A 115343-nucleotide genomic window follows, 5' to 3' on the forward strand; every position below is an offset into this window, starting at 1 on the left:
CTGGCTTGGCGGCTGGTTTTGCAGCGGGAGGTTTCGCAGCTGGCTTGGCGGCTGGTTTTGCAGCGGGAGGTTTCGCAGCTGGCTTGGCGGCTGGTTTTGCAGCAGCAGGTTTGGCAGCTGGCTTGGCGGCTGGTTTTGCTGCAGCCGTTTTAGCAGCTGGCTTGGCGGCTGGTTTTGCAGCGGCCGTTTTAGCAGCTGGCTTGGCGGCTGGTTTTGCAGCAGCTGTTTTAGCAGCTGGCTTGGCGGCTGGTTTTGCTGCAGCCGTTTTAGCAGCTGGCTTGGCAGCTGGTTTTGCTGCAGCCGTTTTAGCAGCTGGCTTGGCGGCTGGTTTTGCTGCGGCAGTTTTAGCAGCTGGCTTGGCGGCTGGTTTTGCTGCGGCCGTTTTAGCAGCTGGTTTTGCAGCGGCCGTTTTAGCAGCTGGCTTGGCAGCAGGTTTTGCTGCGGCAGTTTTAGCAGCTGGCTTGGCGGCTGGTTTTGCTGCAGCCGTTTTAGCAGCTGGCTTGGCAGCAGGTTTTGCTGCGGCTTTCGCAGGTGCCTTGGCAGCAACAGCCTTGCTCGCCGGCTTTTTCGCCGCGCTTGCTGCAACAGCTTTTGCAGGGGTACGAGTGCCCAGCACTTTCGCCACAGCTTCCTTCACACGACCAACGCCCTGGGCCAGTTTCAGGCTTTCCTGAGCGTCTTTTTTGAGTTGGGAAATGTAGGCGCGGGTTTCAGCTTGGCGATCCTTGAGAGCATCCAGCAGGTCCTCAAGTTCTTTGACAGCGTCTTTGGCTTTGGCTTGAGCCTTGGCCTTGCCGGCAGTCGCGGCGTCTTGCAGTTTGGTGCGGGATTTGTGCAGCTTTTCTTGCGCTTTACCGCGTTGTTTTTCCAGCTTGGCGAGCAGTTTTTCTGCATCGGCCAACGCTTGGGAACAGGCGCTTTCCAGATGCTCGAGCAAGCTGCCCGAAAGTTGTTGGAGTAAATGCAACGGGGTATTAACAGGCTTCTGTTTGGCCGACATGGTTTACCTCCTGGCTGACGTGGGTGCGGCTCATACTAGCCCTCTGCTCTTACCGCCGCTAGGGCATGTTGACAGTATCCTTTGCCTCGCGTTGCACCGTGCGAAAATTCTTATCGTTATAACGAAAATACGCGGCACTTTTTACCCCCTCACACTGGCATAATTCGTCGCACTTTCGGCGGGAGAATGCCCATGACGCGTTACCTTTTTCTTGTGCTTGGCCTGGCGATTTCGGCGGCCAATGCGAGCGAGCAATCGCCGTCCAAAACCACCGAACAGAACCAGCACGATCTCGCCTACAGCCTGGGCGCCAGCCTTGGTGAACGCCTGCGCCAGGAGGTTCCCGACCTGCAGATCCAGGCGTTGATCGACGGCCTCAAGCAAGCGTATCAAGGTAAGCCGCTGGCGCTGGACAACGCACGCATCGAGCAGCTACTTGCCGAGCACGAAGCACAGAACGAAGCCGATACGCAGGCACCTCAAAGCGAAAAATCACTCGCCGCCGAACAACAATTCCTGAGCAAGGAAAAAGCCGTAAAAGGTGTGCGCGAGTTGGCGGATGGAATTCTGCTCACCGAACTTACGCCCGGTACTGGCGACAAGCCGACGGCCAGCGATCAAGTTCAAGTGAAGTACGTGGGACGGCTACCCGATGGCACCGTGTTTGACCAGAGCGCGCAACCCCAGTGGTTTCGGCTGGACAGCGTGATCAGCGGTTGGAGCAGTGCGTTGCAACAGATGCCCGTAGGGGCGAAATGGCGCCTGGTGATTCCATCGGCCCAGGCCTATGGCGCGGACGGTGCCGGTGAACTGATCCCGCCCTATACGCCTCTGGTGTTCGAGATCGAGCTGCTCGCGACACGACGCTGAGCCAATAAAAAACGGTGCGTCATGCGCACCGTTTTTTTATACCGCTGTCGAGGTTCAAGCCTGGGTAGCAGACTCTTCCTTGTGGGCGTTGTGCAGCACTTCGATCAGGCAATCTTCCAACTCGAATCGCTCATGCAGCAACGCACCCAATTCCTTGAATTTTTCTGCAACACAGTTTCCGGCATCACACAGGTCCGTGAACGCCAGCAGCTTCTCGGTGATGACGTCGATGCGCGGATAGAGGGTCTCAGCCAAGTCCAGGCCACGCTGATCGTCGAAGGCTTCCGCCTCCTTGGTCAGTTGCTCGTAGACGCCGAAATGGCCGGCTGACACATAGTCCACTAACACACCGCAAAAATCCTGCAACGGTTCACGATTCTCAGCCAGTGCCTCGGGCTTGGCGCCGAGAGCATCAAAGGCCCGAACCAGTTCGTGACGTGCCTTCAACCAGCTGTCGATCAGCTTGTGCACCCCACCCCAGCGTTCCTGAGCATTCTGACAACTTTCCAGCATGATGATCTCTCTTCCCTAGTAGGGGCGCTGCCGCCTGGTGCCCGCGCAACACTTCAAGGATAAAGCAGCAGCCGGACAAGGCCGCGTCTGACAAACGGTTTCGATAACACGTGCGGGCCAGATTATGCCCGCATGACTATGGCTTCAAGGTACGCAGGAGAGAAAGTTCATACAAGTGTTTAATCCCGTCCTACAAACTGAGACTGGCCTTCAGTTCCTCGCCAGGCGCAAACGCGGGCTCAAGAACAACCGTGAAAACTGCAGGATGTTCAGGATCAGCATCCCGACGAAGAACAACAGGCTCCACTCTGGAAGGCTTAGGTCAAACAGCGTCCAAGTGATCTCCACGCAGTCGACGGTACCTTTGACGGTCAATTGCAGGGCCTGCCAAAACGACAGGTTTTCGATCATGTAGTGAAGGCTGGGCCAGCAGTCGGCTGCCTGGTCCGGTGCGGCGTTTTGTAGCAATACCTGGCGCACGGCAGTCATGGCGCCGAGCAGCGCGAAGCCCATGCTTGCCAGCCCGTAAACGTAGATGACGGAACGCCTGGGGTTATGGAGGGCGGCGACGAGGTTGATCAAGGTGACAGCGGCCAGGAACGCCCGCTGCATCTGGCACAGGAAGCAAGGGCGCAGTGAGACGCCGAACTCAAGGTAAAAAGACGCGCCCAATGTCAGCGCACCTGCCAGGAACGCAAGGAAAAACAATGAGCGTGAAGGGGCCAAAGACATGCTTTATCCGCATCGCGAAAGATAGGTCGCTACGGTAGAGGAAAGGCCTGACCGCTTTCAATACATGCCAGAGCAGACGATTCCGCGAGAGGGTAAGGACTTCCCACCAGAAGATGGAAGACTTAGGGCAATCGAGCGTCGGACTTTGCCCACAAGCGCTCTAGCGCCACTCTTTTCGAGTTTTTGAAGGGTTGGCTACCAGACATATCCGAGCCAACCCTCCTGCACTTTCCTACATCAGGCGCGTGCCGGGACAGGCAGGGGTGATGCCAGCAAACGGTTATCCAGCAACCCAAGCCCCTCCTGGAACAGCTGGTTACTGCGCTCAGTGTCACCCAGTTGGGCCAGCAAACGCGCCAGCTCGGCGCAGGCTTCAGGATTGCGTTGCACCTGCAGACTGCTTTCCAGGTAATCCCGCGCCTTGCCCCACAGGCTGTTTTGCAAGCACAGGCGTCCCAGCGTCAACAGCAGGCTGGCATCGCCCGGGTGGTCCTTGAGCCAGCCCTCGGCAAACTTCAATTGCCGGGCTGGATCGCTACCACGCAACAGGCCATATAGCCGGATCAGGTGGCTGTCGTAGCTGCGCTTGATCGCGACACGCAACACTTCTTCCGCCTTGGCGTCGGCGCCCAGCTGGCGCAGTTGCTCTGCATAGGCCAGAACCAGTTGTGGCTCCTGGCGCTGGGCGGAAGTCAGTTGCTGCCAGGCCCGCTCAAGGGATTGCAAGCCGGCTTCGCCCTGTTCTTCACGTTGGGCTGCAAGGCTCAGGTTCTCACCCCAGGCACGGCGCTCAAGCTCGGCCAACTCGCTGGCAGGCAGCACTTTGTCTTTGCGCAGTTCCGGCAGCAGGCGGATCACCGATGACCAATCGCCTCGCTGCTGATGCAGGCGCTGCAATTGACGCAGGACCTGCGCGTTATGAGGATGACGCTCATGCATCGCCTGCAAGGTGATCAGTGCGCCCTCGCTGTCGCCGCGGTCCAGCTGCAGTTGCGCATGGCTCAAGGCAACCGCCAGCTCGGCCTGGGGCTGGCGCTCCAGGGCGCGTTCCAGCAAGCCGTCGGACTCTTCGTAACGTCCCTGCTCATTCGCTGCACGGGCCGCGCCGAGGTAGTACAGCAATGGATGGCGCTCGGCTTCGGCAGCACGGTGCAGGTGGCGCTCAGCGCTGGCCCAGCGGCCTTCGGCGAGGTCCATCTGGCCTTGCTCGATGGCGATCTGCACGCGGCGGCTGCGGTTACGCCGCGACCACGGGTTGACCACGCCACCGGAAGTGGTGACCAGGCTCAACAGCACCCGGATCAGGTAGATCGCCAAACCGAGGACAAACACCGCCACCACAGTCGCCCACAGGCTCGACTCGTAATGCAGTACATGCGGGTAGGTAATCAGCACGTAGCCGGTGTGTTTCGAAATGCCCACAGCCAGTGCCAGCGCGATTGCAATTGCCAGCACCAGGATCACATAGAAACGCTTCATCGGCTCTACTCCTGCTTCGCCGGCGTCGCCGCCGCCTTGGCTTCGTCGGCAGACAGATGACGACGCTCAAGGTACGCCTGCACCGCAGCCAGGCTCGCCGCCAGGTCCGGCGTCTTCACCGAAACCGCCTTGGGCTCAAGCTCGGCGATACGCGCCAGCATCGCCTTGCTCTGCGGATTGTCCTGGTTGAAGTTGTCCTGCAACACGCTGCGGGCCTCGCCCAGGGAGCGGCTGTAGACGGCCGACTCGCCGTTGAGCGCCGCCCATTGTGCTTGCTCCAGGGCCAGGCTAAGGGCCAGGCGTACCTGGTTCAGACCCTGGCCGGCGAGCAGCGGACGGATGTTGTCATCGGGGTTGAAGTCGATGCGAAAGTAACGGGAAATCTGCTCCCACCACTGTTTCCAGCGGCTGTCCGTATCAGTGTTCGGGCGCCCCTCGGAAGCAGGTTCCGTCAGCTGATACTCAGGGGCAATGGCCGCCAACTGCACGACCTGGTCACGCAAGGCCGCCAATTGCAGATACAGCCCGGTGCGGTCCGGCTGCTCGGTGCTGCGCAGCGCGGCAAGGCTCTTGGCCAATTGCTCGCGGGCGGCATAGGCACCTGGATCGCTTTGCTCACGAAGAATTTCGTCGGCCCCCTGGACCAGCGCCTGGGCGCTGTTGATATCCTGCAGGGCAGACAAGCGCAGGCTCGCCAAGCGAATCAAATGTTCGGCCTCGGCCAGGCGCCAATCCTTGCGGCTGGCCCCCAGTACGGTTTCCAGGCGCTGGCTCAGCTGTTGCTGGTCACCTTGCAACTGGGCCACCAAGCGACGGCGCTCCTCCAGCTCATCCGCACCCGGCAATTGCGCCAGGCGCGCGGCCAGCTGTTGCTGGCTTTGCTTGAGGCACTGGGACTGGTCATCGAGGGTCTGCACCTGGCCCAACTGCTGTTGGCTGCTGGCTTGCAGGGCGCGGACCTGCCAGATCCCCCAGCCGCCGGCGGCAACACCCGCGGCGCCGAGCAGCAGGGCGACGATTGCCAGGCCATTGCCACGGCGCGGCGCGATGACCGGTGACTCAACCGGCGCCTCAAGTGCGGGTTGGGTTTCATCTTTAGGCAAGGCTGTTTCGCTCACGTATCCGTCCTTTGCGTTTCAGAGAGTGGGAACGGTATAGCTCCGTATCGCCACTAACAAAGCCGCGGCACTCGCACCGCGACAATCCACAACTTTTTCTGCGCCAGCGGCCCGCGCCATTTCCTGGACTCGCGGGCTCGGCACGAACAACGGCAGCTGAGCCACCTGTGGCCAATCGGCTCCGGCCAGGGCCTGCAGGTGTAAAAAACCCTGCCCACTGCTGACCACCAGGCCGTTCAAGCGTTCCAACTGGATGCGTTGCATCAATATCCCGGCGTCGTAGTCCGGCAGGAAACGGCGATACAACTCCAGATAGTCGACACTAGCACCTTGCTCACGCAAGCGCTCCGCCAGCAGTTCGCGACCGCCCTCGCCGCGCAGGATCAATACCTGGGCATTGGGGCGAGCGATAGCCTCGCGCAACGCAGGCAATTGAAGCAAGGCCTCGCTGTCATCGCCAGTCGAGGGGTAGTGAACGTCGAGGCCGTGATCAGCCAGTACCTGTGCGGTGGCTGCGCCGACACTGAACCACGGCAGTGGCTTCACTGCTCGCTCCAGCTGCCGCACGGCCAGGCGTGCGGCTGGCTTACTGACGACGATCACCGCGCAGTAGCGGCCCAGGTCATGGAAGACAGCCTGCTGTTCGGGTGTAACGGGGAGCGGCTCGATGTCGAGCAACGGCAAGCTGCTGCTGAAAATACCCGCGTCGGACAACGTGGCCGCCAGGGCCATCGACTCCTCGGCAGGCCGCGTCAGCAGCAGGCGCCATTCGGTCACTGCGGACCGGCCTCGCCGTAGACCTTTTGCAGAATGGCACCGGCGCCCTTCTCCAGCAGCGCTTCAGCCACCTGGATACCCAGGGCGGTAGCGTTGCCCTGGGGACCACGCACCTCAGCGGTCAACAGGGTGCCGCCTTCCGGGTCTCCAACCAAGCCGCGCAACCACAGGTTGTCACCTTCGAGCACCGCGTAGCAGGCAATCGGCACCTGGCAGCCACCGTTGAGGTGTTTGTTCAGCGCACGCTCGGCGGTGACGCGCACTTCGGTGTCCTGATGGTCCAGGGGTTTGAGCAGGGCATGGATTTCACTGTCGGCGGTACGGCATTCGATACCAACGGCACCCTGCCCACCTGCGGGCAGGCTGTCCTCGACGCTGATTGCCGAGGTGATACGGTGTTCGAAGCCCAAGCGGATCAGGCCGGCCGCCGCAAGGATGATCGCGTCATATTCACCCGCATCCAGCTTCGCCAAACGGGTGTTGACGTTGCCGCGCAGGAAACGGATCTGCAAGTCCGGACGCCGGGTCAGCAGCTGTGCCTGGCGGCGCAGGCTGGACGTACCGACGATGCTGCCCAGGGGCAGCTCATCCAACGATGCATACGTATTGGAAACGAAGGCATCACGCGGGTCTTCGCGCTCACAGATACAAAAAAGGCCCAGGCCTTCCGGGAAGTCCATGGGCACATCTTTCATCGAATGCACGGCGATGTCGGCTTCGTTTTCCAGCAGCGCGGTTTCCAGTTCCTTGACGAACAAACCCTTGCCGCCGATCTTCGACAGTGGCGAGTCGAGCAGTTTGTCGCCGCGACTGACCATGGGCACCAGGGACACCTTGAGCCCCGGGTGAGCCTGCTCCAGGCGTGCTTTGACGTATTCGGCCTGCCACAAGGCCAGGGCGCTTTTACGGGTGGCGATGCGGATTTCGCGAGAGGACATGGATCAATCCGTACTGAATAGATACGGCAGATAATAACAGCTCAGGCAAATACGCTTTGATTTGAATCAGCAAGTGCGGGGCCTCCCTGGCCACGTCGCACCGGGATAAGGAACACAGGCCTCGCCAAAGCCCTTGGGCTAAAGCTGCTGCATCATCTTGCGCACACCGGCGACATGCCGTCGGCTGACGATCAACGCGTCACCGTTAAGGCCTTTCAGGAAGAGCTGAAAGTGCCCAAGGGGCGTGCGTTGCAGGCGTTCGATTCGCTCGCGGGCCACCAGCGCGTTGCGGTGGATGCGCACGAAGCGGTCGCCGAACTCATCCTCAAGCGCCTTCAGCGGCTCATCGAGCAGCACTTCGCCGCCCTGGTGACGCAAGGTCACATACTTGTGATCGGCAATGAAATAGACCACTTCGCCCAGCGGGATAAGCTCGATGCCTTTGCGTGTACGGGCGCTGATATGGCTGCGTGGCCCGTTACCACTTTGAGCCGCAGGCTGAGTCAGCGCGGCAAGCTGGACGCGGGTTGGGCGCTCGGCCTTTTTCAGGGCCTTGAGCACTGCATCGCCAGCCACCGGCTTGGTGAGGAAGCTGACACCGCTGGCCTCCAGCGTCTCCGCGGAAAACTCTTCACCGGCTGCGCAAAACACCACGGCGGGTGGTGACTCGCGCTCGCTCAGTCGGGCAGCAACTTGCAGGCCATCGAGGCCCGGCATACGGATATCGAGCAACACCACATCCGGCTTGAGGCTGTCGATCAGCGTCAACGCCTCTTCGCCCGTGGTGGCGCTCGGCTCTAGTACTGCATAACCCTCGAGTTCACTGACCAAACGGCTCAGTCGCTCGCGGGCTTGGGGTTCGTCATCAACGATCAGGACATTCATATTGCGCTGGATTCCTGCGTGAGTCTCGCACAAGGATAGCGTAGACAGGTGCGGTGACTTGCGTCACAGCGATCCACGCTAAGACTAGCGCGAGCGGCAAAAAGTGCCCTGAGAGTGGCACCCATATTTACCCGGACCTGTTCAATAGCGCCCAAGACCTGCTGCCTTCGGGCATCGTCGTAGGGTTTGCTGATACACAATCCGAATACCCCCCTTTTTTAATGGATAGTCTGGGCTCTGACCGCATCACCCGACTTTGGTGCATTCACACACTATCAGTCCAACTGTAGACGCTCACTGAGACGGCATTGCTCAATCGTCAAATATCGTTTCAATAAGCCCTGCACCAGTCTCGTACCGGACGCGGCCGGCGGCAAGGCACTTAGCCATCCTTTGCACAAATAAAAATGCCGACGACCCGCAGCACCGCCTCCACGGGCAACCCTGTTATCATCGCCGGCACACTTCCATGCCTTTTTATCAAGCAGATCACGAGCGAATCCATGAGCACCGACAAGACCAACCAGTCCTGGGGCGGCCGCTTCAGTGAACCCGTCGACGCCTTCGTCGCCCGCTTCACCGCCTCCGTCACCTTCGACCAGCGCCTGTACCGCCACGACATCATGGGCTCCATCGCCCACGCGACGATGCTGGCCAAGGTCGGCGTGCTGACCGATGCCGAGCGCGACAGCATCATCGACGGCCTGACCACCATCCGTGGCGAGATCGAAGCCGGCACGTTCGACTGGCGTGTCGACCTGGAAGACGTGCACATGAACATCGAAGCCCGCCTCACCGACCGCATCGGTGTGACCGGCAAGAAGCTGCACACCGGCCGCAGCCGCAACGACCAGGTGGCCACCGATATCCGCTTGTGGCTGCGTGACGAGATCGACCTGATCCTGTCGGAAATCACCCGCCTGCAGAAAGGCCTGCTGGAACAGGCCGAGCGTGAGTCGGACACCATCATGCCGGGCTTCACTCACCTGCAGACCGCGCAACCGGTGACCTTCGGCCACCACCTGCTGGCCTGGTTCGAAATGCTCAGCCGCGACTACGAGCGGCTGGTGGATTGCCGCAAGCGCGCCAACCGCATGCCATTGGGCAGCGCCGCGCTCGCCGGTACCACTTACCCGATCGACCGCGAGTACACCGCGCAACTACTGGGCTTCGATGCCGTCGGCGGCAACTCGCTGGATGGTGTGTCGGACCGTGACTTCGCCATCGAATTCTGCGCCGCTGCCAGCATCGCGATGATGCACCTGTCGCGTTTCTCCGAAGAGCTGGTGCTGTGGACCAGCGCGCAGTTCCAGTTCATCGACCTGCCGGATCGCTTCTGCACCGGTAGCTCGATCATGCCGCAAAAGAAAAACCCCGACGTGCCCGAGTTGGTACGTGGCAAGAGCGGCCGCGTGTTCGGCGCCCTGATGAGCCTGCTGACCCTGATGAAAGGCCAACCCCTGGCCTACAACAAGGACAACCAGGAAGATAAGGAGCCGTTGTTCGACGCCGCCGACACCCTGCGCGACTCGCTGCGCGCGTTTGCCGACATGATCCCGGCGATCAAGCCCAAGCACGCGATCATGCGTGAAGCGGCGCTGCGCGGGTTCTCCACCGCGACGGACCTGGCCGACTACCTGGTACGCCGTGGCCTGCCGTTTCGCGACTGCCACGAAATCGTCGGCCACGCGGTGAAGTATGGCGTGGACACCGGCAAGGACCTGGCGGAAATGAGCCTGGAAGAACTGCGTCAGTTCAGCGATCAGATCGATCAGGATGTGTTTGCCGTACTGACCCTGGAAGGCTCGGTGAATGCGCGTAACCACGTGGGCGGTACTGCGCCGGCGCAGGTGAAGGCTGCCGTGGCACGCGGCCAGGCACTGCTCGCCAGCCGCTAGACCCAGCGCTCAGCTGCAGCGCGGTCAAACCTGGGGGAGCGGGCTTGCTCGCGAACGCCGTATTTCAGTCACCAATGCGTTGACTGATCCACCGCTTTCGCGAGCAAGCTCGCTCCCCTATTACGAGCAGCGGCCGTCGTGACTATTTCTTCGCCGCAATCATGGCCATGAACGCCGGCATCGCCGCCTCCCTGTCTGCCGCCACTTTCTGAGCGTTGGGCATGGCGTGCAACTTTTCCAGCAATGCCTTGGCCACCGGCATCTCAGCCAGCAGATCCAGGCCAAACAGCTTCTCGCCCACCGCACAGGCGAGGTTCACGCTGTACATGAAATACAGATCGGCAATCGTGAAGCTCTCCCCCGCCACGAACGGCGCGAACTTCCCGTGCCTGCCCAACGAACTGAACCCCAACAGCAACTCGGCCTTGGATTTCTCCTTGATCGCTTCCGGTACCGGCATGCCAAAGAACGCCTCGGCAAAACATGCGCGGGCAGGCAATTCGATGTACAGCTCGATCTCCCGGCACAGCGCCAGCACCTGCGCGCGCTGGAACGGCTCGGCCGGCAGCAGCGCCGGCCCCTCCTGGGTATGCTCGATGTATTCGAGGATCACGCTGGTTTCGTTGATGAAACCCTGCTTTACGCCCAGCACCGGCACCTTGCCTCGCGGGCTCACGGCCAGGGCTTCAGGGGTTTGCCCGGCATAAAAGGGCACCTCTTCGAACGGCAGCCCTTTCTCCAGCAGCGCCAGCTTGACCATGTTGTAGTAGTTACTGACTGAGAATCCGTAGAGCTTGAGCATGACTGTGCCTCCAGGCCGGGAATGGGGTTGGCTGCAAGTGTTATAGATCCCGGCGCTAGCCTTGACCAGCAGCATCACCCGCTTGAATGGGGGTAGACTGGCGCCCTTTCCTTAAGGAGCCTGCCATGAGCGAGCCGACCGATATCGACAACGACGAAGAAGAATTCACCGAAACCACCCTGATCGAAGCAATCGAGAATCAGATCGAAAGCGAAAACCCGCCAGCGGCCAAAGCGACCTTCAACAAGCTGACACTGGTCGGTTACGAGCGTGAAGACATCTTGCAAATGATGGCCCACGTGCTCGCCGTCGAAATCGACGCATTGCTGGAAGAGGACCGCGCCTTCAATACCGAATGGTATGAAACTGCACTGCGCGCCCTGCCGGAACTGCCTGCGCAAAAGCAATAATCCCAGGGTGCAGTAACACGCTGGACAGTTCGGCAAAGTGCGTTCACCTTATGGCCTGCTAGCCTCTAATAAATTCTTAGAAAGTCTGGAGTCCTTATGTCGTATACCCCTGAGTTGGTTGCCGAACTGGAAATCCTTGCACTCTTCAACCTGGGCAGCTCCCAGGAAGGTCTGAAAGTCCACCAGACCGCCGCGCCCACTGCCATCGCCGCTGCCAAGCGCCTCCATGCGAAAGGGCTTATCGACCAGCCGGACGGGGGCTACCTGACCAGCCTTGGCCGGGACGCTGCCGAGCAAGCCCAAACCCTACTGACCATCCTGACCACTGCCAGTACCAAAGAAGCCGCCTGACACCTGATACCGCCCATGGAGTCCGCCCCTTGCGGATTCCGAGGGCGTTGCTGTGGATGTGCGAAAATTCTGACGTCAAAATCCATTTCCCTCTAAACCTCCTACGCTACTGGCTGTAAACTCCTACACGGCCGCCCACGTCGGGCCCTGCGAGCCACCGACCTCGACATGACCCGCACCCATGAAATCCGCCCCGACCTGGACGAAGGCATCGACCGCAAGGTGCTGGCCCAATTGCGCGCGCGTTTCATGGCCCTCAACGAAGGCCGTATGGCCCGGGCCGTCGAGGGGCTGACGCCGCGCCAGCAAAGCGTGCTGAACCTGTTACCGCTGTTCTTCCACGTCAACCACCCGCTGCTGCCCGGCTATGTATCGGGCAGTACACCAGCAGGCCTGTCGAATTTCGAGCCCGACCCGCAGGCCCTGGCAGAAGCCCAGCGCCTGACCCGCTCGTTCTCCTACAAGCCGCGCCACGGCAACCCGCCGCGGCCTATCCACGGCCTGTACCTGATGGGCAGCCTCGGCACCCTGGCCCAAGCCGATCAGAGCGATATGGACGTGTGGGTCTGCCACGCCGCGGACCTGACTGAAAGTGAGCTGGCCGAACTGCGCAAGAAATGCCAGCTGTTGGAAGCCTGGGCCCTGACCATGGGCGCCGAGGCGCACTTCTTCCTGATCGAACCGACACGCTTTGTGCTCGGTGAGCGCGACACGCAACTGAGTTCCGATGATTGCGGCACCACCCAGCATTACCTGCTGCTGGATGAGTTCTACCGCACCGCCATCTGGCTGGCCGGGCGTACGCCGATCTGGTGGCTGGTGCCGGTGTATGAAGAGACCCGCTATGCCGAATTCACCCACACGCTGATTTCCAAGCGCTTTATCCGCGCCGATGAAACCCTGGACCTTGGCCACTTGGCGCGCATCCCCCCGGGCGAATTCATCGGCGCCGGGCTGTGGCAACTGTTCAAGGGCATCGAGTCGCCCTACAAATCGGTGCTCAAGCTGCTGCTGACCGAGGTCTACGCCAGCGAACACCCGAACGTGCAGTGCCTGAGCCTGCGCTTCAAGCGTGCGGTATTCGCCAACCAGATGGACCTGGACGAGCTGGACCCTTACATCGTGGTGTACCGCCGCATCGAGGAATACCTCAAGGCCCGCAACGAGCCCGAGCGCCTGGAACTGGTGCGGCGCGCGCTGTACCTGAAGGTCAATCGCAAGCTCAGTGCCGGCCAGCGCACCACCAGCTGGCAAAGGCTGCTACTGGAGCGCCTGGCCCACGAATGGGGCTGGGACCAGCGCCAATTGGCGCTGCTGGACAGCCGTAGCCAATGGAAGGTGCGCCAGGTGGCCTCCGAGCGCCGGGCACTGGTCAGCGAGCTCAATTACAGTTATCGCTTCCTGACCCAGTTCGCACGGACCGAACAGACCGTCAGCCTGATCAACAAGCGCGACCTCAATGTGCTGGGTCGACGCCTGTACGCCGCGTTCGAACGCAAGGCCGGCAAAGTCGAGTTCATCAACCCGGGCATTGCCCCGGACCTGGCCGAAGACACCCTGACCCTGGTGCAATCGCCTAACCGCAAGGAGCCGGGCCAGCACCACTGGGGGCTGTACAACGGCAACCTCACGGCCCTGGAATGGGAGCACTTCGCGCCGATCAAGCGCAGCCGCGATCTGCTGGAAATGCTCACCTGGTGCCATCGCAACGGCGTGATCGACAGCAGCACGCGCCTGGCCTTGCACCCCGGCACCAGCGACATGACTGAGTTCGAGCTGTTCAACCTGCTGGGCAGCCTGCAACAAACCATCGCCCTGCCCCTGGCCAGCGTTGATGAAATCCGCCTGCTGCGCTCGGCGGTGCCCGAGGAGGTGTTGCTGCTGATCAACGTCGGCGTCGACCCCCTCAAGCACCACCGCGACCTGAATATCCTGATGACCACCGAGCGCACCGACTCCCTGAGTTACGCCGGTGTGCGCGACAACCTGGTGCTGACCCTGGACCAGGTCACGCTCAATAGCTGGAACGAGGTGATGGTCAGCCGCTACGACGGCCCCCACGCCCTGCTCGACTGCTTGCGCGACTACCTCAACCAGTTGCCGCCAGACCACCTGCCACGCCTGCGCGTGCGCTGCTTCTGTCACAACCGTGCGCAATTCATTGCCCAGCGTGTGGAAGAAATCTTCGACACCGCGCAGAGCCTGCTGCTGGGTCAGGGCAACCACCGTTATTTGCTCCAGGTGCAGCAGCACTATCACGTCATGGAACTGATGCCAGGCCAGGCCACCCATGTGTCACTGGCGACCCAGGATGCGCTGATCGCCTACCTCAGCGAAGAACTGGCCAGCTACAGCCCGTTGCACCTGGACGCCATGGCCCTGGAGGACCATGACTTGGCACTGCTGCTGCCGATGGGCCTGGCCGACTGCGTGCAGGTGTTCTACCGGGTCAACGAAGGGTTCGCCGAGCTGTATGTGCTGGATGAATTCAACGCGCTCTGGCAGCAGCGCTTGCCGTTCCATGATGAACAGAGCCTGCTGGCGCCCTTGCAGCGCTTCTTGCAGTCGATCATTTATCGCCGGGACGCGCTGTCGCCGCTGGACCCGCAAGAGCCGCTGGGCGCAGTGCAGATCCTGTATTACCAGCTATTGCCGTCGGGCAGTGGTCGCGCGCGCGGCATCGAGCCGCGGCCTGCGCCGTTGAACCCGGCGAACAAACCGTTTTATGACGTGCAGGCAATTATCGGCAAGGCAGCGCCGGGCCAGGTGGGGATCACCCTGTATTGCAATCAGCGGGAGTTTTCCGAGCTTGAGTTTGGCGACCAGCTGTTTGCAGTGGTCGCCCAGGAAATCGTCGGGCAACGCCGGGAAGTCGAACGTTACCGCTGCTACATCACCGACCTCGACCTCTCCGGCCTGCTCGGCGATGTGCAAAGCCCAAGCAACCTGTACCTGCGTTACAAGGCCGAACTTGAGCTGTCGCTTAACGAGGCACTGAGCCAGATTTAAAGAGGGAAGGCACCGCCGTCCTTGGGCTGGCCTTCCACGCTGAGCAACTCCAGCTTGAGGGTCTTGCCGCCGGGTGCCGGCCAGTCGATATGCTGGCCCACTTGCAGGCCCAGCAGGGCGCTGCCTACCGGCGCCAGGATCGAGATCTTGCCTTCGTCGGCGTTCGCGTCTTTCGGATAGACCAGGGTCAGGTGGTAGTCCTTGCCGCTGCCTTGCTCACGGCAATGCACGCTGGAGTTCATGGTCACGACACCCGCAGGCACTTCATCGTGACCAACCACGTCTTCGGCGCGGTCGAGTTCGGCTTGCAACGCTTCGACGCCGGGAGATTCGTCGCCCAGGCGGTCGATCAGTTGCTCCAGACGCTGCACGTCAAGACGGGTGAGGATGATGGACGGTGCGGTGGTCATGATTCAGGCAGACTCCTTTTTTCTGCACAAAAAAGCAAAACCCCGCCAGGAAAAGGCGGGGTTCTCACGGGCCTCGATGAGTTGAGGCGTACCCGGACACTACCACAGCGTCACAAATAAACAAGACGGCCTCAGGCGTTGGCCCGACGCTGCTCGGCCTCGGCACAGATCACTCGGCGCCGGGCATCGTCGGCGGAGCGCCATTCACGGATATCTTCCACGTGGCGAAAGCACCCGAGGCAGACCTTCTGCTCGTCCAGGCGACACAAACTGATACAAGGTGACGGCACCGCCGGGCTGACATTACTGAACAGCGGTTTCGGCGGACGTACGGCGACAGGCTGGGTCACGGTCAAATCTCGTCGAAGTCCAGCTCGACGCCGGCTTGTTCCAGGACCAGGCGCGCCAGTATTTCACCCAGCAGCTCTTCGCTTTTGTCGCATTGCCACTTGCCGCTTTCTTCGTCGTAGTCGAAGTGGATACCGCCCGAACGTGCAGCCAGCCACAACTGACGCAACGGCTCCTGGCGACTGAAGATCAGTTGGGTGCCGTTCTCGAACTTGACGGTCAGCACGCCGGCCGAGTTTTCCAGGTCCACGTCCAGGCCGCTGTCGTCGAAAATATCTTCCAGCGCCTGCTGGGTCGAATCCACCAGGTCGTGAAAACGGGCTTCGGTCAAACTCATTGTGGCAACCTCAAAAGTGTCTGGTTTTGCTCAAGCGCCGCACGATACGGGCGAGCCCCGCCGATTGCAAAGGATACCGATTTCAACACGATTGACGGCGTGAAATATCCTCAACCAGCGTAGTCCGCTTCCCAACTGTCTCGGCAAACCCCCGCCGGACGGGTATTCCAGCGCATAGGCAAGCTGGCGGGTGGTCGGTATACTCGGGCGCAATTAATGCATATTCAAGGATTTCGCCATGAAGCGCCTGATCTCTTCCCTTGCTGCGCTCGTCGCGGTCGCTTGCCTCGTTAGTGCCTGTGGTCAAAAAGGCCCGCTGTACCTGCCCGATGACAGCAAAGACCCGAATGAACAGGCTCAATCGTCGCAAAAACCAGCCAAAGCGCATAAGCACGACACCTACGAATAAGGGAACTCCATGGACGCTTTTAACTACCGGGACGGCGAGCTGTTCGCGGAAGGCGTGGCGTTGTCCGCGATTGCCGAGCGCTTTGGCACCCCGACCTATGTGTATTCCCGTGCGCATATCGAAGCCCAGTATCGCTCGTTCACCGACGCGCTCGATGGCGTGCCGCACCTGGTGTGTTACGCGGTCAAGGCCAACTCCAACCTGGGTGTACTGAATGTCCTGGCGCGCCTGGGCGCTGGTTTTGACATCGTCTCCCGTGGCGAGCTGGAACGTGTACTGGCTGCCGGCGGCAAGGCTGACAAGATCGTCTTCTCCGGCGTGGGCAAGACCCGCGAAGACATGCGCCGCGCCCTGGAAGTCGGCGTGCATTGCTTCAACATCGAATCCACCGACGAACTCGAGCGCCTGCAAGTCGTGGCCGCCGAGATGGGCGTTCGCGCGCCGATCTCCCTGCGCGTCAACCCGGACGTCGACGCCGGTACCCACCCGTACATTTCCACCGGTCTCAAAGAGAACAAGTTCGGCATCGCCATCGCCGACGCCGAAGATGTGTACATCCGCGCAGCACAACTGCCGAACCTGGAAGTGCTGGGCGTCGACTGCCATATCGGCTCGCAACTGACCAGCCTGCCACCGTTCCTGGATGCGCTCGATCGCCTGTTGGCGCTGATCGATCGCCTCGGCGAATGCGGCATCTACCTGCACCACATCGATCTGGGCGGCGGCGTGGGCGTACGTTACCGCGATGAAGAGCCGCCGCTGATTGCGGACTACATCCAAGCCGTGCGCGAGCGCATCGAAGGCCGCGACCTGACGCTGATGTTCGAGCCGGGCCGTTATATCGTCGCCAACGCGGGCGTGCTGCTGACCCAGGTCGAGTACCTCAAGCACACCGAGCACAAGGATTTCGCCATCGTCGACGCGGCGATGAACGACCTGATCCGCCCGGCGCTGTACCAGGCCTGGATGAATGTCACCGCCGTGACACCTCGCGACAGCGAAGCCCGCGCCTATGACATCGTTGGCCCGATCTGCGAGACCGGCGACTTCCTGGCCAAGGATCGTCAGTTGGCACTGGAAGAAGGCGATCTGCTGGCCGTGCATTCGGCCGGTGCCTACGGGTTTGTCATGAGTTCCAACTACAACACCCGCGGGCGTACCGCCGAGGTGCTGGTGGACGGTGATCAAGCGTTTGAAGTGCGTCGCCGCGAGACGGTAGCCGAGTTGTATGCCGGCGAAAGCCTGCTGCCGGAGTAAGCCATGCTGCTGCGTTTTACCAAGATGCACGGGCTGGGCAACGATTTCATGGTCCTCGACCTGGTCAGCCAGCACGCGCATATCCTGCCCAAACACGCTAAACAGTGGGGCGACCGTCACACCGGCATTGGTTTCGACCAATTGCTGATCGTCGAGGCGCCGAGCAACCCAGAGGTGGATTTCCGTTACCGGATCTTCAACTCCGACGGGTCCGAAGTGGAACAGTGCGGCAACGGCGCGCGCTGCTTCGCACGCTTTGTGCTGGACAAGCGCCTGACCGCCAAGCGGCAGATTCGCGTCGAGACCAAAAGCGGCGTCATCGAGCTCGATATCCGCAGCGACGGCCAGATCAGGGTCAACATGGGCGAGCCACGCCTGGTGCCTGCGGACATTCCGTTCCAGGCCTCCGAGCAGGCCGCCAGCTATGCGCTGGAGGTTGACGGCAAGACCGTCGACATCGCAGCCGTGTCCATGGGCAACCCCCATGCGGTGCTGCGGGTCAACGACATCAACAACGCGCCCGTGCATGAATTGGGGCCAAAGATCGAACACCACCCGCGCTTTCCGGCACGGGTCAACGTGGGCTTCCTGCAGGTGATCGACCGTTCCCGCGCGCAATTGCGTGTGTGGGAACGCGGCGCCGGCGAAACCCAGGCCTGCGGCACCGGTGCTTGCGCCGCGGCCGTGGCCGCGATCAGCCAGGGGTGGATGGATTCGCCACTGCTGATCGACCTGCCCGGCGGACGCTTGTCCATCGAGTGGGCAGGCCCTGGCCACCCGGTGATGATGACCGGGCCGGCCTCGCGCGTATACGAAGGACAGGTCCGTCTATGAGTGAGTCAAGCCAATGACCGATAAGCCTCAAGTACCCGCACAAGCAACCCCGAGCGACAGCCTGGAGGCCGCTACCGTCGCGGCGTACCTTGAGGCTAACCCGGACTTCTTCGTCGAGCACGAAGAGTTGCTGCCAGCCCTGCGTATTCCCCACCAGCGGGGTGATACCGTATCGCTGGTGGAGCGGCAGATGAAAATCCTGCGCGAGCGCAATATCGAAATGCGCCACAAGCTTTCGCACCTGATGGACGTCGCCCGCGACAATGATCGCCTGTTCGACAAGACCCGCCGCCTGATCCTGACCCTGATGGACGCGACCAGCCTGGAAGAAACGGTGATCGCCGTGGAAGACAGCCTGCGCCAGGACTTCCAGGTGCCGTTCGTGAGCCTGATCCTGTTCAGTGACAACCCGATGCCGGTGGGCCGCTGGGTCAGTGGTAGCGACGCCCAAACCGCCATCGGCGGGCTGCTGTCCGAAGGCAAGACCATCAGCGGCACGTTGCGTGAGCATGAGCTGGACTTCCTGTTTGGTGCCGAGCAGCGCAAACAGATCGGCTCCACCGCCGTGGTCGCCCTCAGCCATCAAGGCCTGCACGGCGTGTTGGCGATCGCCAGCCGCGATCCTCAGCACTACAAGAGTTCAGTCGGCACCCTGTTCTTGACCTACATCGCCGAAGTGCTGGGCCGCGTCCTGCCGCGCTTCACCACCGCCCTGCGCGCGGTGCGCTAGCCATGGAACGGCAACTGGACGCTTACTGCGCTCACCTGCGCAACGAGCGCCAGGTGTCGCCCCACACGCTGGAAGCCTACCGGCGGGACCTGAACAAGGTCCTGGCGTATTGCGAGAAACAACGGATCAGCAGCTGGAAGGCCCTGGATATCCAGAGCCTGCGCAGCCTGATCGCACGGCTGCACCAGGCAGGGCAATCCTCGCGCAGCCTGTCGCGCCTGCTCTCGGCGGTTCGCGGGCTCTATCACTACCTGAACCGTGAAGGCCTGTGCGATCACGACCCGGCCAACGGCCTGTCGCCGCCCAAGGGTGAGCGACGCCTGCCCAAGACCCTGGACACCGACCGTGCCTTGCAATTGCTGGATGGCGCCGTCGAGGACGACTTCCTGGCCCATCGCGACCAGGCGATCCTGGAGCTGTTCTACTCATCAGGGTTGCGTTTGTCGGAGCTGACCGGCCTGAACCTCGATCAACTGGACCTGGCGGACGGCCTGGTGCAGGTACTCGGCAAGGGCAGCAAGACCCGCGTCCTGCCGGTGGGCCGCAAAGCGCGCGAAGCCCTGCAGTTATGGCTACCGCTGCGCCTGCTGACCAACCCGGCCGATGACGCGGTGTTTGTCAGCCAGCAAGGCCGACGCCTGGGGCCCCGGGCGATTCAGGTGCGGGTGAAAGCCGCCGGCGAGCGCGAGCTGGGGCAGAACCTGCATCCCCACATGCTGCGGCACTCTTTTGCCAGCCATATGCTGGAGTCGTCCCAGGACCTGCGCGCGGTTCAAGAGCTGCTCGGCCACTCCGACATCAAGACCACACAGATCTACACCCACCTGGACTTCCAACACCTGGCAACGGTGTACGACAGCGCCCATCCACGGGCCAAACGCATCAAGGGCGGCGACTCATGAGTATCAAGCTGATCACCTTCGACCTGGACGACACGCTCTGGGACAACGTACCCGTCATCATCAACGCCGAAGCGTCGATGCGCGAATGGCTGGCCACCCATGCAACCAAGGTAGGCGATCTGCCCTTGGAGCATTTCGCCAGCCTGCGTCAGCAAGTGCTGCAACGGCATCCCGAGCTCAAACACCGCATCAGCATCCTGCGCCACCGGGTGTTGATGCAGGCGTTTGAAGAAGCCGGTTACCCACAGCCGCAAGCCACGCAAATGGCGGATGTGTGTTTCGAGGCGTTCATCCATGCACGTCACCAGCTCACGATATTCCCGGAAGCCGAGCCGATGCTGCGAGCCCTGCGCCAGCACTTTTTGCTGGGGGTGATCACCAACGGCAATGCCGATGTGCAGCGCGTAGGCCTGGCGGATTACTTTCACTTTGCCTTGCGCGCTGAAGATATCGGCATCGCCAAGCCGGATGCGCGGTTGTTTCAGGAGGCGTTGCAGCGTGGTGGCGTGGATGCCAGTGCGGCGGTGCATATTGGCGATCATCCCGGGGATGACATCGCCGGGGCGCAGCAGGCGGGGCTGCGGGCAGTGTGGTTCAACCCGACGGGCAAGGTGTGGGAAGGGCACAAACGCCCGGATGCAGAGATCCGTAGCCTGAACGAGTTGCCGCCCTTGCTGCAGAGCTGGCAGTGACGCCGAAGATCAAAATAAGTGGGATCAAGCCCGCTCCCACGTTGATATGGGGTGAAGCTTGAGAATTTGTTTCAGGCATGAAAAAGCCCGCAGCGACGGCGGGCTTTTCCTACAAGCAGGTGACTGACCTCAGATAGGTCGGCTGCCGTACTTGTTGTCCGGCTTCTTCGGTGGGTCTGCGACCACATTAGCCTCGACTTCCTGCACTTTGCCGCCTTTAGCGAGGAACTCTTCCATCGCACGGGCCAGGGCATCACGCTCTTTGTTCTTGGCCTCAACGCTCGGCAATTCATCTACCGACACAGCCGCCTTGGCTTTGCCCTTGGCAGCCGGAACCGGTGCATCATCGCCACCGTCGTCGTCAGCAACGTCTTCCGCCGCCGCTTCAAGACCTTCTTCGGTGTCGTCTTCGTCACCTACTTCCAGTTCGTCGTTTTCCAGATCATCGTCGCTCATGTTCTACCTCATGACTTGCGAAAAGCAGATTAGTTATAGCCCAGCTTCACCCTCTGTCGACGGTTGCCGGAAAAAAATCAACATCCACTGGATAACCAGTGGCTTATGCCCCATCACCGTGCAAGGTGGCGAGGACTTTACGAGCACCGCCATGATCACGGTGCTCGCCCAGATAAACACCTTGCCAGGTCCCCATCGCCAAGCGGCCGGCCTTCACCGGCAAACTCAGCTGGCAGCCCAGGAGACTGGCCTTGAAGTGCGCCGGCAGGTCATCCGGACCTTCGTCGTTATGTTCGAACCCTGCGCGGCCTTGCGGCACCAGCGAGTTGAAATAACGCTCGAAGTCACGGCGAACCGCCGGGTCGGCATTCTCGTTGACGGTCAACGAGGCCGAGGTGTGCTGCAGCCACAAATGCAACAGGCCCACGCGACAGGCCTTCAATTCAGGCAAGCCGGCCAGCAACTCCTCGGTCACCAGGTGAAAGCCCCGGGGCTTGGCCCGCAGGGTAATCAGGGTCTGTTGCCACATAGAGTTCTCCGCCCATCGGCGCGCATTCTAGCGCGCTCTGGGAAAAAACAAAGTGCCGAATACGCCTACATGCCTGTAAGACATTGGCAGGCGGAAAAGTGCCAGGTGCGTCCCATTACAAACTGAGCGCAAAAACCGACACAGCTTGTTATGACTGACAAACGCCAGGCAAAAAAATGCCCGGCAAGCCGGGCATCTTTTTTTCGCGTACTTACAAGTTGTAGCCGCGCTCGTTGTGTTGCGCCAGGTCGAGGCCGACGGCCTCTTCTTCTTCGGTCACCCGCAGGCCCATGACCGCATCCAGCACCTTGAGGATGATGAAGGTCACGATAGCCGTGTAGATCACAGTAAAGCCGACGCCCTTGGCCTGGATCCAGACTTGTGCCGCCACGTCAGTCACGGTGCCGAAGCCGCCCAGTGCAGGGGCTGCGAACACACCGGTGAGGATCGCACCGACAATACCGCCGATACCGTGCACGCCGAACGCGTCCAGGGAGTCGTCGTAGCCCAGCTTGCGCTTGAGGCTGGTGGCGCAGAAGAAGCAGATCACACCGGCAACCAGGCCGATCACCAGGGCGCCCATTGGGCCCACGGTGCCAGCGGCTGGGGTGATGGCTACCAGGCCGGCTACCACACCCGAGGCGATGCCCAGTGCGCTTGGCTTACCATGGGTGATCCACTCGGCGAACATCCAGCCCAGCGCCGCCGCAGCGGTAGCGATCTGAGTGACCAGCATCGCCATGCCGGCAGTGCCGTTGGCCGCAGCAGCGGAACCGGCGTTGAAGCCGAACCAACCCACCCACAGCATGGCGGCGCCGATCAGGGTGTAACCCAGGTTGTGCGGTGCCATCGGGGTAGTCGGGAAGCCTTTGCGCTTGCCGAGCACGATGCACGCCACCAGGCCAGCCACACCGGCGTTGATGTGCACCACGGTGCCGCCAGCGAAGTCCAGCACGCCCCAGTCCCACAGCAGGCCACCGTTGCCGCTCCAGACCATGTGCGCGATCGGCGCATAGACCAAGGTGAACCAGATGGCCATGAAGATCAGCATCGCAGAGAACTTCATACGCTCAGCGAAGGCACCGACGATCAGCGCCGGGGTGATGATGGCGAAGGTCATCTGGAAGGTGATGAACACCGCTTCCGGGAACAACGCTGCCGGCCCGGTGATGCTGGCCGGGGTAACGCCCGCCAGGAACGCCTTGCCCATGCCGCCGAAGAAGGAGTTGAAGTTGACGACACCCTGCTCCATCCCGGTCGTATCGAACGCGATGCTGTAGCCATAGATGACCCACAACACGCTGATCAGGCCAGTAATGGCGAAGCACTGCATCATCACGGAAAGAATGTTTTTGGAGCGCACCATGCCGCCGTAGAACAGCGCCAGGCCTGGAATGGTCATGAACAGCACCAACGCAGTGGATGTGAGCATCCATGCGGTGTCGCCGGAATTGAGGACTGGAGCAGCCACTTCGTCTGCCGCCATGGCCAGGCTTGGCATTACGATGGACAACAGGGCTCCGAGCCCTGCGAATTTACGCAGAGTCATATTGTTTTCTCCTGGGGCGTTGGGGTTTGGCGGCTTAGATTGCGTCGGTATCGGTTTCGCCGGTACGGATGCGAATAGCCTGTTCCAGATTGACCACGAAGATCTTGCCGTCACCGATCTTGCCGGTGTTGGCGGCCTTGGTTATCGCCTCGATAACCCGGTCAAGATCCTTGTCGTCAATGGCGACATCAATCTTCACCTTCGGCAGGAAATCGACCACGTATTCCGCGCCACGATACAGCTCGGTGTGACCCTTCTGCCGACCGAAGCCTTTGACCTCAGTAACGGTAATGCCCTGCACGCCGATCTCGGACAACGACTCGCGTACATCGTCCAACTTGAACGGCTTGATGATGGCAGTGACTAGCTTCATGAAAACTCTCTCCCGAATTGGTGGACTTGCCCCAGGAAAACAAACCCGTCTCAAGTCTAAGCGCAGTGCCTGGCTTTGTAACGCGTCGTCGCCTCGGCATTTGCCTTTGCGACGCCAGCGAACCACTGGTGACGAAACCTGTACCCCTGATCCGTCGGCGCACTGCATTCGTCACAGCGACTGCATCAGTGCATGGGTCATGATCGTCTAAGCAGAAACCTTGCCAGCTCCGTAAAAATCACTGAAATCAGTCCTTTGCCCACTTATCCCCACCTACGGGGCTTTCAGGTGGCATCAATGCGCACAAAAACAGTGCGCGCCCGCCCGACCCGCTGCGCGAAAACCGTGCGCACAAGGACATGAAAAGGACTATAGACGCTGCGTGATACACTGCCGGCCAACAGTTTTCCGGAATATTCCCCATGCTTGCGCCCAAAGACCTCCTCGACGCCCTGAGCGGCCATGCCTCACGCCTGTTCAGCGGTGACGCGCCCCTGCCCCGCAATGAAATCGAAAGCCAATTCAAGGCATTGCTGCAAAGTGGTTTCAGCAAGCTCGACCTGGTAAGCCGGGAAGAATTCGACAGCCAGATGGTCGTGCTGGCCCGCACACGTGCACGGCTGGAAAGCCTCGAAGCAAAAGTCGCTGAGCTCGAAGCGCGGTTGAACCCGCCGACCGAATAACCGACATCAAGCGGTCCGTGGGGTACTTGCCGGACCTTGACCGGCGCCTGCTGAAAATACAGTTCAGCTTTTTGCTGGTGGTGCTCGGTGGCCGCTGCAACCAGCTGGCCGTAGCCTGGTGGACCTTGCAGCAAACCGGTTCTGCGCTCGCCTTCGCCAACATGATCGCCTGCGCCATCGCGGCGCAGGTGCTGGCCCGCCCCCTGCTAGGCTGGCTGGGTGACAAGTACAACAAGGTTCTGATCCTCAGGGTGGCCTCCCTCACCAGTCTGGTGACCACGCTGTTGATGGTTGTCCTGTCCGCTACGCAACTGTTCAACCCATGGAGCGTTGGCGCCCTGATGCTGCTCAGCAGTGCCGTCGCGGGCGTACGCGACCCGCTGCAATCCTCGATTATTCCGTTGTTTGCACGCGACGATCAGGTCTCACTGGCCGTTCGCACCAAAAGCATGCTCTCGTCCATATCCAATTTGCTCGGACCGATCCTGGCCAGCGCCTTGATTTTCAGCTTCGGCACCACGCTGGCGTTGACCATCGACTTCTTCGCGATGCTTGGCGCAGCAATGTTGATTGCATCGATTCCACTTCACCTCGGTGCCAGCGCCCCAGGTGAACATGCTCCGTCAGCCACCGGCTTGCGCATGATGTACTCGGGATTCAAGGCCGTTTACGGCGTCAAGGTCGAGTTCTACCTTGCCCTCGTGGCGATGCTCGTCAACTTTGCCCTGTTTCCGTTCTTTACCATCCTGCTGCCCCTCTACGTCAAAACGATCATCCACTACCCGGTCACCTACCTCGGCCTGCTGGACGCCTGTTTCGGCCTGGGCATCCTGGCAGGCAGCTACAAAATCACCGGCTGGCTGACCGAACGCGTGCCCCGCGACTTCTGTGTCGCGGCGGGCTTTGCACTGTTGGGGGGCAATATGTGGCTGGCCGGCACGCTCTCATCAATGGTTGCCGTACCGCTGGCGTTTTTCTGCGGTGGGGTAGGCCTGATGCTGATCAACATTCCGACCTCTGCCGTCAGGTTGCTTGCCACCCCCAAGCAGCATCGCAATCGAATCTTCGCCACCGTGTCATTCCTGTCGGCCGCCGCCAGCCCGCTCGGCAGTTTCGCCATGAGTGGGCTGATTACACAGCTCGGCGTCGCACTCACCATGACGTCCCTGGGTGCAATGGTGCTGGGGTTGTCGTTGCTGGTGTTCCTGATCCCGGACTTCCGCGCATTCATGCGTGCACCCGACACGCAACTCAACGGTGCCTACCTGGATAAGTACCCCGACGCCTTTGCACGTTGATACGTCCTGTAAAAGTCTGAACCGTTGCGCCTGCAATCCCTCGACTACCTTTAAAAAACCGCAGGAAGCGGCGTCCATTTTTCAAGGAACGAGCATGTCCCTCGCCATCGTCCACAGCCGCGCCCAGATCGGCGTCGAAGCCCCCGCTGTCACTGTTGAAGTGCACATGGCCAATGGTCTGCCGTCCCTGACGCTGGTGGGGTTGCCAGAAACAGCGGTCAAGGAAAGCAAGGACCGCGTGCGCAGCGCCATTCTGAACTGCGCCCTGCAATACCCCGCCCGCCGCATCACCCTCAACCTTGCGCCCGCCGACCTGCCCAAGGACGGCGGGCGTTTTGACCTGGCGATTGCCCTGGGAATCCTGGCCGCCAGTGCGCAGGTACCGGCGCTGATGCTCGATGACGTGGAGTGCCTTGGGGAGCTGGCATTGTCCGGCGAAGTCCGTGCGGTCAAGGGCGTGCTGCCGGCGGCACTGGCGGCGCGCAAGGCCGGGCGCACCGTCATCGTGCCGCGGGCGAATGCCGAGGAGGCGTGCCTGGCGTCGGGGCTGAAGGTGATCGCGGTGGATCACTTGCTGCAGGTGGTGGCGCACCTCAATGGTCAGGTGCCAATTGAGCCTTACAAATCCGACGGCTTGCTGTACTTGAACAAACCGTACCCGGACCTGAGTGAAGTCCAGGGCCAACTGACGGCCAAGCGTGCGCTACTGATCGCGGCGGCCGGTGCGCATAACCTGCTGCTCAGTGGCCCGCCCGGCACCGGCAAGACGTTACTCGCCAGTCGCCTGCCCGGCTTGTTGCCGCCGCTAAGCGAGCAGGAAGCCCTTGAAGTCGCGGCGATTCAATCCGTGGTGAGCCTGGCGCCCTTGAGCCACTGGCCCCATCGACCGTTTCGCCAGCCGCACCATTCGGCATCGGGGCCGGCGCTGGTAGGCGGAGGGTCGAAGCCGCAACCGGGCGAAATCACCCTGGCGCACCATGGGGTGCTGTTCCTGGATGAATTACCGGAGTTTGACCGCAAGGTCTTGGAGGTACTGCGAGAACCCTTGGAGTCTGGGCAAATCGTGATTTCCCGCGCCCGTGACCGGGTGAGTTTCCCGGCACGCTTTCAACTGGTGGCCGCGATGAACCCCTGCCCCTGTGGCTATATGGGTGAACCGAGTGGGCGTTGTCGCTGTACGCCGGAGCAAATTCAACGCTATCGCAACAAGCTGTCCGGGCCGCTGATGGACCGGATCGACCTGCACCTGACCGTCGCTCGGGAAACCACTGCGCTGAATCCGGCCCAACAGGCTGGCGACAACACTGCAAAGGCTTCGGCTGACGTTGCCGAGGCGCGGGAGCGCCAGCTGCGGCGTCAGGGCTGTGCAAATGCCTTTCTCGATCTGCCTGGGCTACGCAAGCATTGCAAGCTGGCGAAGGTCGATGAAGGCTGGCTGGAGACTGCCTGCGAGCGCCTGACGCTGTCTTTGCGCGCGGCCCATCGCCTGCTCAAAGTGGCACGCACCTTGGCGGACTTGGAGCTTATGGACGACATCACGCGCGATCATCTGAAGGAGGCCCTGCAATATAGGCCGGCAGCGATCACTTAAGCCAGGCGCATAACCAAATGTGGGAGCTGGCTTGCTCGCGAATTCGACGGGGCAGCCAAGCCGGTGCTGACTGACACTCCGTATTCGCGAGCAAGCCCGCTCCCACTCTAGCCTGTGGTGACGACCAGATCAGGCTTCAACGAAAGCGGTCAACTTCATGGCGCAAGCTCGCTGCCAGCGTTTCCAGTTCCTTGGCAGTGATCGCCAGGTTCGACACCACCTCACGCTGCTCGCTGTTGGCCAGCGCGATGCTTTGCAGGTTGCTGCTGAGCAAGGTTGCGGTGCTGCTCTGCTCCTGGGTGGCCGTGGTGATCGCAGCAAATTGCTGGCCGGCCGAGCGGCTTTGCTCATCGATACGTGCCAGGGCAGAGGCCACATCGGCGTTGCGCGACAGACCTTCCTGCATCAACACGTTACCGTGCTCCATGGTGCTGATGGCGTTGCCGGTTTCCTGTTGGATACTCTGGATCATCCCGGAGATTTCGTCGGTGGCCTGGCGAGTGCGCGATGCCAGGTTGCGCACTTCGTCGGCAACCACGGCGAAACCACGGCCCTGCTCACCGGCCCGTGCCGCTTCAATGGCGGCATTGAGCGCCAGCAGGTTGGTCTGTTCGGCGATCGACGTGATCACGCCGACGATCCCGCCGATTTCCTGGGAGCGTTGGCCAAGGGTGTTGATCACCGTGGCGGTGCTGTTCAGCGCCGTGGCAATGTGTTCCAGGGAGGACGACGCTTCTTGCATGGAGGTACGCCCGATGCGGGTTTGCTGGGCGTTTTCCTGGGCCAGGCGTTCGGTGTTGCCCATGTTGTCGGCGATGTTCAGCGAGGTGGCGCTGAACTCTTCGACCGCGCCAGCCATGCTGGTAATCTCGCCGGACTGCTGCTCCATGCCTTCATAGGCCCCACCGGACAAACCAGACAACGCCTGGGCGCGGCTGTTGACCTCTTCGGCGGCGCTACGGATATGCGAGACCATGGTCGACAGCGCTTCACCCATCTGGTTGAAGCTGCGCGCCAACTGGCCGATTTCGTCATGGCTGGACACATTCAGGCGTGCGCTCAAGTCGCCGGCGCCCAGGGCTTCGGCCTGACGCACCAGGTCACTCAGGGGCTGCAACTTGCTGCGCAGTAGCCACACCGCCGCGCCCACCGCGAACAGCATCGCCAGCACACTGCCAATTACCAGGCGAATACCCACGGCCCAGGTGACTTCGCGGATTTCCGCCTTCGGCAGGCTGGCCACGACGGACCACGGTCCGCCTTCAAAAGGCACCGAGACGCTGTAGAAGTCTTCGTTCTTGTCACTCCAGAAGCGGCCCTTACCCGGGGTTTTCGTCAGGTCGAGCATCACCGCAATCGCCTGATCCAGCGCTTGTACACCGGCCGGCGGCACCAGCCAGCGTTTCTGCTCATCCAGCAAGGCCAGGGAACCGGTCTTGCCGATACGGAAGCGCTTGAGGTTTTCGAACTGGGCGTTCTGGGCATCGGTGTAGTCGAAGCCGACAAACAGCACCGCAATCACTTTGCCGGCCGCATCACGCACCGGGGTGTACTGGGTCATGTAGGACCGTTCGAACAGCACCGCACGGCCGACGTAACTCTGTCCGGCGAGCAGGCGTTGATACGCCGGATGCTGGTGATCCAGGGCGGTACCGATGGCGCGGTTGCCGTCCTGCTTGGTCAGCGATGTACTGATGCGGATGAAGTCTTCACCGCTGCGCACGAACACCGTGGCCACGCCGCCGGAGGTGTCCTTGAACTCATCGACCTCACTGAAATCGTTGTTCAACACGTCGCTGCCCAGGAACAGGCTGGGTGTCTGCACACCGGCCACGGTCACAGGCTGGTCAGCACGCATGCTCAAGCCGGCGCCGAAGCGCTTTTCAAACAACCCGCTCAAACGCTGGGTACTTTCGCGCAAGGTGCCGTGGAAGGTGTTGAGCTGGTCGGCGAGCAAACGCGCCTCGCTGGCCAGGTGTTCCTCTCGGGTGTCGAGGTTGGCGGAGTCGAGCGAACGCAAGGCAAACACGGTACTGCCGCTGATGACGACAGCCAGAATCACCGCTAGTGCGAGGCCTAGTTGTGAGGCTATCCGGGCGCGAGGTTGAGACATGAAGGCTCCTGGCCGAGGCCAGGATCATCCTGATCTCATAGCGCTGCTCGGCAAATTATCTAGTGGGAAACGTTGGTGCACGATGGTTCCAACACTCCTACTTCGGCTGGACGAGGCAATACTTGAGCGAATCACAGGGGTATCACGCAAACGATTGCATGACCCGTTTGCCGTCGCTCAATCAAGGCGTTCGACACGGGGCAATTCCATGGCCTTGACTTCCGCCTGCAGAAACTCCGCCAAACGCCGCAAACGCTCGCCGCCAGGACGGGTTTTTGGCCACACCAAGTAGTAATTTTCGCCACTGGCTACGGCGGTTGGCCAAGGCAGGCTCAGCCGTCCCTGGGCGACGTCTTCGGCCACCATCAGCAAGTCGCCCATGGACACGCCATAGCCCCGCGCGGCGGCGATCATGCCCAATTCGAGGGTGTCGAATACCTGCCCGCCCTTGAGCGACACCTGGGTAGACAGCCCCATGCGATCCAGCCAATTGCGCCAATCGCGGCGGTCGGGCGTGGGGTGCAGCAATTCGGCGGTGGCCAGGCGTGTGGCATCCCAGGGCCCATCCGCCAACAGGTTGGGGGCGCCAACCGGAATCAGAAATTCCGGGAATAGATAACTGGCCTCCCAGTCCGCCGGAAAGTGCCCAAAACTCAGCAGCACCGCACAGTCGAACGGCTCCTGGTTGAAGTCCACCTCGTCCACGTTCATCCAGGCGCTGGTCAGTTGCACTTCATTGCCCGGCTGTAACGCCCGAAAACGACTGAGCCGCGCCAGCAGCCAACGCATGGTCAGTGTCGACGGCGCCTTCATGCGCAGGATGTCATCTTCGGCATTCAGGGTATGGCAGGCCCGCTCCAGGGCGGCGAAACCTTCGCGCACACCGGGCAACAGCAGGCGTGCAGCTTCGGTGAGCTGCAGGGTGCGGCCGCTGCGCTGGAACAGGCGACAGGCGAAATGCTCCTCCAATGTGCGGATATGTCGGCTCACCGCACTTTGAGTAATGGACAACTCCTCCGCCGCGCGGGTGAAGGAGTTGTGCCGGGATGCCGCCTCAAACGCACGGAGGGCATACAGCGGAGGAAGACGACGCGACATCTGGGAAGACTCCTACAGGCAATGCGGTAACGTACCAGATTCATTCAGCATGAGTTTTACTCATGCGAGCAATCGCTTTTATCCCTTTGTGCATTGGGCTGGGAGCGCTGAGAATCAACCCTTGCGCAACCTTCTGACTTTTCGAGTGTGATGATCATGCAGCATCCGGCACGTACCGAACTCTGGGCCATTCTGCGGCTGTCGGGGCCGTTGATTGCCTCACAGTTGGCGCACATGCTGATGGTGCTGACCGACACCCTGATGATGGCCCGCCTTAGCCCCGAAGCCTTGGCCGGTGGTGGCTTGGGCGCGGCGAGCTATTCGTTCGTGTCGATTTTCTGCATTGGCGTAATTGCTGCCGTGGGCACCCTTGTGGCCATCCGTCACGGCGCGGGCGATATCGAAGGCGCCACCCGCCTGACCCAGGCCGGGCTGTGGCTGGCTTGGCTGATGGCCTTGGCGGCAGGCTTGCTGCTGTGGAACCTCAAGCCGCTGCTGCTGATGTTCGGCCAGACCGAAACCAATGTGCACTCGGCCGGGCAATTCCTGACGATCCTGCCGTTCGCACTGCCTGGCTTCCTGAGCTTCATGGCCCTTCGCGGCTTCACCAGCGCGATTGGCCAGGCCAAGCCGGTGATGGTGATCAGCCTCGGCGGTGCAGTGGCTAATTACCTGCTCAACCATGCATTGATCGAAGGCATGTTCGGCCTGCCGAAACTGGGCCTGATGGGCATCGGCCTGGTCACGGCCGTCGTCGCCAACGGCATGGCGTTGGCGCTGATGTGGTATATCCACCGCAACCGTACCTATGCTGCCTACCCGCTGAGCACCGGCCTGCTGCGGCTCAATACCCAGTATCTGCGCGAGTTGTGGCGCCTGGGCCTGCCGATTGGTGGCACCTATGCGGTGGAAGTCGGGTTGTTTGCCTTTGCGGCGCTGTGCATGGGCACCATGGGCAGCACACAGTTGGCGGCGCATCAGGTCGCACTGCAGATCGTCTCGGTGGCGTTCATGGTGCCCGCGGGGATGTCCTATGCGGTGACCATGCGCATCGGCCAGCATTACGGCGCCGGGCGACTGCTGCAGGCACGCCTGGCCGGGCGCGTCGGCATAGGATTCGGCGCGGCGGTGATGTTGGGATTTGCCGCGATGCTGTGGCTGTTTTCCGATCCGCTGATCGGACTGCTCATCGACCACAACGACCCGGCGTTCCACGATGTGATCGTCCTGGCCGTCAGCCTGCTGGCCGTCGCCGCGTGGTTCGAGCTGTTCGACGGCGTGCAAACCATCGCCATGGGCTGCATTCGTGGGCTCAAAGACGCCAAGACCACCTTTCTGATCGGCGCGGGCTGCTACTGGTTGATCGGCGCACCGTCGGCCTGGCTGATGGCCTTCACCCTGGGCTGGGGACCGACTGGCGTGTGGTGGGGGCTGGCGCTGGGCCTGGCGTGCGCGGCGGTCAGCCTGACCTGGGCGTTTGAGGCGAAGATGAAGCGGATGATTCGGCGAGAGCCTGAAACCTACAGCACGTTGCACGCGGCCCAGCCGGACTGAAGGATGTCAGCGGTCGGTGTGGGAGCAGGCAAGCCAGCGCCCACCGCTGATTGGGTTCGCAACTCAACCCAGCAAGGCCTGCTGGCCTTTACCGAAAGTCAGGTACTCCACAAGCTCCGGTAACGGCAACGGCTTGCTGATCAGATAGCCCTGGGCCTGGTCGCAGCCAAACAAGCGCAACAGCGCCAGTTGCTCCGGTGTTTCCACACCTTCGGCGACCACCTCCAGGTTGAGGTTGTGCGCCAGGTTGATCATGGCATGCACCAGCTTGCGGTTCTCTTCGCGCTCTTCCATGCCGCCGACAAAGCTCTTGTCGATCTTCAACAAGGCAATCGGCAGGCTGTTGAGGTGCACGAACGAAGAGAAGCCTGTACCGAAGTCATCCAGGGAGAACCGCACACCCAGGCGACCGAGGGCGTCCATGGTTTGCTTGACCAGGTCACTGCGACGCATCACGGCCGTTTCGGTGAGTTCGAACTCCAACCATTGCGCTTCCACCCCACGCTCGGCAATCAGCCGGCTGAGGGTCGAGAGCAACTGGCTGTCCTGGAACTGACGGAACGACAGGTTGACGGCCATGTGCAGCGGCGGCAGGCCGCGTTCACGCAGGTCCTGCATGTCACGCAGGGCCCGGGAGATCACCCAGTAGCCCAACGGCACGATCAGGCCACTCTGCTCGGCCAGGGGCACGAATTCACTCGGCGGCAACAGGCCACGCTCGCCATGACGCCAGCGCACCAGGGCCTCCAGGCCGACGATATGCCCGTCGTCCAGGTCCAGGCGCGGCTGGTAGTGCAACTCCAGCTCATCACGCCGCAAGGCGCGGCGCAGCTCGCTTTCCAGGTCGGCCAGGCTGCGCGCGTTGCGATTGATACGTTCGTTGAAGATATGAAAGGTGCAGCCCTGGGTGCTCTTGGCCTGCTGCATGGCGATATGGGCGTGCCACATCAGCGGGTCGGCCCCGGCGCGGGCGCGGGCATGCGCCACTCCCAGGCTGCAACCGATCAGCAGGCTTTCGCCATCCACCCAGTAGGGTTCGGCCATGACTTCGGTGATGCGCTCGGCCATCCACTCGGCGCGCTGGGGCGCCCGGCGGGTGTCGATCAGCAGGGCGAATTCGTCGCTGCCCAGGCGCGCCAGTTGGTCGCCGACCTCGAGCTGGCTCTTGAGCCGCGACACCACTTGCAGGATCAACCGATCGCCAGCCTGATGGCCGAGGGCATCGTTGGCGTGACGGAAGTTATCGAGGTCCAGGTGACCGAGGGCCAGGCCACGGCCTTCATTCTCGGCCAGGCGTGCGGTCAGCAGGGTCTGGAAGCCCTGGCGGTTGGCGATACCGGTGAGCGGGTCCTGTTCGGCCAAGCGTTGCAGGGTGTTTTCCAGCACGCCACGCTCGCGGACATGCCGCAGGCAGCGGCGTAATGTATCGGCGTCCAATACATCACGCACCAGCCAGTCGCTGACGCCAAGGGGCGAAACCAGGGGTTCCTGCTCCAGCAGCAACACACAGGGCAGGCTGCAACGGCCAGGCCCGGGCTGCAGGCTGGGCGTGGTCAACAGCACCGCGCTGTGGTCGTCATCGAACAGACGGCTCACGGAATCCCAGTTTGGCGCACTGATCAGCACAGCCCCATCGCCCATCGGCGCCAGGCACTCGCGCAATAACGCTGCCCACGCGGGCTCATCGGCCAGCAGCAGCAAACGCAAGGGTTCGACAGGCGTAGACAAGCTAGCTCCCTAGACTCTGCAAAAATTCGTGGCGGCGGGCATTATGACGTGCGCCCTGATAATCACCAATGATAGGGGTTATCAAACACGCGAACTGTAAACATTAGTCTCAAACAACCCCGACATCCTGCGGCAAAGTATCAAAACCGGCAAATTTAGATCGAGTGGTACGTCACACTGTCGTTCTGACAGGGCAGAATCCTGCCAGCCTGTTAAAATGCCCGCCCTTTTGAATAACGACTCCCTGAATTCCGTATGTCCCGACTCAATCCCCGGCAGCAAGAAGCCGTGAACTACGTCGGCGGCCCTCTATTGGTGCTCGCCGGTGCAGGCTCCGGCAAGACCAGTGTGATCACCCGCAAGATCGCACACCTGATCCAGCATTGCGGCATTCGCGCCCAGTACATTGTCGCCATGACGTTTACCAACAAGGCGGCGCGGGAAATGAAAGAGCGCGTCGGTACCCTGCTCAAGGGTGGCGAAGGCCGTGGCCTCACGGTGTGCACCTTCCACAACCTGGGGCTGAACATCATCCGCAAGGAACATGTGCGGCTGGGCTACAAGCCGGGCTTCTCGATCTTCGACGAGGCCGACGTGAAGTCGCTGATGACCGACATCATGCAAAAGGAATACGCAGGCGACGACGGCGTGGATGAGATCAAGAACATGATCGGCGCCTGGAAAAACGACCTGATCCTGCCCGCCCAAGCCCTGGAAAACGCACGCAACCCCAAGGAACAGACCGCCGCCATCGTCTACACCCACTATCAGCGCACGCTCAAGGCGTTCAACGCGGTGGACTTCGACGACCTGATCCTGCTGCCGGTGAAGCTGTTCGAGGAACACGCCGACATCCTCGAAAAATGGCAGAACAAGGTGCGCTACCTGCTGGTGGACGAATACCAGGACACCAACGCCAGCCAATACCTGCTGGTGAAAATGCTGATCGGCAAGCGTAACCAGTTCACCGTGGTAGGCGACGACGACCAGTCGATCTATGCCTGGCGTGGCGCCCGTCCGGAAAACCTGATGCTGCTCAAGGACGACTACCCGTCCCTGAAAGTGGTGATGCTGGAGCAGAACTACCGCTCCACCAGCCGCATCCTGCGGTGCGCCAACGTACTGATCTCGAACAACCCCCACGAGTTTGAAAAACAACTGTGGAGCGAGATGGGCCATGGCGATGAGATCCGCGTGATCCGCTGCCGCAACGAAGACGCCGAAGCCGAACGCGTGGCCGTGGAAATCCTCAGCCTGCACTTGCGCACCGACCGGCCCTACAGCGACTTTGCGATCCTGTACCGTGGCAACTACCAGGCCAAGCTGATCGAGCTGAAATTGCAACATCACCAGGTGCCGTATCGCCTGTCGGGCGGCAACAGCTTTTTCGGGCGCCAGGAAGTCAAGGACCTGATGGCGTATTTCCGGCTGATCGTGAACCCGGACGACGACAACGCCTTCCTGCGCGTGATCAACGTACCGCGCCGCGAAATCGGCTCCACCACGTTGGAAAAGCTCGGCAACTACGCCACGGAACGCAAGATCTCGATGTACGCCGCCACCGATGAAATCGGCCTGGGCGAACACCTGGACTCGCGCTTCACCGATCGCCTGTCGCGCTTCAAGCGCTTCATGGACAAGGTGCGCGAGCAGTGCGCCGGCGAAGACCCCATCAGCGCGCTGCGCAGCATGGTCATGGACATCGACTACGAAAACTGGCTGCGTACCAACAGCTCCAGCGACAAGGCTGCGGACTACCGCATGAGCAACGTCTGGTTCCTGATCGAAGCGCTGAAGAACACCCTGGAAAAAGACGAAGACGGCGAGATGACCGTCGAAGATGCCATCGGCAAGCTGGTGCTGCGCGACATGCTCGAGCGCCAGCAGGAAGAAGAAGACGGCGCCGAGGGTGTGCAGATGATGACCTTGCATGCCTCCAAGGGCCTGGAATTCCCCTACGTGTTCATCATGGGTATGGAAGAGGAAATCCTCCCGCACCGCTCCAGCATTGAAGCCGACACCATCGAAGAGGAACGCCGCCTGGCCTACGTGGGCATTACCCGCGCGCGCCAGACCCTGGCCTTCACCTTCGCCGCCAAGCGCAAGCAATACGGCGAAATCATCGATTGTGCCCCCAGCCGGTTCCTGGATGAACTGCCGCCGGACGACCTGGCCTGGGAAGGCAATGACGACACCCCGACCGAGGTGAAGGCCGTTCGCGGCAACACCGCCTTGGCGGATATACGCGCGATGTTAAAGCGCTAGAATCGACTACTTTTTAATCTACTTTCGGCGCGCACCGCGCCATTAGAGGAAGCTTTCCGTGGAAGCACTGCATAAGAAAATTCGCGAAGAAGGCATCGTGCTTTCCGACCAGGTACTCAAGGTCGACGCCTTTCTGAACCACCAGATCGACCCGGCACTGATGAAGCTGATCGGCGACGAATTCGCCGCATTGTTCAAGGACTCGGGCATCACCAAGATCGTCACCATCGAGGCCTCGGGCATCGCCCCTGCGATCATGACCGGCTTGAACCTGGGCGTACCGGTGATCTTCGCACGCAAGCAGCAATCCCTGACCTTGACGGAAAACCTGCTGTCGGCAACGGTGTATTCCTTCACCAAGAAGGTCGAAAGCACTGTCGCGATCTCCCCACGTCACCTGACCAGCAGCGACCGCGTGCTGGTGATCGATGACTTCCTGGCCAATGGCAAGGCGTCCCAGGCGCTGATCTCGATCATCAAGCAGGCCGGCGCAACCGTGGCAGGCTTGGGGATCGTCATCGAGAAGTCGTTCCAGGGCGGGCGTGCCGAGCTGGACGCACAGGGATACCGCGTGGAATCCCTGGCGCGGGTCAAATCCCTCGCCGGTGGTGTGGTCACGTTCATCGAGTAATCGATAACACCCTGATTGTTTGGGGCGGGCACTATCCAACAGGTGGGAGCGAGCTTGCCTGCGACAGCGGAGTGTCAGGCGACAGAGATGTCGCCGGTCAGGCCCTCATCGCAGGCAAGCCCGCTCCCACATTGGTTTTGGGGTGTTTTTAGGGCGCGGTGGCCTGGAGGCCGGCGAGCAGCAGGCGCTGATAGAGGTCTTCTTTCAAACCCTGCGGGTTATCCAACCGCATCCGCTCAAGATGCTGGGTATACGCCTGCGGCTCCGGCGCATCCAGCGCCGCCTTGCCCAACTCCAGAATCTCCGTGAGCTTGAATTTACTCTTGAGCCAGTTCAGCGCCCGCAGCAAGTCCCGCTCCTCATCCGTGAAGTCGCTGCCCAGCGGATATTCCGGGAACAGCCGGCGATGGCGCGCTTGAATAGCCTGCAGCCGCTCCGGCGTGTTGTCGGCAAAGCGCGGATCGAGCCTGAAATCCTTGGGCAACTTGCCCGCCTTTTGCGCCTGCTCGATCAAGTCATCCTGGAAGCGTGAGTCGGTGACATTGAGCAACGCTTCGATCACCTTGGCATCGGTCTGCCCACGCAAGTCGGCAATGCCGTACTCGGTGATGACAATATCCCGCAGGTGCCGAGGAATCGTGCAGTGGCCGTATTCCCACACGATGTTGGAACTGACCTCGCCCGCCGATTCGCGCCAGCTGCGCAAGATCAGGATCGAGCGCGCACCTTCCAGGGCATGGCCTTGGGCAACGAAATTGTATTGCCCGCCCACGCCGCTGAGCACCCCCCCGCCTTCAAGCTGGTCCGCCACGCCCGCCCCCAGCAAGGTCACCATGATCGCGCTGTTGATGAACCGCGCATCCAGGCGCTGCAGGCGCTTGAGTGCTTCCTGGCCGTACAGCTCGTTGATGTAGCTGATGCGGGTCATATTGAATTCGAGGCGCTTGGCGTGGGTCATTTCCTGCAGGCGCTGGTAAAAACTTCTCGGGCCCAGGAAGAACCCGCCGTGGATCGAGATGCCGTCGGGCTGCGCAGCATCGTCGAGCGTGCCGGCGTTAGCCCGCTCCTGCGTCGCCACATCCGGGTAGACCTTGCGGCGGATAATCCCCGCGTCCGCCAGCACCAGCAGGCCGTTGACGAACATTTCGCTGCAACCGTAGAGGCCACGGGCGAAAGGATCGACACCGCCTTCTCGGCTGATCAAGGGCGCCCATTGATACACATCGAGGTCTGTCAGCAACAGTCGGTACGCTTCGTTATCCGCCTGGCGCGCCAGCAGTGCGGCCGTCAGTGCATCGCCCATCGAGCCGATGCCGATCTGCAAGGTGCCGCCATCGCGTACCAGGGTACTGGCATGCAGGCCGATAAAGTGGTCCTGGAAACCCACCGGCATATTCGGCGTTGAGAACAGCGTGGTGCTGTCTTTTTCATCGATCAGGTAATCGAAGGCATCCATGCCCAGTTCGGCGTCGCCGGGCATGTAGGGCAAATCGCTGTGAACCTGGCCCACGACCAGTACGGTTTCACCGGCCTCACGGCGCTTGGCGATCATAGGCAGCAGGTCGAGGGTAATGTCCGGGTTGCAACTCAAGCTCAGCCGATCAGGATGTTCGGAGCTGCTGGCGACCAATTGCGCCACCAGGTTCAGGCCTGCGGCGTTGATGTCGCGGGCGGCGTGGCTGTAGTTGCTGCTGACGTAGTCCTGCTGGGCCGACTCGCTGTGGAGCAGGCTGCCGGGCTGCATGAAGAACTGCTGCACGTGGATGTTTTTCGGCAGGCTGTCCTTGTGCAGGTCGGCGAGGAAGTCCAGCTCGGGGTAATCGCCAAACACTCGCTCGATAAACGGTTCGAGAAAGCGCTTCTGCAAGCCATCGCCCATCTTCGGGCGGCCCAGGCTCAACGCGGTATAGATCGTCAGCGCCCGCTCGGGCATCTTGGCGATCCGCCGATACAGCGCGTTAGCGAACAGGTTCGGCTTGCCCAGGCCAAGTGGCATGCCCATGTGGATATGCGCCGGCAACCGCTCCAGTACATCGTCAACTGCTTGCTCGATTGAACACAACTGCACCATCCGACCCTCCTGAACATTCCATGATTAGGGGTTGGACCGAGCTTGCCGGGTCTTTGCTGCAAAGAATAGCCTTGAGGCGTAAATAGCGGGCACAAAAAAGCCGCTCGTAAGCGGCATTTTTGGCGAAGATCGGCTGATTAGAGGCCGGACATCTTCTTGATGGCCCCTTTCAGGTCATCGTCCGAGCAGTCAGAGCAAGTGCCTTTTGGCGGCATGGCATTGATACCCGTAATCGCCTTGGCCAGGATGCCATCGAGGCCGCCCTGGTGGTCAGCACGCTCTTTCCAGGCGGCGGTGTCGCCGATTTTCGGCGCGCCCAGCAGGCCGGTGCCATGGCAAGCGTTGCAGTGCTTGGCGATGATCTCATCCGGCGTCTTCGCAGCGCCGCCGCCTGCGGCTACCGCCACTTCCATGCCTTTGCATTCCTGGCCCTGGACGCAAACCTGTCCGACAGGCTCCAGGCGCTTGGCAATCTCATCATTGGTCGCAGCTTGAGCGCTGACAGCCCATAGGGCCAGTACGGTTGCTGGTGCAGCCAGCATTTTCATAATTAGGTTCACGCGTTCACCCTCAATGGTGGCTATTCACGCCTGCGGCCACGGTTTCGCAGGCGGCGAAAGTATAACGGTTAGCCCGCCCGGCCGAAACAACCCTATTAAATAAAGGGAGATTCGGCCTCACGGATACTGCTGCGGGTGTCTCTGCAACGCTGGCAGGACGCCTCTTCTGTTAAAAGTTCGCGGGTGTGGCTGCGCTGATTAGTCGCGCCGGCACGTCGAACGGGTTGCGAAAACGGTGGGGCTTGGTGCTTTCAAAGTAGTAGCTATCGCCAGCTTCGAGCACAAAAGTTTCAAGACCGACCACCAACTCCAGGCGACCCTCCACCAGAATCCCGGTTTCCTCGCCTTCGTGGGTGAGCATTTCTTCGCCCGTGTCGGCGCCCGGTGGGTAGATTTCGTTGAGGAACGCAATCGCCCGGCTGGGGTGTGCGCGGCCTACCAGTTTCATGGTGACGGCGCCGTCAGAGATGTCGATGAGCTCATTGGCTTTATAGACGATCTGCGTCGGTATTTCCTGGAGGATTTCCTCGGAAAAGAACTCGACCATCGACATGGGGATGCCGCCCAGCACCTTGCGCAAGGAGCTGATCGAGGGGCTGACACTGTTTTTTTCGATCATCGAAATGGTGCTGTTGGTGACACCCGCGCGCTTGGCGAGCTCGCGCTGGGAAAGACCCTTCAGTTTACGGATGGATTGCAGTCGTTCGCCGACGTCCAATGCAGGAGCCTCCTAGGATTCAGGCTTTGTTGTAATTGAGCGTTATCATGGCGACAGCGTTCAGTATTTACAACACTTGGGCCTAAATCCCGGGCGCTTGCGTTCGTACCTGCCGGTCAAGCCCCGGAATAGAGCCTTGGCACGCGGCGCAGGTTGCAGAACAACTGATAGGGAATGGTCTCGGCAGCCACCGCGACGTCACTCGCGAGGATGTTCTTGCCCCACAGCTCCACCGTGGAACCGAGACCGGCCTGAGGCACGTCCGTCAGGTCGATGCACAGCATGTCCATGGACACGCGACCCAGCAATTGGCTGCGTTGCCCGGCGACCAGCACCGGTGTGCCCGTCGGTGCGTGGCGCGGGTAACCATCGGCATAACCCATGGCGACTACGCCGATCCGCATGGGTTTTGGCGTGATGAACTTGGCCCCATAGCCCACCGGCTCACCGGCTGGCAGTTCACGTACGCAGATAACCTTGGACTCCAGGGTCATCACCGGCTGCAAACGCGAGGCCACGGCCTGGTCTTCGCCAAAGGGCGTAGCGCCGTAGAGCATGATGCCGGGGCGCACCCAATCGCTGGACACCTCCGGCCAGCCCATCACCGACGGTGAGTTGCGCAGGCTGACCTCGGCCGACAAGCCCTGGCGCGCGGCGTCGAACACCGCCACCTGTTCATTACTGCGCACGCAGTCAAGTTCATCGGCGCGCGCAAAGTGGCTCATCAGCACGATCTTGGCCACTTTGCCGCTGGCCAGCAGGCGCTGATAGGCCTCCTGATAATCCTTGGGATGCAGGCCAACACGGTGCATGCCCGAGTCAAGCTTGAGCCAGATGGTCAGCGGCGTGTTCAAGGCGGCCTGCTCGATAGCCTCCAGTTGCCACAGCGAATGCACCACGCACCAGAAATCATGCTCGATGATCAGCGGCAGCTCGTCGGCCTCGAAAAAGCCTTCCAGCAGCAGCACCGGCGCGCGAATCCCGGCGGCACGCAGTTCCAGGGCTTCTTCGATGCAGGCCACGGCAAACCCGTCCGCCTCGGCTTCCAGCGCCTGGGCCACACGCACGGCGCCATGGCCATAGGCATCGGCCTTGACCACGGCGAGGGCCTTGGCCCCCGTGACTTCACGGGCCAATTGATAGTTATGGCGCAGGGCTTGGAGGTCGATCAGGGCACGGGCAGGACGCATGGCGGCAGGCTTCTAGGCGGCAAGTGAAGAAAAAACCGGTACCGACCGACAGCTTCGGTACCGGGAGAGGGATCGTTGTTTAAGGCAGTGCCGCCACGACGGACAGCTCTACCAGGATCTGCGGTTCGCACAGCTTGGCTTCAACCGTGGCACGGGCCGGAGCAACGCCCTTGGGCAGCCACTTGTCCCACACCGCGTTCATGCCGGCGAAATCCGCGTCGATGTCTTTCAGGTAGATCGTCACCGACAGCAGTTTGGTCTTGTCGGTGCCGGCCAGGTCCAGCAAGCGCTCGATATTGGCCAGGGTTTCACGGGTTTGCTGCTCAATCCCGGCGTTCATGTCGTCGCCGACTTGCCCGGCCAGGTACACGGTACCGCTGTGGACAACAATCTGGCTCATGCGCTCATTGGTGAGCTGGCGCTGGATTGACATGTTTTGCGGACTCCTGGTGGTTGCCATAACGGGAAATATCGAGGCCCTCAGCACTGATCTGCGGGGTTTTCTTCGCCATCAGGTCGGCGAGCAAACGCCCGGAGCCACAGGCCATGGTCCAACCAAGGGTGCCGTGGCCCGTATTCAGGAACAGGTTCTTGAACGGGGTGGCACCGACAATCGGCGTGCCGTCGGGTGTGGTCGGACGCAGGCCGGTCCAGAAACTGGCTTCGGTCAGATCGCCGCCCTGAGGATAAAGGTCGTTGACGATCATCTCCAGGGTTTCGCGTCGGCGCGGGTTCAGCGACAGGTCAAAACCGGCTATTTCAGCCATACCGCCAACGCGGATGCGGTTGTCGAAACGCGTGATCGCGACCTTGTAGGTTTCGTCGAGAATGGTCGAAGTCGGCGCCATCGCCGGGTTGGTGATCGGCACGGTCAGCGAGTAACCCTTGAGCGGGTACACCGGTGCCTTGATCCCCAGCGGCTTGAGCAACTTCGGCGAGTAGCTGCCCAGGGCCAGCACGTAGCGGTCGGCGGTTTCCAGCTTGCCATCGATCCACACGCCGTTGATGCGGTCACCGGCGTAGTCGAGGCGCTGGATGTCTTGTTCGAAGCGGAACTCCACGCCCAACTGCTTGCACATGTCGGCCAGGCGAGTGGTGAACATCTGGCAGTCACCGGTCTGGTCGTTAGGCAGGCGCAGGGCACCGGCAAGGATATCGGTGACGCTGGCCAGGGCCGGCTCAACCCGGGCAATACCGGCGCGGTCGAGCAGCTCGAACGGCACGCCAGACTCCTTCAACACGGCGATGTCCTTGGCAGCGCCATCAAGCTGTGCCTGGGTGCGGAACAGTTGCGTCGTACCGAGGCTGCGGCCTTCGTAGGCAATGCCGGTCTCGGCGCGCAGTTCGTCGAGGCAGTCGCGGCTGTACTCGGACAGGCGCACCATGCGCTCCTTGTTCACTGCATAGCGGCTGGCGGTGCAGTTGCGCAGCATCTGCGCCATCCACAGGTACTGATCGATATCGGCGGTGGCCTTGATCGCCAGCGGCGCATGACGTTGCAGCAGCCACTTGATGGCCTTGAGCGGCACGCCCGGCGCCGCCCAGGGCGAGGCATAGCCCGGGGACACCTGGCCGGCGTTGGCGAAACTGGTCTCCATGGCGGCAGCAGGCTGACGGTCGACCACGACGACTTCAAAGCCGGCCCGAGCCAAATAGTAGGCACTGGTCACACCAATGACGCCGCTACCCAAGACCAGAACGCGCATTTTTATATCCTCATCGCGGGCATGGCCGCTGACGTGTGTTGTTCGAGCAATGATGAGCGCAGTGTAAAAAACAATTGCCAGTGCATTTCACTATATAACTGCCTATATTTGGCGACAATTCTCGGCAAAAAACCTTTTCACAGAGGCGTATCCCCTATGCGTACCAACACCCAGACCAAGCGGGAGCTGGACAAGATCGACCGCAACATCCTGCGAATCCTGCAAACCGATGGGCGCATTTCGTTCACGGAGTTGGGAGAGAAGGTTGGGCTGTCGACAACGCCGTGCACCGAGCGGGTCCGCCGGCTGGAGCGCGAAGGGATCATCATGGGCTATAACGCACGCCTCAATCCCCAGCATTTGAAGGGCAGTTTGCTGGTATTTGTCGAGATCAGCCTCGATTACAAATCCGGCGACACGTTCGAGGAATTCCGCCGCGCGGTGCTGAAACTGCCCCATGTGCTGGAGTGCCACTTGGTGTCGGGTGATTTCGACTACTTGGTGAAGGCGCGGATTTCCGAGATGGCGTCGTACCGCAAATTGCTTGGCGATATCCTGCTCAAGCTGCCCCATGTGCGCGAGTCGAAGAGTTATATCGTGATGGAAGAGGTGAAGGAGAGCCTGAACCTGCCGATCCCGGATTGACTAACGCAACACGGTCAACTGTGGGAGCTGGCTTGCCTGCGATGGTGTTACATCAGCCAGCCTCTGTTTCGACTGGCACGCCACAATTGCAGGCAGGCCAGCCCCACATTGTTGACCGCGTACGCTCGCTAGACCAGCACCTGCCGGGTGCTTGCCATGTATTCGTGGATCTGTTTTTCCACCCGTGGGTGAATCAGCTCGACAGGCCTGCGCCCATTGGGGCACGGCAGGGTCTTGGTGGTGCCGAACAGCCTGCAGATCAGCGGACGTTCGTCATACACCGTGCAACCCTTCGGCCCCAGGTGCACGCAGTTCAGCTCATCCATGGCCGCATCTTGCTCGGCAGCGGTCTTGCGCGGCAGGCGCGACATTTCTTCGGGCGAGGTGGTCACCGGACCACAGCAATCGTGGCATCCAGGGACGCACTCGAACGATGGAATCTGCCTGCGCAGTGCGCTGATCTTCTGACTGTTGCAACTCATCGAAACACATACCGAACGGCGAATAGGCGTGGATTCTGCCGCAAAACGCCCTGCGCAGACAGCTTCGTCCGACCGCTGTATCCTGCGTCAAATTTTCCAAACAGGGATGCTCCCCATGACCGCCAGCGCCCGGCACACCACGTCCTACTACGCCGCCAGCAGCGTACCCCAACCCGATTACCCGATGTTGACGGGCGAAATGACGGCGGATGTGTGCGTGGTGGGAGGCGGTTTTTCCGGGCTGAACACGGCATTGGAGCTGGCCGAACGCGGATTCAGCGTGGTGCTGCTGGAAGCGCGCAAGATCGCCTGGGGCGCCAGCGGGCGTAACGGCGGCCAGTTGATTCGCGGCGTCGGCCATGGCCTGGACCAGTTTGCCAATGTGATCGGCACCGAGGGTGTACGCCAGATGAAACTGATGGGCCTGGAAGCCGTGGAGATTGTGCGTGAGCGCGTCGAACGCTTCCAGATCCCCTGCGACCTGACCTGGGGTTATTGCGACCTCGCCAACAAACCGCGCGACCTGCAAGGCCTGGCCGAAGACGCCGAAGAACTGCGCAGCCTCGGTTACCGCCATGAAGTGCGTCTGCTGCAGGCCAGCGAAATGGGCAGCGTGATCGGCTCCTCGCGCTACGTGGGCGGCATGATCGACATGGGCTCCGGCCACCTGCACCCGCTCAACCTGGCCCTCGGCGAAGCCACCGCCGCGCAGCAATTGGGCGTGAAACTGTTCGAGCACTCTGAAGTCACGCGCATCGACTACGGCCCCGAAGTCAACGTGCACACCGCCAAGGGCAACGTACGCGCCAAGACCCTGGTACTGGCCTGCAATGCCTACCTCAATGGCCTCAACCCGCACCTGGGCGGCAAAGTGCTGCCCGCCGGCAGCTACATCATCGCCACCGAGCCCTTGAGCGAAGCCCAGGCCGCCAACCTGCTGCCGCAAAACATGGCAGTATGCGACCAGCGTGTCACAGTGGACTACTTCCGGCTTTCCGCCGACCGGCGCCTGCTGTTCGGCGGTGCCTGCCATTATTCGGGTCGCGACCCCAAGGACATCGGCGCCTATATGCGTCCGAAAATGTTGCAGGTATTCCCGCAACTGGCGGATGTGAACATCGACTACCAATGGGGCGGCATGATCGGCATCGGTGCCAATCGCTTGCCGCAGATCGGTCGCCTGGCCGACCAACCCAACGTGTATTACGCCCAGGCCTACGCCGGCCATGGTCTCAATGCCACGCACCTGGCGGGCAAGCTGCTGGCCGAAGCCATCAGTGGCCAGCAACAGGGGCGTTTCGACCTGTTCGCCCGGGTGCCGCATATCACGTTCCCAGGCGGCAAGCATCTGCGCTCACCGCTGTTGGCATTGGGGATGCTCTGGCACCGACTCAAAGAGCTGGTCTGATCAATCGCGCCAGAACGGCTTCAGACCTTCCTGGCGCGCCTGTTCAGCGGTCAGCCCAACATCACGCAGTTGCTCGCGGGTCAGCTGCAATAACGCCTTGCGCGTGTGAAGCCGCCGCCAGAACAGGCTCCAGCGGCTGATGTCGCGTGGCGCCGTCGCCCGCACTTGCTCAGCCTCCAATTCCTGACTGTGTAACGTCAGCCGCACATCGCTCATACCGTTCATTTTGCTGCCCCTCATTGGCATGGTTGCCTTGAGTGCCAAGCATGGGCGTGCGGCCAAAACCATTACAGATTCAACCGACCTTTATTAAATCCATACAGATACTGCCACTGAAGGGCTGAATCCTGTATTTTCTCCTTATCTGTACTGGTCCCCTGGGAGCGACCGCCATGACCCTTTATGTGAATCTCGCCGAGTTGCTGGGCACGCGTATCGAACAGGGCTTCTATCGCCCCGGCGATCGTTTGCCCTCTGTACGGGCGTTGAGCGTGGAACATGGGGTCAGCCTGAGCACTGTGCAGCAGGCCTATCGCTTGCTGGAAGACAACGGCCTGGCGATGCCCAAGCCGAAATCCGGCTACTTCGTCCCGGTCGGCCGTGAGCTGCCGGCCCTGCCCGAAGTCGGCCGCCCGGCCCAACGACCGGTGGAAATTTCCCAGTGGGACCAGGTGCTGGAGTTGATACGCGCAGTGCCGCGCAAAGATGTCATACAGATGGGCCGCGGTATGCCGGATGTATTGTCGCCCACGATAAAGCCGTTGCTGCGTAGCCTCGCCCGCGTGAGCCGCCGTCAAGACCTGCCCGGCCTGTATTACGACAATATTCTCGGCTGTATGGAATTGCGCGAGCAGATCGCGCGCCTGTCATTGGATTCCGGCTGCCAGCTGACAGCCGAGGACATCGTGATCACTACCGGCTGTCATGAGGCGCTGTCCGCCAGCATCCATGCCATTTGTGAGCCGGGAGATATCGTCGCGGTGGATTCGCCAAGCTTTCACGGCGCCATGCAGACCCTCAAGGGCTTGGGCATGAAAGCCCTGGAAATCCCTACCGACCCGATCACCGGCATCAGTCTCGAAGCCCTGGAACTGGCCTTGGAACAGTGGCCGATCAAGGTCATCCAGCTGACACCCAACTGCAACAACCCCCTGGGCTACATCATGCCGGAGGCCCGCAAACGAGCGCTGCTGACCCTGGCCCAGCGCTTTGACGTGGCAATCATCGAAGACGACGTGTATGGCGAACTGGCCTACAGCTACCCGCGCCCGCGCACCATCAAGTCCTTCGACGAAGATGGCCGAGTATTGCTGTGCAGCTCGTTCTCGAAAACCCTGGCCCCCGGATTGCGCATCGGCTGGGTTGCGCCTGGTCGCTATCTGGAACGGGTGCTGCATATGAAATACATCAGCACCGGCTCTACCGCCACGCAGCCGCAGATCGCGATTGCCGAGTTCCTCAAAGGCGGTCACTTCGAACCCCACTTGCGACGGATGCGCACGCAATACCAGCGCAATCGCGACTTGATGCTGGACTGGGTCAGCCGCTACTTCCCGGCAGGCACCCGCGCCAGCCGGCCCCAGGGCAGTTTCATGCTGTGGATCGAGCTGCCCGAAGGCTTTGATACGCTCAAGCTCAACCGCGTGTTGATAGAGCAAGGTGTACAGGTGGCGGTAGGCAGCATCTTTTCAGCCTCGGGCAAGTACCGGAACTGCCTGCGCATGAACTACGCTGCCAAGCCAACCGCGCAGATTGAAGAAGCCGTGCGCAAGGTCGGCGCAGCGGCGAACAAGATGCTCGCTGAGGCGGCCGACTGACCTTTCGCGGGAAATTGCCGTCATATGCCGACAAACGCCCCCATCTGGAAGCCACTCCCTTGATGACTCAACGGCTATTACCGTTTTTCCTGTTGGGAGCCCTGGCCCTGGGTGGCTGTGCCACTGTCAACGCACCGCGCATCCCCAGTGACGCCCTCCCCGCCGCACAGTCGTCGTTCGGTCGTTCGATCCAGGCCCAGGCCGCGCCGTACCAGGGGCGTTCGGGTTTCCGCCTGCTGCCCAACAGCAGCGAAGCATTCATGGCCCGCGCCGAATTGATCCGCAACGCCCAGACCAGCCTCGACCTGCAGTACTACATCGTGCACGACGGCATCAGCACCCGCATGCTGGTGGACGAACTGCTCAAGGCTGCCGACCGTGGCGTGCGGGTACGCATCCTGCTGGACGACACCACCAGCGACGGCCTCGACCAGATCATCGCTACCCTTGCCGCCCACCCCAAGATCGAGATACGCCTGTTCAACCCCTTGCACCTGGGGCGCAGCACAGGCGTGACGCGCGCCATGGGGCGACTGTTCAACCTGTCGCTGCAACATCGGCGCATGCACAACAAGCTGTGGCTGGCGGACAACAGCGTGGCCATCGTCGGCGGGCGCAACCTGGGGGACGAGTATTTCGATGCCGAGCCCAACCTGAACTTCACCGATATCGACATGCTCAGCGTGGGGCCGGTGGCCGAGCAACTGGGACACAGTTTCGACCAGTACTGGAACAGCGCACTGAGCAAGCCCATCGATGACTTCGTCTCCGATATGCCATCCAAAGGCGACCTGGCCACTGCGCGCATGCGCCTGGAAGCGTCGCTGGCCGAATCGCGCCAGCAGAATCACGCGCTTTACAACCGCTTGCGCACCTACCAGACCCAACCACGCATGGACACCTGGCGCCGCGAGCTGATCTGGGCCTGGAACCAAGCGCTGTGGGATGCGCCGAGCAAGGTACTGGCCAAGTCCGACCCCGACCCTCGGCTGCTGCTCACGACCCAACTGGCGCCGGAGCTGGAGGGCGTCACCCATGAGCTGATGATGATCTCGGCCTACTTCGTGCCAGGGCAACCGGGGCTGGTGTACCTGACCGGGCGCGCCGATGCCGGTGTGGCGGTGAGCCTGCTGACCAACTCCCTCGAAGCCACTGACGTCCCTGCCGTGCACGGGGGTTATGCACCCTACCGCAAGGCGCTGCTGGAACACGGGGTCAAGCTCTACGAATTGCGCCGCCAACCAGGCGACCCCAGCGCAGGCAGAGGGCCACACCTGTTCCGGCGCGGCACCTTCCGCGGCTCGGACTCCAGCTTGCATAGCAAGGCAATGATCTTTGACCGGGAAAAGTCGTTTATCGGCTCGTTCAACTTCGACCCACGCTCGGTGCTGTGGAACACCGAAGTCGGTGTGCTGGTCGACAGCCCGGAGCTGGCGGAGCACGTGCGCAACCTGGCCCTGCAAGGCATGGCGCCGGCCCTGAGCTATGAGGCGAAACTGCAGGACGGCCAAATCGTGTGGGTGACCGAAGATAACGGCCAGTTGCACACCCTGACCCGCGAGCCGGGCAGTTGGTGGCGACGGTTCAATGCCTGGTTCGCCACCTCCGTCGGCCTGGAACGCATGCTCTGAAAACCACACAGGTCAACCGTGGGAGCTGGCTCCCACAGTGAAATGCATGTGCGGGTCAGGCCGGCTGTGCTGCGCCAAACGCCCCCTGGCGCAGCAACAACAGCACCAGGCCCAGGGCACCGGCAGCCATCAGCAACGGCAGTGCATGCCCGCTGATCCACTGGCTGCCGGCGCCGGCCACCAGCGGGCCGATCAGGCAACCGATACCCCACAACTGCGCCACGTGGGCGTTGGCGCGAACCAGCGCATCGTCGCGGTAACGCTCGCCGATCAGGATCAACGACAGGGTAAATAAGCCACCGGCACTCGCGCCGAACACGACCCATACCGGCCAGATCAACAGCGTGTGCATCAGCAGCGGGATCGCCAGGCTCGATGCCAGCAACAACACAGCACAACTCAGGAATAACGTGCGCCGCGGCAGGTAGTCGGCCAGCGCACCGATGGGCAGTTGTAGCAGCGCATCACCGACCACGACCGTGCTGACCATGGCCAAGGCAATCTCGGCGGTGAAACCCTGTTGCAGGCAGTACACCGGCAGCAGCGTCAGGATCATCGCCTCGAATGCGGCAAACAACGCCACCGCCCAGGCAATCGCGGGCAGGCTCAGGCAGAAGCGCCACAGTTGCGCGAACGTCACGCTGAAGGACTCGGCGGTAGGCGCGCCGGAACGGCCCAGCAACAGCAGCGGCGCCATCACCAACAGGCCCACGCCCACCCAGAAGCCGTAGTCATGGTCGGTGCCGATCAAGCCCAACAGCAATGGGCCCGACAGCTGGCTCAAGGCATAACTGCAGCCGTACAGCGCCACCAGCCGACCGCGCCACTGCTCCACGACCAACTGGTTGATCCAGCTTTCGCCGAGGATAAACACAATGGTGAGGATCACCCCGATCATCAGCCGCAGCACCAACCACACCGGGTAATTGGGCAGGACCGCCAGCAAGCCGATGGACACCGCGCCCGCCCACAGGCACAGGCGCATGAGGTTGGCCGTGCCGAGCCATGAAGCCAGGCGACTGGAAATCTTCGCACCGAGCAGTACACCAAAGGCCGGCATCGCCGCCATTACGCCGATGGCGAAACTGCCGTAACCCCAGCTTTCGAGACGCAGGGACACCAGCGGCATGCTGACGCCCAGGGCCAGACCGACGCTGAGCACTGAAGCCAGGACGGCGAAATAAGTCGCCCAACGCATGTCCACGCTCCTGTGGATAATTTTTCCGGGTTGCAAAACGAACGGTAGGAGCGGGCTTGCCGGCGATGCAGGCACCTCAGCGTGTCAGGCACACCTCGGTGATGCTATCGCAGGCCAGCCAGCTCCCACACAAGCTCGCTCCTACAGGGACCAGCGGTGTTGCTTAGAGCTTGATCCAGGTCGCCTTCAGCTCGGTGTACTTATCGAACGCATGCAGCGACTTGTCGCGACCGTTACCCGACTGCTTGAAACCACCAAACGGCGCAGTCATGTCGCCGCCGTCATACTGGTTGACCCACACGCTACCGGCGCGCAGGGCCTTGGCGGTCAGGTGCGCCTTCGAGATATCCGCCGTCCACACCGCCGCGGCCAGGCCGTATTGAGTGTCGTTGGCGATGGTGACCGCTTCCTCGGCGCTGTCGAAGGTGATTACCGACAGGACTGGACCAAAGATCTCTTCCTGGGCGATCTTCATCGCGTTGGTCACACCGTCGAAAATCGTCGGCTCGACGTAGGTGCCGCCCGTTTCTTCCAGGGTGCGCTTGCCACCCGCCACCAGCTTGGCGCCATCGGCATGGCCAGCTTCGATGTACGAAAGCACGGTGTTCATCTGCTGGGTGTCCACCAGCGCACCCACGTTGGTGGCCGGGTCAAGCGGGTTGCCTGGTTTCCAGCCCTTGAGGGCCTCGATCACCAGCGGCAGGAATGTGTCCTTGATAGAGCGTTCCACCAGCAGGCGCGAACCTGCGGTGCAGACTTCGCCCTGGTTAAAGGCAATGGCACCGGCTGCGGATTCGGCCGCGGCTTGCAGGTCCGGCGCATCGGCAAACACGATGTTCGGGCTCTTACCGCCCGCTTCCAGCCATACACGCTTCATGTTCGATTCGCCGGAGCGGATCAACAGTTGCTTGGCGATCTTGGTGGAACCGGTGAACACCAAGGTATCGACGTCCATGTGCAGCGCCAGCGCGTTGCCGACGGTGTGGCCGTAGCCCGGCAGCACGTTGAACACGCCTTTTGGAATACCGGCTTCAACGGCCAGGGCTGCGATGCGGATGGCCGTCAGCGGGGACTTCTCGGACGGCTTGAGGATCACGGAGTTACCGGTGGACAGCGCCGGGCCGAGCTTCCAGCAGGCCATCATCAGTGGGAAGTTCCACGGCACGATGGCGCCGACAACGCCAACCGGCTCACGGGTCACCAGGCCCAGTTGGTCGTGTGGGGTTGCGGCGACTTCGTCGTAGATTTTGTCGATGGCTTCGCCGCTCCAGCTCAGGGCATTCGCCGCGCCGGGTACGTCGATGTTCAGGGAGTCGCTGATCGGCTTGCCCATGTCCAGGGTCTCGAGCAGCGCCAGCTCTTCGGCATTGGCCTTGAGCAACGCGGCGAAACGGATCATGGCGGATTTGCGCTTGGCCGGCGCCAGGCGCGACCACACACCGGAATTGAACGTGGCGCGAGCGTTTTCCACGGCGCGCTGGGCATCGGCGACATCACAGCTGGCAACAGTGGCCAGGAGGCGACCATCGACCGGGCTGATGCATTCGAAGGTGTCACCGGAAACAGCGGCGGTGTATTCGCCATTGATGTAGGCGCGGCCTTCGATCTTAAGATCCTTGGCGCGTTGCTCCCAGTCGGCACGGGTCAGGGTGGTCATGCGAGTGTCCTCCTCTTATTGAATACAAGGGCCAGGCGATGTGCCCCGGCAACCTCAAAGAATGCTTGCCCGGCCAGCCAGCTGTTCGGCTCAAGGCAGCTGCCACCCTAAACCAGCGGCTGGGGATGTTTCAATATATTTGACATAACGCCAGCAAACGCCCTTGCGATGTTCATTTTAATAAACATAGACTTTGGACTCTCCAACCGCAGGCCAGACGGGACACGCACATGAGCATCCAGGACATCGTCGACTTCAGCCAAGCCAGCACGGCCCCAGACCGCTACCGTCCGGCCGCCGAGAAAATCCTCAAGGGCGATCCCGAGCAAACCCTCTACAACCATTACAACAGCCCGTGCGGCCAGATGAGTGCAGGGGTGTGGGAAGGTGAAGTCGGGCAATGGAAGGTCAATTACACCGAGCATGAGTACTGCGAGATTGTGCAGGGCGTATCCGTACTGCGTGATGACGATGGCAACGCCAAGACCTTGCGCGCGGGTGACCGCTTCGTGATCCCGGCCGGGTTCAGCGGCACTTGGGAAGTGCTGGAGCCTTGCCGCAAGATCTACGTGGTGTTCGAACAAAAAGCCTGATCAGCAAATCGCAGGCAAAAAAAAGCCCGGATCGTGAGATACGGGCTTTTTTTCACAAGGAAGAAAATCAATTACTTGATTTTGCCTTCTTTGTAGATCACGTGCTTGCGAACGCGCGGGTCGAACATTTTCTTTTCGAGCTTGTCCGGGGTAGTACGCTTGTTCTTGTCGGTAGTGTAGAAGTGACCAGTACCGGCGCTAGAGATCATTCGAATCAATTCACGCATGATATAGCTCCTTAGATTGTGCCAGCGCGGCGCAATTCAGCCAGCACGACAGTGATGCCACGCTTGTCGATGATGCGCATGCCTTTGGCAGATACGCGCAGACGGACGAAACGTTTCTCTTCTTCAACCCAGAAGCGGTGATGCTGCAGGTTCGGCAGGAAACGACGACGGGTTTTGTTATTTGCGTGGGAAATGTTATTCCCAGTCACCGGACCCTTACCGGTAACTTGACAGACTCTCGACATGCCTCAGCCCTCTAAAACCACATGCCCAACCCGGCATGGGTTGGCCGCTTAATCTCTCAGTCATTTGGCGCCAGGCGCCGCGTTTCTTTAGGGTCTTACCGGCTACACCTACAAGCGAAGGAACCGGGCCCCTAGAAAAGAGCGCTGCTTTATACCAGAAAGACCCCAGTGCAACAACAGCCCGTGTGTTTTTACTGGCGTAAATCTTGGCGGCAGACGCCTGAACCGTTGCCAGGAGGGGCCGCTGTCACAGCCGACCGCTCGTCGCACAGAATGATTTACAGCGCACGCAAGCACGGTGAAGTGCACGACGAAACGCGCTGAGGTGCCATCAAAACAGCATTTGCAGCAAAAGCACAGGCAAAAATGGGCTAGTCATTTACCTATCAGACCACTACGGTAGGACTTTTCCAGACTGCACTCGCAGATGGGCCTTCGATCTGCAAAGGAAACCGAACATGCGCCTCGCTGCCCTACCGCTATTGCTAGCCCCTCTATTTATCGCCCCGCTGGCCTCAGCCGCCAGCACCTTGAGCGTGTGCACCGAGGCCAGCCCCGAGGGGTTCGATGTGGTGCAATACAACTCGCTGACCACCACCAACGCCTCGGCCGACGTGCTGATGAACCGCCTGGTGGACTACGACGCAGCCAACGGTAAGCTGGTGCCAAGCCTGGCGGACAGTTGGGAAGTCTCGCCGGATGGCCTGACCTATACCTTCAAGCTACACCCGCAGGTGAAATTCCATCGCACCGAGTACTTCACCCCAAGCCGCACGCTGACCGCCGAAGACGTGCGCTTCAGCTTCGAGCGCATGCTCGACCCGGCTAACCCATGGCACAAGATCGCCCAGAGCGGCTTCCCCCACGCCCAGTCGCTGCAGCTGCCGACGTTGGTGAAGAAAATCGACGCACTTGACCCACTGACCGTGCGCTTCACCCTGGACCATGCCGACTCCACATTCCTCGCCGCGCTGAGCATGGGCTTTGCCTCTATCTACCCGGCGGAATATGCCGACAAACTGCTCAAGGCCGGCACGCCAGAGAAGCTCAACAGCCAGCCGATCGGCACCGGGCCGTTCATCTTCAGCCGTTTCCAGAAAGATGCCGTGGTGCGCTACAAGGCCAACCCAGACTACTTCGCCGGCAAACCGGCGGTGGATAACCTGATCTTCGCCATTACCCCGGACGCCAACGTGCGCCTGCAGAAGTTGCACCGCGACGAATGCCAGATCGCCCTGTCGCCCAAGCCGCTGGACGTGGGCGAGGCCGAAAAAGACCCGGCGCTCAAGGTGGAAAAAACCGCGGCGTTCATGACCGCCTTCGTCGCCATCAATAGCCAGCACCCGCCCCTGGACAAGCCGGAAGTACGCCAGGCGATCAACCTGGCGTTCGACAAGGGCAGCTATCTCAAGGCCGTGTTTGAAGGCACCGCCGAAGCCGCCAATGGCCCTTACCCGCCCAACACCTGGAGCTATGCCAAGGACCTGCCTGGTTATCCACAGGACCTCGCCAAGGCCAAGGCGCTGCTGGACCGTGCCGGCCTCAAGGACGGTTTCAAGACCACCATTTGGACCCGCCCTACCGGCAGCCTGCTAAACCCCAACCCGAACCTCGGCGCACAGCTGCTGCAGGCTGACCTGGCCAAGGTCGGCATCCAGGCCGAGATCCGCGTGATCGAATGGGGCGAGCTGATTCGCCGCGCCAAAGCCGGTGAACACGACCTGCTGTTCATGGGCTGGGCCGGCGACAATGGCGACCCGGATAACTTCCTGACCCCGCAGTTCTCCTGCGCGGCGGTGAAGTCCGGCACCAACTTCGCCCGCTACTGCGACCCTGCGCTGGACAAGCTGATCAGCGCCGGCAAGACCACCAGCGAGCAAGGCGTGCGCAGCAAGCTGTACCAGCAGGCCCAGGCGCAGATCCAGCAGCAGGCGCTGTGGCTGCCGCTTGCGCACCCAACGGCGTTTGCCCTGGCCCGCAAGAACGTCGAGGGCTACCAGGTAAGCCCGTTCGGGCGCCAGGATTTCTCGAAAGTCAGCATCAAGCCCTAAGCTGCAAGCTGCAAGCCCGTCTTCAGGCTTGCAGCTGCCTCTCCTACATCCAACCGTACTCCGCCATCGACAACGGGTCGCCGTCCCCGACGATGATGTGATCCAGCACCCGCACATCCACCACCTCCAGGGCTTTCTGCAGCAACTTGGTCAACTTTCGATCAGCTGCGCTCGGCTCAAGGCTGCCGGAAGGATGGTTATGACACAGGATCAGCGCCGCCGCGTTGTAGGCCAACGCGCGCTTGACCACTTGCCGGGGGTAAACCATCGCGGCATCAATGGTGCCTTGTGACAACGCCTCGAAACCCAGCACCCTATGCCTTGAATCAAGAAACAGGCAGCCGAAGATCTCATGGGGCTCATGGCGCAGCATGGCCTTCAGATAGTCGCGCACGGCCATCGGACTCTCCAGCACCGAGTCATGTCGCAGGCGCTCGGCCATGTGCCGCTTGGCCATTTCCAGCACAGCCTGCAACTGCGCAAACTTTGCCGGCCCCAACCCCAGTTGCTGGTTGAACAGCGCCTGACTGGCCTCCAGCAGCGGGCGCAAGCCGCCGAATTGCGCCAACAGATGGCGCGCCAGGTCCACCGCGCTCCTGCCGGAAACCCCAGTACGCAGGAAGATCGCCAGCAGCTCGGCATCCGACAGACTCGCCGCGCCCCATTCCAAAAGTTTCTCCCGCGGCCGCTCTGTCGCCGGCCAATCGCGAATACTCATCTCACCTCCCTTCCATATGCGCCATGTGCACCGCTGCTGCCTCGCGGACGCTGTGTTATCGTAGGCCCTCTTTTTTGCATGCGATTTCCCCTGGGGAGGGGGCATCGCAGGCGTCACTGAACTGGCATCACTGAACTGGAAAGGCAAACCAATGCAGCGTCTGTATCGGAAACGCATCGTTCTCGGCGTTGGCGGCGGCATTGCCGCCTACAAGAGCGCAGAGCTGGTCCGCAGGCTTCTGGACCAAGGCGCCGAAGTGCGCGTGGTCATGACGCGCGGCGGCAGTGAGTTCATTACTCCACTGACCATGCAGGCCTTGTCCGGGCACCCGGTTCACCTCGATCTGCTGGACCCTGCGGCCGAAGCCGCCATGGGCCATATCGAGCTGGCCAAGTGGGCCGACCTGGTGCTGATCGCCCCGGCCACCGCCGACCTGATCGCCCGCCTGGCCCAGGGCATCGCCGATGACCTGCTGACCACCCTGGTACTGGCCACCGACGCCACCGTCGCCATCGCCCCGGCCATGAACCAGGCCATGTGGCGCGACCCGGCCACCCAAGCCAACACCCAACTCCTGCAAAGCCGAGGCCTCAAGGTGTTCGGCCCGGCGTCCGGCAGCCAGGCCTGCGGCGACGTCGGCATGGGCCGCATGCTCGAAGCCACCGACTTGGCGCTGTGCGCCGCCGAGTGTTTCCAGCACCTGGCCCTGACCGGCAAGCACGTGCTGATCACGGCCGGCCCGACTCAGGAAAACATCGACCCGGTGCGCTACATCACCAACCATAGCTCAGGAAAAATGGGCTTTGCCCTGGCCGAAGCGGCGGTCGAGGCAGGCGCACGTGTGACCTTGATCACCGGCCCGGTGCATTTGCCGACGCCTGATCGGGTCACGCGAATCGACGTAGTCAGCGCCCGCGACATGTTGGCGGCCTGTGAAGCCGCCATTCCGTGCGACCTGTTCATCGCCTCGGCTGCAGTTGCGGACTACCGCCCGGAAGTCGTCGCCCCGCAAAAACTCAAGAAAGACCCTACAAGCGGTGACGGCCTGCTCCTGCAAATGGTGCGCAACCCGGACATCCTGGCGACCATCGCCACCCGTGCGGACCGTCCGTTCAGTGTCGGCTTCGCCGCCGAGACCGAGCACCTGCTGGACTACGCCGCACGCAAATTGAAAGACAAAAACCTCGACCTGATCGTTGCCAATGATGTCGCCAACCCGAGCATCGGCTTCAACAGTGAGGAAAATGCGATCAGCGTGATCGATCGCGAGCTGCACGCCACCGTTTTCGCCCAGACCAGCAAGGGCAAGATTGCCCGCCAACTGATCTCTTTTATCGCCCAACGGCTGAACCAGGTTTAATTTCCATGCACGCTTTGCAAGCCAAGATCCTCGACCCACGCATCGGCACCGAATTCCCGCTGCCAGCCTACGCCACCCCGGGCTCCGCCGGCCTTGACCTGCGCGCCATGCTCAAGGAAGACACCGTCCTTGAGCCAGGCCAGACCATCCTGATTCCAACCGGCCTGTCGATCTACGTCGGTGACCCAGGCCTGGCGGCACTGATCCTGCCGCGCTCCGGCCTGGGTCACAAACACGGCATCGTGCTGGGTAACCTGGTAGGCCTGATCGACTCGGACTATCAGGGTGAGCTGATGGTGTCTTGCTGGAACCGTGGCCAGACCGCCTTCAACATCGCCGTCGGCGAGCGCATTGCCCAACTGGTGCTGGTGCCGGTGGTGCAGGCACACTTTGAGTTGGTGGAGGAATTTGACGAAACACAACGTGGCGCAGGCGGGTTTGGGCATTCCGGCAGCCACTGACTAAGCTGAAACTGGCCGGGCACCCTGCCCGGCCCGACGCCACCGCAAGGCTTTTCAGGACGAAGAATGCGCGGATTTTATCAGCGAGATTTCCCCATAGAAATCAAAGCGTTACGCAGAAAGAAAGAAGGGGCCAGCGCTCCGATGGCATTTTTGCACCACGAACTCTCTGCCGAAAACACCGTCATACCCTTCAGTTTGAGCCTGCCGGTCAGCCACATTAAGGCCAGCCTTGCCCCCTTCAGATGGAGTTTCCCCCCGCGATGAGTACCGCAGCCCGAGTAGCCCCGACATTCCCCGACAGCATCTTTCGCGCCTATGACATTCGTGGCGTGGTGCCCAAGACCCTCACGGCCGAAACCGCCTACTGGATTGGCCGCGCCATCGGCTCCCAGAGCCTGGCTCAGGATGAACCCAACGTTTCGGTCGGCCGTGACGGGCGACTGTCCGGCCCGGAGCTGGTGGAACAACTGATCCAGGGCCTGGCCGACAGCGGTTGCCATGTGAGTGACGTCGGCCTGGTGCCGACGCCTGCGCTGTACTACGCAGCCAACGTACTGGCAGGCAAGTCCGGGGTGATGCTGACCGGCAGCCATAACCCGTCGGACTACAACGGTTTCAAGATCGTCATCGCGGGCGACACGCTGGCCAACGAACAGATCCAGGCCCTGCACAACCGCCTGAAAACCAACAACCTGACCAGCGGTAAGGGCACCATCACCAAAGTTGACATCCTGCAGCGCTACTCTGACGAAATCACCCGTGACGTCAAACTCGCGCGCCGCTTGAAAGTGGTGGTGGACTGCGGCAACGGCGCCGCCGGCGTGATCGCCCCGCAGTTGCTGGAAGCCCTGAACTGCGAAGTGATTCCTTTGTTCTGCGAGGTCGACGGCCACTTCCCCAACCACCACCCGGACCCGGGCAAGCCGGAAAACCTGGTAGACCTGATCGCCAAGGTCAAGGAAACCGGGGCGGACGTCGGCCTGGCCTTTGACGGCGACGGCGACCGTGTGGGTGTGGTGACGGAAACCGGCGAAATCGTGTTCCCGGATCGCCTGCTGATGCTGTTTGCCCGTGACGTGGTGGCGCGCAACCCCAACGCCGAGATCATCTTCGACGTGAAGTGCACCCGCCGCCTTACCCCGCTGATCAAGGAATATGGCGGTCGCCCGCTAATGTGGAAGACGGGTCACTCGTTGATCAAAAAGAAGATGAAGGAAACCGGCGCGCTGTTGGCCGGCGAAATGAGCGGCCACGTGTTCTTCAAGGAGCGCTGGTTCGGCTTTGACGACGGCATTTACAGCGCGGCGCGCCTGCTGGAGATCCTCAGCAAGGAAAAATCCACCGCCGAAGAGCTGTTCCAGACCTTCCCGAACGATATTTCTACGCCAGAGATCAATATCCATGTGACCGAGGAGAGCAAATTCAGCATCATTGACGCACTGCACGATGCGCAATGGGGTGAAGGCGCCAACCTGACTACCATTGATGGTGTGCGAGTCGATTACGCCAAAGGCTGGGGCCTGGTTCGCGCGTCCAACACCACACCGGTGCTGGTCCTGCGTTTCGAGGCGGATACCGAGGCTGAGTTGCAGCGCATCAAGGACGTGTTCCACGCCCAGTTGAAACGTGTTGCCCCTGATCTCCAATTACCGTTCTGATTTTTTACCGGAGCCCTGAATGACCCTCGAACGCGAAGCCGCTGCCAACACTGCCAAGGTCCTTTCCGAAGCGTTGCCTTACATCCGACGCTACGTCGGCAAGACGCTGGTGATCAAGTACGGCGGCAATGCCATGGAAAGCGACGAGCTGAAAACCGGCTTTGCCCGCGACATCGTGTTGATGAAAGCGGTGGGGATCAACCCGGTGGTGGTCCACGGTGGCGGCCCGCAAATCGGCGACCTGCTCAAGCGCTTGTCGATCGAGAGTCACTTCATCGATGGCATGCGCGTCACTGACGCGCAGACCATGGACGTGGTGGAAATGGTCCTGGGTGGCCAGGTCAACAAGGACATCGTCAACCTGATCAACCGCCACGGCGGCAGCGCCATTGGCCTGACCGGCAAGGACGCGGAGCTGATCCGCGCGAAAAAACTGACCGTAACCCGTCAGACCCCGGAAATGACCCAGCCGGAAATCATCGACATCGGCCAAGTAGGCGAAGTGATCGGCATCAACACCGACCTGCTGAACCTGCTGGTCAAGGGCGACTTCATTCCGGTGATCGCGCCGATCGGCGTAGGCGCCAATGGCGAGTCCTACAACATCAACGCCGACCTGGTGGCCGGCAAGGTGGCGGAAGCATTGAAAGCTGAAAAGCTGATGCTGCTGACCAACATCGCCGGCTTGATGGACAAGGAAGGCAAGGTGTTGACCGGCCTGACGACCCAGCAGGTCGACGAACTGATCGCCGACGGCACCATCTACGGCGGCATGCTGCCGAAGATCCGTTGCGCACTGGAAGCGGTACAAGGCGGTGTGGGCAGCTCGCTGATCATCGATGGCCGGGTACCGAATGCGGTGCTGCTGGAGATCTTCACCGACACCGGCATGGGCACGCTGATCAGTAACCGCAAGCGTCCTTAAACGCTGAAAACAAAAAGGCCCCGCTCAACAGGATTGAGCGGGGCCTTTTTTATGCACTCGCTACTGCAGGACGGTGGGTCAGACGCCGAACTGCTCGCGGTATGCACGCACCGCCGGCAGGTGTTGCTTGAGCTGCGGGTCATCTTCCAGGAACTGCAGCACCTGGTTCAGCGACACGATGCTCACCACAGGAATGCCAAAATCGCGCTCAACTTCCTGGATGGCTGACAATTCACCGTTGCCGCGCTCCTGGCGGTTCAGCGCGATCAGCACGCCGGCGGCCTTGGCGCCTTCCTGCGACGCGATGATCTGCATCACTTCGCGGATGGCCGTACCGGCGGTGATCACGTCGTCGATGATCAGCACATCGCCCTTGAGCGGCGCCCCCACCAGGCTGCCACCTTCGCCGTGGGCCTTGGCTTCCTTGCGGTTGAAGCACCATGGCAGGTCCTGCCCGTGATGTTCAGCCAGGGCCACAGCGGTAGCGGCGGCCAGGGGGATGCCCTTGTACGCCGGGCCGAACAGGACGTCGAACGGAATACCGCTTTCAACGATGGCGGCCGCATAGAAACGACCCAGCTGAGCCAGGGCCGAACCGGAGTTGAACAAGCCGGCATTGAAGAAGTACGGACTGGTGCGCCCGGACTTCAGGGTGAACTCACCGAAGCGCAAAACGCCGCGATCGATGGCAAAACGAATGAAATCGCGTTGATACGCCTGCATGAAAAAAGCCTCAGATACCACGGATTTAGCTAATTAGGTAGACGGCGTGTATCATACACGCACGCGATTTTTGGGGCCATTTATGCGGATCATCAGTGTGAACGTTAATGGTATTCAGGCTGCAGTCGAGCGTGGTTTGCTCAGTTGGCTGCAAGCCCAGAATGCCGACGTCATCTGCCTGCAGGATACCCGCGCCTCCGCCTTTGAACTGGACGACCCAGCCTTCCAACTGGATGGCTACTTCCTTTATGCCTGCGATGCCGAAGTGCCCACCCAAGGTGGCGTGGCTTTGTATTCGCGGTTGCAACCCAAGGCGGTCATCAGCGGCCTCGGCTTCGAGACAGCCGACCGCTACGGGCGCTACCTGCAAGCCGATTTCGACAAGGTCAGCATCGCGACCTTGCTGCTTCCTTCGGGGCAGAACGGCGATGAAGACTTGAACCAGAAGTTCAAGCTAATGGACGATTTCGCCCGTTACCTGGATAAACAGCGACGCAAACGTCGCGAGTACATTTATTGTGGCTCGCTGTACGTGGCGCAACAGAAGCTGGATATCAAGAACTGGCGCGACAGCCAGCAATCCCCGGGCTTCCTGGCGCCTGAACGCGCCTGGATGGACGAGATTGTCGGCAACATGGGCTATGTGGATGCCCTGCGCGAAGTCAGTCGCGAAGGTGACCAGTACAGCTGGTGGCCAGATAACGAACAGGCTGAGATGCTCAACCTGGGCTGGCGCTTCGACTACCAGTTGCTGACCCCAGGCCTGCGCCGGTTCGTTCGCAGCGCACGCCTGCCACGCCAGCCACGCTTCTCGCAGCATGCGCCGCTGATCGTGGACTACGACTGGACACTGACCATCTGAGGTCTTTTTCCAGGCACAAAAAAACCGACATCGCTGTCGGTTTTTTTGTGCCTGCTCGTTATTTGATCACGCGCCAGGTCAAGGGGTAGCGATACGCGATGCCCTTGTTGGCCTTGATGCTGCCAATGATGGTCAGCACCACCGTGGCGATCGCCAGGGCGAACATCAGGAAAAAGCCAATCACTGCGAAGGCCAGCACAATGCAAGCGATCCAGGCGATGGCCACGGTGATCTGGAAGTTCAGGGCTTCCTTGCCCTGATCATCAACGAACGGGTCCACTTCTTTCTTCATCTGCCACAGGATCAGTGGCCCCACGACGCTGCCGAAGGGGAACACGAAACCCAGAAACGCCGCGAGATGGCACAACATTGCCCCCTGGCGCACTTCGTAGGAAGGCGTAGGCACCGGCATCTGGTTGTTGTCATTCATGGCGTTTCTCCTTGAGACGGGCTCAGTCCGCCAGGGCGGCGTTCTGCAGCTCGAAGATTTCGGTCATGCCTTTCTGGGCCAGGGCGAGCATGGCGTTCAGGTCGGCCGGCTGGAAGGGCGCGCCTTCGGCAGTGCCCTGCACTTCGATGAAACCACCGGTGCTGGTCATGACCACGTTCAGGTCGGTCTCGGCAGCCGAGTCCTCCAGGTAGTCCAGGTCCAGCACTGGCTCGCCCTGATACATGCCTACCGACACAGCGGCGATCATCTGCTTGAGCGGATCGCCTGCTTTCAGGCCGCCACGCTTCTTGATCACTTTCAGTGCATCTACCAGGGCAACCATGGCGCCGGTGATAGACGCGGTACGGGTGCCGCCATCGGCCTGGATCACGTCGCAGTCGACGTACAGCGTCACGTCGCCCAGCTTGGACATGTCCAGGGCTGCGCGCAGCGAACGACCGATCAGTCGCTGGATTTCCAGGGTACGGCCGCCTTGCTTGCCACGGCTGGCTTCACGCTGGTTACGCTCGCCGGTCGCGCGCGGCAGCATGCCGTACTCGGCCGTCAGCCAGCCCTGGCCCTGGCCTTTAAGGAAGCGCGGCACGCCGTTTTCAACGCTGACGGTGCAGATGACCTTGGTATCGCCAAACTCGACCAGTACAGACCCCTCGGCGTGTTTGGTGTAGTTGCGGGTGATGCGGATCGAGCGGAGCTGATCGGCAGCGCGACCACTTGGACGTTTCATAGGGAGACACCTGTACTGAGGACGAAAAACTGCCGAGCATTATAGAGCCGTGAGCCGATTCGGGGCACTGCTAAAAAATCCAGTTACGAATGCTCGGGTTTGGGCGCGCTTGTCCCACTGCGCTACAATCCTGCGCCTTCTTAACCATCAGCCCGTGTTTGCGGGACTGCAACGCGAGGTACCTCCATGGTGCACAGCATGACCGCCTTCGCCCGCGTCGAAAAAGCCGGCGCACAAGGCACCCTGAGCTGGGAACTGCGCTCGGTCAACAGCCGTTACCTGGAGCCGCACCTGCGCCTGCCGGAGTCGTTCCGCGACCTCGAAGGCGCCGTCCGTGAAGCGCTGCGCCAGGGCATTTCCCGTGGCAAGCTGGAATGCACCCTGCGCTTTACCGAAGAAACCACCGGCAAGCCGCTGCAGGTCGATCGCGACCGTGCCGCGCAACTGGTGGCCGCCGCCGAAACCATCGCCAGCCTGATCAAGCAGCCGGCCGCGCTCAACCCCTTGGAAGTGCTGGCCTGGCCCGGCGTGCTAGTGGCCGACGCCACCGACCCGCAGGCGCTCAACGCCCAAGCCCTGGCCTTGTTCAATCAGGGCCTGAAGGAGCTCAAGGCCGGCCGCGAGCGCGAAGGCGCGGAATTGGCGCGCTTGATCAACGAGCGCCTGACCTCGATCGAAGAGGACGTCGTGACCCTGCGCGAGCTGGTGCCGCAGATGCTCGCCACCCAGCGCCAGAAGGTACTCGACCGCTTCACAGACATGAAGGCCGACCTCGATCCGGTGCGCCTGGAGCAGGAAATGGTCCTGCTGGCACAGAAGAGCGATGTCGCCGAAGAACTCGACCGCCTGAGCACCCACATACTTGAAGTGCGCCGCGTACTCAATTCCGGTGGTGCCGCCGGTCGGCGCCTGGACTTCCTGATGCAGGAACTCAACCGCGAAGCCAATACACTGGGCTCCAAGGCGTTCGATCCGCGCAGCACCAACGCTGCGGTCAACCTCAAAGTGTTGATCGAGCAGATGCGCGAACAAGTACAGAATATTGAGTAAGGCAACCTCCATGACCCACAGCACCGGCACCCTTTACATCATTTCCGCCCCTTCGGGCGCGGGCAAGAGCAGCCTGGTCAAGGCCCTGACCGACGCTGACGAGCAGATCCGCATCTCGGTCTCGCACACCACCCGCGCCATGCGCCCGGGTGAGGTGAACGGCGTGCACTATCACTTCGTCGAGCGCACCGAGTTCGTCAAGATGATCGAACACGGCGATTTCCTGGAACGCGCCGAAGTGTTCGGCAACCTCTATGGCACTTCGCAGAGTCACTTGCAGCAGACCCTGGACGAAGGCCACGACCTGATCCTGGAAATTGACTGGCAGGGCGCCGAACAAGTGCGCCAGTTGATGCCCAAGGCACGTTCGATCTTTATTTTGCCGCCGTCCCTGGAAGCGTTGCACCAGCGCCTGACCAACCGTGGCCAGGACAGCGACGAGATCATTGAAGGCCGCATGCGTGAAGCCGTCAGCGAAATGAGCCACTACGTCGACTACGACTACCTGATCATTAATGACGATTTTGCCCACGCACTGGACGATTTGAAGGCGATTTTTCGCGCCAACCAGCTCCAGCAAAAGCGCCAGCAGCAGCGTTTCGGCAAATTACTCGCTGAACTGCTCGGTTGATTGGCTCTTCCCAAAACCGCTGCAAGGGCTTTACATTGGCACTTGTAGCGGTTTTGCGAGGGCCTGCGAAAAATCAGCGCTTCCCTAAACGCTGGTGATTTTTTAAACTGTTTAGTCCGCTCGCCCAACCGGGCAGCGCGCATCTTGCATTCGCTCCGAGGAATACCATGGCCCGCGTAACCGTTGAAGACTGCCTAGAACACGTGGATAACCGCTTTGAGCTGGTCATGCTCTCTACCAAGCGTGCCCGTCAACTGGCCACTGGCGGCAAAGAGCCCCTGGTCCAGTGGGAAAACGACAAGCCTACCGTTGTAGCCCTGCGTGAAATCGCTGAAGGCCTGATGAGCTACGAGTTCATCGCCAACGCCGAAATCGTTGAAGACGAACCGCTGTTTGCAGCGTTCGAGGACGAGTCCAACGAGGCCGTCTAAGCCTATGCCTGGTCGACGTAGCACGGCGCGGGGTCACAGCCTTCGGCAGGAGTTAACACTTTGCCGAGCATAGACGCCCTCGCCGATCGCTTATCGACCTACCTCGGCCCAGACCAGGTCAACCTGGTCCGCCGAGCGTATTTCTACGCCGAACAAGCCCACGACGGCCAACGCCGCCGCAGCGGCGAGGCGTATGTCACCCATCCTCTTGCGGTGGCAAATATTCTTGCCGACATGCACATGGACCATCAGAGCCTGATGGCCGCGATGCTGCATGACGTGATCGAAGACACCGGCATCGCCAAGGAAGCGCTCAGCGCACAATTTGGCGAAACCGTGGCCGAACTGGTCGACGGGGTCAGCAAACTGACCCAGATGAACTTCGAGACCAAGGCCGAAGCCCAGGCGGAAAACTTCCAGAAAATGGCCATGGCCATGGCACGCGACATCCGCGTGATCCTGGTCAAGCTGGCCGACCGGCTGCACAACATGCGCACGCTGGAAGTGCTGTCCGGCGAAAAACGCCGGCGCATCGCCAAGGAAACCCTGGAAATCTACGCGCCCATCGCCAATCGCCTGGGCATGCACGCCATTCGCATCGAATTCGAAGACCTCGGCTTCAAGGCCATGCACCCGATGCGCTCGGCGCGCATCTACCAGGCGGTCAAGCGCGCTCGTGGCAACCGCAAGGAAATCGTCAACAAGATCGAAGAATCCCTGAGCCATTGCCTGGCGATCGACGAGATCGAGGGCGAGGTCAGTGGCCGGCAGAAGCACATCTACGGCATCTACAAGAAGATGCGTGGCAAGCGCCGGGCCTTCAACGAGATCATGGACGTGTACGCGTTCCGGATCATCGTCGACAAGGTCGACACCTGCTACCGCGTGCTCGGCGCTGTACATAATTTGTACAAGCCGCTGCCGGGCCGCTTCAAGGACTACATCGCGATTCCCAAGGCCAACGGCTACCAGTCGCTGCATACCACTCTGTTCGGCATGCACGGGGTGCCGATCGAGATCCAGATCCGCACCCGCGAAATGGAAGAGATGGCCAATAACGGCATTGCCGCCCATTGGCTGTACAAATCCAGCGGCGACGAGCAACCCAAAGGCACCCATGCCCGCGCCCGCCAGTGGGTCAAGGGCGTGCTGGAAATGCAGCAACGGGCGGGCAACTCCCTCGAATTCATCGAAAGTGTGAAGATCGACCTGTTCCCGGACGAGGTCTACGTGTTCACGCCCAAAGGGCGGATCATGGAGCTGCCCAAAGGCTCCACGGCGGTCGACTTTGCCTACGCCGTGCACACCGACGTGGGCAACAGCTGCATCGCCTGCCGGATCAATCGTCGTCTCGCGCCGCTGTCCGAACCGCTGCAAAGCGGCTCCACGGTCGAGATCGTCAGCGCACCGGGCGCGCGCCCGAATCCGGCATGGCTCAACTTCGTGGTCACCGGCAAAGCGCGCACGCACATCCGTCACGCCCTCAAGCTGCAACGCCGCTCCGAGTCGATCAGCCTGGGCGAACGCCTGCTTAACAAGGTGCTCAACGGTTTCGACAGCGCGCTGGACAAGATTCCTGCAGAGCGCGTGCAAGCGATGCTCCACGAGTATCGCCAGGAAACCATCGAGGACCTGCTGGAAGATATCGGCCTGGGCAACCGCATGGCCTATGTGGTCGCCCGCCGCCTGCTCGGTGAAGGCGAACAGCTGCCAAGCCCCGAGGGCCCGCTGGCGATTCGCGGCACCGAGGGCCTGGTACTCAGCTACGCCAAGTGCTGCACGCCGATCCCGGGCGACCCGATTGTCGGCCACTTGTCGGCGGGCAAAGGCATGGTCGTGCACCTGGACAATTGCCGCAACATCACCGAAATCCGCCACAACCCGGAAAAATGCATCCAGCTCTCATGGGCCAAGGATGTCACCGGCGAGTTCAACGTCGAGCTGCGGGTGGAGCTGGAGCACCAGCGCGGCCTGATCGCCCTGCTGGCCAGCAGCGTCAACGCGGCCGACGGCAATATCGAGAAAATCAGCATGGACGAGCGCGATGGTCGCATCAGCGTGGTCCAACTGGTGGTCAGCGTGCACGACCGCGTGCACCTGGCCCGCGTGATCAAGAAACTGCGCGCCTTGACCGGGGTCATCCGCATCACCCGCATGCGTGCATAACCCACTCATTACAAGGAGTCATTCATGACCAAGACTGTTATCACCAGCGACAAAGCCCCTGCTGCCATCGGCACCTACTCCCAGGCGATCAAGGCGGGCAACACCGTCTACATGTCCGGCCAGATCCCGCTGGACCCAAAGACCATGGAACTGGTGGAAGGCTTTGAAGCACAGACCGTACAGGTCTTCGAAAACCTCAAGTCGGTTGCCGAAGCAGCCGGCGGCTCGTTCAAGGACATCGTCAAGCTGAACATCTTCCTCACCGACCTGAGCCACTTTGCCAAGGTCAACGAGATCATGGGCAAGTACTTCGAACAGCCGTATCCAGCCCGTGCCGCCATCGGCGTTGCTGCCCTGCCAAAGGGTGCGCAGGTTGAGATGGACGCGATTCTGGTCATCGAGTAAAACACCCGGCGCAGCCCCCACAGGCTGCGCCGACTTCGTTTCGAAAGGATTTCATGATGCGCAAAGCGCTTGTAGCCTCATCAATGCTCGCCCTGATGCTCGGCGGCTGTGCCAGCAACCCTGCCGACCTGGATGTGAGCGGCACCTGGATCAATCAGGTGGCCATCGATGCGGCAGCCAAGGGCGGGCCTTTGCGTGAAGCCCTGCAGAGCTTTGGCCCGAACCTCGAATGGGAGGTCAATACCAAGGGCTCGCAGGCCCGCTACTACAACGGTTTTGAAGTAGCTGAAGGTAAGTTGCTGGGTGAAAAATCCGGCGCCTGGAGCGTGGATTTCTACGGCAGCTCCGCCACCGAACTCAAGCGCAAAGGCAAACAACTGCTGCAAGTGGCCAACGACAACGAGCCTGAACAGCTGTTTGCCCGCGCCAAAGAACCCGCGCCAGACGGGGCGCCCATCGGCGCCAACTTCGAACGTGCGCTGTACGCGGCCTACATGGGCGGTGACTGGAAGATCGCGGACGGCTTCGGTAGCGGCGCCATCGTACAGTTCCAGGCCAACGGCAAGGTCGCCGGCCTGCCGAATGTCGATCAGTACTCGCTATGCCTGGCAGGTGATTGCGCGTCCATGAGCGGCGGCTACGACAGCATCTGGCTGCAGTTGAATGGCCAGGGCAACCCGTGGATCTTTATCCGCAAGGGCAAACAACTGGAGATCTTCCAGGCGATCAACACTGCGCAGGCAGACGAAGTACCTTCGTTTACGCCAGGCCCACGCCAGTGGCTGCTTGAAAAGCAATAAGTAGCCGAACACAGACCCAAATGTGGGAGCGGGCTTGCTCGCGAAAGCGGTGCATCAGGCACACATTCAGTGACTGACACTGCGCCTTCGCGAGCACGCCCGCTCCCACATTTTTCAGCGCATTTCAGCCTTTGAGGATCGCCGCGTAGCCTTCCCGGTAAGTCGGGTACGTCGGCACCCAACCCAGCGCCTTGATACGCGCATTGCTGCATTGCTTGCTACCGGCGCGCCGCACACTGGCGTCATCGGCCCATTCAGTCACACCCAGGTACTCGCGCAACCAGTCCACCACTTCGGCCAGTGGCGCGGGCGCATCGTCGACGCCGATGTAGACCTTGTCCAACGAACCGCCCTTTTCTACATGCCGCAACAAAAAGGCCAGCAAACCCGCCGCGTCATCTGCGTGAATGCGGTTGCCATATAAAGGTGGGTCGATTGCTACGCGATAGCCTTGTCGAACCTGGGTCAGCAGCCACTCGCGACCTGGGCCGTAAATGCCGGTCAGGCGCACAATGCTGGCCGGGATGCCGCTGTCGAGCGCCACTTGCTCAGCCTCCAGCATCACCTGCCCTGAGTAACCTTTTGCTTTAGTCTCCGACGTTTCGTCGACCCACTCGCCATTCTGCTGTCCGTAGACGCTGCTGCTGGATACAAACAGCAGGTGCTTGGGCTCCTGGCCGTAGTCACCCAGCCACTCCAACACATGTTTGAGCCCTTGCACGTAAGCGGCGCGGTAACCGGCTTCGTCGTGATCCGTCGCGGCGGCGCAGTACACCAGGTAATCCACCCCGCCAATCGGCCAGGTCTCAGGGCAATCCTTCTTGAACAAGTCGCCGGCGATGCCGATCACGCCGTCGGGCAGCCGCGAAATATGGCGGCGCAGGCCATGAACCTCCCATTCCGAGGCGAGCAACTGGCTAGCCAGCCGACTACCCACATCGCCACAACCGGCAATTACAACAGAAGGCGCTGACATCGCAAAACTCCGTACTGAAAGGTCTAGGTTAGCCTTCGCAGGTGACCGCCGGCTAGAAAAAGGGCAAATAAAGTAACTGTATTACTTTTGTTAACAAGAATTACTTGCAATAATAACCGCCCATTTGTCCTCGACCTCGGGTCTGGAAGGACGATCACTCATTTTTTTTACTCAGGTCCGGCCAGCATGACACGTAATACAACCCCCGCTTCGCCAACCAAGCTTCACAGCCCATCCCGCGCCTGGCGCGCGATTGCTGCGTTGCTGTTCAGCGTACTGCTGGCACCGACCGCCGCCTTCGCGGATGCCTCCGCTCCCGCTACACCGGCTGCAGCCGAGCAAAACGCCACGGCGCCGGCAGCCCCTGCCCCTGCGCCCGCTGCCACCGACCCGGCCCAGGCCGCTGACCCTGCTGCCGCCGACGACACAGGTGTGGTGCTGGAAGGCGACAACACCCTGGGCATGGCCCACGACCTGTCGCCATGGGGCATGTACCAGAACGCTGACGTCGTGGTGAAGGCGGTCATGATCGGCCTGGCCATCGCCTCGATCATCACCTGGACCATCTGGATCGCCAAAGGCTTCGAGCTGTTGGGCGCCAAACGTCGCCTGCGCAATGAAATCGTCCACCTGAAGAAGGCCACCACCCTCAAGGAAGCCAGCGAAAGCGCGACCAAGAAAGGCACCCTGGCCAACACCCTGGTGCACGACGCGCTCGAAGAAATGCGCCTGTCGGCCAACGCTCGCGAAAAAGAAGGTATCAAGGAACGTGTTGCGTTCCGCCTGGAGCGCCTGGTGGCGGCCTGCGGCCGTAACATGAGCAGCGGCACCGGCGTGCTGGCGACCATTGGTTCCACCGCACCTTTCGTCGGCCTGTTCGGCACCGTGTGGGGCATCATGAACAGCTTCATCGGCATCGCCAAAACCCAGACCACCAACCTCGCCGTCGTTGCCCCTGGCATCGCCGAAGCCCTGCTGGCGACTGCCCTGGGCCTGGTTGCCGCGATTCCTGCGGTGGTGATCTACAACGTCTTCGCCCGTTCGATTGCCGGCTACAAGGCCCAGGTATCGGACGCATCGGCAGAAGTCCTGCTGCTGGTCAGCCGCGACCTCGATCACCTGCCTACCGAGCGCAGCTCGCAACCGCACATGGTGAAAGTGGGGTAATCGGCCATGGGCCTGCATTTGAATCAAGGCGACGACGAACTCGTCGAGAACCACGAAATCAACGTCACGCCATTTATCGACGTGATGCTGGTGCTGCTGATCATCTTCATGGTGGCGGCACCGCTGGCGACCGTGGACATCAAGGTTGACCTGCCCGCGTCCAGCGCCAAGCCGGCGCCGCGACCAGAGAAACCGATCTTCCTCAGCGTCAAGGCGGACCAACGCCTGTTCCTGGGCGAAGAGGAAGTCAAGACTGAAACCCTGGGGCCGGTGCTCGACGCCAAGACCCAAGGCAAGAAAGACACGACGATCTTCTTCCAGGCTGACAAGGGCGTGGACTACGGCGACCTGATGAGCGTGATGGATGCCCTGCGGGCAGCCGGCTACCTCAAGGTAGGCCTGGTCGGACTTGAGACGGCAGCCAAGAAATGATCACGACGCGCCACAAACTGACGCGTTATGGCACCAGCCTCGCCGTCGTACTGGGCGTGCATGCCGTCGCGATCGCTATCGCGCTTCATTGGTCAGCGCCGCGCACGGTGCAGTTGCCACCGGCTGCCATGGTCATCGACCTGGCGCCGATGCCAGCGCCACCACCGCCGGCACCGCCCAAGGTGGTAACGCCGCCGCAACCGCCTGCACCGGTGGAAGAGCTGCCCCTGCCGAAACTGGCCGAGGCGCCCAAGCCAACGATCCAGGTGCCCAAGCCGGTTAAGCCCAAGCCCAAACCGCAGCCGCCCAAGCCGGTGGAGAAGAAGATCGAGCCGCCCAAGGAGAAACCCTCCGAGGACCCGCCGAGCGACGCTCCGCCGACCCAGGCGCCCGCTGAAAAATCGGCCCAGCCCGTACCTGGCCCGTCGCCGCAACAGATCGCTGCCAAAGCGTCCTGGGAAGGCACCCTGCTGGCCCACTTGCAGAAGTACAAGAAGTACCCGCCAGGTGCCCAGGCCCGTGGCAAGGAAGGCCTGAACCGCCTGAAGTTCGTGGTAGATGCCGACGGTAACGTGCTGTCCTATGAATTGGTGGGCCGCTCCGGCAACGCCGACCTGGACCGCGCCACACTGGACATGATCCGTCGTGCCCAGCCACTGCCCAAGCCTCCAGCGGACATGCTCAAGGGCGGTAGCATCGAGATCGTTGCACCCTTCGTGTACAACATCGAGAAACGCCGCCGCTAAGGGTTGCAGGCGCCAGCTTGTATGGGAGCTGGCTTGCCTGCGATAGCATCACCTCGGTCCAATTGATAGACCGAGGTGCCTGCATCGCGGGCAAGCCCAGATTGGTTTCATCGCATCAGCAAAATCACCGATATTCCCCGCTCAATCCCCACCAAAGTTCTGATAACGTGCGTCTATCGATTGCAGCCGGTATGCTTGGCCTGCAACCTCATGGACGCCCGCTATGACTCTTACAGAATTACGCTACATCGTTACCCTCGCCCAAGAGCAGCACTTCGGCCACGCGGCCGAGCGTTGCCACGTCAGCCAGCCGACGCTGTCGGTGGGCGTGAAAAAGCTTGAAGACGAACTCGGTGTGCTGATTTTCGAGCGCAGCAAGAGCGCCGTGCGCCTCACCCCGGTGGGCGAAGGCATTGTTGCCCAGGCCCAGAAGGTGCTCGAGCAAGCGCAGAGCATTCGCGAATTGGCCCAGGCCGGCAAGAACCAACTGACCGCACCGCTCAAAGTCGGCGCCATCTACACCGTCGGCCCGTACCTGTTCCCGCACTTGATCCCGCAACTGCACCGCGTCGCGCCGCAGATGCCGCTGTATATCGAAGAAAACTTCACCCACGTGCTGCGCGACAAGCTGCGCAACGGCGAGTTGGACGCGATCATCATCGCCCTGCCGTTCAATGAAGCCGACGTGCTGACCCTGCCGCTCTACGACGAGCCGTTCTACGTGCTGATGCCGGCCTCCCACCCGTGGACGCAGAAAGACACCATCGATGCCGGCCTGCTCAACGACAAGAGCCTGCTGCTGCTCGGCGAGGGTCACTGCTTCCGCGACCAGGTGCTCGAAGCCTGCCCAACCCTGACCAAGGGCAACGACGGCGCCAAGCACACTACCGTGGAGTCCAGCTCCCTGGAAACCATTCGCCACATGGTCGCATCCGGCCTGGGCATTTCGATCCTGCCACTGTCGGCGGTGGACAGCCATCACTACGCCCCAGGCGTCATTGAAGTGCGCCCACTCACGCCGCCGGTGCCCTTCCGCACCGTGGCGATTGCCTGGCGCGCCAGCTTTCCGCGGCCCAAGGCCATTGAGATCCTTGCTGACTCGATCCGCCTGTGTTCGGTGGCCAAGCCGCCTGCTGCGAGCTAAGCAAGGGTATGACTGAGCTGTCGCAGGTGTCGGTGACGGCACTCAAGGGTGTCGGTGAAGCCATGGCCGAGAAGCTGGCCAAGGTCGGCCTGGAGAACCTCCAGGACGTGTTGTTCCACCTGCCCCTGCGTTATCAGGACCGTACCCGCGTAGTGCCCATCGGCCAGTTGCGCCCTGGGCAGGACGCGGTAGTCGAAGGCACCGTCAGCGGCGCAGACGTAGTGATGGGCAAGCGCCGCAGCCTGGTGGTGCGCCTGCAGGACGGCACCGGTGGCCTGAGCCTGCGCTTCTACCATTTCAGCAATGCGCAGAAGGAAGGCCTCAAGCGCGGCACCCGCGTGCGCTGCTACGGCGAAGCCCGCCCCGGCGCCTCAGGCCTGGAGATCTATCACCCGGAATACCGCGCCATCACTGGCGATGAACCTCCGCCGGTAGCCACCACGCTCACGCCGATCTACCCGCTCACCGAAGGCCTGACCCAGCAACGCCTGCGCCAACTGTGCATGCAGACACTGACCCTGCTCGGCCCGACAAGCCTGCCCGACTGGCTGCCCGTGGAGCTGGCCCGCGACTATCAACTGGCGCCGCTGGACGATGCGATTCGCTACCTGCATCACCCACCCGCCGACGCCGATGTCGACGAACTGGCCCTCGGTCATCACTGGGCCCAGCACCGCCTGGCCTTTGAAGAACTGCTGACCCACCAACTGTCCCAGCAACGCCTGCGCGAGAGCATGCGCTCCCTGCGTGCGCCGGCGATGCCCAAGGCCACACGCTTGCCTGCGCAATACCTGGCCAACCTCGGCTTCGCGCCAACCGGTGCCCAGCAACGCGTCGGTAATGAAATCGCCTACGACCTCAGCCAGCAGGAGCCCATGCTGCGGCTGATCCAGGGCGACGTCGGCGCGGGCAAGACCGTGGTCGCCGCCCTCGCCGCCCTGCAAGCGCTGGAAGCCGGTTACCAGGTAGCGCTGATGGCGCCTACCGAAATCCTTGCCGAGCAGCACTTCATCACCTTCAAGCGCTGGCTTGAACCGCTGGGCCTGGAAGTGGCGTGGCTGGCCGGCAAGCTCAAGGGCAAGAACCGCGCGGCAGCACTTGAACAAATCGCCGGTGGCGCACCGATGGTGGTGGGCACTCACGCGCTGTTCCAGGACGAAGTGCAGTTCAAGAACCTGGCCCTGGTGATCATCGACGAACAGCACCGCTTCGGCGTGCAACAGCGCCTAGCCCTGCGCCAGAAAGGCGTGGGCGGACGCATGAACCCACACCAGTTGATCATGACCGCCACCCCGATCCCCCGCACCCTGGCCATGAGCGCCTACGCCGACCTCGATACCTCGATCCTTGACGAACTGCCACCCGGCCGTACACCGGTCAACACCGTGCTGGTCACCGATACCCGGCGTGTCGAAGTGATCGAGCGCGTACGCGGCGCCTGTGCCGAAGGTCGCCAGGCCTACTGGGTATGCACCCTGATCGAAGAGTCCGAAGAGCTGACGTGCCAGGCCGCCGAAACCACCTTTGAGGACCTGACCAGCGCCCTCGGTGAACTCAAGGTCGGGCTCATCCACGGGCGCATGAAACCCGCTGAAAAGGCTGCGGTGATGGCCGAATTCAAGGCCGGCAACCTGCAACTGCTGGTGGCCACCACGGTGATTGAAGTGGGCGTGGACGTACCCAATGCCAGCCTGATGATCATCGAAAACCCCGAACGACTGGGCCTGGCGCAGCTGCACCAGCTGCGTGGGCGTGTCGGCCGGGGCAGCGCCGCCAGCCATTGCGTGCTGCTGTACCACCCGCCGCTGTCACAGATCGGTCGCCAGCGACTGGGCATCATGCGCGAAACCAATGACGGTTTTGTCATCGCCGAAAAAGACCTCGAGCTGCGTGGTCCCGGCGAAATGCTCGGCACCCGCCAGACCGGCTTGCTGCAGTTCAAGGTCGCCGACCTCATGCGCGACGCCGATCTGCTCCCGGCTGTGCGCGATGCGGCGCAAGCGCTGCTGGAGCGCTGGCCGGATCATGTCAGCCCGTTGCTGAACCGTTGGTTGCGCCACGGCCAGCAATACGGCCAAGTCTGACGCTCCCCCCGCAGGCGCCGGCTTGCCGGCCATGGCGCCCGAAAGCACGCCCCCACAGCCAACCGCGTCACAAACCGCAGTTAGTCGACCAACATATGTATCAAGCTGGTTATACTTCGTTGAATGTAAGAAATTGGATCAGGCCATGTCAGAAGTTGCCCTCGCCACAGCCCCACTGACCGCCCCGCCGGTCATTCGGGCTCTGCTCGCAAAACTCGCCATCCCCTACGCGGAAGTCGCCGATCTACCGGGCCTGAATCCTGCGCAAAAGGTCCAGGCGGTGTTGCTGGAAGATGCGGTGGGCGCACTGATGGTGCTGTTCCCGCAAAGCCAGTTGCTCGACCTCAACCGCCTCGCCGAACTCACCGGTCGCCGCCTCACCGCCGTGTCGCCGGATCGCGTCGAGCGCATGCTCGGCAAACATGACCTGAGCCTGTTGCCAGGCCTGCCGCCCCTGACCAGCTCGCCATGCCTGTATGAAGGCAGCCTGCTTGATGAGCCGAGTCTGCTGGTACATTCGGGTGAAGCCGGGCTGCTGCTGGAAATCGCCACCGACGCCTTCAGGACCTTGCTCACCAAGGCCAGCGCCGGCCACTTTGGCGAGCCGCTGAGCAATATCCGCCCCAACCTCGACCGCCCCAATGATGACCGCGAGGAAATCACCCAGGCGATGCAGGCGTTCACTGCCCGCCGCATCCAGCAGCGCCTGGAAGCGACCATCGAGATCCCGCCGTTGGCCGATACCGCGCAGAAGATCATCAAGCTGCGCGTCGACCCCAATGCCACCATTGACGACATCACCGGCGTGGTGGAAACCGACCCGGCGCTGGCCGCGCAAGTGGTGAGCTGGGCCGCCTCGCCGTACTACGCGTCGCCGGGCAAGATCCGCTCCGTTGAAGACGCCATCGTGCGTGTGCTGGGCTTTGACCTGGTGATCAACCTGGCGCTGGGCCTGGCCCTGGGCAAGACCCTCAGCCTGCCCAAGGACCATCCGCACCAGTCCACGCCGTACTGGCACCAGTCGATCTACACCGCCGCCGTGATCGAAGGCCTGACCCGCGCCATGCCGCGTGCCCAGCGCCCGGAAGCCGGGCTGACGTACCTTGCCGGCCTGCTGCACAACTTCGGTTACCTGCTGCTGGCCCACGTGTTCCCGCCGCACTTCTCACTGATCTGCCGTCACCTGGAGGTCAACCCGCACCTGTGCCACAGCTATGTCGAGCAACACTTGCTGGGCATCAGCCGCGAGCAGATCGGTGCCTGGCTGATGCGCTACTGGGACATGCCGGACGAACTGTCCACCGCCCTGCGCTTCCAGCACGATCCGACCTACGACGGCCAGTACGCCGAGTACCCGAACCTGGTGTGCCTGGCCGTACGTCTTTTGCGCAGCCGCGGTATCGGCTCCGGGCCGGATGAGGCGATTCCGGATGCGCTGCTTGAGCGCCTGGGCTTGAGCCGTGACAAGGCCGAGGAAGTGGTGGGTAAAGTGTTGGATGCTGAAGTGCTGTTGCGCGAACTGGCGTCCCAGTTCAGCCAGGGCTGAGGGTGTCACCTGATACCGCTATCGCAGGCAAGCCAGCGCCCACATTTTGATGTGTGAACACCGTCAAATATGGGCGCTGGCTTGGCTGCGATGAATCCAACTCGGTCCAGCTGAAAACCCTACTTCTTTTTCTTCGGCTTCAAATACTTGGTCAACCCCTGGAACCAGATTACCAGCGCCGGGTTGCCCTTGATCTGAATCGACTTGTCCTGAATCCCCGTCATGAACGCCAGTTGCTTGTTCTTTGCCTGCATCGTGGCGAAGCCGTAGGCGGCGTCCTTGAACGCAATGGCAAACGCCGGCGCCGGGTGCACGCCCGAGCGGCTGGTGATGCGCTGGTCCTTGACGATGAAGTGACGGGCAACCTTGCCGTCGAGGGTCTGCAGCTGGAAGGCCAGGTCTTTGTCACCCAGTTGCTGCTGGAAGGCGGGATTGGTGCGGCTGGCTTTGCCCATCATCAGGCCCAGCACCCACAGGAGAAGACGAAATTTCATGCACACGGCCTCGGTGTAATTATTGAGTGGCCGCAGCAGTTTAACGATTTGTTAAAGGAACGCCACCGATCTAGCGCATTAGCGGAAGATCGGCTGGCGTTTGACGCTTATAGCAGCATGTTACTTAAACGTTTGGGCAAGGTACCGGTGCCCAGTCGGCCAGGTTCGGATCGCGGCAGCTGCCTTCGAGCTGCGCCTTGCCGGCGCTGGCGACCTGCTTGCTTTCAGCTTGCTTGGCCTGCACGGTCTGGATGCTCTTCTCGGTGGTCACCGCTTCTTGTGGCACCGCCGGCAGCACTTTCTTTTTCGCCGGTTTGACGACTTTCTTGCCTTTGGCCGGCGGCGTGACCGGTGTGGTGTCGGCAGTGGCGACGGTGACAACGTCGTTACGCTGCACACCCACTTGCTGCAGGTCTTTCTCGTAGGCCTGGGTGTAGTTGTTCAGGTCTTCGCTGGCTTTGCCGTTGACCGCGACGATCAGGTCATTGGACTCCTTCAGGCCCGCAACGATTTCCGCCAGGCGCTTGCGGCCTTCGGTGTCATTGACGGTCTTGGCCTTGCGATCGGCCACGAGCTTGGTGAACGCGCTCTGGTAGCACTGCTGCGACGCTTTGGCGTATGCGGTGCTGCGGTCGATGTCGGACGCGCTTTTGTTGAAGTCGGTGGAGTAAGACGCAATGCGCTGGTTGTCATCGCTGATCTGCTTCTGACGCTCGGTGTAGTAACCCGCCGCACCGCCAGCCAGGGCCCCGCCGGCTGCACCGATGGCGGCGTTGCGGCCACGCTTGTCGGAGTCGCCGGTCAGCGCGCCCAGCAGTGCGCCACCGGCCGCGCCGATGGCCGCACCGGTCACCACCGACTTGGTCATGTCCGAATCGGTCGCACGCAAGTGCTGCACTGGCTCGTAGCAGTTCGGGTAGTACTCGACCTTGGTGCTCGACGCGACCTTGGAGGACGGCGACGTGGCGCAACCGGTCAACACAGTGCTGAAACCAGCCGCGATCAGCAGCAAGTGACGCTTGGAAACCGCCTTACGGGAAAAAAGCATAGGTGTGTTCTCTTTTAAGTTTGACTTGCCCAGCACGGCCCACCGCCGCCTGAGTCCCTTCCAAGCTCGCCCTACAGCCAGCGCTCATCGCTGACCGCTCGCTGCGAGCAATTCCTTCAAGATCGTTGCCGGGTCGGCCCGCTGTTGCTTGCGGTAGTTACCGACATGGCGAACGAACAGTGTTGCGCGCGTCACCAGGCTCTTGCCGAGCACCGGCTTGCGATCCAACTCTTCCTTGATCCGCTGAAACTGCGCCTGTATCACCGCATCCGTGTAGCGCGTGCCGGTGGCCAGGTTGTCGATATAGATCGCCACCGCGCCATCCAGCGCGCTGCGGCCATTGGTGATGGCCATTTCAAACAGCTGCGCGCTGGCCTGGTCCTTGTTGTCCAGGGCCTGCTGGCGGCTCTTCTGCAGGTTGGCCAGGCGAATGTTGTAGTTGGCGATGGTCTCGGCTACCAGCGCGGCCGACTGAATCAGGTTGCCCGCGGCTTCTTCACGTTGCTGGGCGATCAGCGAGACGTTGCGCTTGAGCTCCTCGTTGACCAGCCCAAGCTCGGCTTGCAGCTTGGGGTCGACGCTGGCGGCGATGATGCTGTCCAGGCGTTTGGTCGGGTCCTGGGCGTCGTCGATGGCATCGGTCAGTGACGCCAGTCGGCCCTCTTTCTGCCACTGAGCGAACAGCTCCTTGTAGCGCGAACGCGGCGCCGACAGCGCGCCGATCGCCACGCGAAAACCGGTGGTCTCGTTGCTTTGCTCGGTGCCATCGGCGGCGAACAGCGGATATTCACGGCGCATGCCGGTGAACAGCGTGCCCTCGCCTTCGAGGTAGTTGCCGCCCTTGACCACAAACCCGCCATAGGTGCCCTGGCGACGCCCGGCGTGCACCAGCTGGAAAGATTCCTGGACCATTTCCGCCGCGTTGCCGATCACATCGAACAGGCCGATCGGGTTGGGGAATTTGGTGCCGATGGGCATCAGGCGCGCGGCTTGGCCGGTGCCGCCGGCCACCTGGTTGAACACCGCGTAATCGCCGAGCGGGCCGTCGCTGTCACTGCCTTCGACGCGGCGGGGGAACAGGCGCCCTTCCAAGTCCTGGCGGCTGACCGCATGACCGCCGCGGGCGGCGAATTCCCACTCCACTTCGGTGGGCAGGCGCACAAAACCGAGACCACCATCATCCGCTGAAGAACCGCGACCACTGACCGGTAGCCGCTCACGGTGGTATTTCATCAGCCAGGCGCTGTACACCGCCGAGAAGCGCTCGGCTTCGAAGCGCGACAGCTTCACCTTGGGCAAGCGTCCGGCCATGCCGGTCGGTGCATCGCACGCCGGTGCGGGTTCGCCACTGGCCAGCGACTGCGCCTGGGACATCACCTGGGCGTATTGGCGAGCGGTCACTTCGTACTTGCCGATGAAGTACAGCATGGGCTTGAGCGGGGTCTTGGCGTCGGTCTTCGGCATCAAGGGCGCGATGACTTTGTTCCAATCTTTGGGCAGGTCCTTGAGGGTGAACTGGCCGTTGATGAAGTCGCGGCGGTAGCCGGAAATAAACGACTGCTGATAACCCGCCTCGCCTTCGGCGAAGGGGTAGCCGAGGCTGATCTCGCGGTCATCCAGGGTGCCCTGGGCCAGCACATAGGCGTAGCGGAACACCATGTTGCCTTCGCACGGCAGTGGCAGGCTGACGTCGCCTTCCAACGGCTTGGGGTTGTCGAGCTTGTCACTCGCCTCATCGGCCCAGACCATCGAGGCCAGGGTCAGCGCCACGCAGGCGCCCAGTAACTTATACATCTCTGATTCCTTCAGAAGCCTGGATCCGCGCCACTCGCCAACCACCGCAGGCCGCCGCCACGGCGCTGACGCCGAGGACTGCAACCAGGGCCAGGCCGTAATGACGTGCCAGCAGGTGACTGGCGTGTTCGCCCGGCACCTGCACAAACAGCTTATTCAACGCTGCCTCGGCCAGGCCATACAGCCCGGCACTGAGCACGCCAGCCAAACCTGCGCTGTACAGCGCCTGCACCACCACGAACAACAGCAGCCCGCCCGTGGAAAACCCCAGCAGGCGCAGCACCGACAATTCCCGCCGCTTGCGGGCGACGGCGGCCAGGGCACCGGCAAAGATCGCCGCAAACGCCCCTGCCAACGCCAACCCGCAGATCACCCAGAACACGATCGACAGGTTGCGGCTCAACGACTGCACCTGCGCGATGGTCTGTGCCTGGGTCGACACCAACAGGTTCTGCCCCGCGAAGTACACCCGCAGCGGCTCCACATCGACAAGGTTGCGGGCATACAAGCGGAACGCCGGGTAGACCCGTTGCTCACTCACCCCCACCGCCTCACCGTTCCACCCCAACGCCGGCACCGCCAGGCCGTCGCGATAGTCTTCCGCCGCTTCCAGCAATGTCAGATCGGCGAACAGACCGTCACGGGCAAAGGCTTCCAGCGGCAGTACCGCCAGCACCCGCACGCGCGTGCGCTGGGCTTCCACGCGTCCCGCCACTTGCCGTGCAAAACGGACGTCCAGCCAATCCCCTGGCCGCGCCGCGAGCTTCTCGGCGGCGGTGTGGCTCAGCACGATCTGGTCCAGGCCCTGTGGCACCGGCAGACCGGCCAGCAACGGATCACCCGAGGCGGTCGGTAGCATCTCCAGGGCCAGCGAGCCCACCTGCGCCGTCGCCGCAATCTGCCGTGTACGCGGCAGCGCAAACGCTACGTCGCTGCGCTGGCCGAGCTGCTCGATAAAGGCGCTGCTGAATCGACCACCGCCCAGCGGAATAATTTCACGGGTGGCAGGGTCGGTCTCCAAACGTTCGGTCAAACTGCTAACCAGTCCAAATTTCAGGCCGAATAACACCAGCAACGGCGCGATCACCGCCACCAGCGCGAGCACCGAACAGGCGGACAGCCAGGCATCGTTTCGATAGTCCTGCCAGGCCAGCGACGCCACCAGACCGATGCGCATCAGCACGCCTCCCCAAGGGTGGCAGTGACACCGCCGTCGGTGTCGCGACGGCAACTGATGCGCCGCACCTGCAAGCCACTGGCCCGTGCCAGGGGCTCGTCATGGGTGGCAATCACGCAGACCGCACGATGTTCGCGAGCCTGGGTCAGCAGCGCCTGCATCACGCGCTCGGCATTCAAAGGGTCGAGGGACGCCGTCGGCTCGTCCGCCAGCACCAGGTGCGGTGCATGGGCCAGCGCGCGGGCACAGCTGACCCGCTGGCGCTGGCCCACCGAGAGCGCCGCCGGCTTCTTGGCCAACTGGTCGCTGATCTCCAACTGCTCGGCCAGGCGCGCCACGCTGCCGTCGTCCTTCAAGCCCAGCAGTTGCCGGGACAAGGCGATATTCGCGCGCACATCGAGAAAACCCAGCAGGCCGCCAGTTTGCAGCACATACCCCAGATACTGGCTACGCAGCGCGGCCAGCGTGGATTGCTGATCGCCGCGCCATAGCCCGGCGATGTCGTGCCGATGGAATTCGAACTGCCCGACCTGGTCCGGCGCCAATACCAGCGCCAGCAGGTCCAGCAAGGTGCTCTTGCCGCAACCGCTGGGCCCGACAATCGCCAATTGCTCACCCTCACGCAGCGTCAGCGCCGGAATCACCAGGCTATAGCGCTGGCTACCGACACCCCGGCTCTTGTGCACCGCGCTCAGGTTCAGCATCACGGCAACGTCGACAACGGCACGCGGTACAACGCATCGCCCGGCTCGGCGTCGCCGAAACGGACCCAGTTGGCCACGTCATTGTGGAAGGTTTCGTAGAGACGGATCTTCGAATCCAGCTCGTCGATAAAGTCTTCCTGCTCGGCCACGCTCAACGACAACCACAAGTCCTGGGTCATGTTCAGCGACTTGCTGCGATACGGCAGGCCTTCCAGGTATTCGCCGAGGATGCCGCCGTCGGCCAGGTTGCCGCCCTTGCGCAGGGCTTGCGGATCACGGCTCATGTAGGCCGAGGCGCTGGCGATCTCCTGGAAGAAGTCCTTGGGCGAGGTCTGGGTCTTGCGCGCCGCGTCGACGATCAACTTCAGCGACTGCTGCAGATCGTTGAGCTGCAACTTGGTCAGCATCACGCACACCTGGAACGCCGGCAGTGCCGGGTTGGTCAGGTCGCGGTCGGCGGTCCAGGCGCTGACCAGTTGCGGCGCCTGGCTGGCGGCTTTGCGACCGAGGAAATCCATGTGCATGGCATAACCCACCGCTGCGGACTTGTCCGCCAGGCTCGGTGCGCTGTTGAGCAATGGCACCGGCTGCGGCGTGTTGCTGCGCACCTGGTGCACGAGGTTGGCGAACACCGTGCCGATCTCATCCACACGCTCACCCAGCTTGCGCACATCGCCACCGGGCACCGGCGTGTAGAGGTCGCCAATCTGCGGGTTGGCGTCAGCGGTGAGGATGCGGTACTGGCTCTCGGCACCGGCATGGGTTTTCTTGCCGGCGTCGGTGCGCAGGTGCAGGGCGTAGATCTTGATCTGCTTGCCCAGCGCAGCTTGGCGCACTTCGGCTTCGTTCATCTGGGTAGCGGCAAACGGGTCGTTCTTGCGCAGCGCACCGGCGTCGGTGACCAACAGGATGATGCGCCCACCGTAGCCGGACCAATCCATGCCATCCACCGCCTGCATCACGCCGGCGAACGCGTCTTCGTTGAAGGAATGGCTGGACACCGTGGACGCCTTGACCTGGCGCGCCATGTCGAGAAAACGCTGCGGGTCGCGCCCCTGCTCGAGGCTGATCAAGGTCTTGGCCACGTATTCCAGGCCTGGGGTTTTCTTGATGCTGCTGCGAAACCCAACCATCCCGAAGCTGACACTGTCCAGCTCACCGCGCTCGGCAATCCGGGTCTGCAGCTCGTGCACGACGTCGCGAACCTGGTCGATATAGGGCTGCATCGACACGGTGGTGTCCACCACCAACACCACCGCCGTGCGGAAGGCGTCGGCGTTGGCATTGATCACCGGGGTCGAGGGCTTGGAGGCTGCGCTGCTGCCGGGGTCGATGGAAGCCACGTTGAGCAACTGCACCGGCTGGCCGTTTTCGTCGAAGCTCTCTTTGGCGTCGAAGATCGGCAACAGGTAGAACTGGTTCTGCGGCACCGCGCTGGCGCTCGGTTCCAGGGCCAGGATCTGGCTGTTGTCTTCGCTGTTTTTCTGCGCCTTGGCCAGCACGCCTTTGGCTGCTGAAGGATCGGCCAGCAGTTTCTCGACTTCTGCGGATTGGCGCAGGAACATCACCGGCGCCCGGCCCGAGCGTTCGGTGAACTTCAACACCAGGCTCTGTTTCCAGTCGCTGACTTGCGACGCCGGCAACCAACCGTCACTGCGGCCATCGGTGGCGGCACCGACGCGCACCCACGGGCTGCCGTCGATGTCCTTGCGCTGGTAAACGTAAAGCACGGAAAACGCTGGCAGGGCTTTGCCCGGCGCACTGCCTGCGTCAGCTGAAAGCCTGGCGCCCGGCTTGCTGAGCACGCGTTGGAACAGGGTCTTCTTGCCCGCCATCAGCAACGGACGCTGGCCGCCATCGACCTCGGCTACCGCAGGGGGTGGCGTGACTGGCGGCAGCACCGCAGCGGGCGGCTTGGCAACGGGCTCATCGCTACCGCTCAACCACCAGTAACTGGCCCCGCCGATGGCCAAGGCAACCGCCACCGCCACGGCGGCCAGCGCCAGCACCGGACCACGACGCTGCTCGGACACGGCATGGTGTTGCGTCGGTGTCACCACTGGCTGGCGCACGACGGGTTGGGGCTGCGGTTTATCGGTCGGAATATCGATCGTGACCGGGGTCATGCCCGCCAGATCGAAGCTCAGTGGGATGGGCAGCGGTCGTACCAGGGTGGCCTCCGGCGACTCTGCCGGCAGGTTATCCAGCGCCCGCAACAAGGCCGCCGCATCCGGGAAACGCTCCGCGGGGTCCTTGGCCAACAGCTTGCGCAGCACCTCCTGGTAACGGCCGTGGTGCACCGGCAGTTCCGGTAACGGCTCGGTCAGGTGGGCCAGCGCCGTGGACAGCGCATCGGTGCCGTTATAGGGCAGCTTGCCGACCAGGATTTCATACAACACCACACCCAATGCATACAGGTCGGCGCGGCCATCGATCTCCTGGCCCCGCGCCTGTTCGGGGCTCATGTAGCTCGGCGTGCCCACGGCGAACCCGGCCTGGGTGAACTGGGTCCGATCATCCAGCGACTTGGCGATCCCGAAGTCGGACAGCACCGCCGTGCCATCGGCGCGGAACAGAATGTTCGCCGGTTTGACATCGCGGTGCACCAGGCCTTGAGCGTGGGCATAACCCAGCGCCGAGGCGATCTGGCGGATCAGCGTCACGCCCTGCTCCGGGGTCATGCCAGCAGCGATGCGCTCCTTGAGCGTACCGTTGGGCAGGTATTCCATGGCCATGTAGTACAGCTCACCGACGTTGCCGATGTCATGGATGGTCACCGTGTGCGGGTGTGACAAGCGCGCCAGGGTCTTGCCCTCGCGCAGGAAGCGTTCGCAAAAACTCGGGTCTGCCGCCAGCGCCGCCGCCATCACCTTCAACGCCACCTTGCGCTCCAGCGAGCGCTGGGTCGCCAGGTACACGCTGGCCATGGCGCCTTCGCCGATCTCGCCTTCGATGTCATAACCCGGGATGACGATGTTCATGGCGATACCTTCACGACAATGGCGGTGATGTTATCCGGCGCGCCTCGGTTGAGCCCCAGGTGCACCAGGCTGCGCACGATTTCATCCGGAGCGTCGTGACTGAGGACTTCGCGGATCTCATGGTCTTCGACAGTCTTGTTCAGGCCGTCACTGCACAGCAGGTAGCTGTCACCGGGGGCGATCAACAGGTCGACCACCGCCAGGTCCAAGTGGGCTTCCACACCAATGGCGCGGGTGACGATATTGGCGCGCGGGTGTGTACGGGCGTCGGCTTCGCTGAGCAGGCCGCTGTCTTGCAGGTCCTGGACGTAGCTGTGGTCGCGGGAAATGCCTTCGAGCAGGCCGTCGCGCAGGCGATACAAGCGACTGTCACCGGCCCACAGGCACACACCGCGCAAGCCACGGGCAGCCAACAGCACCACGGTGCTGCCCATCATGGTCACACCACGGTTGGCGGTTTCTTCACGTACGGCCGTGTTGATGCGAAGCAGGTCGTTGCGCAGCGCCGCCGTGTATTCATCCAGCGAGCGCCCCACCGGCACGCTGCGCAGGCTGTCGACGATCAGGCTGCTCACATAGTCCCCCGCCGCATGCCCGCCCATGCCATCGGCCACTACCCACAGGCGGTTTTCCGGCAGGTCGAGGCAGGCGTCTTCGTTGACCTGGCGCACCATGCCCACATGGCTCTTGCTCGCGGATTTATACGTCGACCCCATCTACACCACACCTTCTTGTCCGAGCAAAAACTGCGCAAAATCGCCGGTGGCAGGCAGGCCCTGACACCGCAACAAACCAGGGGAAATCGCCTGCGAACCCCGGCCCCACCACAGGCTCGCACCGTCGCAGGCCTGTTCGGCGAGCGCGGTCATGCGCTGGTGCGGCAGGGTGGCGGCCACCCGCTGCAAACCGGCAAAACGGCTATCCACCGCGCGCGGTTCACTTGCCGGGAGACCCAGGCTATCGAGGCCTTCATTGAAGTGTTCGAAGGTGGCGCCGGTATCCAGGGTGCTGAGCAACAGCGTTTCGACCTGCTCGAACCAGGTGTCCGGCCCGCCCACCAGCGAGGCAGGATTGGTGTCGTGGTCGAGCAACGCCACTACCGCCAAGGGGAAATAGCGCCCCACCCGGTCGATGCTCGGCATCACCACACCCGCCGCCGCATCCGGCCCGCACACGCCCGGCGCCAGCACAAAGCGCCAGAGCGGGCTGACCAGGTAGGTGTTGAGCCAGTCACTACCGAGACTGTTCTGGCTGGCAAGCAAACCCGCCGCCAGCCAGCTGTCCCATGGGCCAATGAAACTCTGGGGCAAGGCGCGACTGACAAAATCGCCCCGGCTGGCCAACTTGCCGTAGAAACCCAGCGACGTCATAGCCGCTCCGGCAGGCTGAAGCCGCTGAGCACGCGGCTCTTGAACGGGTTGAAGGCACTGTTGGCGCGCAGCTCGTAGGCGATGCTCGCGCCATCGACGCGCAGGCGCAGGTTGAAACGGTCCGGCGAATTACCGGCGGTAAGGTCCGACTGTTCCAGCAAGCGGAACCAGGCCCACGGCCCGTCCAGGGTCACGCCCGAACGGCCACTGGCCGACGGCGGCATGATGGAGATACGCACCACGCCGATGCTGCCGGGGTTCGGCCATTGCATCGCCACCGGGCGGCTCGGGCCGTGGTCGTAGCTCAATTGCTGGCCGTCGAGGTCAAGCAGGAATTGGGTGATGGTCGGGTCCATCGACACCGGCTTGAGTTCGAAACGCACGACGGGTTGAGTGCCTCCGGCGCGGAAGAACGCATCGCGGATCGACGCGGCACGCTGGAAGGTCTGCAGCACACCCGGTGCAATCCCGAGTTTCTGTGCCGCACCCGGCTGCCAGCGCCAAGTCTGCGCGGAAGTGTCCACGTAAGGTTGCAGGTACTTGCGGAAGTAATTGTCCATCACCCCGCCCACGCCGAAGAACTGACCGAAGTCGTCCAGGGTGGCATCCCGCGCACTGCCCGGCGACATCGGGTAACGGCCGGCCAGGGACTGGCGATACACGTTGACCACTTCGCTGACCCAGGCCGCGTTCAACTGGTTACGTACACCGCCCATCATGCTGTTGGTGGTGGAATTGACCACCGACTTGACCATGCCCTGTACCAGCGCAGGCTGGCGCTCGGCATTCAGGCTAACCCGCGTGGCCGCAGCCGCCGCCTGGTTCTTCGCCTCGCCGAGCAAGGCGTCGCCGCTGGCACCGACCATGGCACTGACCTGCACATACAGCGCATTCATGTCGGTAAGCAGGCCATCGATGGCCGCCGGCTCGCCTTCGTTCTTGCTGACGATGCCGTTGAGTTCGGCAAAGTGCGCGGTCACCGGATCATCCGCCGCCGCAGGCGCATTCGCAGTCGGTTGCTCCTGGCCGAGCAGGCTGCCCAGGCGCTCCTTGAGCTTGTCGACACCCCCTTCCACCGGCACGCCCTTGGCCGCCAGTTGGCGTTCCTCGGCTTGCAGATCGGTTTCCCTGGCCACGGCCACCAGCAGTTTTTTCAGCGGTGAGGTCGGGCCGGAGATCACCCGCAGCACGTCGGCCGCCTGGGCCACGCTGGTGATCGGGACAAAGTCGATGTCCGCCAGCAACGCATCCCACTGGCGCTGGTAGTCCTGGAAATACAGGCGCCGCACATCCGCGGCCAGGCTCACCACGTTCTGCTGGTCGGCCTGCGCTTGGCCCAGCACCCATTGCTCTTCAGCCAGGGTACCGGTCTGGTTCAGGCTGCTCGCCAGGAACGCCTGGCGATAGCCGTTGGCGGTGAAAAACCCGCTCAGCGGCTCGCCCAACGGCTTGCCGCTTTTGCGGCTGAACACCAGCGCCGCGTCACGGCCGGCAGCTTCGTTGATGCGAAAGTCCGGGATGCCTTCGGGCAGTTTCTGGCGCTTGACCCGGTCATACACCCGCTGGGCCACTGGCAGTTGTTGCAACTGGCGACGTAGGTCATCGATCAAGCGTGCGTCCAGACGTGCACTCGGTGGATGGCGTTCGAACAGCGACTGCAAGTGCCCGGCCAGTGCCTGGCGCTGATCGGCCGGCAGGTCGCGTGGCAGGTTGCGGTCCCAGTCGAGGGCGATCCAGGCCTTGATGAAATCCGGGTCGTAATGCTCGGTGTCGGCGAGCATCAAGTAAGCCTTGAGGCCTTCGTAGAGGAAATCGGAATTGCCGCCGCCGTGCAGCTGCTCTTCGATGCGCGTCACCAGGCGTGGCGCGAACACCGCGATCAACAGCTTGCGGTAGACACTGGCAGACTCGGCTTCGAGCATATCGCCCTGGTACAGCCCCAGCCCCTCGGACCAGCTCGGCGAGTCGCCCGCCAGGTTCTTCACGGCGTTGAGCAATGGCAGGACGGCGAGGACTTCGCGCTGTGCCGGGCTCAGGTTCTGCACAGTCTGGCCCAGTGGAGCGACTTTCTGGTCAACCTGGGCGATATACGCCTGGTTGGCACGGTAACTCACCCACCACAAGCCACTGACCACCACGACCAACGCCACGGTGGCAGCCAGCACACCGCGTGCAATCCACTTGCGTCGACGCTCGACCTTCGGGTTCACCCCCACCAGGCCGCGCTCGGCAAAGGCCACCGCAGTGAAGAGTTTTTCGATGAAGTAACTGCGCCCTGTACCGCTCTGGCGCGCCAGGTGCTGGCGGTCCAGGTTCATGCTCTGGGCCATCGCGCCGATCAGACGGTCGATCGGGCTGCCTTCCTGGGTGCCACTGGTGAAGTACACACCCCGCAGCAATACGCGCTCTTCAAAGGCATTGGGCTTGAACACGCCTTCGAGGAAGCTTTGCAGGCAATCTTTCAACGCGCCGAACTGCTGCGGGAAGCCGTAGATCAGGTCGCGCCGCGCCGGGTCGCGCTCCTGTTGCAGGCGCTCGACCAGGCGTTCGTTGAGGCGCTGCTCCAGGCCGGCGAACTCACTTTGCAGGTGCGCCAGCGGGCTGTCGCTGTTTTTGCCGTCGTCCAGGGCAAAGGTCATGCCCCACACTTGGGCGCGCTCTTCCTTGCTGAGGTTGTCGAAGAACTCCATGAAGCCCGGCACCAGGTCGAGCTTGGTCAGCATCAGGTAGATCGGGAAGCGCACGCCCAATTGGGTGTACAGCTCCTGGATGCGCAGGCGGATGGCAGCGGCATGGGCGGCGCGTTCGGCGTCGGTGCCCAACAACAGGTCCGACAGGCTGATGGCGATGAAAGCGCCATCGATCGGGCGGCGCGAGCGCTGCTTTTTCAGCAGGTCGAGGAAGCCCAGCCACGCGGCTTTATCCACCGTGGAGTTGCTGTCCTGGGTGGTGTAGCGGCCGGCGGTGTCGAGCAACACCGCTTGGTCGGTAAACCACCAGTCGCAGTTGCGCGTACCGCCGACACCACGCACGGCTCCGGCGCCCAACTGCGCGGCCAGCGGGAAATGCAGCCCGGAGTTGACCAGCGCAGTGGTCTTGCCCGAACCCGGTGGGCCAATGATCACGTACCACGGCAGCTCGTAGAGGTTGCGGCGTTCATCGCCACCCAGCTTGGCCTTTTTCAGCAGTGCCAGGGCCTCGTCCATGCGCTGGCGCAGGGTGGTGAGTTCTTCGGCGGTAGCGACGCTGTTGGGGTCGGCCGGGGTTTCGGCGGCCAGGCTGCGCATCACTTCGGCGGCCTGGCGACGGGCCTGGACGATGCGGAACACGCGGTAGGCGAGCCACACCGCGAACACCAGGATGATCAGCGCCCAACGCCGGCCTTCCGGCACCAGCACATCGAGCAACGGCCCGACAAACCAGATGATCAGGCTCAGGGCGATCAGGCCCAGCACGGGAATCACCCAGCGAATCATGAAACTGAAAAACGCCTTCACTCGACGCCCTCCGCCAATACGGTGATTTCAACCCGACGATTGCGGGCACGGCCTTCGGCGGTGGCATTGGTCGCCACCGGCTCGGTGTCGCTTCGCCCCTCGGCGCTGAAGCGGTCCGCCTGGCCAGTCTTGGCCGCGAGGATCTCCAGCACCGACTTGGCCCGCGCTTCGGACAGCGCCCAGTTGGACGGGAAACGCAGCGTGGCAATTGGGCGGTTGTCGCTGTGCCCGGTCACGCGCACCTGGCCCTTGACCTTGCGGATGGCGTCGGCGATGCGCAGCATCAGTGGCTGGTAGTCATCGACGATGCTGGAGCTGGCAGACGCAAACAGTTCATCGCCACGGATGGTGACCACCGAACGGTCGACCGCATCTTCCACGGCGACACGCCCGGCCTTGATGTCTTCCACCAGGAAGCCCGCCAGGCGCGGGCGCTCAATGACTTTGGGCTGCGCCACCGGACGGTCGATGGCCTGCACCGGGATCTCGCCCAGGGCATGGATATTCTTGAACACCGGCTCGGCATCCGACGCCAACTTGAGGCGCAAGCCAAACAGCAACGCCAGCAGCAGCGCGACGCCAATGGCCACGGCGATCCACGGCGGCATGAATTGCGCCAGGCGATCGCGGGCCACGGTCACGCCGCGCCAGTGCGGCGACAGTTCACGCTCGTGTTCGCCACGGGCACTGCGAATGGCCGCGGCGGTGCGTTCACGCAGGGCTTCCAACTGGCTGCGACCGTCGTTCATCACACGGTAGCGGCCTTCGAAACCCAGGCACATGCACAGGTACAACAGCTCCAGCAGGTACAGGCGTTCCCGAGGGCTTTGCAGGCAGTGGTCGAGCAACTGGAAGACCTTTTCACCGCCCCAGGCTTCGTTGTGCACGGTGATCAGCAGGCTCTGCTTGCCCCAGTCACTGGTGCTGCCCCAGGGCGTGCTCAATACCGCTTCATCCAGCGCAGTGCACAGCGCGTAACGCGCCAGCAGCACTTCGTTGCGCGCAATGCCGGCCGCTTCGGCGCGCTCTTCAAACTGGCGCAGGTAAGCCAACAACTGCGCGCGCAGGCTGGCCGGTGCCGGGTGGGCAATGGTGTTGCGCAGGCGTGTCAGCAGCGCCAGCAACGGCCCGGCAGCGCTTTCCAGCGGGTTGAGGCCCTGGCTCTTGCCGGTGAGCATCGGCGCCGCCGGCATGGCCAGAGGCGAAGGTTCGGCACGCGCAGGTTCCGGCGCCCGGCCACCCGGACGCGGCATGAACTGGGTGCGGTCATCGTCATTGGGATGCATCGCGGATTATCCTCGGATCGCCCAGAAGGCCAGGTTCAAGCCCGGGAACTGCCCGGCGATATGGAAGGCGAAGCCACCGGAGTTGCCCAACTGCTGCCAGTGCTCGCTGCCGCGATCCAACTCGTAGTAGGTCGAGCCTGCGTGGTACGGCAGTTGGCGTGGCGCCACCGGCAGAGGCAACAGACTGATGCCCGGCAGTTGCAGGTTGACCAGGTCGCGGATGTGCTCCACCGAGCCGACTTTGCTCTGCTGGCCGAAGCGCGCGCGCAGGGTTTCGCCGGGGACATCGGCGCGCACTACCAGGATGAAACTGGCGTTGTCGAGCAGGGTCTTGTCGGCCAGCATCGCCACGTGCACGCCGTAGGCTTTCTCGACAATCGGGATCGGCGTGGCCTTGCTGTCGATCAGCATCGACAGCGCTTCACGCAGTGCGGCCATCACCGGGGCAAAGCTCAGTGCCAGGTCGTCGTGCTGGTACTGCGGGTATTCCTGAGGGCGACGGCCCGAGGTCGAGAAGGTCGAGAACTCACCGGCCAGACTCACCAATTCACTGAAGAAGCGCTCCGGGTGCAAAGGGCTCAACTGGCTCAGATGCTGGATCAGCGGTTGGGCACGGTTGACCAGTTGCAGCAGCATGAAGTCGGCAATCTCCGACGCGCCACCGGCGCCCGACGCGACCACACGCCCCGCCAGGGCTTCGCCGCGCTGATGCAGCAGGCCAAGCAGTTCGCTGCGAAAGGCGCTCAGCGGCTTGCTCGCGGCGACGTCCAGGACCGGCGGGATATAGGTGTCGTCGAGCACCAGCGCACGGTCGGCGCGCTTTTCCTTGATGCGCACCAGGCCGATGGCAGCGTAATCGCTGATGCCATCCTGGGCGGTCAGCAGGCGCAAGGCTCGGGAGCCCACGGCTACCGGGGCGCGGTTTTCGAACGGTGCGTTGTCATCACGCACTTCCCGCACCTGGCTCACATAACGCGCGGCTTCCAGGGCCTCGCCTTCATCCACCGTGTCGCGGGCGCCGGCACGCTTGAGCGGCAGCGCCAGGTACACCAGGCCGTCGCGCAGGTTGTCGTCGATGTTCAGCGGGCTTGGCGCCAGGTCGTCCTGGGGAATGTTGAACGGCGTACCGTCGGGCAACAGACCGCGCGCCGACACGATCGCCAGCTTGCCCTGGGCCAGCAGGCCCTGGTCGATCAGCAGCTCGGAAAACCCCCAGGCACCCGCCGACAACGGGCGGCTGCGGGCGTCGATCAGGTTCTCCAGGTAACGGTCATGCTGCTGGAAGTGCTGCGTTCCGATGAACATGCCTTCCGACCAGACCACGCGATTGTTCCAGGACATGGGGGCTCCGATTGCTTCTTATTGGGCAGGGCTGGATGGGGTGGCCACGACGTCGGCGCGCACGGCACGCACATCGAGGCTGATCTGGTATTCGGTGTATTGGCGCGCGGGCACGTTGATCACCGTGCGCCATTGCGCGCGGTCCAACTCGCGATAGCCCACTAGCAAGCCAATCTGGCGCGTGGAAGGGTCGAGATCGCGCTGGAGGCTCAGCTGCTCGCCGGGTTGCACCATCACCTCGTCCTGGTCCAGCAGGTCCAGGCCCAGGGTCGATTGCGCCCGGTCAGCGAGGGCGAAGTAATCGGAGCGGGCGAAGGTGGCGGCGTTCTTCAGTTCGAAGATGCGCACCCGCACCGGGGCAGCCTGGCCGTTGGCGCCGGGGTTAAGCCCGCTGATCGCATGAAAGTGCAGCTCGACGGCGGCAGTATTCGCGTCTGCCTCGGCGGCGGTTTCGGGGTTGGCGGCGTCTTTGGCACACGCCGTCAGCAGCAGCAAAGTGGCGACTGCGAGTAAAAACCTGGGAATCATCCTGCGTCCTCAATGACGTACTTAGCTATCCGTTAATCCATGTGTTGCGGTGCGGCTTTATCGACGCTGTCGTGCGCTGTGTTCTTCGTAGGCTCGGCTGAATTCGCGGCCGAACAGGTCCTGGAAGTCTTCCTGGGCCTCGCGGGAAATATTGCTGTAGAGCTCGGTAAACTGCTGCCAGTACTGGGCCTGCCGGGAGCCATTGAACAGGCTCGACAGCCCCCCAGGCTTGCCCATGCGCTCTTCCAGTTGCGCCGGCTCGAAGCGGCTGAGCAGGTGCTTGATCGCGGCTTCCACGCCGGCCATCACCGCCAGTTGGTGGGCGCGCAGATCATTGAAACTGTCGCGTACGGCGAGGTCCGGTGCCATAAACGCCTGGTTGCCGTGGCGAAGCAAAAGCAGCAACGCTTCGTCGGCATTCGGGGCAAATTTCAACGGATTGTTTTCCGCCGGCTGGATCATCGTCTGCTGCATGCGAAACTCGCCCTTGAGGCTGGCACGGGCACGCAACACGTCGATCAGGCCCTCGACCATCAGGCGGTAGCTACGGCCGATGTTTTCCATCTGGGCCTGCGCCTGGGCCTTGTCCAGGCGCAATTGATCAAGGCCCGCGCCGCGCAGGAAGGCTTGCAGAAGATCGGGTTGTTGGCTATCTGCAACGGGGAGCGCAGGCTCGACCACAGGTGGCGGCTGGATGATCTGTGGTGGGGGCGGCGGCGCACTGGCAACGGGCGCTGGCGTGTCGCCAAACAGGTCCCAGTCTTCGGGAATCACCGAGCCCGAGACCACGGGCGTCTCGGCCACGGGCACGACGACCGGCGTCGGCGGGCGGAAGTCGTGTTGCTCGGAAGGCACGTGGTCCGGCGCGGTCGGCGGCGGCACGGCGGTGGGGCTGAGAAAATCAAACAGGTCCGGTAGCGTATCCATCGCGGAGGCTCCCTGGAACTGCGGCGCGATCACTGGCGCCTGGGCTGGCGCGGGCTTGTTCACCACGGCACCCATCAACGCTTCAAAGCTGTTCGGTGAATCGCCGGCAAACGGCTGGCTGTCGGCGACCTGCACGTTGAAGTCGATGCGCGCCTGGATCTCGTAATCGCCGATACGGATCAGCTCACCATCTTGCAGTGGCTCACTGTTACCCCGGCGCATGCGAATACCGGCTTTAACCAACTCCACACCGTTTGTGCTGTTGTCGGTTAAATAATAACGACCCTCTTTGTATTGAATAACGCAATGTTGCGAGGAGACCAGGCGCTCTGGGTCAGGCAAAACCCAGTCATTATCCGAGCTGCGGCCGATAGCCATCACGCCCTGGTTCATGGACTTTTCGGAGCACTGCCCAGGGGTAATCTTGTGATAACTAGTGATAGTCAAACACAGCGACATCTTGCCTCCTTGCTGATACTTCGCGCACGGTCGATTCCAGGGACAGCGCCTCCCGGGATATCGCCATCGGTCGAACAATCGACCGTCTAAAACCTGCCAATGCCAGCATGATCGCTGATCTTAACTGGGCTCTATGACAAAAATCCTGTCCCGGTGCGTCGTTCGACTCACCAGTCGCGCAGGTTGTTAAGCACCGCACATCTGTCACAGAGGGCGAATAGCTTACCTTGACAAGGCCTAAGTACTACACCAAAAATGCACAACTTCTTGAATACCAGTGATGGCACATTAATGGCGCCTCGCTTATATGACCAAGAAAACATGCAAAGTTCCTCGCGCAACTAATGCATGAATTGCCCGCCATCTAACGGGCTGATAGGGAGATCAAATTCAGTGGATGTGCCGTTGCTGCTCACCGCCGTTTCCGCGACTTCGCCCTGTGGCGAAGACATGGAATATGACGCGCAATTTCTGCAGTTGGAGCGTGATGCCAAGGGCCAACCCGAGCGCAGCATGGGCGACTCGATCCTGCCCGCTGAACCGCCGGAATGGCGCAGCATCCAGCAGCAAAGCCTCGACTTGCTCGCACGCAGCAAAGACCTGCGTATCACCCATTTCCTGTTGCAAAGCGCCCTCGCCCTCCAGGGTGTGGCCGGCCTGGCGCAAGCGCTGACGCTGATCGATGCCTTGCTGCGCGACTACTGGGCCGACCTGCATCCGCGCCTGGACGCCGACGACGATAACGATCCCACCGTGCGCATCAACGCCCTCACCGGCTTGACCTGCGACACCAATATTCGCCTGCTGCGCGAAAGTGTCCTCACACGCTCACGCACCTTCGGCCCCGTGACCCTGCGCGCGGCGCTCAACGCCAGTGGCCTGTTGAGCTTTCCCGATGAACAGCTCGGCGCCCAGCAGCTCAACGCCGCGTTCCTCGACAGCGACCCCGAGCAACTGCAGGCTACCCGCGACGCCCTGATTGCAGCGCGTGCGGCGTGCGAAGCCATCGAACAACAGGTCAACGACCAGGTCGGTTCCGCCCAGGGCGTGGACCTCAGTGCCCTGAAGCAACCGCTCAAGCAGGCGTTGCAGATACTCAATCAAGCGGTGCCAGGCACCGCCGGCAGCAGCGAACCCGAGGCCGTCAGTGACGACAATGCCCCCTCGGTCGACGTCGCCGCCGCCCCCGCAGCACCGCGCCCCGTTGGCGATATCGCCAGCCGCGACGATGTGCTGCGCAGCCTCGACAAGATCCTTGCGTACTACACCCGGCACGAGCCTTCGAGCCCGCTGCCGGTGCTGTTGAACCGGGCGAAGAATCTGGTGCACGCCGACTTCGCGGCCATCGTGCGCAATCTGATTCCCGACGGCATGTCCCAATTTGAAAACCTGCGTGGCCCGGACGGCGAGTAAGCCGCTCGACTGCGCAGTAACAACACCGTCGCTCAAGCGACCAGGAGCAGCAACGTGGCGAAGCAAAGTTCTCAGAAATTCATCGCGCGCAACCGCGCGCCTCGAGTGCAGATCGAGTACGACGTCGAGCTCTACGGCGCCGAGAAAAAGGTCCAGCTGCCCTTCGTGATGGGCGTGATGGCCGACCTCGCCGGCAAGCCTGCCGAGCCTTTGGCGCCGGTGGCCGACCGCAAATTCCTTGAAGTGGACGTCGATAACTTCGACTCGCGCCTCAAGGCCATGCAGCCGCGCGTAGCGTTCCACGTCCCTAACGAGCTGACCGGCGAAGGCAACCTGAGCCTGGACATCACCTTCGAAAGCATGGACGACTTCAGCCCGGCCGCCGTGGCCCGCAAAGTCGACTCGCTGAACCAACTGCTCGAAGCCCGCACCCAGCTGGCCAACCTGCTGACCTACATGGACGGCAAGACTGGCGCTGAAGAAATCATCATGAAGGCGATCAAGGACCCGGCACTGCTCCAGGCACTTGCCAGCGCGCCCAAGCCTGCAGGGGACCAGTAATCATGACTGACAATACCGCCCGCGAAGGCTCCCAGATCCTGGGTGCCACCGAAGAAGCCAGCGAGTTCGCGAACCTGCTGCTGCAAGAATTCAAGCCCAAGACCGAGCGTGCCCGCGAAGCCGTGGAAACTGCCGTGCGCACCCTGGCCGAACAGGCGCTGGCGCAAACCGACCTGGTGTCCAATGACGCGATCAAGTCGATCGAATCGATCATTGCCGCCATCGACGCCAAGCTGACCGCCCAGGTCAACCAGATCATCCACCACCAGGATTTCCAGCAACTGGAAAGCGCCTGGCGTGGCCTGCACTACCTGGTCAACAACACCGAGAGCGATGAGCAGCTCAAGATCCGCGTGCTCAACATCTCCAAGCCGGACCTGCACAAGACCCTGAAGAAATTCAAGGGCACCGCATGGGACCAGAGCCCGATCTTCAAGAAGATGTACGAAGAAGAATACGGCCAGTTCGGTGGCGAGCCCTACGGCTGCCTGGTGGGCGACTACTACTTCGACCAGTCGCCACCCGACGTGGAACTGCTCGGCGAGCTGTCGAAAGTCTGCGCCGCCATGCACTCCCCGTTCATCGCCGCAGCGTCGCCGACCGTGATGGGCATGGGCTCGTGGCAGGAACTGTCGAACCCACGCGACCTGACCAAGATCTTCACCACCCCGGAATACGCAGGCTGGCGTTCGCTGCGTGAATCGGAAGACTCACGCTACATCGGCCTGACCATGCCGCGCTTCCTGGCACGCCTGCCGTACGGCGCCAAGACTGACCCGGTGGAAGCGTTCGCCTTCGAAGAAAACACCGACGGTGCCGACAGCTCCAAGTACACCTGGGCCAACGCCGCGTACGCGATGGCCGTGAACATCAACCGGTCGTTCAAGCACTATGGCTGGTGCTCGCGCATCCGTGGCATCGAGTCCGGCGGCGAAGTGGAAAACCTGCCGGCCCACACGTTCCCGACCGACGACGGTGGCGTGGACATGAAGTGCCCGACCGAAATCGCCATCAGCGACCGCCGCGAAGCGGAACTGGCGAAGAACGGTTTCATGCCGCTGCTGCACAAGAAAAACACCGACTTCGCCGCATTCATCGGTGCGCAGTCGCTGCAGAAACCGGCCGAATACGATGACCCGGACGCCACCGCCAACGCCAACCTGGCCGCACGCCTGCCGTACCTGTTCGCCACCTGCCGTTTCGCCCACTACTTGAAGTGCATCGTTCGCGACAAGATCGGTTCCTTCAAAGAGAAGGACGAGATGCAGCGCTGGTTGCAGGACTGGATCCTCAACTACGTGGACGGTGACCCTGCGCACTCCACCGAAACCACCAAGGCCCAGCACCCGTTGGCTGCCGCCGAAGTGATCGTGGAAGAAGTGGAAGGCAACCCAGGCTACTACAACTCCAAGTTCTACCTGCGCCCGCACTACCAGCTCGAAGGGCTGACCGTGTCGCTGCGCCTGGTATCGAAGCTGCCTTCGGCGAAAAGCGCGTAAACCCCGCATGAGCCGGCTCTTTTGTGGGAGCCGGGCTTGCCCGCGATTGCATCACCGCGGTCTGCCAGCCAGGCCGCGGTGATGCAATCGCAGGCAAGCCAGTTCCCACAGAAAAGCATTGCCCATTGGGCTTAAACAAATATCGTGGCTGAGACCACACAGGGAGAAAACATGGCTGTTGATATTTTCATCAAGATCGGCGACATCAAGGGCGAGTCCATGGACAAGGCCCACAAGGACGAAATCGACGTGCTGAACTGGAGCTGGGGCATGGCCCAGTCCGGCAACATGCACGTGGGTGGTGGTGGTGGCGCGGGCAAGGTGAATATCCAGGACCTGTCGCTGACCAAGTACGTCGACAAGGCCTCGCCGAACCTGATGATGCACTGCGCCAGCGGCAAGCACATCGACAAGGTCAAGCTGACCGTGCGCAAGGCCGGCGGCGAAAGCCAGGTCGAGTACATGGTGATCAACCTGGAAGAAGTGCTGGTCACCTCGCTGAGCACGGGCGGTTCGGGTACCGATGACCGACTGACCGAGAACGTCACCCTGAACTTTGCCCAAGTGATGGTCGACTACCAGCCGCAGAAAGCCGACGGCACCAAAGACGGCGGCGCGATCAAGTTCGGCTGGAACATCCGCTCCAACACCAAGCGCTGATAGCTCTGGTGGCCGTGGCTGCGCGCCACGGCCCCAGGCCTCCCCGCTCACCAACCGTCCCCCTCACAACCCGTCCGTGGAGCTGCTTTGGTGGTAACTGAAATCGCTTCCCGCGACCGTCTGCAACCGTCCCTGCTGGACCGGCTGACTGACGACGACCCGACCAACCCCAAGGAAAGCGCCGACAAACGCGTGCTGTCCCTGACCCAATTGAAAGCCTCGGTACTGCGCGACCTGGCGTGGCTGCTCAACACCACGTCGTTGCTTGATGCCGATGCCACGCTGCACACCCAGGCCGGCACCTCGGTGGTCAATTACGGCCTGCCGGCGCTGGCGGGCAACAGCGTTTCCAGTGTCGACATCAAGGCCCTGGAAGCCCTGATCTACCAGGCCATCGCCACCTTTGAGCCACGCATCCTGCGCCATACGCTGCGGGTCAAGGCGCGTGTCGGCCATGGCGAGATGAATCACAACGCCCTGAGTTTCGAAATCGAAGGCGACCTGTGGGCACAGCCGGTGCCGTTGCGCCTTTTGCTGCAAACCGACCTCGACCTGGAATCCGGGCATGTGCGTGTGGTCAACGCCGACCAGCGGAGGCGCCCATGAACCCGCGCCTGCTGGAGCTGTACAACCAGGAACTGCACCATGTGCGCGAAAGCGCCGCGGAGTTCGCCAAGGAATACCCGAAGATCGCCAGTCGGCTGACCCTGTCCGGCATGGACTGCGCCGACCCGTACGTTGAGCGCCTGCTCGAGGGTTTCGCGTACCTCACCGCCCGCGTGCAGCTCAAACTCGACGCCGAATACCCGACCTTCACCCATAACCTGCTGGAAATCGCCTACCCGCACTACCTGGCGCCGACGCCGTCGATGACCGTGGTGCAATTGCAGACCGACCCCGACGAAGGCTCGCTGACCAGCGGTTTCCCGTTGCCCCGCGACACCGTATTGCGTGCCGCCCTGGGCCGTGAGACCCAGACCTGCTGCGAATACCGCACCGCGCACCCGGTGACGTTGTGGCCGCTGCAGGTCAGCAATGCCGAGTACTTCGGCAACCCCGCCGCCGTGTTGGGCCGGTTGGCGGCCAGTGAGCCGAAAGCCAAGGCCGGCCTGCGCCTCACCTTGCGCACCGGCGCCGAATTGCCCTTCAACAGCCTCGACCTGGATAACCTGCCGCTGTACCTCAGCGGTGCCGACGAGCAACCGTTCCGCCTTTACGAGCAACTGCTGGGCAACGCCTGTGCGGTGTTTGCACGCAAGCCTGGCGGAGACTGGGTAGAGCGCCTGCCGCAAGATGCCCTGCGCTCTCGGGGTTTTGATGACGCCGACGCGGCCATGCCCGTGGTGGCGCGTGCGTTCCAGGGCTATCGCCTGCTGCAGGAATACTTCGCCCTGCCCCACCGTTTCCTGTTCGTCGAGTTCGCCGAGCTCAGCCGCGCGGTCAAGCGTTGCGACGGCCAGGAACTGGAGCTGATCGTGCTGTTCGACCGCCACGAGCCGAGCCTGGAAGGCAGCGTCGGCGCGGCGCAGTTCCTGCCGTTCTGCACCCCGGCGATCAACCTGTTTCCCAAGCGCGTAGACCGTATCCACCTGTCCGACCGGGTGAACGAACACCATGTGATCGCCGACCGTACGCGGCCGATGGATTTCGAGATTCATTCGTTGAGTGGCATCACCGGCCATGGCACCGGGCCGGAACAGCCGTTCTTGCCGTTCTATGCGGTGCGCGACCCGTCGCGCTATGGCCGCGACCAGGCCTATTACACCGTGCGCCGCGAGCCGCGCGTGCTGTCCAGCGACCAACGCCGCAACGGCCCGCGTTCCACGTACGTGGGCAGTGAAACCTTTGTCAGCCTGGTGGACAGCGGGCAAGCGCCTTACCGTCATGATCTGCGCCAGCTCGGCGTGACCGCGCTGTGCACCAACCGTGACCTGCCGTTGTTCATGAGCGTGGGCAACGGCAAGACTGACTTCACCCTGGCCGACAGCGCCCCGGTATTGGCCGTGCGCTGCGTGGCCGGCCCGAGCCGACCGCGCGCCAGCCACGCCCATGACGCCAAGGCCTGGCGCCTGATCAGCCAGTTGTCGCTCAACTATCTGTCCCTGAGCGAACAGGGCCAGGGCGCGGCAGCCTTGCGCGAACTGCTGCGCCTGTATGGCGACAGCAACGACGCCGCCCTGCAATTGCAGATCGAAGGGCTGCGCGACGTCAGCAGCAAATCGGTGACCCGCCGGCTGCCGATGCCCGGCCCGATCGTGTTTGGGCGCGGCCTGGAGATCACCCTGGAATTCGATGAAAACGCGTTTCGCGGCACCGGCGTGTTCCTGCTCGGTGCAGTGCTGGAACGCTTCCTGGCACGCTACGTGTCGATCAACAGTTTTACCGAGACGGTGATCCGTACCACCGAACGCGGCGAGATCATGCGATGGAAAGCCAAGCCCGGACGTCGTCCGACCCTGTGAGTACCCTGGATGCGATGCATCAGGAGCCCTGGGAATACGATTTCTTCCAGGCGTTGCGGCGTATCGAGTGCGAATCGCCTGAGCTGCCGCGCCTGGGCCATTCCCTGCGCCTGGCCGATGACCCGTTGCGCCTGGGGCAACAGGCGGATTGCACGTTCGCCCCGGCCACGCTGGCATCGGTCGATCCCGGTGGCGACGGCAAGCCGGCGCGGCTTGAGCAGTTCTTCTTTGGCCTCGGCGGCCCCAATGGCCCGCTGCCGCTGCATATCACCGAGTATGTACGCGAACGTCAGCGCAACAATGCCGACAGCACCAGCAAACAATTCCTGGACGTGTTCCACCACCGTCTGCTGAGCCTGTTTTACCGGGCCTGGGCCGAAGCGCGGCCGACGGTCAGCCACGACCGCCCGGACGATGACTACTGGTCTGCACGCCTCGCCGCCCTGAGTGGCCGTGGCATGCCGAGCCTGCTGAACCAGGGGCTCATCCCGGATACCGCGAAGCTGCATTACAGCGGCCACCTCTCGGCGCAAACCCGCTACCCGGACGGTTTGAAAGCCATTCTCGGCGAGTACTTCGGCCTGCCGGTAGAGATCGAAGAGTACGTCGGCCAGTGGTTGGAACTGCCTGAACGCAGCCGCGTGGGCGTGAGCGCCAACCGCCTGGGCGTGGACGTTTGCCTGGGCAGCTTCGTGTGGGACCGCCAGCACAAATTCCGTATCCGCCTGGGCCCCCTCAAGCTGGATGACTACATGGGCATGCTGCCCGGCCGCCAGGCTTTCAACGAGCTGGTGGCGTGGGTGGCCGAGTACCTGGGCCATGAACTGGACTGGGACCTGAACCTGATTCTGCAACAACCCGAAGTGCCAGCGCTGCAACTCAACGGCCAGTTCCGCCTGGGCTTCAATACCTGGCTCGGCAAGCCCGAGCATGACGCCAACGACCTAATCCTGGCCCGGCACTACGCCGACCACGCCACCACCTCAAGGAATCCAGAGCATGGGTGAAATCAGTCGCGCCGCACTGTTCGGCAAACTCAACAGCGTGGCCTACAAGGCCATCGAAGCCGCCACCGTGTTCTGCAAACTGCGGGGCAACCCGTATGTGGAACTGGCCCACTGGTTTCACCAGTTGCTGCAACTGCAGGACTCGGACCTGCACCGCATCATCCGTCAGTTCAACGTCGAACCGGCGCGCCTGGCCCGTGACCTGACCGAAGCCCTGGACCGCCTGCCGCGCGGTTCGACGTCGATCACTGACCTGTCGTCCCATGTGGAAGAAGCGGTAGAGCGCGGCTGGGTCTACGGCAGCCTGATGTTCGGCGAAAGCCAGGTGCGCACCGGTTATCTGGTACTCGGCATTCTCAAGACCCCAAGCCTGCGCCATGCGTTGCTGGGCCTGTCTTCCGAGTTCGACAAGATCAAGGCCGAAGCCCTGAGCGAGCGTTTCGATGAATACGTCGGCGACTCGCCGGAAAATGCCTTGAGCGCCAGCGACGGTTTCAATGCCGGCGCCGTGCCAGGTGAGGCCAGCGGCGCGATGGCGCCGAGCGCGATGGGCAAGCAGGAAGCGCTCAAGCGCTTTACGGTGGACCTGACCGAACAGGCCCGTAGCGGCAAACTCGACCCGATTGTTGGCCGCGATGAAGAGATCCGCCAACTGGTCGACATCCTCATGCGTCGTCGCCAGAACAACCCGATCCTCACCGGTGAAGCCGGCGTGGGCAAGACCGCCGTGGTCGAAGGCTTCGCCCTGCGCATCGTCGCCGGTGACGTGCCTCCGGCACTCAAGGACGTGGAACTGCGCAGCCTCGACGTAGGCCTGCTGCAAGCCGGCGCGAGCATGAAAGGCGAGTTCGAACAGCGCCTGCGCCAGGTTATCGAAGATGTACAGGCCTCGGCCAAGCCGATCATCCTGTTTATCGACGAAGCCCACACCCTGGTGGGTGCCGGTGGCGCTGCCGGCACGGGCGACGCGGCCAACCTGCTCAAGCCTGCGCTGGCACGCGGCACTTTGCGCACTGTGGCCGCGACCACCTGGGCCGAGTACAAGAAACACATCGAGAAAGACCCGGCCCTGACCCGCCGCTTCCAAGTGGTGCAGGTTGCCGAGCCATCGGAAGACAAGGCGCTGCTGATGATGCGCGGCGTGGCGTCGACCATGGAAAAACACCATCAGGTGCAGATCCTCGACGAGGCCCTGGAAGCGTCGGTGAAGCTGTCTCACCGCTACATTCCGGCGCGCCAGTTGCCGGACAAGTCCGTGAGCCTGCTGGACACCGCCTGCGCCCGCGTCGCCATCAGCTTGCACGCAGTGCCGGCCGAAGTGGACGACAGCCGCCGCCGCATCGAGGCCCTGGAAACCGAGCTGCAAATCATCGCGCGCGAGCATGCCATCGGCATTGCGATTGGTGCTCGCCAGAGCAACAGCGAAGCCTTGCTGACGGCCGAGCGCGAGCGCCTGGCGACTCTGGAAAGCCGTTGGGCCGAAGAGAAAGCACTGGTGGATGAACTGCTCGCCACCCGCGCAACGCTGCGCGAAAAAGCCGGTGTGGTGGACAGCGCTTCCGGTCACAACGACAGCGATGAACTGCGTGCACAACTGGTCGACCTGCAACAGCGTCTCACCACCCTGCAAGGCGAAACCCCACTGATCCTGCCAACCGTGGACTACCAGGCCGTGGCCTCGGTGGTCGCCGACTGGACCGGCATCCCGGTGGGCCGCATGGCCCGCAACGAGCTGGAAACCGTGCTCAACCTCGACCAACACCTGAAGAAACGCATCATCGGCCAGGACCACGCCCTGCAGATGATCGCCAAGCGCATCCAGACGTCTCGCGCCGGCCTCGACAACCCGAGCAAGCCCATTGGTGTGTTCATGCTGGCCGGCACCTCGGGCGTGGGCAAGACCGAAACCGCCCTGGCACTGGCCGAAGCCATGTACGGCGGCGAGCAGAATGTCATCACCATCAACATGAGCGAATTCCAGGAAGCCCACACGGTATCGACCCTCAAGGGCGCACCGCCGGGCTATATCGGCTACGGCGAAGGCGGTGTATTGACCGAAGCGGTGCGGCGCAAGCCCTATAGCGTGGTGCTGCTGGACGAGGTGGAAAAGGCCCACTCGGACGTGCACGAGATCTTCTTCCAGGTGTTCGACAAGGGCGTGATGGAAGACGGCGAGGGTCGGGTGATCGACTTCAAGAACACCCTGATCCTGCTGACGACCAACGCCGGCACCGAGTTGATTTCCCAGGTCTGCAAAGACCCGGCGAACGTGCCGGAGCCGGAAGACATCGCCAAGGCCCTACGCCAGCCGCTGTTGGAGATTTTCCCGCCGGCGCTGCTCGGTCGCCTGGTGACCATTCCTTACTACCCATTGAGCGACGAGATGCTCAAGGCGATCACCCGCCTGCAACTCAACCGCATCAAGAAGCGCGTGGAGAGTACGCACAAGGTCGCCTTCGACTACGACGACGCGGTGGTCGACCTGATCGTCTCGCGCTGCACCGAAACCGAGAGCGGTGGGCGCATGATCGACACCATCCTCACCAACAGTCTGCTGCCGGACATGAGCCGTGAATTCCTCACGCGCATGCTCGAAGGCAAGGCGCTGGCGGGTGTGCGCATCAGCAGCCGGGATAACGAATTGCACTACCAGTTCAACGATTGACCTGACGGAATGCGATTAAAACTGTGGGAGCGGGCTTGCTCGCGAAGGCGGTGTGTCAGTTGACGCATCCGGTGGCTGATTCACCGCATTCGCGAGCAAGCCCGCTCCCACATTTGGAGCCGGTTCCTACAGTTATTAAGCAATTTACGGGTTAAGCGATGCTATTCAACCAAGCCTCACGCCTGGCCAAGATCACCAGCCCCCTGGGGCCGGATGTGTTGCTGCTCAATGAAATGGGCGGTGGCGAAGAGCTGGGGCGGCTGTTCAACTACGAGCTACAACTGACGTCCCTGGACGCCAACATCGACCTCAACCAGTTGCTCGGCAAGCCCATGAGCGTGGGCCTGCAACTGGCGGACGGCGGCGAGCGGCACTTCCACGGCATCGTCGCGCGGTGCAGCCAGAACATCGACCAAGGTCAGTTCGCCAGTTACCAAGTCACGCTGCGGCCTTGGTTATGGCTGCTCAGCCGCACCTCCGATTGCCGGATTTTCCAGAACCTGAGCATCCCGCAGATCATCAAGCAGGTGTTCCGTGACCTGGGTTTTTCCGACTTCGAAGACGCCCTGAGCCGGCCGTACCGCGAGTGGGAATACTGCGTGCAGTACCGCGAGACCAGCTTCGACTTCGTCAGCCGCCTGATGGAGCAGGAAGGCATCTACTACTTCTTCCGCCACGAGCAGGACCGCCATGTGCTGGTGCTGGCCGACGCCTACGGCGCCCACACCACGGTGCCGGGCTACGCGTCGATCCCCTACTACCCCAAGGACGAGCAGCAGCGCGAACGCGACCACATGCACAACTGGCACCTGGTGCAGGAGGTGCAGCCCGGCTCGCTGGAGCTCAACGACTACGACTTCCAGCGCCCCAGCGCCAGCATCGACGTGCGCTCGGCCATGCCGCGCCCGCACACTGCCGGTGACTACCCGCTGTACGACTACCCCGGCACCTACGTGCAAAGCGAAGACGGCGAACACTACGCCCGCACCCGCATCGAAGCCCTGCAAACCCTGCACGAACAGATCGAGTTCAGCGGCAATGCACGGGGCCTGGGTTCGGGGCATTTGTTCAGCCTCACCGGCTTCAGCCGCCAGGACCAGAACCGCGAATACCTGATCGTCGGCTGCCGCTACTACATCGTCCAGGAAAGCCTGGAAAGCGGCGGCGGCTCGGGCTCGGCACAGTTCGAGAGCAGCCTCACCTGCATCGACGCCCAGCAGAGCTTCCGCCCGCTGGCCAACACCCACCGCCCTATCGTCAAAGGCCCGCAGACCGCGCTGGTGGTCGGCCCCAAGGGCGAGGAAATCTGGACCGACCAGTACGGCCGCGTGAAGGTGCACTTCTATTGGGACCGCCACGACCAATCCAACGAAAACAGCTCGTGCTGGATTCGCGTGTCGCAATCCTGGGCCGGCAAGAACTGGGGCTCGATGCAGATCCCACGAATCGGCCAGGAAGTGATTGTGAGCTTCCTCGAGGGCGACCCCGACCGGCCGATCATCACCGGCCGCGTGTACAACGCCGAGCAGACCGTGCCTTACGACCTGCCGGAAAACGCCACCCAGAGCGGCATGAAAAGCCGCTCGAGCAAGGGCGGCACACCCGCCAACTTCAATGAAATCCGCATGGAGGACAAGAAGGGGTTGGAGCAGTTGTATATCCACGCCGAGCGGAATCAGGACATTGTCGTCGAAGTCGACGAAAGCCACTCTGTGGGGCATGACCGGAATAAGAGCATTGGGCATGACGAGGTAGTAACGGTCGGCAACGACCGCGTGCGTGCGGTCAAGCATGACGACATGCTCATGGTGGGGTTCAGCAAGACCGATGCCATCAGTAAGAGCTACCTGATTGAAGTGGGTGAAAACCTGCGTCTGGTCTGTGGCAAGAGCGTGCTGGAGCTCAACGCCAGCGGGCAGATCAACCTCACCGGCGTGCAGATTAACGTGTACTCCGAAGGCAGCTCCGAGATCAACACCGGGGGCAACTTGCACCTGAACATTGGCGGTAAGGGCGGCACTACGCCCATGGGCCAAGGGGTCAAAGGCGAAATCGACGCTGCCGTCAATTCCATGTTTCCCAAGCCGCCTTCCGGCCAATAACGAGATCCGAGTTTCATGACCTATCGACTCAATGAACTGCAATTCACACTGCCCAGCGATGACGTGCAGGATGCGTCCATCAATATCCTGAAGTTCGCCGCGCTAGGCACATCCTTGATCGTCAGCCGTAGCCTGCTCGGCGATGGTGAAACACTGCAAAGCAACTTCGACGGCCAACTGGCCAAACTCGAGAAACAGGTGCAAGACTTGCGCTACCAACCGGCGCAGGTAGTTCGCGTGGGCGCGGCGCAGGATGTCGATGCCATCGAAGTACATAACCAGTTCAGCAAGGGCGCCGAGCGTATCTATCAATACCAGTTGGCGCTGGTTGTACCGGGCACCCAGCAGATGCTTGCCCTGAGCTATGTCAAAGCCCAGCCCCTGGGCGATGCAGAAAATGTCCACTGGGCAACGATCAAAAACACCCTGCTGCTGAATCCGAAGCCTTGAAGCCCTTCCTCCATGTCTGACGCACTTTGGGCGGCACGCCTCGGCGACGGCCTGCTACACACCTCGGTTATGGCCGACATCCTGGGCGGCGTGCTGGAAATCGCCGCCAACATCGCTATTACAGCGGTAGCCACTGCTGCGATCGTGGCCGCGACCGGTATTACCGTCGTTACCGGCGGCCTGGGCTGTTTTGTGCTCGGCGCGGTGGTGGGAATCATCGTCGGTATCGGCATGAGCAAGACGGGGGCGGACAAGGGGCTGACAAAGGTTTGCGACTGGATAGGCAACGCTTTGTTTCCGCCGGTGGTGATGGCGACGATCGCCACCGGCTCACACAACACCTTCACCAACGGCATACCCTCTGCACGTGCCGCAGGTGCTATCGGTCCGGTCAGCTCGCAACCCGCCGAAGGTGGCAGTCCCGAAGAAGCCAGCTACCTGGACATGGCCAAGGGTTTTTTCTCGCAGATGTGGCGTCCCACAGTAGCGGTTCCTGCGCCAGGCGCAGTACCCAAACCGCTGGATATCGTGATCTGCACCAAGCATCCGCCGATGCCGCCGCAGTTTATTGCCGAAGGCTCCAGCAAGGTCACTATCAACGGTCAGCCGGCCGCCCGTAGCGGTGACCGCAGCACCTGCGACGCCTCGATTGTCGAGTCAGGGATGATCTCCAGCAACGTGCGCATTGGCGGTAGTCCGGTAGTGGTCCGCGAGATTCGCAGCGGCAAGACGCCGGGTGTCGGGCTGGCGGTAACCGCGCTGTTGATGCTGCGCGGCGGTGGTTCGAAGTTCTTCAGCAAGCTGCCGTGCATGGTGGTGGGCGGACTGGTGTCGTGGGGCACCAGCCAGGTTACCAACGCCATTTCCTCTGCCGTAGTCGGCTCGCCCAACCCGGTGCATAGCTCGACGGGCGCGAAAATACTTGATGGCGAGGACGACCTGGACTTCGTCCTGCCCGGCCTTCTCCCTATCGAATGGCAGCGCTACTACAGCAGCCGAGACGAACGTCGAAATGGCCTGTTCGGCGCTAGCTGGAGCGTGATCTACGAAGTGTTTGTCGAGATTGGCGCACACCCCGAAGGTGGGGAACGGCTGGTCTATACCGATGAGCAAGCACGACAGGTCGACATGGGCGTCATCCCGCTGGGCGGTGCCGTATTCAGCGCAGGAGAAGGCTTGAGCGTACGGCGCAATACCAATGGCCAACTACTGATTGAAAGCGTTGATGGGCTCTATCGGCTATTCGAACCAACACCAGGCACCGCCTCACGCCTGCGCCTTAGCCAATTGGGGGATCGCAACGACAACCGAATCTTCCTCGACTATGACATTCAGGGTCGGCTGAGCCACTTACGAGATACGTTCGACCATGTGCGTGTCGAACTTGTTTACAGCCAGCAATGGCCGGCGCGAGTGGAGCAAGTCGAACGGCTATACCCCGATCACCGCCGGGAAACCCTTGTCAGTTACAGCTACGATTCTCGCGGCGACCTGGCCGAAGTTCGCGATACCGACGCAAACGTGCAACGCCGCTTCGCCTATGACAACGGCCAGCGCATGGTCGAGCATCAACTGCCCACCGGGCTGCGTTGTTACTACCAATGGGACTGCGTGGACGGCAGCGAATGGCGCGTGGTGCGGCACTGGACCGATGAGGGTGACGAATACCTGTTCGACTATGACCTGCCGGCCGGCATGACGCGCATTACGGATGGCTTGCAGCGTCTCAGCACACGCCGCTGGAACTCGCAGTACCAGATCACTGAGTACACCGACAACCTGGGAAAGACTTGGCAATTCGAATGGAATGAGGATCGTCAGTTGCTCAGCGCGACTGACCCACAAGGCGGCAAATGGCAGTTCGGCTACGACGAGTCCGGCAACCTGTGCAGCACTCAGGATCCGTTGGGGCGTATCGAGTCGACGTTGTGGCTGGAGCATTGGTCGCTGCCGCTGGTGGAGACCGATGCGGCAGGCCACGCGTGGCAATATCAGTACGACCAGCGGGGCAATTGCGTCAGCGAAATCGACCCCTTGGGGCATGCCACACGTTATCGTTATGACACCTTTGGCCAAGTGATAGAGATCGTCGATGCAACGGGTAAAAGCAAAACCCTGCGCTGGAATGAAACCGGGCAGTTAATCCAGCATATCGATTGTTCAGGGTATCCCACAGCGTTCGAGTACGACCGCCAGGGCCACTTGCAGGTAGTCATCGACGCCTTGGGTGAACGGCAGCGTTATCAACACGACAGCCAAGGCCGCCTGCTGCAAACCGAAATGCCGGACGGCCGCATCGAACAGTACCTGCGCGACACCAGCGGTCTGTTGATCGGCTATACCGACGCTGCGGGCCACACCACTCGCTACCAATACGGCCGTCGCGGGCAAGTGCGCCAACGAATAGATGCCCACGGCCGGCAGATTGAGTTCCGCTACGACGCCTACGGGCACCTCCAAACCTTGACCAATGAAAATGGTGAGAGTTACCGCTTTACCTGGGACCCGTGCGACCGTCTCGTGGAGCAACAAGACCTCGACGGCAGCGCCCGACGTTATGCCTATGACCTTCTGGATAACGTAGCCGCCGTTGAGTACGTGCCCAACGGGCAGACACCTGAGCCTTCAATTGTGCATCGACTCGAACGAGATGCAGTGGGCCGCTTGCTGCTGAAACAAACCGATGATGGTCGCACCGAATACGCCTACGACCCGTTGGACCAACTCACCGCTGTCACCTTCATCGGCAATGACGAAACCACCCAGGCACTGGCCTTCGCCTACGACGCGCGCGGCCAGTTGCTCATCGAACAAAGCGCCGCCGGCAGCCTGAACTACCACTACGATGAACTCGGCAACCTGATCCAGACGCAGTTGCCCGACGGACGCTGGCTCAACCGCCTTTACTACGGCAGCGGCCACCTGCACCAGATCAACCTCGACGGCCGCGTCATCTGCGACTTCGAACGCGACCGCCTGCACCGTGAAGTTCTGCGTACCCAAGGCCAGATCACCACACGCAGCGAATATGACCGCAGCGGCCGCCTGCGCTCAAGGATACGCCGCCCCAATGGCCAGCCCACGCAACTGCCGGCCGCCCAGCAAAAACACTTCGACTATGACCCGGCCGATAACCTGATCGGCCGCCTGGAGCGTGACCGCGATAACCGTCGGGATCAGCACCAACTGCTCCATTACGACGCGACCGGGCGCATCATCGCCAGCCAGGACGACATTCAAGGTCAGCGCGAAACCTTCGCCTACGATGCCGCCGCCAACCTGCTGGACGGCCCACAGGCCAATGCGGGCCTGGTGGTGCATAACAAGCTGTTGACCTATCAGGACAAACGTTACCGCTACGACGGTTTCGGTCGCATGATCGAAAAGCGCAGTGCAGCGCGTGGCGTACAGTATTTCGCCTATGACGCTGAGCATCGCCTGATCGAAGTCCGTAGCCAGAAGGATGGTCGCGAAACGGTCGTGAACATGACCTATGACCCGCTCGGCCGGCGCATCGCTAAAACCGAACATGACAGCAACGGCTACCCGTTGGGCGAAACCCGCTTTGATTGGGAGGGGTTGCGCCTGTTGCAGGAACATCGGCACAGCCAAACCAGCCTCTATATCTATGAAGAAGATGGCTATGCACCGCTGGCTCGAGTGGACGGCACGGGCGAGCATCAAAGTGTGCGCTATTACCACAACGACCTGAACGGATTGCCTGAGCAACTGACCGAAGCTGATGGGAAAACGGTGTGGCAGGCGCGGTATCAGGTGTGGGGGAATGCGGCCGAAGAAGTGCGTGAGGCGTACTTTATCGAAGAGCAGAATTTGCGGTTCCAGGGGCAGTATCTGGATCGGGAGATTGGGCTGCACTACAACACATTTCGGTTTTATGATCCGGATGTGGGGAGGTTTACGACGCCGGATCCGATTGGGTTGGCGGGTGGCTATAACCTTTACCAATATGCACCCAACACGTCCGGGTGGATCGATCCGCTTGGCCTGCTCAAAGAAGGTGAAGTGGCAGGTTACGGTGCAAAAGCCCACAAGAATGATGGGCTGGAAGCACACGAGATTGTCCGCAATAAATTTCTGGAAGAAAAAGGTATTGCCAAAGGTCGGCGTTACAAAGGCAACCCGTCCATTGCCCTTTCTCCCGAGCATCACGACATGGTACATGCCGAGGAAAATCGCTTGCGGCGTGCTCGCGGGATGGGGCCCAATCAAATGCTCAAGCGCGGGAAGCTGGAAATTCGCCTCATGTCCCAAGCCATACATAACTCGCTGGTCAAAACCGGCATCATCACGCAACAACAGGCCAGAACGGCGAGGCGCTCTGCCGCTTCATTCGCCAAACGAAAAGGTTGTTTCTAAAGGATCAAGCGTTATGGGCATCAATCAAATCATTCTGTCAGGGCAAGATCATAACTATGGACAAATAGGCGGAGGAGCATGGCTGACAGACCTTGATTTATGGCCTAAAGATCCGCAAACCGGTCAACTGATGCTACCAGTTATGACGATAACTTCGACGTTCCTGACCGTCCCATTCATCCCGTCGGGGATGGCCTTAACGGTGTTCCTCAGCGTTGATCGAAATGATGAATCCTATACGCGCGCATCGATACGCAACTTAGCCGTTCATCAACAAGGCGAGATGGAGAAACTTCAACTTGGCAAAAGTTGCGTTCTGCTTCACACGCTCGCGTCTTCTGAGCTCACCCCCGCTACGCTGGTGGATCTGATTCCTCGAATGTACATTGCTCAACAGCCATTGACCTCTGAGCAAATGAAAGAAGAGCTAGAAGATTTGGACTGTGGCGTAGGTATCAGCAAGATTTTAGGGCGCCCCGCTTGGTTGCAAGACCCCCTGTATGAAAGCCCTCGCTATTATTTCTTGGCTCAGCTAACCGACTCCGACATCGCAAAAATAAGCCCTCGTCACGAAGGAATATTCGGCGGCGGCATCGGCTATATTTTCGCCGATAATCGAGCAAAAAAGATGAACGAAGGCGATCTAGGGGGCTATTTTTTCGTTCAGTTTACTTGAGCACACCGGGCAGGGCCCATTATCAGCCTTCGGATATATCCTTTAGCGTAATCAGTGAAACCTTGATTCAGACTCCAATTAGCAATTTAAAGGCCCCGGTGAGTTAACAGCCCCAAAGTGACGGTGCTCGGCACTCAAGCCTACGTTCGAACAGGTCCACACCAGAGCGTGCGCTACTACCACGACGACCTGGACGGATTGCCTGAGCAACTGACCGAAGCTGATGGGAAAACGGTGTGGCAGGCGCGGTATCAGGTGTGGGGGAATGCGGCCGAAGAAGTGCGTGAGGCGTACTTTATCGAAGAGCAGAATTTGCGGTTCCAGGGGCAGTATCTGGATCGGGAGGTTGGGCTGCACTACAACACATTTCGGTTTTATGATCCGGATGTGGGGCGGTTTACGACGCCGGATCCGATTGGGTTGATGGGTGGACTCAATCTGTACCAGTACGCGCCAAACCCCATTGGCTGGATTGACCCGTGGGGGGTGGGCAGGTGACCCAGCGAAAGCGACCCACATCACCTACGTCGGCGTAAAAGACGGTAAACCTTATGTGGGTTACGCCAGCAAACCTGGACTGGGGCACTCTGCCCAGGATGTGTTGAACTATCGTTATCCTAACAAGGACATTTTCGACGTAGCACCGCGTGCCGTATTCAAAGGAAACGGACAAGAAGGTAAAGATATTGCACGTGGTTTAGAACAAAGGATTTATGAGGACAAATTGAAAGAAGGACCTGTCGCCAATAAGCAAAGGCCCGTAGGTCCGAAAAACAAAAGGCGGGATATTTACTTAGCTGCCGCTGATAAACATAGAGGTGTTAAGCCTCAAAAGCCCACTAGCAAACCTAAAGGTCCTGGAAGATGTTGAAAAAAATCACTTGGGAAGAGGGCAAGGTGTTCAGTTTGAAACTGAAAGAAGACTTGTACACTCTTGTCCAGATGCGTGCAGACTACTATCTTCAATTCTTTGATCTAACATGTGCTCAAGATGAATGGAAAGGTATGGATCTTGGAAAAGCCAATACCTTATTCTTTATCTTCACCTCGACCAAGGCATTGAAAAGTTTAGCTGTCAGCACACCGTCACCGGATGAGATAACCATTGATAAACGCCCTCCGGAAAAAAAAATGCTGAGAGCCATCATTGGCGGTAACTATGGAGCCGACTTGATCGAACTACCCGACTCTCTTGAGGAGTTGGAGGCTAAGGTTCTGAGGAATAATCTAACGCTCAGCGATGACTTAGAAACAATATACAAATATGAGCTTTCCGGCATGGTCGGTGATCCGGAAAAATTGCGAGAACGCTTGATAAATTATTTCGATAACGGAATAAACTGGGATAAGTCAAAGGAATTTTTATTCAAAGGCATCTCATTGCCCTCTGCAAAAAACATATGAAAAATAAAGAACTACAAAACTTTAAAACATATCACCTTAACCTGGGCAGCGAAGAAAAATTTGCTGCCAAGGTAAAGATCCTTTACGACAGGCTTATCGATAACCTAATGCTTCTTCCCGAAAAAGAAACTCAACTAGTTATTCTGGAAAACTTCAAACAGTGCATACTCAACATCAACAACTTCGAGGACGAAATAGAAACTGTTGAGCGCGAATCTGTGCTTGAGCATATTTATGCTATAGGGGAGATCGTGGGCCTAGACCCAACTTCAGAGTACGCAGAGGAGTGGCGAGGTGATTGGTGAAGAAAAAGGAGACAGATTCATTTAAGGATCGCCTAGCCAAGTAAGTAAAAAAATAAAATACATCCGTCCCCTTTATCGAAAGGTTTCCCGAAGTCTTCACGCGGTTTGTACAACAAAGCAATGAAAACCAACCTGCGTAAGGGATGCGGAAGATGAGCCTGATTAAAATCGTTGATTTGATAGAGAATTCTGACTGCACGACAACGCCTTCTACTGGGTTGCCGAGCAATCTCGTCCCCGATGACTTGGCCGATTTTTATAAGCATTACAGCAGCGCTGTTTTCTATCCAAGGGCACAGTACAGCTTCACAATTCTGGCGCCAGAGCTTGAACGTTCCGACTTTGTCGTTATGAACGAAGACTTGGACGACCCAGACTCAGCTAACTGGTATGCACTAGTTAAATGCGAAGACCAAGTAATCTCTATAGATCTGACTCCAGGCCCGAAATTTGGGTACTGCTACGACTCATTCTGGGACAGCTATCCTACTGCTGACGAGAGCACCTTGGTTGCAAAATCATTTACTGAGCTGGTCGAAAAAATCATTAACTCCAGAGGTAGCAATCTTTTCTGGATACCTGGGCATACTTGATGAGGGATTGCCGTAATCGCCTCGAGCTGGATTGTATCTACTGACGATCCATACGGTGGTGCAAAAGACCAGGAACTCGTCGAAGGCATTCGTTAAAGCACTTAATAAGCGGCCACAAAAAAAGGGCACCCGACCCAGTCGGCGTGCCCATTTTCCTACCTCCCCGCCCCCTGTCGAGACGGCACTGCTTACGCGTTAACGGTGTCTTTAAGCGACTTGCCCGGCTTGAACGCAACGGTGTTGCTCGCCTTGATCTTCACAGGCTCACCGGTTTGCGGGTTTTTGCCGGTACGGGCGCCACGGTGGCGTTGCAGGAAGGTGCCGAAGCCCACCAGGGTGACGCTGTCCTTGCGGTGCAGGGCGCCGGTGATTTCTTCGAGAACGGCGTTAAGGACGCGGTTAGCCTGTTCTTTGGTGAGATCCGCTTTTTCAGCGATGGCGGCTGCGAGTTCTGGTTTACGCATAAGTGAAGCCTCTTTGACGGTTTTTTGTTGTTATGTCCGTGCTGCTCATCGTTGGAGCAACGCCCAAAGCGCCGCAGGCTCTACTCTGCGGCAGACGGGAGTGAGGATGGCATGCCCTCGCACGCTCCGCCAGTCTCGCGGCGACCTTTCTAGGGGGAAAAACGTGCTTATTCCGACAGAACGACCTGTATTTACGCCAGTAACGGCGGAAGTTCTTTATTGAGGGCCAGTTTGTCCATCACCGCAGTGCCGGTCAGCGCATAACCCAGCAGGCGGCCACTGGCGTCGCGGCACAGGGCCTTGATGTCGGCGCCCTCGCCTTCGACGCTCCACACGCCTTCGGTGCCCCGTGGCGGTGGCGAAACCACCAGCGGGCAGACCGGGGTTTTCACGGTGACCGGCATCGGGCCATAGCTGACAGCTGTGGCGTTGCCGGCCAGGGTCTGGGCCAGGGCACGGGCGCAGCTCATCAGCGGCATGACGTACAGCAGGTTGAGGCCATCGACCTCGGCGCAGTCGCCCAGGGCGTAGATATTGGCGTGGGAGGTCTTGAGGTGGCGGTCCACCATGATCCCACGGTTGGTCTGCAGACCGGCGGCGGCGGCCAGGTCGACACGCGGGCGCAGGCCGATGGCCGAGACCACCAGGTCGCAGTGCACCACTTCACCGTCCGACAGGTGCGCTTCGAGGCCGTCAGCGCTGCGTTGCAGGCGGTTGAGCACCGGGCCCAGGTGGAAACGCGCGCCCAGCCCTTCCAAGCCGGCCTGTACCGCTGCGGCCGCCGCCGGGTGCAGCAGGGTCGGCATGACTTGCTCGCACGGCGCCACCAGGTCGATTTCATAACCGCCGAGGATCAGGTCGTTGGCGA

General features: G+C 61.5%; 106 protein-coding genes and 2 pseudogenes (2 of these 108 only partly in view). 57 read left to right on the forward strand and 51 right to left on the reverse strand.

The annotated features are described in order from the left end of the window. A protein-coding gene (locus tag ATH90_RS27700) for an AlgP family protein (RefSeq protein ID WP_098467564.1) crosses the window boundary here: on the reverse strand, positions 1-1000 show its 5' portion. Its footprint begins 185 nt before the window's first position; only the first 1000 of its 1185 coding nucleotides appear in the window; its start codon is at positions 998-1000; its stop codon lies off the left edge, out of view. 192 nt (positions 1001-1192) lie between these two features. Here ATH90_RS27700 and ATH90_RS27705 point away from each other — a divergent pair, with 192 nt between their 5' ends. Further along, the gene (locus ATH90_RS27705) at positions 1193-1870 is read left to right on the forward strand and encodes an FKBP-type peptidyl-prolyl cis-trans isomerase (protein ID WP_069078543.1); all 678 of its coding nucleotides are present in this window, start codon (positions 1193-1195) and stop codon (positions 1868-1870) included. Positions 1871-1924: 54 nt separating this feature from the next. On the opposite strand, the gene rsd is transcribed toward ATH90_RS27705, so the two are convergent. The 7 genes from rsd to ATH90_RS27735 all read right to left on the reverse strand — a co-directional run bounded on the left by rsd (position 1925) and on the right by ATH90_RS27735 (position 8312). Continuing rightward, a complete protein-coding gene (gene rsd, locus ATH90_RS27710; protein ID WP_098467565.1) occupies positions 1925-2383 on the reverse strand; it encodes a sigma D regulator in 459 nt (152 codons plus the stop codon). A 210-nt stretch (positions 2384-2593) separates the two neighbouring features. Beyond that, on the reverse strand, positions 2594-3115 hold the full coding sequence (locus ATH90_RS27715) for a disulfide bond formation protein B (protein WP_034110216.1): 522 nt from the start codon (positions 3113-3115) through the stop codon (positions 2594-2596). A gap of 237 nt (positions 3116-3352) precedes the next feature. Next, positions 3353-4594 carry a heme biosynthesis protein HemY gene (locus ATH90_RS27720; RefSeq protein WP_098467566.1) on the reverse strand — a complete coding sequence of 414 codons (1242 nt, stop codon included), beginning with the start codon at positions 4592-4594 and terminating at the stop codon, positions 3353-3355. Positions 4595-4599: 5 nt separating this feature from the next. Then, positions 4600-5712, reverse strand: coding sequence for a uroporphyrinogen-III C-methyltransferase (locus ATH90_RS29675; RefSeq protein WP_244906007.1), 1113 nt, complete (start codon positions 5710-5712; stop codon positions 4600-4602). Between the two features lie 18 nt (positions 5713-5730). Beyond that, entirely contained in the window at positions 5731-6489 is a 759-nt protein-coding gene (locus tag ATH90_RS29680; RefSeq protein WP_034110222.1) for a uroporphyrinogen-III synthase, read from the reverse strand. Continuing rightward, entirely contained in the window at positions 6486-7427 is a 942-nt protein-coding gene (gene hemC, locus ATH90_RS27730; RefSeq protein WP_034110224.1) for a hydroxymethylbilane synthase, read from the reverse strand. Before hemC ends, ATH90_RS29680 begins: the two co-directional genes overlap by 4 nt. A gap of 138 nt (positions 7428-7565) precedes the next feature. Then, positions 7566-8312, reverse strand: coding sequence for a LytR/AlgR family response regulator transcription factor (locus ATH90_RS27735; protein WP_034110225.1), 747 nt, complete (start codon positions 8310-8312; stop codon positions 7566-7568). A gap of 503 nt (positions 8313-8815) precedes the next feature. Here ATH90_RS27735 and argH point away from each other — a divergent pair. Further along, positions 8816-10210: an argininosuccinate lyase gene (argH, locus tag ATH90_RS27740; protein ID WP_098467725.1), complete on the forward strand. Its 1395-nt coding sequence runs from the start codon at positions 8816-8818 to the stop codon at positions 10208-10210. Positions 10211-10352: 142 nt separating this feature from the next. Here the strand turns inward: argH and ATH90_RS27745 are convergent, their stop codons facing one another. After that, positions 10353-11012, reverse strand: a complete 660-nt coding sequence (locus tag ATH90_RS27745) for a glutathione S-transferase family protein (protein WP_034110226.1) — start codon at positions 11010-11012, stop codon at positions 10353-10355. A 125-nt stretch (positions 11013-11137) separates the two neighbouring features. Here ATH90_RS27745 and ATH90_RS27750 point away from each other — a divergent pair, with 125 nt between their 5' ends. The 3 genes from ATH90_RS27750 (at position 11138) to ATH90_RS27760 (ending at position 14782) form a co-directional block, all read left to right on the forward strand. Continuing rightward, positions 11138-11422 carry a hypothetical protein gene (locus ATH90_RS27750; protein WP_034110227.1) on the forward strand — a complete coding sequence of 95 codons (285 nt, stop codon included), beginning with the start codon at positions 11138-11140 and terminating at the stop codon, positions 11420-11422. A 96-nt stretch (positions 11423-11518) separates the two neighbouring features. Next, the gene (locus tag ATH90_RS27755; RefSeq protein ID WP_025857453.1) at positions 11519-11773 is read left to right on the forward strand and encodes a TIGR02647 family protein; all 255 of its coding nucleotides are present in this window, start codon (positions 11519-11521) and stop codon (positions 11771-11773) included. A gap of 168 nt (positions 11774-11941) precedes the next feature. Next, on the forward strand, positions 11942-14782 hold the full coding sequence (locus tag ATH90_RS27760; RefSeq protein WP_098467567.1) for a class I adenylate cyclase: 2841 nt from the start codon (positions 11942-11944) through the stop codon (positions 14780-14782). Here ATH90_RS27760 and rnk read toward each other — a convergent pair. From rnk to cyaY, 3 genes are all read right to left on the reverse strand, one after another. Then, positions 14779-15192, reverse strand: a complete 414-nt coding sequence (rnk, locus tag ATH90_RS27765; protein WP_010207444.1) for a nucleoside diphosphate kinase regulator — start codon at positions 15190-15192, stop codon at positions 14779-14781. The genes ATH90_RS27760 and rnk overlap by 4 nt on opposite strands. 131 nt (positions 15193-15323) lie before the next feature. After that, on the reverse strand, positions 15324-15542 hold the full coding sequence (locus ATH90_RS27770) for a DUF1289 domain-containing protein (RefSeq protein ID WP_098467726.1): 219 nt from the start codon (positions 15540-15542) through the stop codon (positions 15324-15326). Positions 15543-15544: 2 nt separating this feature from the next. Further along, the gene (cyaY, locus tag ATH90_RS27775) at positions 15545-15877 is read right to left on the reverse strand and encodes an iron donor protein CyaY (protein ID WP_034110230.1); all 333 of its coding nucleotides are present in this window, start codon (positions 15875-15877) and stop codon (positions 15545-15547) included. 238 nt (positions 15878-16115) lie between these two features. Between cyaY and lptM the strand changes: the two genes are divergently transcribed. From lptM to ATH90_RS27805, 6 genes are read left to right on the forward strand one after another with little or no spacing between them, the layout of a single operon-like run. Next, positions 16116-16286, forward strand: a complete 171-nt coding sequence (gene lptM / locus ATH90_RS27780; RefSeq protein ID WP_034110232.1) for an LPS translocon maturation chaperone LptM — start codon at positions 16116-16118, stop codon at positions 16284-16286. A gap of 9 nt (positions 16287-16295) precedes the next feature. Beyond that, positions 16296-17543: a diaminopimelate decarboxylase gene (gene lysA / locus ATH90_RS27785; RefSeq protein WP_034110234.1), complete on the forward strand. Its 1248-nt coding sequence runs from the start codon at positions 16296-16298 to the stop codon at positions 17541-17543. 3 nt (positions 17544-17546) lie between these two features. Beyond that, on the forward strand, positions 17547-18377 hold the full coding sequence (dapF, locus tag ATH90_RS27790) for a diaminopimelate epimerase (protein ID WP_034110235.1): 831 nt from the start codon (positions 17547-17549) through the stop codon (positions 18375-18377). Between the two features lie 13 nt (positions 18378-18390). Next, the gene (locus ATH90_RS27795) at positions 18391-19107 is read left to right on the forward strand and encodes a DUF484 family protein (RefSeq protein WP_034110236.1); all 717 of its coding nucleotides are present in this window, start codon (positions 18391-18393) and stop codon (positions 19105-19107) included. A gap of 2 nt (positions 19108-19109) precedes the next feature. Beyond that, complete coding sequence (gene xerC, locus ATH90_RS27800; protein ID WP_034110237.1) at positions 19110-20009, forward strand: tyrosine recombinase XerC; 900 nt, start codon at positions 19110-19112, stop codon at positions 20007-20009. Further along, a complete protein-coding gene (locus tag ATH90_RS27805) occupies positions 20006-20701 on the forward strand; it encodes an HAD family hydrolase (RefSeq protein ID WP_098467568.1) in 696 nt (231 codons plus the stop codon). The genes xerC and ATH90_RS27805 overlap by 4 nt, the downstream gene beginning before the upstream one ends. A gap of 129 nt (positions 20702-20830) precedes the next feature. Here ATH90_RS27805 and sutA read toward each other — a convergent pair whose 3' ends face one another. The 4 genes from sutA to glnK form a co-directional block, all read right to left on the reverse strand. Further along, a complete protein-coding gene (gene sutA / locus ATH90_RS27810) occupies positions 20831-21157 on the reverse strand; it encodes a transcriptional regulator SutA (protein WP_015886504.1) in 327 nt (108 codons plus the stop codon). 103 nt (positions 21158-21260) lie between these two features. Beyond that, positions 21261-21686, reverse strand: coding sequence for a secondary thiamine-phosphate synthase enzyme YjbQ (locus tag ATH90_RS27815; protein WP_034110241.1), 426 nt, complete (start codon positions 21684-21686; stop codon positions 21261-21263). Positions 21687-21897: 211 nt separating this feature from the next. Next, positions 21898-23235 (reverse strand): ammonium transporter, encoded by a 1338-nt coding sequence (locus tag ATH90_RS27820; RefSeq protein WP_034110242.1) that lies wholly within the window; start codon positions 23233-23235, stop codon positions 21898-21900. A gap of 34 nt (positions 23236-23269) precedes the next feature. Next, the gene (gene glnK, locus ATH90_RS27825) at positions 23270-23608 is read right to left on the reverse strand and encodes a P-II family nitrogen regulator (RefSeq protein ID WP_002555808.1); all 339 of its coding nucleotides are present in this window, start codon (positions 23606-23608) and stop codon (positions 23270-23272) included. 422 nt (positions 23609-24030) lie between these two features. On the opposite strand from glnK, the gene ATH90_RS27830 reads away from it, so the two are divergent. The 3 genes from ATH90_RS27830 (at position 24031) to ATH90_RS27840 (ending at position 27180) form a co-directional block, all read left to right on the forward strand. Further along, positions 24031-24291: an accessory factor UbiK family protein gene (locus tag ATH90_RS27830; RefSeq protein WP_098467569.1), complete on the forward strand. Its 261-nt coding sequence runs from the start codon at positions 24031-24033 to the stop codon at positions 24289-24291. Positions 24292-24308: 17 nt separating this feature from the next. Then, positions 24309-25589 (forward strand): MFS transporter, encoded by a 1281-nt coding sequence (locus ATH90_RS27835; protein ID WP_234010366.1) that lies wholly within the window; start codon positions 24309-24311, stop codon positions 25587-25589. A gap of 94 nt (positions 25590-25683) precedes the next feature. Next, a complete protein-coding gene (locus ATH90_RS27840) occupies positions 25684-27180 on the forward strand; it encodes a YifB family Mg chelatase-like AAA ATPase (RefSeq protein WP_034110245.1) in 1497 nt (498 codons plus the stop codon). A gap of 136 nt (positions 27181-27316) precedes the next feature. Here the strand turns inward: ATH90_RS27840 and ATH90_RS27845 are convergent, their stop codons facing one another. Together ATH90_RS27845 and ATH90_RS27850 are read right to left on the reverse strand one after the other, a co-directional pair. Continuing rightward, positions 27317-29293 (reverse strand): methyl-accepting chemotaxis protein, encoded by a 1977-nt coding sequence (locus ATH90_RS27845; protein WP_098467570.1) that lies wholly within the window; start codon positions 29291-29293, stop codon positions 27317-27319. Positions 29294-29470: 177 nt separating this feature from the next. Then, positions 29471-30391: a LysR substrate-binding domain-containing protein gene (locus ATH90_RS27850; RefSeq protein WP_034110247.1), complete on the reverse strand. Its 921-nt coding sequence runs from the start codon at positions 30389-30391 to the stop codon at positions 29471-29473. Between the two features lie 150 nt (positions 30392-30541). On the opposite strand from ATH90_RS27850, the gene ATH90_RS27855 reads away from it, so the two are divergent. After that, the gene (locus ATH90_RS27855) at positions 30542-31945 is read left to right on the forward strand and encodes a NorM family multidrug efflux MATE transporter (protein ID WP_034110248.1); all 1404 of its coding nucleotides are present in this window, start codon (positions 30542-30544) and stop codon (positions 31943-31945) included. Positions 31946-32008: 63 nt separating this feature from the next. Here the strand turns inward: ATH90_RS27855 and ATH90_RS27860 are convergent, their stop codons facing one another. Then, on the reverse strand, positions 32009-33673 hold the full coding sequence (locus ATH90_RS27860; protein ID WP_034110249.1) for a putative bifunctional diguanylate cyclase/phosphodiesterase: 1665 nt from the start codon (positions 33671-33673) through the stop codon (positions 32009-32011). Positions 33674-33928: 255 nt separating this feature from the next. Between ATH90_RS27860 and rep the strand changes: the two genes are divergently transcribed. Both rep and ATH90_RS27870 read left to right on the forward strand, forming a co-directional pair. Next, a complete protein-coding gene (gene rep / locus ATH90_RS27865) occupies positions 33929-35938 on the forward strand; it encodes a DNA helicase Rep (RefSeq protein ID WP_034110251.1) in 2010 nt (669 codons plus the stop codon). A 58-nt stretch (positions 35939-35996) separates the two neighbouring features. Further along, positions 35997-36569: a xanthine phosphoribosyltransferase gene (locus tag ATH90_RS27870; RefSeq protein ID WP_010207474.1), complete on the forward strand. Its 573-nt coding sequence runs from the start codon at positions 35997-35999 to the stop codon at positions 36567-36569. A 148-nt stretch (positions 36570-36717) separates the two neighbouring features. On the opposite strand, the gene ATH90_RS27875 is transcribed toward ATH90_RS27870, so the two are convergent. The 6 genes from ATH90_RS27875 to dadA all read right to left on the reverse strand — a co-directional run bounded on the left by ATH90_RS27875 (position 36718) and on the right by dadA (position 42814). Beyond that, positions 36718-38640, reverse strand: a complete 1923-nt coding sequence (locus ATH90_RS27875) for an acetyl-CoA hydrolase/transferase C-terminal domain-containing protein (protein WP_098467571.1) — start codon at positions 38638-38640, stop codon at positions 36718-36720. Positions 38641-38777: 137 nt separating this feature from the next. Then, a complete protein-coding gene (locus tag ATH90_RS27880) occupies positions 38778-39188 on the reverse strand; it encodes a c-type cytochrome (protein WP_069078558.1) in 411 nt (136 codons plus the stop codon). Between the two features lie 181 nt (positions 39189-39369). After that, on the reverse strand, positions 39370-39918 hold the full coding sequence (locus ATH90_RS27885) for a cupin domain-containing protein (RefSeq protein ID WP_003176893.1): 549 nt from the start codon (positions 39916-39918) through the stop codon (positions 39370-39372). Positions 39919-40034: 116 nt separating this feature from the next. After that, positions 40035-41108 carry an alanine racemase gene (gene alr, locus ATH90_RS27890; protein WP_034110258.1) on the reverse strand — a complete coding sequence of 358 codons (1074 nt, stop codon included), beginning with the start codon at positions 41106-41108 and terminating at the stop codon, positions 40035-40037. A gap of 79 nt (positions 41109-41187) precedes the next feature. Next, a complete protein-coding gene (locus tag ATH90_RS27895) occupies positions 41188-41541 on the reverse strand; it encodes a RidA family protein (RefSeq protein WP_034110260.1) in 354 nt (117 codons plus the stop codon). Beyond that, on the reverse strand, positions 41513-42814 hold the full coding sequence (gene dadA / locus ATH90_RS27900; protein ID WP_034110261.1) for a D-amino acid dehydrogenase: 1302 nt from the start codon (positions 42812-42814) through the stop codon (positions 41513-41515). The genes ATH90_RS27895 and dadA overlap by 29 nt, the downstream gene beginning before the upstream one ends. Before the next feature lie 156 nt (positions 42815-42970). Here dadA and ATH90_RS27905 point away from each other — a divergent pair, with 156 nt between their 5' ends. Continuing rightward, on the forward strand, positions 42971-43459 hold the full coding sequence (locus ATH90_RS27905; RefSeq protein WP_003176896.1) for an Lrp/AsnC ligand binding domain-containing protein: 489 nt from the start codon (positions 42971-42973) through the stop codon (positions 43457-43459). A gap of 128 nt (positions 43460-43587) precedes the next feature. Here the strand turns inward: ATH90_RS27905 and ATH90_RS27910 are convergent, their stop codons facing one another. Continuing rightward, positions 43588-43941: a YkgJ family cysteine cluster protein gene (locus ATH90_RS27910; RefSeq protein WP_098467572.1), complete on the reverse strand. Its 354-nt coding sequence runs from the start codon at positions 43939-43941 to the stop codon at positions 43588-43590. A gap of 115 nt (positions 43942-44056) precedes the next feature. Between ATH90_RS27910 and ATH90_RS27915 the strand changes: the two genes are divergently transcribed. Further along, positions 44057-45349, forward strand: a complete 1293-nt coding sequence (locus ATH90_RS27915; RefSeq protein ID WP_098467573.1) for an NAD(P)/FAD-dependent oxidoreductase — start codon at positions 44057-44059, stop codon at positions 45347-45349. On the opposite strand, the gene ATH90_RS27920 is transcribed toward ATH90_RS27915, so the two are convergent. Continuing rightward, entirely contained in the window at positions 45350-45574 is a 225-nt protein-coding gene (locus ATH90_RS27920; protein WP_034110266.1) for a DUF1127 domain-containing protein, read from the reverse strand. It lies immediately after the preceding gene. Between the two features lie 167 nt (positions 45575-45741). Here ATH90_RS27920 and ATH90_RS27925 point away from each other — a divergent pair, with 167 nt between their 5' ends. Next, positions 45742-47166, forward strand: a complete 1425-nt coding sequence (locus ATH90_RS27925; RefSeq protein WP_034110267.1) for an aminotransferase-like domain-containing protein — start codon at positions 45742-45744, stop codon at positions 47164-47166. A gap of 62 nt (positions 47167-47228) precedes the next feature. Further along, the gene (locus ATH90_RS27930) at positions 47229-48797 is read left to right on the forward strand and encodes a phospholipase D family protein (RefSeq protein WP_098467574.1); all 1569 of its coding nucleotides are present in this window, start codon (positions 47229-47231) and stop codon (positions 48795-48797) included. A 55-nt stretch (positions 48798-48852) separates the two neighbouring features. Here ATH90_RS27930 and ATH90_RS27935 read toward each other — a convergent pair whose 3' ends face one another. Continuing rightward, positions 48853-49995, reverse strand: a complete 1143-nt coding sequence (locus tag ATH90_RS27935) for an MFS transporter (RefSeq protein WP_034110271.1) — start codon at positions 49993-49995, stop codon at positions 48853-48855. A 163-nt stretch (positions 49996-50158) separates the two neighbouring features. Further along, positions 50159-51652, reverse strand: coding sequence for an aldehyde dehydrogenase (locus tag ATH90_RS27940; protein WP_098467575.1), 1494 nt, complete (start codon positions 51650-51652; stop codon positions 50159-50161). Positions 51653-51882: 230 nt separating this feature from the next. On the opposite strand from ATH90_RS27940, the gene ATH90_RS27945 reads away from it, so the two are divergent. Then, entirely contained in the window at positions 51883-52245 is a 363-nt protein-coding gene (locus ATH90_RS27945) for a cupin domain-containing protein (RefSeq protein WP_034110275.1), read from the forward strand. A 71-nt stretch (positions 52246-52316) separates the two neighbouring features. On the opposite strand, the gene rpmG is transcribed toward ATH90_RS27945, so the two are convergent. Together rpmG and rpmB are read right to left on the reverse strand one after the other, a co-directional pair. Next, positions 52317-52472 carry a 50S ribosomal protein L33 gene (gene rpmG, locus ATH90_RS27950; RefSeq protein ID WP_003176906.1) on the reverse strand — a complete coding sequence of 52 codons (156 nt, stop codon included), beginning with the start codon at positions 52470-52472 and terminating at the stop codon, positions 52317-52319. Positions 52473-52483: 11 nt separating this feature from the next. Next, on the reverse strand, positions 52484-52717 hold the full coding sequence (gene rpmB, locus ATH90_RS27955) for a 50S ribosomal protein L28 (RefSeq protein WP_010207494.1): 234 nt from the start codon (positions 52715-52717) through the stop codon (positions 52484-52486). Between the two features lie 458 nt (positions 52718-53175). Here rpmB and ATH90_RS27960 point away from each other — a divergent pair, with 458 nt between their 5' ends. After that, the gene (locus ATH90_RS27960; protein WP_034110276.1) at positions 53176-54768 is read left to right on the forward strand and encodes an ABC transporter substrate-binding protein; all 1593 of its coding nucleotides are present in this window, start codon (positions 53176-53178) and stop codon (positions 54766-54768) included. A 43-nt stretch (positions 54769-54811) separates the two neighbouring features. On the opposite strand, the gene radC is transcribed toward ATH90_RS27960, so the two are convergent. Next, positions 54812-55486 carry a RadC family protein gene (radC, locus tag ATH90_RS27965; protein WP_034110278.1) on the reverse strand — a complete coding sequence of 225 codons (675 nt, stop codon included), beginning with the start codon at positions 55484-55486 and terminating at the stop codon, positions 54812-54814. A gap of 151 nt (positions 55487-55637) precedes the next feature. On the opposite strand from radC, the gene coaBC reads away from it, so the two are divergent. From coaBC to argB, 4 genes and pseudogenes are all read left to right on the forward strand, one after another. Further along, entirely contained in the window at positions 55638-56846 is a 1209-nt protein-coding gene (gene coaBC / locus ATH90_RS27970; protein ID WP_010207499.1) for a bifunctional phosphopantothenoylcysteine decarboxylase/phosphopantothenate--cysteine ligase CoaBC, read from the forward strand. A gap of 5 nt (positions 56847-56851) precedes the next feature. Then, positions 56852-57307: a dUTP diphosphatase gene (gene dut, locus ATH90_RS27975; protein WP_034110280.1), complete on the forward strand. Its 456-nt coding sequence runs from the start codon at positions 56852-56854 to the stop codon at positions 57305-57307. Positions 57308-57546: 239 nt separating this feature from the next. Further along, a pseudogene (locus ATH90_RS27985) lies at positions 57547-58968 on the forward strand (phosphomannomutase/phosphoglucomutase); the annotation flags it as partial. A gap of 19 nt (positions 58969-58987) precedes the next feature. After that, positions 58988-59893 carry an acetylglutamate kinase gene (gene argB, locus ATH90_RS27990; protein ID WP_034110286.1) on the forward strand — a complete coding sequence of 302 codons (906 nt, stop codon included), beginning with the start codon at positions 58988-58990 and terminating at the stop codon, positions 59891-59893. A gap of 78 nt (positions 59894-59971) precedes the next feature. On the opposite strand, the gene pyrE is transcribed toward argB, so the two are convergent. Continuing rightward, positions 59972-60616, reverse strand: a complete 645-nt coding sequence (pyrE, locus tag ATH90_RS27995; RefSeq protein ID WP_016969926.1) for an orotate phosphoribosyltransferase — start codon at positions 60614-60616, stop codon at positions 59972-59974. Between the two features lie 82 nt (positions 60617-60698). Between pyrE and ATH90_RS28000 the strand changes: the two genes are divergently transcribed. Then, complete coding sequence (locus tag ATH90_RS28000) at positions 60699-61478, forward strand: exodeoxyribonuclease III (RefSeq protein ID WP_003195493.1); 780 nt, start codon at positions 60699-60701, stop codon at positions 61476-61478. A 58-nt stretch (positions 61479-61536) separates the two neighbouring features. On the opposite strand, the gene ATH90_RS28005 is transcribed toward ATH90_RS28000, so the two are convergent. Both ATH90_RS28005 and rph read right to left on the reverse strand, forming a co-directional pair. Then, positions 61537-61908, reverse strand: a complete 372-nt coding sequence (locus ATH90_RS28005; protein ID WP_034110287.1) for a DUF4870 domain-containing protein — start codon at positions 61906-61908, stop codon at positions 61537-61539. Between the two features lie 22 nt (positions 61909-61930). Then, entirely contained in the window at positions 61931-62653 is a 723-nt protein-coding gene (gene rph, locus ATH90_RS28010) for a ribonuclease PH (RefSeq protein ID WP_010207511.1), read from the reverse strand. A gap of 186 nt (positions 62654-62839) precedes the next feature. On the opposite strand from rph, the gene ATH90_RS28015 reads away from it, so the two are divergent. The 6 genes from ATH90_RS28015 (at position 62840) to ATH90_RS28040 (ending at position 68136) form a co-directional block, all read left to right on the forward strand. Next, the gene (locus ATH90_RS28015; protein ID WP_098467578.1) at positions 62840-63703 is read left to right on the forward strand and encodes a YicC/YloC family endoribonuclease; all 864 of its coding nucleotides are present in this window, start codon (positions 62840-62842) and stop codon (positions 63701-63703) included. A gap of 10 nt (positions 63704-63713) precedes the next feature. Then, positions 63714-64334: a guanylate kinase gene (gene gmk / locus ATH90_RS28020; protein WP_003213284.1), complete on the forward strand. Its 621-nt coding sequence runs from the start codon at positions 63714-63716 to the stop codon at positions 64332-64334. A gap of 167 nt (positions 64335-64501) precedes the next feature. After that, positions 64502-64765, forward strand: a complete 264-nt coding sequence (gene rpoZ / locus ATH90_RS28025) for a DNA-directed RNA polymerase subunit omega (RefSeq protein WP_003176920.1) — start codon at positions 64502-64504, stop codon at positions 64763-64765. 60 nt (positions 64766-64825) lie between these two features. Further along, positions 64826-66931, forward strand: coding sequence for a bifunctional GTP diphosphokinase/guanosine-3',5'-bis pyrophosphate 3'-pyrophosphohydrolase (gene spoT / locus ATH90_RS28030; RefSeq protein ID WP_017735756.1), 2106 nt, complete (start codon positions 64826-64828; stop codon positions 66929-66931). Between the two features lie 24 nt (positions 66932-66955). After that, the gene (locus tag ATH90_RS28035) at positions 66956-67336 is read left to right on the forward strand and encodes a RidA family protein (protein WP_003176922.1); all 381 of its coding nucleotides are present in this window, start codon (positions 66956-66958) and stop codon (positions 67334-67336) included. 56 nt (positions 67337-67392) lie between these two features. Beyond that, on the forward strand, positions 67393-68136 hold the full coding sequence (locus ATH90_RS28040; RefSeq protein ID WP_034110292.1) for a hypothetical protein: 744 nt from the start codon (positions 67393-67395) through the stop codon (positions 68134-68136). Positions 68137-68260: 124 nt separating this feature from the next. Here ATH90_RS28040 and ATH90_RS28045 read toward each other — a convergent pair whose 3' ends face one another. Next, positions 68261-69112, reverse strand: coding sequence for an SDR family oxidoreductase (locus tag ATH90_RS28045; RefSeq protein WP_098467579.1), 852 nt, complete (start codon positions 69110-69112; stop codon positions 68261-68263). A gap of 186 nt (positions 69113-69298) precedes the next feature. On the opposite strand from ATH90_RS28045, the gene exbB reads away from it, so the two are divergent. From exbB to ATH90_RS28075, 6 genes are all read left to right on the forward strand, one after another. Continuing rightward, positions 69299-70279, forward strand: coding sequence for a tonB-system energizer ExbB (gene exbB / locus ATH90_RS28050; RefSeq protein WP_034110296.1), 981 nt, complete (start codon positions 69299-69301; stop codon positions 70277-70279). A gap of 6 nt (positions 70280-70285) precedes the next feature. After that, positions 70286-70711 (forward strand): TonB system transport protein ExbD, encoded by a 426-nt coding sequence (gene exbD, locus ATH90_RS28055; protein ID WP_017526806.1) that lies wholly within the window; start codon positions 70286-70288, stop codon positions 70709-70711. Then, positions 70708-71457 carry a TonB family protein gene (locus ATH90_RS28060; protein WP_017526805.1) on the forward strand — a complete coding sequence of 250 codons (750 nt, stop codon included), beginning with the start codon at positions 70708-70710 and terminating at the stop codon, positions 71455-71457. The genes exbD and ATH90_RS28060 overlap by 4 nt, the downstream gene beginning before the upstream one ends. 223 nt (positions 71458-71680) lie before the next feature. Then, the gene (locus ATH90_RS28065) at positions 71681-72601 is read left to right on the forward strand and encodes a hydrogen peroxide-inducible genes activator (RefSeq protein WP_015886540.1); all 921 of its coding nucleotides are present in this window, start codon (positions 71681-71683) and stop codon (positions 72599-72601) included. An 8-nt stretch (positions 72602-72609) separates the two neighbouring features. Then, positions 72610-74685, forward strand: coding sequence for an ATP-dependent DNA helicase RecG (gene recG, locus ATH90_RS28070; protein ID WP_098467727.1), 2076 nt, complete (start codon positions 72610-72612; stop codon positions 74683-74685). Positions 74686-74830: 145 nt separating this feature from the next. Beyond that, positions 74831-76231: an aminoacyl-tRNA deacylase and HDOD domain-containing protein gene (locus ATH90_RS28075; protein ID WP_034110297.1), complete on the forward strand. Its 1401-nt coding sequence runs from the start codon at positions 74831-74833 to the stop codon at positions 76229-76231. A gap of 119 nt (positions 76232-76350) precedes the next feature. Here ATH90_RS28075 and ATH90_RS28080 read toward each other — a convergent pair whose 3' ends face one another. From ATH90_RS28080 to tagH, 13 genes are all read right to left on the reverse strand, one after another. Continuing rightward, complete coding sequence (locus tag ATH90_RS28080) at positions 76351-76725, reverse strand: hypothetical protein (protein ID WP_003195530.1); 375 nt, start codon at positions 76723-76725, stop codon at positions 76351-76353. A 124-nt stretch (positions 76726-76849) separates the two neighbouring features. Beyond that, positions 76850-77773, reverse strand: coding sequence for a type VI secretion system-associated lipoprotein TagQ (tagQ, locus tag ATH90_RS28085; RefSeq protein WP_034110298.1), 924 nt, complete (start codon positions 77771-77773; stop codon positions 76850-76852). An 84-nt stretch (positions 77774-77857) separates the two neighbouring features. Beyond that, positions 77858-79567 (reverse strand): formylglycine-generating enzyme family protein, encoded by a 1710-nt coding sequence (locus ATH90_RS28090; RefSeq protein ID WP_098467580.1) that lies wholly within the window; start codon positions 79565-79567, stop codon positions 77858-77860. Further along, complete coding sequence (locus ATH90_RS28095; protein ID WP_098467581.1) at positions 79560-80744, reverse strand: ABC transporter permease; 1185 nt, start codon at positions 80742-80744, stop codon at positions 79560-79562. Before ATH90_RS28095 ends, ATH90_RS28090 begins: the two co-directional genes overlap by 8 nt. Further along, positions 80744-81448, reverse strand: a complete 705-nt coding sequence (locus ATH90_RS28100) for an ABC transporter ATP-binding protein (RefSeq protein WP_098467582.1) — start codon at positions 81446-81448, stop codon at positions 80744-80746. The genes ATH90_RS28095 and ATH90_RS28100 overlap by 1 nt, the downstream gene beginning before the upstream one ends. Beyond that, positions 81448-84429, reverse strand: a complete 2982-nt coding sequence (locus ATH90_RS28105) for a serine/threonine-protein kinase (RefSeq protein WP_098467583.1) — start codon at positions 84427-84429, stop codon at positions 81448-81450. Before ATH90_RS28105 ends, ATH90_RS28100 begins: the two co-directional genes overlap by 1 nt. Then, on the reverse strand, positions 84426-85145 hold the full coding sequence (locus ATH90_RS28110) for a PP2C family protein-serine/threonine phosphatase (RefSeq protein WP_034110307.1): 720 nt from the start codon (positions 85143-85145) through the stop codon (positions 84426-84428). The genes ATH90_RS28105 and ATH90_RS28110 overlap by 4 nt, the downstream gene beginning before the upstream one ends. Further along, on the reverse strand, positions 85146-85799 hold the full coding sequence (gene tagF, locus ATH90_RS28115) for a type VI secretion system-associated protein TagF (RefSeq protein WP_098467584.1): 654 nt from the start codon (positions 85797-85799) through the stop codon (positions 85146-85148). Beyond that, the gene (gene tssM / locus ATH90_RS28120; RefSeq protein WP_098467585.1) at positions 85796-89296 is read right to left on the reverse strand and encodes a type VI secretion system membrane subunit TssM; all 3501 of its coding nucleotides are present in this window, start codon (positions 89294-89296) and stop codon (positions 85796-85798) included. The genes tagF and tssM overlap by 4 nt, the downstream gene beginning before the upstream one ends. Beyond that, positions 89293-90582: a DotU family type VI secretion system protein gene (locus tag ATH90_RS28125; RefSeq protein WP_098467586.1), complete on the reverse strand. Its 1290-nt coding sequence runs from the start codon at positions 90580-90582 to the stop codon at positions 89293-89295. Before ATH90_RS28125 ends, tssM begins: the two co-directional genes overlap by 4 nt. 6 nt (positions 90583-90588) lie before the next feature. Then, a complete protein-coding gene (tssK, locus tag ATH90_RS28130; protein WP_034110314.1) occupies positions 90589-91923 on the reverse strand; it encodes a type VI secretion system baseplate subunit TssK in 1335 nt (444 codons plus the stop codon). 18 nt (positions 91924-91941) lie between these two features. Next, complete coding sequence (gene tssJ / locus ATH90_RS28135) at positions 91942-92451, reverse strand: type VI secretion system lipoprotein TssJ (protein WP_034110316.1); 510 nt, start codon at positions 92449-92451, stop codon at positions 91942-91944. Positions 92452-92508: 57 nt separating this feature from the next. Continuing rightward, the gene (gene tagH, locus ATH90_RS28140; RefSeq protein ID WP_098467587.1) at positions 92509-93837 is read right to left on the reverse strand and encodes a type VI secretion system-associated FHA domain protein TagH; all 1329 of its coding nucleotides are present in this window, start codon (positions 93835-93837) and stop codon (positions 92509-92511) included. A 393-nt stretch (positions 93838-94230) separates the two neighbouring features. On the opposite strand from tagH, the gene tssA reads away from it, so the two are divergent. The 17 genes and pseudogenes from tssA (at position 94231) to ATH90_RS28220 (ending at position 114011) form a co-directional block, all read left to right on the forward strand. Continuing rightward, a complete protein-coding gene (gene tssA, locus ATH90_RS28145) occupies positions 94231-95250 on the forward strand; it encodes a type VI secretion system protein TssA (protein WP_069078573.1) in 1020 nt (339 codons plus the stop codon). A gap of 54 nt (positions 95251-95304) precedes the next feature. Then, positions 95305-95811 (forward strand): type VI secretion system contractile sheath small subunit, encoded by a 507-nt coding sequence (gene tssB, locus ATH90_RS28150; protein ID WP_010207547.1) that lies wholly within the window; start codon positions 95305-95307, stop codon positions 95809-95811. 2 nt (positions 95812-95813) lie between these two features. Beyond that, positions 95814-97310 (forward strand): type VI secretion system contractile sheath large subunit, encoded by a 1497-nt coding sequence (gene tssC, locus ATH90_RS28155; RefSeq protein ID WP_010207548.1) that lies wholly within the window; start codon positions 95814-95816, stop codon positions 97308-97310. Positions 97311-97481: 171 nt separating this feature from the next. Then, positions 97482-97970, forward strand: a complete 489-nt coding sequence (locus tag ATH90_RS28160; RefSeq protein WP_005792512.1) for an Hcp family type VI secretion system effector — start codon at positions 97482-97484, stop codon at positions 97968-97970. 90 nt (positions 97971-98060) lie between these two features. Further along, on the forward strand, positions 98061-98576 hold the full coding sequence (tssE, locus tag ATH90_RS28165) for a type VI secretion system baseplate subunit TssE (RefSeq protein ID WP_027608263.1): 516 nt from the start codon (positions 98061-98063) through the stop codon (positions 98574-98576). Next, on the forward strand, positions 98573-100432 hold the full coding sequence (tssF, locus tag ATH90_RS28170) for a type VI secretion system baseplate subunit TssF (RefSeq protein ID WP_098467588.1): 1860 nt from the start codon (positions 98573-98575) through the stop codon (positions 100430-100432). Before tssE ends, tssF begins: the two co-directional genes overlap by 4 nt. Next, positions 100396-101439: a type VI secretion system baseplate subunit TssG gene (gene tssG / locus ATH90_RS28175; RefSeq protein ID WP_034110324.1), complete on the forward strand. Its 1044-nt coding sequence runs from the start codon at positions 100396-100398 to the stop codon at positions 101437-101439. The genes tssF and tssG overlap by 37 nt, the downstream gene beginning before the upstream one ends. Next, complete coding sequence (gene tssH, locus ATH90_RS28180) at positions 101432-104104, forward strand: type VI secretion system ATPase TssH (RefSeq protein WP_098467589.1); 2673 nt, start codon at positions 101432-101434, stop codon at positions 104102-104104. The genes tssG and tssH overlap by 8 nt, the downstream gene beginning before the upstream one ends. A 158-nt stretch (positions 104105-104262) precedes the next feature. Continuing rightward, positions 104263-106206, forward strand: a complete 1944-nt coding sequence (locus ATH90_RS28185) for a type VI secretion system Vgr family protein (RefSeq protein WP_034110327.1) — start codon at positions 104263-104265, stop codon at positions 106204-106206. A gap of 15 nt (positions 106207-106221) precedes the next feature. Next, positions 106222-106656, forward strand: coding sequence for a DcrB-related protein (locus ATH90_RS28190; protein ID WP_034110328.1), 435 nt, complete (start codon positions 106222-106224; stop codon positions 106654-106656). Between the two features lie 12 nt (positions 106657-106668). Further along, positions 106669-111033 (forward strand): RHS repeat-associated core domain-containing protein, encoded by a 4365-nt coding sequence (locus ATH90_RS28195; RefSeq protein WP_244906008.1) that lies wholly within the window; start codon positions 106669-106671, stop codon positions 111031-111033. Positions 111034-111046: 13 nt separating this feature from the next. Further along, entirely contained in the window at positions 111047-111709 is a 663-nt protein-coding gene (locus tag ATH90_RS28200; RefSeq protein ID WP_069078576.1) for a hypothetical protein, read from the forward strand. 153 nt (positions 111710-111862) lie between these two features. Then, positions 111863-112195, forward strand: a pseudogene (locus tag ATH90_RS28205) (RHS repeat-associated core domain-containing protein); the annotation flags it as partial. A 67-nt stretch (positions 112196-112262) separates the two neighbouring features. After that, positions 112263-112580, forward strand: coding sequence for a hypothetical protein (locus ATH90_RS29310; RefSeq protein WP_141537523.1), 318 nt, complete (start codon positions 112263-112265; stop codon positions 112578-112580). Further along, on the forward strand, positions 112574-113113 hold the full coding sequence (locus ATH90_RS28210; RefSeq protein ID WP_098467590.1) for a hypothetical protein: 540 nt from the start codon (positions 112574-112576) through the stop codon (positions 113111-113113). The genes ATH90_RS29310 and ATH90_RS28210 overlap by 7 nt, the downstream gene beginning before the upstream one ends. Then, positions 113110-113418 carry a hypothetical protein gene (locus ATH90_RS28215; RefSeq protein WP_034110332.1) on the forward strand — a complete coding sequence of 103 codons (309 nt, stop codon included), beginning with the start codon at positions 113110-113112 and terminating at the stop codon, positions 113416-113418. The genes ATH90_RS28210 and ATH90_RS28215 overlap by 4 nt, the downstream gene beginning before the upstream one ends. A 152-nt stretch (positions 113419-113570) precedes the next feature. After that, positions 113571-114011 (forward strand): SMI1/KNR4 family protein, encoded by a 441-nt coding sequence (locus ATH90_RS28220; RefSeq protein ID WP_141537524.1) that lies wholly within the window; start codon positions 113571-113573, stop codon positions 114009-114011. Positions 114012-114199: 188 nt separating this feature from the next. Here the strand turns inward: ATH90_RS28220 and ATH90_RS28225 are convergent, their stop codons facing one another. Further along, positions 114200-114475, reverse strand: a complete 276-nt coding sequence (locus ATH90_RS28225) for an HU family DNA-binding protein (protein WP_003176958.1) — start codon at positions 114473-114475, stop codon at positions 114200-114202. 191 nt (positions 114476-114666) lie between these two features. After that, on the reverse strand, positions 114667-115343 hold the 3' portion of the coding sequence (locus ATH90_RS28230) for an NAD(P)/FAD-dependent oxidoreductase (protein ID WP_098467592.1). It continues 472 nt past the right edge of the window; only the last 677 of its 1149 coding nucleotides appear in the window; its start codon lies off the right edge, out of view; its stop codon occupies positions 114667-114669.

It is taken from the genome of Pseudomonas lurida (assembly GCF_002563895.1).
Classification (GTDB): domain Bacteria; phylum Pseudomonadota; class Gammaproteobacteria; order Pseudomonadales; family Pseudomonadaceae; genus Aquipseudomonas; species Aquipseudomonas lurida.

Coding starts and splice junctions, on each gene's coding strand:
- ATH90_RS27705 (WP_069078543.1), top strand. CDS start 1,193: ATGACGCGTTACCTTTTTCTTGTGCTTGGCCTGGCGATTTCGGCGGCC.
- rsd (WP_098467565.1), bottom strand. CDS start 2,383: ATGCTGGAAAGTTGTCAGAATGCTCAGGAACGCTGGGGTGGGGTGCAC.
- ATH90_RS27715 (WP_034110216.1), bottom strand. CDS start 3,115: ATGTCTTTGGCCCCTTCACGCTCATTGTTTTTCCTTGCGTTCCTGGCA.
- ATH90_RS27720 (WP_098467566.1), bottom strand. CDS start 4,594: ATGAAGCGTTTCTATGTGATCCTGGTGCTGGCAATTGCAATCGCGCTG.
- hemC (WP_034110224.1), bottom strand. CDS start 7,427: ATGTCCTCTCGCGAAATCCGCATCGCCACCCGTAAAAGCGCCCTGGCC.
- ATH90_RS27735 (WP_034110225.1), bottom strand. CDS start 8,312: ATGAATGTCCTGATCGTTGATGACGAACCCCAAGCCCGCGAGCGACTG.
- argH (WP_098467725.1), top strand. CDS start 8,816: ATGAGCACCGACAAGACCAACCAGTCCTGGGGCGGCCGCTTCAGTGAA.
- ATH90_RS27745 (WP_034110226.1), bottom strand. CDS start 11,012: ATGCTCAAGCTCTACGGATTCTCAGTCAGTAACTACTACAACATGGTC.
- ATH90_RS27750 (WP_034110227.1), top strand. CDS start 11,138: ATGAGCGAGCCGACCGATATCGACAACGACGAAGAAGAATTCACCGAA.
- ATH90_RS27755 (WP_025857453.1), top strand. CDS start 11,519: ATGTCGTATACCCCTGAGTTGGTTGCCGAACTGGAAATCCTTGCACTC.
- ATH90_RS27760 (WP_098467567.1), top strand. CDS start 11,942: ATGACCCGCACCCATGAAATCCGCCCCGACCTGGACGAAGGCATCGAC.
- rnk (WP_010207444.1), bottom strand. CDS start 15,192: ATGACCACCGCACCGTCCATCATCCTCACCCGTCTTGACGTGCAGCGT.
- cyaY (WP_034110230.1), bottom strand. CDS start 15,877: ATGAGTTTGACCGAAGCCCGTTTTCACGACCTGGTGGATTCGACCCAG.
- lptM (WP_034110232.1), top strand. CDS start 16,116: ATGAAGCGCCTGATCTCTTCCCTTGCTGCGCTCGTCGCGGTCGCTTGC.
- lysA (WP_034110234.1), top strand. CDS start 16,296: ATGGACGCTTTTAACTACCGGGACGGCGAGCTGTTCGCGGAAGGCGTG.
- dapF (WP_034110235.1), top strand. CDS start 17,547: ATGCTGCTGCGTTTTACCAAGATGCACGGGCTGGGCAACGATTTCATG.
- ATH90_RS27795 (WP_034110236.1), top strand. CDS start 18,391: ATGACCGATAAGCCTCAAGTACCCGCACAAGCAACCCCGAGCGACAGC.
- xerC (WP_034110237.1), top strand. CDS start 19,110: ATGGAACGGCAACTGGACGCTTACTGCGCTCACCTGCGCAACGAGCGC.
- ATH90_RS27805 (WP_098467568.1), top strand. CDS start 20,006: ATGAGTATCAAGCTGATCACCTTCGACCTGGACGACACGCTCTGGGAC.
- sutA (WP_015886504.1), bottom strand. CDS start 21,157: ATGAGCGACGATGATCTGGAAAACGACGAACTGGAAGTAGGTGACGAA.
- ATH90_RS27815 (WP_034110241.1), bottom strand. CDS start 21,686: ATGTGGCAACAGACCCTGATTACCCTGCGGGCCAAGCCCCGGGGCTTT.
- ATH90_RS27820 (WP_034110242.1), bottom strand. CDS start 23,235: ATGACTCTGCGTAAATTCGCAGGGCTCGGAGCCCTGTTGTCCATCGTA.
- glnK (WP_002555808.1), bottom strand. CDS start 23,608: ATGAAGCTAGTCACTGCCATCATCAAGCCGTTCAAGTTGGACGATGTA.
- ATH90_RS27830 (WP_098467569.1), top strand. CDS start 24,031: ATGCTTGCGCCCAAAGACCTCCTCGACGCCCTGAGCGGCCATGCCTCA.
- ATH90_RS27840 (WP_034110245.1), top strand. CDS start 25,684: ATGTCCCTCGCCATCGTCCACAGCCGCGCCCAGATCGGCGTCGAAGCC.
- ATH90_RS27845 (WP_098467570.1), bottom strand. CDS start 29,293: ATGTCTCAACCTCGCGCCCGGATAGCCTCACAACTAGGCCTCGCACTA.
- ATH90_RS27850 (WP_034110247.1), bottom strand. CDS start 30,391: ATGTCGCGTCGTCTTCCTCCGCTGTATGCCCTCCGTGCGTTTGAGGCG.
- ATH90_RS27855 (WP_034110248.1), top strand. CDS start 30,542: ATGATCATGCAGCATCCGGCACGTACCGAACTCTGGGCCATTCTGCGG.
- rep (WP_034110251.1), top strand. CDS start 33,929: ATGTCCCGACTCAATCCCCGGCAGCAAGAAGCCGTGAACTACGTCGGC.
- ATH90_RS27875 (WP_098467571.1), bottom strand. CDS start 38,640: ATGGTGCAGTTGTGTTCAATCGAGCAAGCAGTTGACGATGTACTGGAG.
- ATH90_RS27880 (WP_069078558.1), bottom strand. CDS start 39,188: ATGAAAATGCTGGCTGCACCAGCAACCGTACTGGCCCTATGGGCTGTC.
- alr (WP_034110258.1), bottom strand. CDS start 41,108: ATGCGTCCTGCCCGTGCCCTGATCGACCTCCAAGCCCTGCGCCATAAC.
- ATH90_RS27895 (WP_034110260.1), bottom strand. CDS start 41,541: ATGTCAATCCAGCGCCAGCTCACCAATGAGCGCATGAGCCAGATTGTT.
- dadA (WP_034110261.1), bottom strand. CDS start 42,814: ATGCGCGTTCTGGTCTTGGGTAGCGGCGTCATTGGTGTGACCAGTGCC.
- ATH90_RS27905 (WP_003176896.1), top strand. CDS start 42,971: ATGCGTACCAACACCCAGACCAAGCGGGAGCTGGACAAGATCGACCGC.
- ATH90_RS27910 (WP_098467572.1), bottom strand. CDS start 43,941: ATGAGTTGCAACAGTCAGAAGATCAGCGCACTGCGCAGGCAGATTCCA.
- ATH90_RS27915 (WP_098467573.1), top strand. CDS start 44,057: ATGACCGCCAGCGCCCGGCACACCACGTCCTACTACGCCGCCAGCAGC.
- ATH90_RS27920 (WP_034110266.1), bottom strand. CDS start 45,574: ATGAACGGTATGAGCGATGTGCGGCTGACGTTACACAGTCAGGAATTG.
- ATH90_RS27925 (WP_034110267.1), top strand. CDS start 45,742: ATGACCCTTTATGTGAATCTCGCCGAGTTGCTGGGCACGCGTATCGAA.
- ATH90_RS27930 (WP_098467574.1), top strand. CDS start 47,229: ATGACTCAACGGCTATTACCGTTTTTCCTGTTGGGAGCCCTGGCCCTG.
- ATH90_RS27935 (WP_034110271.1), bottom strand. CDS start 49,995: ATGCGTTGGGCGACTTATTTCGCCGTCCTGGCTTCAGTGCTCAGCGTC.
- ATH90_RS27940 (WP_098467575.1), bottom strand. CDS start 51,652: ATGACCACCCTGACCCGTGCCGACTGGGAGCAACGCGCCAAGGATCTT.
- ATH90_RS27945 (WP_034110275.1), top strand. CDS start 51,883: ATGAGCATCCAGGACATCGTCGACTTCAGCCAAGCCAGCACGGCCCCA.
- rpmG (WP_003176906.1), bottom strand. CDS start 52,472: ATGCGTGAATTGATTCGAATGATCTCTAGCGCCGGTACTGGTCACTTC.
- rpmB (WP_010207494.1), bottom strand. CDS start 52,717: ATGTCGAGAGTCTGTCAAGTTACCGGTAAGGGTCCGGTGACTGGGAAT.
- ATH90_RS27960 (WP_034110276.1), top strand. CDS start 53,176: ATGCGCCTCGCTGCCCTACCGCTATTGCTAGCCCCTCTATTTATCGCC.
- radC (WP_034110278.1), bottom strand. CDS start 55,486: ATGAGTATTCGCGATTGGCCGGCGACAGAGCGGCCGCGGGAGAAACTT.
- coaBC (WP_010207499.1), top strand. CDS start 55,638: ATGCAGCGTCTGTATCGGAAACGCATCGTTCTCGGCGTTGGCGGCGGC.
- dut (WP_034110280.1), top strand. CDS start 56,852: ATGCACGCTTTGCAAGCCAAGATCCTCGACCCACGCATCGGCACCGAA.
- argB (WP_034110286.1), top strand. CDS start 58,988: ATGACCCTCGAACGCGAAGCCGCTGCCAACACTGCCAAGGTCCTTTCC.
- pyrE (WP_016969926.1), bottom strand. CDS start 60,616: ATGCAGGCGTATCAACGCGATTTCATTCGTTTTGCCATCGATCGCGGC.
- ATH90_RS28000 (WP_003195493.1), top strand. CDS start 60,699: ATGCGGATCATCAGTGTGAACGTTAATGGTATTCAGGCTGCAGTCGAG.
- ATH90_RS28005 (WP_034110287.1), bottom strand. CDS start 61,908: ATGAATGACAACAACCAGATGCCGGTGCCTACGCCTTCCTACGAAGTG.
- rph (WP_010207511.1), bottom strand. CDS start 62,653: ATGAAACGTCCAAGTGGTCGCGCTGCCGATCAGCTCCGCTCGATCCGC.
- ATH90_RS28015 (WP_098467578.1), top strand. CDS start 62,840: ATGGTGCACAGCATGACCGCCTTCGCCCGCGTCGAAAAAGCCGGCGCA.
- gmk (WP_003213284.1), top strand. CDS start 63,714: ATGACCCACAGCACCGGCACCCTTTACATCATTTCCGCCCCTTCGGGC.
- rpoZ (WP_003176920.1), top strand. CDS start 64,502: ATGGCCCGCGTAACCGTTGAAGACTGCCTAGAACACGTGGATAACCGC.
- ATH90_RS28035 (WP_003176922.1), top strand. CDS start 66,956: ATGACCAAGACTGTTATCACCAGCGACAAAGCCCCTGCTGCCATCGGC.
- ATH90_RS28040 (WP_034110292.1), top strand. CDS start 67,393: ATGCGCAAAGCGCTTGTAGCCTCATCAATGCTCGCCCTGATGCTCGGC.
- ATH90_RS28045 (WP_098467579.1), bottom strand. CDS start 69,112: ATGTCAGCGCCTTCTGTTGTAATTGCCGGTTGTGGCGATGTGGGTAGT.
- exbB (WP_034110296.1), top strand. CDS start 69,299: ATGACACGTAATACAACCCCCGCTTCGCCAACCAAGCTTCACAGCCCA.
- exbD (WP_017526806.1), top strand. CDS start 70,286: ATGGGCCTGCATTTGAATCAAGGCGACGACGAACTCGTCGAGAACCAC.
- ATH90_RS28060 (WP_017526805.1), top strand. CDS start 70,708: ATGATCACGACGCGCCACAAACTGACGCGTTATGGCACCAGCCTCGCC.
- ATH90_RS28065 (WP_015886540.1), top strand. CDS start 71,681: ATGACTCTTACAGAATTACGCTACATCGTTACCCTCGCCCAAGAGCAG.
- recG (WP_098467727.1), top strand. CDS start 72,610: ATGACTGAGCTGTCGCAGGTGTCGGTGACGGCACTCAAGGGTGTCGGT.
- ATH90_RS28075 (WP_034110297.1), top strand. CDS start 74,831: ATGTCAGAAGTTGCCCTCGCCACAGCCCCACTGACCGCCCCGCCGGTC.
- ATH90_RS28080 (WP_003195530.1), bottom strand. CDS start 76,725: ATGAAATTTCGTCTTCTCCTGTGGGTGCTGGGCCTGATGATGGGCAAA.
- tagQ (WP_034110298.1), bottom strand. CDS start 77,773: ATGCTTTTTTCCCGTAAGGCGGTTTCCAAGCGTCACTTGCTGCTGATC.
- ATH90_RS28090 (WP_098467580.1), bottom strand. CDS start 79,567: ATGTATAAGTTACTGGGCGCCTGCGTGGCGCTGACCCTGGCCTCGATG.
- ATH90_RS28095 (WP_098467581.1), bottom strand. CDS start 80,744: ATGCGCATCGGTCTGGTGGCGTCGCTGGCCTGGCAGGACTATCGAAAC.
- ATH90_RS28100 (WP_098467582.1), bottom strand. CDS start 81,448: ATGCTGAACCTGAGCGCGGTGCACAAGAGCCGGGGTGTCGGTAGCCAG.
- ATH90_RS28105 (WP_098467583.1), bottom strand. CDS start 84,429: ATGAACATCGTCATCCCGGGTTATGACATCGAAGGCGAGATCGGCGAA.
- ATH90_RS28110 (WP_034110307.1), bottom strand. CDS start 85,145: ATGGGGTCGACGTATAAATCCGCGAGCAAGAGCCATGTGGGCATGGTG.
- tagF (WP_098467584.1), bottom strand. CDS start 85,799: ATGACGTCGCTGGGTTTCTACGGCAAGTTGGCCAGCCGGGGCGATTTT.
- ATH90_RS28125 (WP_098467586.1), bottom strand. CDS start 90,582: ATGCATCCCAATGACGATGACCGCACCCAGTTCATGCCGCGTCCGGGT.
- tssK (WP_034110314.1), bottom strand. CDS start 91,923: ATGTCCTGGAACAATCGCGTGGTCTGGTCGGAAGGCATGTTCATCGGA.
- tssJ (WP_034110316.1), bottom strand. CDS start 92,451: ATGATTCCCAGGTTTTTACTCGCAGTCGCCACTTTGCTGCTGCTGACG.
- tagH (WP_098467587.1), bottom strand. CDS start 93,837: ATGTCGCTGTGTTTGACTATCACTAGTTATCACAAGATTACCCCTGGG.
- tssC (WP_010207548.1), top strand. CDS start 95,814: ATGACTGACAATACCGCCCGCGAAGGCTCCCAGATCCTGGGTGCCACC.
- ATH90_RS28160 (WP_005792512.1), top strand. CDS start 97,482: ATGGCTGTTGATATTTTCATCAAGATCGGCGACATCAAGGGCGAGTCC.
- tssF (WP_098467588.1), top strand. CDS start 98,573: ATGAACCCGCGCCTGCTGGAGCTGTACAACCAGGAACTGCACCATGTG.
- tssG (WP_034110324.1), top strand. CDS start 100,396: ATGGAAAGCCAAGCCCGGACGTCGTCCGACCCTGTGAGTACCCTGGAT.
- tssH (WP_098467589.1), top strand. CDS start 101,432: ATGGGTGAAATCAGTCGCGCCGCACTGTTCGGCAAACTCAACAGCGTG.
- ATH90_RS28185 (WP_034110327.1), top strand. CDS start 104,263: ATGCTATTCAACCAAGCCTCACGCCTGGCCAAGATCACCAGCCCCCTG.
- ATH90_RS28190 (WP_034110328.1), top strand. CDS start 106,222: ATGACCTATCGACTCAATGAACTGCAATTCACACTGCCCAGCGATGAC.
- ATH90_RS28195 (WP_244906008.1), top strand. CDS start 106,669: ATGTCTGACGCACTTTGGGCGGCACGCCTCGGCGACGGCCTGCTACAC.
- ATH90_RS28200 (WP_069078576.1), top strand. CDS start 111,047: ATGGGCATCAATCAAATCATTCTGTCAGGGCAAGATCATAACTATGGA.
- ATH90_RS28210 (WP_098467590.1), top strand. CDS start 112,574: ATGTTGAAAAAAATCACTTGGGAAGAGGGCAAGGTGTTCAGTTTGAAA.
- ATH90_RS28215 (WP_034110332.1), top strand. CDS start 113,110: ATGAAAAATAAAGAACTACAAAACTTTAAAACATATCACCTTAACCTG.
- ATH90_RS28220 (WP_141537524.1), top strand. CDS start 113,571: ATGAGCCTGATTAAAATCGTTGATTTGATAGAGAATTCTGACTGCACG.
- ATH90_RS28225 (WP_003176958.1), bottom strand. CDS start 114,475: ATGCGTAAACCAGAACTCGCAGCCGCCATCGCTGAAAAAGCGGATCTC.